This is a genomic window from Serratia sp. CY82433, assembly GCF_052166535.1.
In the GTDB taxonomy this organism is placed as follows: Bacteria; Pseudomonadota; Gammaproteobacteria; order Enterobacterales; family Enterobacteriaceae; genus Serratia; species Serratia sarumanii.
Genome location: NZ_JBJNOR010000001.1, coordinates 1689245 through 1801217, shown reverse-complemented (window position 1 = coordinate 1801217; position 111973 = coordinate 1689245). Strand labels below are relative to the sequence as shown.

Here is a 111973-nt window from a genome sequence, read left to right as displayed (position 1 = left end):
GAAGCGCCGGCCAGCCGTTTCGAAGGCGAGCATCAGAAGACGCCGCGCCAGCTGCTCGATCAGCTGGAATATGAGTTGGGCAGCGGCGAGCAGCAGCTGCGTCAGGTCGAGCGCTACGTAACGTCCGATACCTTCGGCGTACAGAGCCGTTTCCGCAAGCTGTAACCCTTCTTGCGATGCCCGGCCTGCGCAGGCCGGGCATCTTCGCCGCCGTTATCCCGTTGAATGTGAAATTAATCGTCTTGTGCCGGAGGGCATTGTCATGAATAAAATCGATGTTGCGAACACCGCCAGAACGGGTGGATTTAAACGAGGAGCGGCGGCAATGTTGAAGACATTGGCTAAAGTCATCATCATAGCGTTATTGAACTATGGCCCGGCGGGCGCCGCCGGCTGGCTGTTGAAGACCGTCGGCCGCAAACCGGTGCGCTTCGTGCTGGCGCTGGTGCTGGAACCGCTGTTCCGTAAAGGCCTGAACAAGGCATTCGGGCGTTACGTCAAGGAGAGCAATGAAACGACTGCAAAATGAGTTAACCTCGCTGGTCAACCGCGGAATGGATCGCCATCTGCGCCTGGCGGTGACCGGCCTGAGCCGCAGCGGCAAAACCGCCTTTATCACCGCCTTCGTCAACCAACTGCTGCATGTGCACAGCGGCGCGCGCATGCCGCTGTTTTCACCGGCGCGCGAAGAGCGCCTGCTGGGTGTCAAACGCATCCCGCAGCGCGATCTCGGCATCCAGCGTTTCACCTATGACGAAGGGCTGGCGCAGCTTTACGGTACACCGCCGGCCTGGCCGACGCCGACGCGCGGCGTCAGCGAAATCCGTCTGGCGCTGCGCTACCGCTCCAACGACTCGCTGCTGCGCCACTTCAAAGACACCTCCACGCTGTACCTGGAGATCGTCGATTATCCCGGTGAATGGCTGCTGGATCTGCCGATGCTCGAGCAGGATTACCTGGCCTGGTCGCGCCAGATGGCCGGGCTGCTGCAGGGCGAACGCGCAGAATGGGCCAAACCCTGGCTTGAGCTGTGCAAGGCCTGCGATCCGCTGGCCCCGGCCGACGAAAACCGCCTGGCGGCGATCGCCCAGGCCTACACCGATTATCTGCTGCGCTGCAAAAGCGAAGGGCTGCACTTCATTCAGCCGGGCCGTTTCGTGCTGCCGGGCGACATGGCCGGCGCGCCGGCGCTGCAGTTTTTCCCGTGGCCCGACGTGGCCGCGATCGGCGAATCGAAGCTGGCGCAGGCCGACAAACATACCAACATCGGCATGTTGCGCGCTCGCTTCAACTACTATTGCCAGTCGATCGTCAAAAACTTCTACAAAGAACATTTCGTCCGTTTCGATCGGCAAATCGTGCTGGTCGACTGCCTGCAGCCGCTCAACAGCGGCCCGCAGGCGTTCAACGACATGCGTCTGGCGTTGACCCAACTGATGCAGAGCTTCCATTACGGCAAGCGCACGCTGTTTCGCCGCTTATTTTCGCCGACCATCGACAAACTGATGTTCGCCGCCACCAAGGCGGATCATATCACCGCCGATCAGCACGCCAATCTGGTGTCGTTGCTGCAACAGCTGGTGCAGGAGGCGTGGCAGAACGCGGCGTTCGAGGGCATCAGCATGGATTGCGTCGGCCTGGCCTCGGTGCAGGCGACCGAGAGCGGCATCGTCGATCATCAGGGGCAACGCATTCCGGCGCTGAAGGGCAATCGCCTCGGTGACGGCGCGCCGCTGACGGTGTTCCCCGGCGAAGTGCCCGCGCGCCTGCCGGGGCCGGCGTTCTGGCAGAGCCAGGGGTTCCACTTCGATGAATTTCGTCCGCGCGCCATGAGCGTGGACAGCCCGTTGCCGCACATCCGTCTGGATGCGGTGATGGAGTTTTTATTGGGAGATAAATTGCGATGAGCGAGCCGATCAAACCGCGTATCGATTTTGACGAGCCGCTGCAGCCGCCGCAGGAGCCGGCGTTGCGCGCCGGCGTCGCGTTCGATGCCGAACAGGCGGAAAGCTTTTTCCCGGCTGCGCCGGAGCTGCAGCAGGAAGAGGAAGAAGGGCGCGCCGAAGGCATCATTAACGCCGCGCTGAAACCGAAACGCAGCCTATGGCGCAAAATGGTCACCGCCGGCCTGGCGCTGTTCGGCGTCAGCGTGGTGGCACAGGGCGTGCAGTGGGTGCATACCGCTTGGGTGCAGCAGGACTGGATCGCCATGGGCGGCGGCGTGGCCGGCGGCCTGATCGTGTTCGCCGGCGTCGGTTCGGTGGTCACCGAGTGGCGGCGTTTGTATCGGCTGCGCCAGCGCGCGGAAGAGCGCGACGTGGCGCGCGAGCTGTTGCACAGCCACGGGCTGGGCCAGGGGCGCGAATTCTGCGAGAAGCTGGCGCGTCAGGCCGGGCTGGATCAGGGGCATCCGGCGCTGCAGCGCTGGCAGGCCTCGTTGCATGAAACGCAAAACGATCGTGAAGTGGTGGAGCTGTACGCCAAACTGGTGCAGCCGGTGCTCGACAACCAGGCGCGGCGCGAAATCAGCCGCTCCGCCGCCGAATCGACGCTGATGATCGCCGTCAGCCCGTTGGCGCTGGTGGATATGGCGTTTATCGCCTGGCGCAACATCCGTTTGATCAACCGCATCGCCGCGCTGTACGGCATCGAGCTGGGCTACTTCAGCCGCATTCGTCTGTTCCGGCTGGTGCTGTTGAACATCGCCTTCGCCGGCGCTTCCGAGCTGGTGCGCGAAGTGGGCATGGACTGGATGTCGCAGGATCTGGCGGCGCGGCTGTCGGCGCGCGCGGCGCAGGGCATCGGCGCCGGCTTGTTGACCGCGCGGCTGGGCATCAAGGCGATGGAACTGTGCCGCCCGCTGCCGTGGCTGGAAGGGGAAAAGCCGAAGCTTGGCGATTTCCGCAGCCAGCTGATCGGCCAGTTGAAAGACACGCTGAAAAAGAGCGACGGCAAGGCCAAATAATCCCGCACGGCGCTTTCAGGAGCGCCGCTTTCTCAATGGCGCCGACGCCGGACGTAATCGAGACTTGACGACAGTCGATCCCCCTGCGAGTGCGTGATAAATCTCTGCAAAATTAATTCTGGTTGTGATAACTCTCTGTTTGTAGTCTAAAATGACGCCGATGCTGTTATTCGCTTGCGTTTAAAATCAGCAACCACGGCAATAAATCAGAGTTCTGTCAACTTTTGCTGACAGATCGCTTCTACCGCCCGGTGCGAGGGAGTATCATCATCGTCAACGATCCCCGCACCTGCAGAGATAAGGCCAACACTGATGCGTTTGGAAGTATTTTGCGAAGACCGCCTCGGTCTCACTCGAGAATTACTCGATCTTTTGGTATCGCGCAGCATTGACTTACGTGGCATCGAGATCGATCCCATCGGCCGCATTTACCTCAATTTCTCCCAGCTGGAGTTCGATACTTTCCGCGCGCTGATGGCGGAGATCCGCCGCATCGCCGGCGTGACCGACGTGCGCACCGTCAGCTTTATGCCTTCCGAACGCGAGCACCGCGCGCTGCGCGCGCTGCTGGAATCGATGCCGGAACCGGTGTTCTCGATCGACATGAAGGGCAAGGTCGAGCTGGCCAACCCGGCGGCGCAGGCGCTGTTCAGCCTGAACGAAGACAAGATCCGCAACCAGACCGCCGGGGCGCTGATCGGCGGCTATAACTTCAGCCGCTGGCTGGAGAGCGAGCATACGGCGCCGCACTCCGAGCGGGTGGTGATCCGCAGCCAGGACTTCCTGATGGACATCACGCCCATCTATCTGGAAGACGAACAGCAGCAGCCGGCCGCGGTCGGCGCGGTGGTGATGCTGAAGTCCACCGCGCGCATGGGCCGCCAGCTGCAAAATCTGTCGGTGAACGACGATACCGAATTCGACCACATCGTGGCGGTGAGCGCCAAGATGCGTCACGTGCTGGAGCAGGCGCGCAAGTTGGCGATGCTCGATGCGCCGCTGCTGATCGTCGGCGATACCGGCACCGGCAAGGATATTCTGGCCCGCGCCTGCCATTTGCGCAGCCCGCGCGGCAAACAGCCGTTCCTGGCGCTGAACTGCGCCGCACTGCCGGATGACGTGGTGGAGAGCGAGCTGTTCGGCCATGCGCCGGGCGCTTATCCCAACGCGCTGGAAGGCAAGAAGGGCTTCTTCGAGCAGGCCAACGGCGGCTCGGTGCTGCTGGATGAGATCGGCGAAATGTCGCCGCGCATGCAGACCAAACTGCTGCGTTTCCTCAACGACGGCACCTTCCGCCGGGTCGGCGAAGAGCATGAGGTGCACGTCGACGTGCGCGTGATCTGCGCCACCCAGAAAAACCTCACCGAGCTGGTGCAGCGCGGCGAATTCCGCGAAGATCTCTATTATCGCCTCAACGTGCTGACCATCACCATCCCGCCGCTGCGCGAACGTCCGCAGGACATCATGCCGCTGACCGAGCTGTTCGTGGCGCGCTTCGCCGATGAGCAGGGCGTGGCGCGGCCCAAACTGGCGAGCGATTTGGGCGGCTTCCTCAGCAAGTACGGCTGGCCGGGCAACGTGCGCCAGCTGAAAAACGCCATCTACCGCGCGCTGACGCAAACCGAAGGCTACGAACTGCGGCCGCAGGATATCGTGTTGCCGGAGTTCGAGGTGGAGATGTCGCTGGGCGACGAGGTGCTGGACGGCTCGCTGGACGACATCAGCAAGCGTTTCGAGCGCTCGGTGCTGACGCGTCTGTATCGCACCTATCCCAGCACCCGCAAGCTGGCGAAGCGCCTGGGCGTTTCCCACACCGCCATCGCCAACAAGCTGCGCGAGTATGGCCTGAGCAGCCGCAAAGGCGGCGCCGAGGGCGAAGAATAAGAAAGGCGCCTTGCAGCGCCTTTAATGGGTATCCAAAGCCGGCGTTCGCCGGCTTTATTATTTCAGCGCAGCCAGCGCCGCGTCGTAGTCCGGCTCGGTGGTGATTTCGTTCACCAGCTCGCTGTACAGCACGTTGTCCTGGCCATCCAGCACCACGACTGCACGCGCGGTCAGGCCCGCCAACGGGCCTTCGGCGATTTCGACGCCGTACGCCTGCTTGAACTCGGCGCCGCGCAGGGTGGACAGGGTGACCACGTTGCTCAGGCCTTCCGCGCCGCAGAAGCGAGACTGCGCGAACGGCAGATCGGCGGAGATGCACAGCACCACGGTGTTATCCAGGCCGCTGGCCAGCTGGTTGAATTTACGCACCGACGTCGCGCAGACGCCGGTATCGATGCTTGGGAAGATGTTCAGGACTTTGCGTTTACCCGCGAAGCTGCTCAGCGCTACGTCTGACAGGTCTTTGGCAACCAGTGAGAAGGCCTTGGCCTGTTCGCCCTGCTGTGGCAGTTTGCCCGCTACGCTGACCGGATTGCCTTGAAAATGTACTGTCTGAGTCATTGCTAGATTCCTTTTACAGGTGTTTATACAAAGGGTATGAACCTGATGAAACGGCGCACCGGCAACGGCATTTAACATCAGGTTCACACCCTGGCGCCAGTTTATGACAACCGGGGCGGATTGGATATCAAAGTTTGCTAAATAGTTGTATATATTAGGCTGTTCTATAAAACATCACCGGCGCATCAGCCTGGCTGAATGCGCAGTTTTCGCTCAGGAGCCGTTATGAGAGACATGCGTTTTTACCCGGAAGCCTGGCCGCTGCATACCGCCTTCGTGATTGCGCGCGGCAGCCGCACCGAAGCCCGGGTGGTGGTGGTCGAAATCGAACAGCAGGGCGTGCGCGGCACCGGTGAATGCACGCCGTACCCGCGTTACGGCGAGAGCGAGGAATCGGTGATGGCGCAGCTGGCAGAGATGGCGCCGGCGATCGCACAAGGCATAACCCGCGAGCAGCTGCTGGCGCAGATGCCGGCGGGCGCCGCCCGCAACGCGCTGGATTCGGCACTGTGGGATCTGGAGTGCCGCTTGCACGGGCAGAGCCTGTGGCAGCGCAGCGGCGTGGCGGCACCGGCGCATATCCACATGGCGCAGACCGTCAGCATCGGCACGCCGGAAGCGATGGCCTTCGCCGCACGCGAACTGGAGCGGCAGGGTGCCACGCTGCTGAAGATCAAACTCGACGATCACTATATCAGCGAACGACTGGTGGCGATCCGCGCTGCGGTGCCGCAGGCGACGCTGATCGTCGACGCCAATGAGTCCTGGCAGGCGGAAGGGCTGGCGGCGCGCTGCCAGCTGCTGGCCGATCTCGGCGTGGCGATGCTGGAGCAGCCGCTGCCGGCCGGTGACGACGCCGCGCTGGAGCACTTTATTCATCCGCTGCCGATCTGCGCCGATGAAAGCTGCCACACCCGCGCCGATCTGCCGCGGCTGGCGCAGCGCTATCAGATGATCAATATCAAACTGGACAAAACCGGCGGCTTGACCGAGGCGTTGGCGCTGGCGCAGGCCGCGCGCGAACAAGGGTTCGCCATCATGCTCGGCTGCATGTTGTGCACGTCGCGGGCGATATCCGCCGCCTTGCCGCTGGCGCCGGCGGCGCGCTTCGTCGATTTGGACGGCCCGACCTGGCTGGCGCGGGACGTCGAACCGGGTCTGGCGTTCGAATGCGGGGCGATCGTCGATATCGCCCCGTAAGGATTAATTCGGGTAGGTCAGCAGCTCGGTCATCGCGTCGATGTAGCGCTCGCTGGCGGCATCGGCGGAGATCGGCGGGAATTCGGCGGTGATGCACGGCAGCGACAGATCCGCGCACCAGCTGCCGAACGAACCGGGCGTTTCATAACCGACGCTGGTCACCAGTGGCAGTTCGAACTTGTGCGCCAGCCAAACGCCGAGCCGCGAGCTGGCGGGATCTTCGATGCAGGCCAGCGGCTCATGGAACGACACCACCCAGTGGGGCTTCAGGCGATGGATCAGGTGACACAGCGCCTGGGTTTCCGGTTCGGAACCGGGGCGCCCGCCGGTGGAGAGCTTGACGTCGCGCACCGGCGCCGCGCTGTTCCAGCGGTAGACGGTGTCGCCGGAACGCCAGTTGGCGGCCGGGAAGTTGCGGTTCAGATCGACGCCGTTGGCATTGGCGCGCAACCCCAGCTGGCAGCCGTCGGGGTTGACCGCCAGCACCACGTGGTGCCGCAGCCGCTCGGGGGCGATGCTGCGCAGCGCGCAGGACAGGGTCACGATGGCGGCGCTCTCATCGCCGTGGGTGCCGGCGATGATCAGCCCGGTCTGCGGGCCGCTGCTCGCCGCCGGGAAATAGAGCAGCGGAGCACCCAGCAGCGAGCTGCCGTAGTTCTCTCCTGCGATGGCCAACTGGCCACGTTCACTGCGTGGTCGATGTTCGGTCATGGTGTTGTCCCTGGATTAAAGGTCGAGAGTCATTGTCATTTTATTCAGTGTATTACGCTTTGAGACATCTTTCCCATCGCAATTGTGCGGCGTTTGCGCGATCTGTGACGCGGCGGCGGCGAAAACGCCAATTAAACCGCACCTGGCCTGACGCTGTTGTTATACTAACGGCAGTGCTAAGCCAATCACCCGCAAGAGGATTTAACATGCCAGTAGCCAGAATCATCGCCAGCTATAGCGAAAATGAAAATGACACCATCACGCTGCTGTGCGGCGTGGACGCTGAAAACCAGATCCGCCAGGGGGAGTGGTTCGGCGTGGTGAAAAACGACGACGGGCGCGGGGATGAATCGAACTATCCGTTCACCCTGCATATCGATTACCAGAAAGATGCCTTCTACCTCGATTACGGCTACGACGACGCCGACGCGCGCCAGCTGCAAAAAACCGATATTTCGGCCCGTCCGCTGGCCGAGAAAGGCTTTTTCACCGTGTTCGATGAAGAAGAAGGCGAAGAGTTCAGCTACCGCATCAACAGCATCCACCTGTACGACTGACGGTCGCTGCTGCAAACACCGCCCGTGCCGCCCTGCGCCGCGCGGGTTTTTTATCGCCTGAATCGCACTTTTTGCAACTTCTCGGCCGTGAGCGCTAGGCCGGACGGATCTTGTGCTATATGATAAAAAATTCAGATGGTTAACGGGGGAACATCATAATGACGGGAAGAAAAATGCAACGAGGTTTTCGTTTGGCGCTTTGCGCGGCGGCGATCGGCGCCTGTATGAGCAGCGCCATGGCGGCGCAGGTTCCCCCGGGCACCGCGCTGGCGGCCAAACAGGAAATCGTGCGCCATATTAAAGACGAACCGGCCTCGCTCGATCCGATCAAAGCGGTTGGCCTGCCGGAGGCCCAGCTGGCGCGCGATCTGTTCGAAGGGCTGGTCAATCAGGACGCCAACGGGAAAGTGATCCCCGGCGTGGCCACGCGCTGGCAGACCAGCGACAACCAGACTTACATTTTCCATCTGCGTAAAGACGCGCGGTGGTCAAACGGTGACCCTGTCACGGCGAAGGACTTCGTCTACAGCTGGCAGCGGCTGGTAGAGCCGAAAAACCTGTCGCCGTTCGCCTGGTTCGCGCAGCTGGCGGGGATCCAGAACGCCGAACAGATCATCAGCGGCAAATTGCCGGCCGATCGCTTGGGCGTGTCGGCGCCGGACGACTACACGCTAAAAGTGCAGCTGGACAAACCGGTGCCTTATTTCGTCAGCCTGACGGCCAACTTCAGCCTGTTCCCGGTGAATCAGGCAGTGGTGGAAAAATACGGCAACGACTGGACCAAGGTCGGCAATCTGGTGGGCAACGGCGCGTTCAAACTGCAGGAGCGGGTGGTGAACGAGAAGCTGGTACTGACGCCTAACGATCATTACTGGGATCATGCGCATACCGTGCTGACCAAAGTGACCTTCGTACCCATCAACCAGGAATCCAACGCCACCAAGCGTTACCTGGCAGGTGACATCGATATCACCGAATCCTTCCCGAAAAACATGTATCAGAAGCTGCTGAAAGACATTCCGGGGCAGGTGTACACGCCGGATCAGCTCGGCACCTATTACTACGCGTTCAACACCCAGCGCGCGCCGACCAACGACGTGCGGGTGCGCCAGGCCTTGTCCTATGCCATCGATCGCAAGATTATTGCCGAAAAAGTGCTGGGCACCGGCGAAAAACCGGCCTATCACTTCACGCCGGACGTGACCGCCGGGTTCAAACCGGAAGTGAGCTTGCTGCAACAGCAATCACAGGCGGAGTTGGACGCGCAGGCCAAGGCGTTGCTGCAGGCGGCCGGTTACGGCCCGAACAACCCGCTGAAGCTGACGCTGCTGTATAACACCTCGGAAAGCCACCAGAAGATCGCCATCGCCGTGGCTTCGATGTGGAAGAAGAAGCTGGGGATTGACGTCAAGCTGCAGAACCAGGAATGGAAAACCTACATCGACAGCCGCAACACCGGCAATTTCGACGTGATCCGCGCCTCCTGGGTAGGTGACTATAACGAAGCGTCGACCTTCCTGTCGCTGCTGACCTCGACCCACAGCGGCAACATCGCCAAGTTCAAGAACGCGGACTATGACAAGCTGCTGGCGCAGGCGGGGCGGGAAACCAATCCGGCGGCGGTGACCGCCGATTACAACAAGATGGAGCAGATCATTGCCGATCAGGCGCCGATCGCGCCGATTTACCAGTACACCAACGGCCGCCTGATCAAGCCGTGGGTAAAAGGCTACCCGATCACCAATCCGGAAGACGTGGCCTACAGCCAGACGATGTATATCATCAAACACTGAGTCGATTTATTTATCGCCCCCGTCTAATGCGGGGGCTTTATTTTTTTTTTTCGACGATGAAACTAAGAAGATAATTAATTATTCCACGCGATAAACCCCGTTTAATAATAAACAGGGTTACCATCATCACAGTATTTTCGCTATTTCAGAGAATGGTTACGCTTATAGACAGTCCCGCATGGCATCCACCACCACCCGGCCGTTCATGTCGGTTTGAGTGATGCGGTAACTGGTGGGGTACGAGCGTCGGGTGCTGAAACGATCGTGGACGGAGACCTTGCCAATCTGCAGGCCGGCGGCGTTTTTCACCACAAACTCACTGATCTCTTCCTGGCCCTGGTTTTGCAAATGGATATTGCTGATTTTTTCCAGCGTATCGCTGGCGTTTATTTTTAAATGGTCGCGTAACATAACTACCTCCTCGTAGTGAGAAAAGTATATGCCCCTAAAATTTGCGCTGAAACAGCTTTGTGTTGATTTATTATTATCATTTTGAATTAAAAATGATAGCAATATGTTAAGTCATAATAATAACGGCATTGCCAGCGCTTTATCGGCGATATTGCCTGATTTGTCGGCAAAGGTTTATTTCATTGCCGTTATTATTAGTCTGCATTAATGGGGAAAAGCGCCTGCCTGGCCGCCGGGGCGGAAAATACGCAGGCGACGTTGTGCCCGCAGCCGGGAACGATCGTTAACCGATGCGGCTTCTCCGGCGCCAGGTAATGCCGATCGTAGTCGGCGTAGGCCAGGGCGCGCTGCAATCGATAGGGGCCCTGCAACTGGGCGGCGCAGGATTTGTCAAGTATCCGATAGTAGGCGCCCGGCGCGGCGCCGGTATCCTCGGCGGCGGCCAGATAGGTGATATCGGCGGCGGCGTAACGCCGACGAGCCGCGTCGGCGGTGCGCTGCAGGTGAGCGGGAAACGCTTCCAGACCGTATTTCCATCGGTTGGCCTGCGGACAATGGCCGGCGTCCAGCGTTTGCCAGCGAAAACGGCAGGTTTCTTCACTGCTGCAGTTTCCCCAACTGGTGGGCAGAGGGCGCAGGCGATCAAAATAGAGCCAGCTGCCGGGATCGGCCACCACATAGCGCAGACGCACTCCGCGTGGCGGCTGGGCAAAGCCGACATAATGCTGCACGAACTGGGCGCCGGCGGAAAAACCGGCCACGGTTATCGACTGCAGCGACGGCCAGCGCCGTTTCAGATCGGCCAGCAGGTTATCCATGGCGTTAAATGAGCCGGTCTTCCCGCCATTATCCAAATCGCCCTCGATCCAGGAGCCGCAGCGCCACAGGGCGTCGCCGTCTTGCGGCTGGGGCAGACCGGCGGAATGGCAGTGGGCGGCGAGTTTTACCGGTACCTGAAACAGCGGGGCGACCAGCAAGCTGCTGTCTCCCGCTCCCTGCGCGGCGTCGATCGCCGCTTGCAACGTCCTGGCGGCGTCGCGTGGATGGCCGTGCATCACCACCAGTGCGCTACGCGGCTGGGGGGATCGGGCGTGAGCGACAAAATAAGGCAGGGAACCGGCCGCCGTCGGCGCGCGATAGGGCGTGGCGAGGCGCTCCAACACCGGCTCTGCACGAACCGATTGGCCGAACAGCAGCAGGGCGGCCATTGCGATGCACCGCAGGCGGCGCATTCTCGTCAGGCTCGGCGCAGCGCAGTGCGCATTTGTCTCAGGACTTCCCGGCATCGTTGTTCCTCACGCGCTCGTTGGTAGTAGCGATAAAAGGCGCGTTCCGAGCTGAGGTTACCCGCGCGTGCCAGCTGTCTGAAGGTCAGGTATGCCAGGCTGAACATAATGATAATAAATAATAAGCCGGGGAACAGCAGCGTCCAGCCGTCGGTGATGCGCGCATTAGGCAGATAGCTGAGTGAATGGGGCGTAATCAATACCCCTGACTGCTGCAGTCCCCATTGAGTCAACGCGGGGAACAGTACCAGCAGCGTGACGAACAGCAAATACAGCAAAAAATAGCGACACGAAAGCAGGAAACGTTTGAAAGCGTTATTGGCGCTTGGCCGCAAAACGAAGCCCGCGGACGTGGCGCGCAAGATTTGCTGGCGGCCACCGGTGAAGCGATAACGTTCCAGCGCCGCTACGCTGTCCGGCAATGCCAGCAGCAGTTGCAGCGCAGTAAGGCCGGCGCTGCTGTTGCAGAGATAGTCGCGAAATCGCAACAGGCGTATGGGGGCGCTCTGGCGCTTCTCGACGGATTCGAGCAGGTTCAGCAGCTTATCGCGGTTTTCCCGCCGAATGCGAAAAGGGGTTTTGACGACGGCGATAAACAGCGTAATGACGGTCGGTAAGACGATTTTCAAAATATCCGCGGCGCTGATTTGTAACATGCGAGTCTCCTCTCGGGCTGTCTTGCGTTCCTTGCGGCAGAAGTATAGACCACGCTTATAGGACAACGTGAAAACTGGCGTTACAGCTTGGCCTTTGATCTCCAAGGCGTTAACGCTAGACTCAGCAACATAAGCAAGACTGAGGGGATAAATGAATGGATGTGATTGAGGGGAGCGAGCTGCAGATCGCCGATGCGGTTTACGCCTACCAGTTGGACGGCAAGGGCGGCGTCACGCCGATCGGGCAGGATGACAAGATCACCTGCGACGCGCCGTGCTGGCTGCATCTTGATTACGCGCACCCGGCCAGCGCCGAATGGCTGAGCACCACGCCGCTGCTGCCGGACTCGGTGCGCGAAGCGCTCTCCGGCGAAAGCTCACGGCCGCGCGTCAGCCGCCAGGGCGAAGGCACCATGATCACCCTGCGCAGCATCAACTTCAACGCCAATTCCCGGCCGGACCAGCTGGTCACCATTCGCGTGTACATCACCGATAAACTGATTGTCTCTACCCGACACCGCAAGGTGTATTCCATCGATCAGGTGGTGAACGATCTGCAAAGCGGCGCCGGGCCGACCAACAGCGGCAGCTGGCTGGTGGAAATTTCCGATGCGTTGACCGATCACACCAGCGAATTTATCGAAGATCTGCACGACAAGATCATCGATCTGGAGGACGCTTTGCTGGAGCAGCAGGTGCCGGAGCGCGGCCAGCTGGCGCTGATCCGTAAACAGCTGATCGTGCTGCGCCGCTATATGGCGCCGCAGCGCGACGTCTTCGCGCGGCTGGCCAGCGACCGCCTGCCGTGGATGAGCGACGACGATCGCCGCCGCATGCAGGACATCGCCGATCGCCTGGGGCGGGGATTGGACGATCTGGACGGCAGCATCGCGCGCACCGCCATCTTGTCCGACGAAATCACCACGGTGATGGCCGATGCGATGAACCGCCGCACTTACACCATGTCATTGTTGGCGATGGTATTTCTGCCTACCACCTTCCTGACCGGGTTGTTCGGGGTCAACCTTGGCGGCATTCCGGGCGGCGGCAATCCTCTCGGTTTTGCGGCGTTTTGCCTGATGCTGGGCGGGTTGGTGCTTGGCGTCGCCTGGTGGCTGAAGCGCAGCCGCTGGCTGTAGGCAAAAATGACGAAAACCCGGTTAACATTGAGCAATATCAACATTTAGCCGGGGGAAATGGGGCATGATCTCTCTCGCAGGTGAATGCAACGTCAAGCGATGGGCGTTGCGCTCCATAATTGTCCTACTTTCTTATTTTTGAATTACTGCATAGCACATTTGATTCGTACAATGCCGGTTTAATCACCGGCATTTTTTTATTCGGCATTCCTCTTTTCTTCAGGCCGCGCTTTCATCCCAGAAGCTGGCTTCAATCTTGTGCCCATCCAAATCACGGACAAAGCAGCCGTAGTAAGCCTCGCCGTAGTGCGGCCGCGAACCGGGCGCGCCTTCATCGGCGGCGCCGGCCAGCAACGCCTGGCGATGGAATTCATCCACCTGTTGCTTGCTGGTGGCGAAAAAACCGACGTGCGTGCCGTTGCCGGGCGAGGCCGGGCGGCCGTCGATCGGCACCTGCAGCCAAAACTCCGGATAGTCGCGGCCGTAACCGATGGCGCCGGGATGCTCCAGCACGCGTCGGCAACCCAAGGCGGCCAGCGTGCGATCGTAAAAGGCGGCGGCGGCCTCGAAATCGTTGGAGCCCAGCGAGACGTGGGACAGGCAGGGGGTGATATTCATTGCGCGATCTCCATATGACTGTATAAATAAACAGTATAGGGTAAAAACGGCACCGCCCAGTAAATTTTGCGCAAACTGTGAACAGGATCGAGATCGTCGAGAGAGGGGAATGTCGCCGCTTGCAGAGGGCAAGCGGCGAGAGGGGCTTATTTGATTTCCAGTACGTTCAAACGCTCTGGCGCAGGCACCGCGTCGTCCGAGTCTTCCGGCTGCCAACCTACGGGCTGCATCGGGATGTCTTCGCGATCGAAGGCCAAATCGCCGCCGTCCACCACGGCGCTACCGTGGTGAATGCCTTTGAAATCGAACAGATTGATGTCGCTCAGGTGCGAAGGCACCACGTTTTGCATGGCGCTGAACATGGTTTCCAACCGGCCAGGGTAACGCTTGTCCCAGTCGCGCAGCATATCGCCGATCACCTGGCGCTGCAGGTTAGGCTGCGAGCCGCACAGGTTGCATGGGATGATTGGGAATTCCTTGGCGATCGAGAAGCGTTCGATGTCTTTCTCGCGGCAGTAGGCCAGCGGGCGGATCACCACGTGCTGGCCGTCGTCGCTCATCAGCTTGGGCGGCATGCCTTTCATCTTGCCGCCGTAGAACATGTTGAGGAACAGCGTTTGCAGAATGTCGTCGCGGTGGTGGCCCAGCGCGATCTTGGTGGCGCCCAGTTCGGTGGCGGTGCGGTACAAAATGCCGCGGCGCAGGCGCGAGCACAGTGAACAGGTGGTTTTGCCTTCCGGGATCTTGTCTTTAACGATGCTGTAGGTGTTCTCTTCGACGATCTTGTACTCCACCCCCAGGCTTTCCAGGTAGGCGGGCAGAATATGCTCCGGGAAGCCGGGCTGCTTCTGATCGAGGTTCACCGCCACCAGGGAGAAGTTGACCGGCGCGCTCTGCTGCAGATTGCGCAGGATCTCCAGCATGGTGTAGCTGTCTTTACCGCCGGACAGACAGACCATGATGCGGTCGCCTTCTTCAATCATATTGAAATCGGCGATCGCTTCGCCCACGTTGCGGCGCAGGCGCTTTTGCAATTTGTTGAGGTTGTACTGCTCTTTTTGGCTAACGGATTGCTTTTCTGACATTTAAATCGTGCTCATTCTCAATGGGGGGCACTAGGGGCATGGCGTTGTAGCCGCGAGTTTACCATTCAACCGGCCGCTTTTGATCATTATTCATCATCCTGCTGCCACGCGCCCGACGCGAGGCCTGTATGGTACGGATTGCGCGCAGGAATGCCAGCGGGTTTTTGCTGCGGCTGACGCCGGCGGTAAAAGAACAGGGCGCGAATCGCTCGCGCCCTGAGGGAGGTTACTCTGCGGCGGATTTTTCCGCCTTGCCGGCCAGCAGGCTGAGGAAATCGTATTTCTCCTGCAGCTCTTTCTCGGCGGCCTGATACAGCGCGCTGGCCACTTCCGGCTGCTGCGCGTTCAGGCGGCGGAAACGCTGTTCTTTCAGCAGCGTTTCCGACAGGCTGCTGTTCGGCGGCCGCGAATCCAGCGCCAATGCGGCCTTGCCCTCGGCGCTGCGGCGCGGATCGAAGCGGTACAGCGGCCAGAAGCCGGTGGCGGTCAGCTGTTTCATCTGATCGTGGCTGAGCGCCAGATCGTAGCCGTGCTCTTCGCACGGGCTGTAGGCGATGATCAGCGACGGCCCCGGATAGGCCTCGGCCTCCTGAATCGCTTTCACCGTTTGGTTGAGCTGCGCCCCCAGCGAGATCTGCGCCACGTAGACATGGCCGTACATCATCATGCTGACGCCCAAATCCTTGCGCGCCTTGCGCTTGCCGTGTTCGCCGAACTTGGTCACCGCGCCGAGCGGCGTGGCCTTCGACTGCTGGCCGCCGGTGTTCGAGTAGCACTGGGTGTCGAGCACCAGCACGTTGACGTTCTCCGTCAGGCTGAGGACGTGATCCAAACCGCCGAAGCCGATGTCGTAGGCCCAACCGTCACCGCCGATCAGCCAGATGGATTTATCCACCAGGTAGTCGGCGCCGGCCGCCAGCTGGCGCGCGTCTTCGCCTTCGAGATTGGCCAACAGCGTGCGCAGTTCGGCGATCTGCTTACGGCGCGGCTCCGGCGCCACGTCGCCCATCTGCAGGGCATTGACCAACCGCTCCGGCAGCTGCGGCGCCAGAGCATTCAGCAGGCGCAGCACTCGCGCGCGATGTTGATCGACTGTTAAACGGAAGCCCAGGCCGAATTCGGCGTTGTCTTCGAACAGCGAGTTGGCCCACGCCGGGCCGCGCCCTTCGGCGTTGGTGGTGTAAGGCGTGGTCGGCAGGTTACCGCCGTAGATCGACGAGCAGCCGGTAGCGTTGGCGATCAGCAAACGGTCGCCATAGAGCTGGGTCAACAGCTTGATGTACGGCGTTTCGCCGCAGCCGGAGCAGGCGCCGGAGTACTCGAACAGCGGCGTGATCAGCTGCGAGGTGCGAATGTCGATGCGCTCCAGCTGCGCCGGATCGATTTCCGGCAGCTGCAGGAAGAAGTCGTAGTTGTCTTTTTCCGCCGTCAGATTATCGAGGCGCGAAGCCATGTTGATGGCCTTGATCTCCGGGTTCTGGCGATCTTTCGCCGGGCAGACCTCGACGCACAGGTTACAGCCGGTGCAATCCTCCGGCGCTACCTGCAGCACGTATTTCTGGCCGCGCATATCGCGCGCTTTGACATCCAGCGACTGCAGGGAGGCGGGGGCGTGCTCCATCTCCGCCGGCTGAACCACCTTGGCGCGAATGGCGGAGTGCGGGCAGGCGGCGACGCAGTGGTTGCACTGGGTACACAGGTCGGGCTGCCAGATCGGGATCGCTTCGGCGATGTTGCGCTTTTCCCATTGGGTGGTGCCCACCGGCCAGGTGCCGTCCGGCGGGAAGGCGGAAACCGGCAGCGCATCGCCCAGCCCGGCCAGCATCGCGGCGGTGACGGTTTTGACGAAGTCCGGCGCGGCGTCCGAGACCACCGGCGGGCGCATCGGGCTGCTGACGTCGACCGGCTGCAGCGGGATCTCGGTCAGCGCGGCCCGGGTGGCGCCCAGCGCCTGCCAGTTGCGCTCGACGATCTCCTGGCCCTTGCTGCTGTAGCTGCGGGCGATGGCGTCCTGCAGCTGTTGCAGCGCCACGTCGCTCGGCAGGATCTGCGTCAGGTGGAAGAACGCCATCTGCATCACGGTGTTGATGCGCGCGCCGAGCCGGCATTCGCGCGCCAGCTTGGCGGCGTTGATGATATAGAAACGCGCCTGGCGTTGGTGCAACAGCGCCTGAACCTCCTGCGGCAGGCGCGACCAGACCTCGTCGGCGCCGTAAGGGGTATTGAGCAGGAAGGTGCCACCGGGCTTCAGGCGTTCGACCATTTGGTACTTATCGATAAACTGCAGCTGGTGGCAGCCGATGAAGTCCGCGCGGCTGACCAGGTAGGCCGAGTTGATCGGCTGCTCGCTGACGCGCAGGTGCGACACCGTCAGGCCGCCGGCCTTTTTGGAATCGTAGACGAAATAGCCCTGGGCATACAGCGGCGTGGCGTTGCCGATGATCTTGATGTTGTTCTTGGTGGCCGAGACCGAGCCGTCGCTGCCCAAACCGTAGAACAGCGCTTCCAGCGAGGCGCGCTGCGGCAGGATTTCGTCGCTCAGCGGCAGCGAAAGCCCGGTGACATCATCGAAGATGCCGACGGTAAAGCGCGGGCGCGGCTGCGGCTGGGCCAGCTCGCGGAACACCGCCAGCGCGCAGTCAGGGCCGAACTCTTTCGATGACAGGCCGTAACGGCCGCCGATCACCTGCGGCAGCGTGGCGCGCTCACCCCGGCTGTAGGCTTCCGCCAGCGCGGTCATCACGTCCAGATACAGCGGCTCGGCCAGCGCGCCCGGTTCTTTGGTGCGATCGAGCACCGCGACGCTGCGCACGCTGTCCGGCAGCGCGCCGAGCAGGTATTTGGCGGAGAACGGCCGGAACAGCCGCACCTTCAGCACGCCGACTTTCTCGCCGCGGGTCAGCAGGGTGTCGATCACCTCTTCGCAGGTGCCGGCGGCGGAGCCCATCACCACCACCACGCGCTCGGCCTGCGGGTGGCCGTAATAGTCGAACGGCCGATAGTGGCGGCCGGTGAGGGCGGCGAAGGCTTCCATGGCGTCGATCACGTGCTGGCCGGTGGCGTCATACCACGGGTTGGTGGCTTCGCGCGACTGGAAATAGGTGTCCGGGTTGGCGGAAGTGCCGCGCACCACCGGATGATCCGGCGACAGCGCCCGGCTGCGGTGAGCGTCGATCGCCGCCTGCGGCAGCATTTGCCGCAGCGTATCGTCGCTGAGCGGTACGATCTTGTTGATTTCGTGCGAGGTGCGGAAGCCGTCGAAGAAATGGATAAACGGCACGCGCGCGTTGAGGGTGGCGGTCTGCGAGATCAGCGCGAAGTCCTGCGCCTCCTGCACGCTGCCGGCGCACAGCATGGCGCAGCCGGTCTGGCGCACCGCCATCACGTCCGAGTGGTCACCGAAGATGGACAGCGCGTGCGTGGCTACGGTGCGCGCGGCGACGTGCAGCACAAACGGCGTCAGCTCGCCGGCAAGTTTGTACAGTGTGGGGATCATCAGCAGCAGACCCTGCGATGAGGTGAACGAGGTCGACAGCGCGCCGGTTTGCAACGCGCCGTGCACGGTGGCGATCGCGCCGCCTTCCGACTGCATTTCCACCACCCGCGGGATGTCACCCCAGATGTTTTGCCGGCCATCGCCGGACCAGGCATCCGCCTGCTCCGCCATGGTGGAACTCGGCGTGATAGGGTAGATGGCAATCACTTCGTTGGTGCGATAGGCCACGGAAGCGACTGCATTATTACCATCTGTAGTTATCATCGGCGTTACCTTTTCATTGCTCTCAAAGCCGCGAAAGCGCACTTTCGCAGTAATGGAAAAAAGTCTAACAGAGGGTTTGAACGCGGCTTTATCGTGTTTGTGTGGCGGGTGACAAATCGTCAAAGGCCTATTTCCTCGTCGATTGGGGGCCGGCGGCAATAAATTGTTTTCACCGTTTAAAGACAATTTATTTCCGGCACGTCATAATTGCGCATCGGCAAACTGACAGAAGAAAATCATGAGCGCATTTATGTATTTGACGATGGCGATAGTCGCGGAAGTGATCGCCACCACCATGTTGAAAGCCTCCGAGGGCTTTACCCGCCTGTGGCCGTCGCTGCTGGTGGTGCTGGGCTACGGCGTGGCATTTTGGGGGCTGTCGATGGTGGTCAAGAGTATGCCGCTGGGCATCGTGTATGCGATTTGGTCAGGCATGGGGATCGTGCTGGTGTCGGTCGCCGCGGTATTTGTTTATCAGCAAAAATTGGATTGGCCGGCGATCGTCGGCATGGGATTAATTATTGCCGGCGTGCTGGTGATTAATTTACTGTCGAAAGCCACGGTGCACTGAGTGTTATTTTAATGTGAAAAAAGGCCGGCGCGACAGCGAGTCGCGCCGGTTGAAGAATTCAGCCATCATTCACTGAAAATAGTGGAATGCTAATTACTTAGCGCCGCCAGCATAGACGCAAATATCGTCCTCTCCGGTAGCAAAAAATGCGCCGTTTCACTGAAAGCACGCGAAGATAATGAATAGCGATATCGCCGGAAAAACTTCCTGGTCGGCAGCGGTGACGTTATCACTTTCTGCGTGCGGCCGAAGCCTGGCAGCGGGTGGCGCCGTCACGTTTGGCACCGCGCTCCGGTGCGGAAATATTCTGCAAACAAAATAAATGTCCGGCCGCCGCAAAAAAACGACAAATAATGGCTGGAATATATTTTCATTATTTATATATCGAGCTAGATTAAACAAGTTTGCATCAAAGATAGCGAAACGTGTCCGCCAAGTGACGCGCGTTATCAGCAATGGCGATTTTACACAGCGCAGTTCCGGGTTCAGGAGTGGGATAATGACGACATCAAAATGGCTGCTTGCCAGCGCCGTGCTGCTTTTAGCCGCCTGCAGCAGCAATAACGAAGAACCAGTACAGCAGGGCAACAGTGCCAGAATCAATACGTTGCAGACCAGCGCCGGTTGCGCGGCGGTCGGCGGCGTCACCACCATCGCGCACAACCTGAACGGTGAAGCGCTGCGCATGTGCCAAATGCCGAACGGCAAGCAGTGCGAAGAACGCACGCTGGGCCTGGGCAGCTGCGCCGGGTAAGCCCGCGGCGCCAGGCCTGGCGCGCAGGATCAATACACCCAATCGCGCAGGGTATAGATAAGCGTGTGGCCGCTGCCGTTGAGCGTCAGCTGCTGGGCGCTTAGCGTCACTTCGGCGCCGTTTTCCAGCACGGTGCCGATCACTTGATCCCAGCGGTTGCGCTGTTCATCAGGGCACAGCCTGCGCGTCGTGGCCAGCGGTTTCACCGTCAGCACGCCGTCGCGTAATTGCCCCTGGCCGAAGAAGCGGTTGCACATCGCACCGGAGACATGCAGGTTTTCGCCGAACTCCAGATTGAGCAGGCCGCCGCCCGCCGGTGGCTTCGCCGTTTCGCCATCCACGCTCTGCAACACGAAGTTGTGATGCAGCAGATCGCCTGGCGTGACGGCCGTATGTGGTTTCATGCTGCACCCCGCTAAAGCCAGCGCCGCAAGGGCGGCTACCGTGGTTTTTCTCATCGCGTTCTCTCAAATAAACAGGGCGCCGCAAGGGCGCCCCGAGGTGACGCTCAGGCGTTCAACTGGTTCGGGCAGGCTTCGCCGCGATCCAACTGGCTAATGTTCTGCAGCGTGGTTTGCGAAATGCTGGTCAGCGCCTCTTCGGTCAGGAAGGCCTGATGGCCGGTAAACAGCACGTTGTGGCAGGCCGAGAGGCGGCGGAACACGTCGTCCTGAATCACGTCGTTAGACTTGTCTTCGAAGAACAGATCGCGTTCGTTCTCGTAAACGTCCATTCCCAGCGCGCCGATTTTCTGCTGCTTCAGCGCGTCGATGGCGGCGGTGGAGTCGATCAGCGCGCCGCGGCTGGTGTTGATCACCATCACGCCGTTTTTCATCATCGCGAAGGCGTCGGCATTCAGCAGATGGTGGTTTTCCGGCGTCAGCGGGCAGTGCAGGGTGATCACGTCGGACTGCGCGTACAGCGTTTTCAGGTCGACATACTCCGCGCCCAGTTCCAGCGCCTGTTCGCTCGGGAACGGATCGTAAGCCAGCAGCTTCATACCGAAGCCTTTCAGAATGCGCATCGTCGCCACGCCGATTTTACCGGTGCCGATCACGCCGGCGGTGCGGTTGTGCATGTTAAAGCCGATCAGCCCTTCCAGCGAGAAATTGGCGTCGCGGGTGCGTTGATAGGCGCGGTGAATACGGCGGTTCAGGCACATCATCATGCCTACCGCGTGTTCCGCCACGGCTTCCGGTGAGTAGGCCGGCACGCGCACTACCTTGATGCCCAGTTCTTTGGCGGCGTCCAGATCGACATTATTGAAACCGGCGCAGCGCAGGGCGAGAATTTCGACGCCCAGCGCCGCCAGTTCTTCGAGCACTTCACGGCTGCCGTCGTCGTTGACGAAGATACACACCGCCTTGCAACCGGCGGCCGTTTTGGCGGTTTTTTTGCTGAGTAAAAAGTCGAAGAATTCCAGCTCATAGCCAAACTGCTGATTCACCAGTTCGAGATATTTACGGTCATACTGTTTGGTACTGTATATCGCCAATTTCATCGTGGTTTCTCCACCGTGATTTTGTGATCAATTTAACAGATTTTAGTAAATTCGACAATTGGTTAGCAGTTTGTCCCGCGCGGGGCTTGTTCTATCAGACAGGGGAGTGAAACCGGCCCGCATTGGGCCGGTTCACGCGGTTTTAACGAGCGATTTCCGTGTAATGATGCTCATCGTAATCATGGGTCAAATAACTGTTAACGACATCGTTAAAGGCGATCCAATGAGGCGTTTTCTGGTGTGCTGAAAGCGCCGCCTTATCGTCCCAGTTTTCGATCAGCGCGTAGCTGTTCTCATCGCTCTGGCATTGCCAAAGCTGGTAAAAAGAGCAGCCGGTTTCTTTATTGATTGGATTCCTGCACCATGGTGTTGAGCAGGCTCAGAAACGCTTGCCGCTTGGCCGGATTGACCTGAAAAAAGACGTTGAGCGTAATCATGATTGATTTCCTCGGTCGGTAATGAAACTGGATATCTCCAGGGGCAGCATTGTGCTGACAGCGAGGATTTTACGGACTTGATGGTTGACTAAAAGTGAAATAAAGTTCGTGAATCGTTCACTTTTGGTGAAGGCTTAAGATGTTTAAACGTGCCCAGTTAGCCGCCTTTTGCATGGTGGTGGAGTCGGAGAGTCTCACGGCCGCGGCGGAGCAGCTGTTTTGCGTGCCCTCTAACGTGACCAAGAAATTAAAAGAGCTGGAAATGGCGTGCGGCGTCACGCTGTTCGAGCGTGAGCGCAATCGGCTGTCGCTCACGCCGGAAGGCCGGGCGCTTTACCATAAGGCCAAGCGCTTTTTGGCTATCGAAGAGCGGGCGCGAGCGCAGTTTGAACAGGATCCGGTGCAGGGCGAACTGAGGCTTGGCGCGCTGGATATCGCCTTGAGTCATCATTTGCCGCAAAAGTTGGCCCATTACCGTGCGCAGAATCGCCGCGTTCAGCTGAGTGTGGTGCAGGGATATTCGCTGGATCTGGAGTTTCAGCTGCAAAAAGGGGCGCTGGACGTGGTGTTTTCAGATGGGCCGATCGAACATCCGCAGATGCAGAGCCGGCGTGCTTTCCAGGAGCGTTTGGTCTTCATTGGCGGGGCATGTCGGCCGGCGTTGTTGGCAAAAAGCGATCTCTATGTTTATTCGCGGCAATGCCACTATCGCCATCTGGTGGACGCCTGGCTGCAGAAGCAGCAAGTCATCCCCGCCGCGCTGCTGGAGGTGGAATGCTACGACGTGATATTTGCCTGCGTAACAGCGGGATTAGGCTATGCGTTTGTGCCCGAAAGCCTGGCGCGGCAGCGAAAGGTTGCATACATAGAATGCGGGAATGAAATGCGCAGCGATATTTATGCTATCTGGCGTAAAGCGAGCGACAGCCGCATATTGCACGATTTTATTGACGCCGTGATTCGGCATTAAGGCAAAAAAATCCCCACGGGGGTGTGGGGAATGGCTTCTCTAGTACACAGTTAGCTAGCAGCTGAACTTTTATTAGAATGGTTGCAAGACTATTAATCATCAAAGGCAACGACAATAACAAAAGTCTGAAAACTGTCCTGTTTATGTGATGCATATGTAACGAAAATCTACAACTCCGCACACGTTTGCGCCAAAAAGGTGCAAATCGCCGCTGCGACCCCGCTCAGCTTCACCCTATGTCAAATTCATGCCATCATTATTGTCAATTCAGGCATAGACTTAACCAATGCCTAACTCAGGAACGAAGCAATCATTTAATGACCAGGCGATTAAAAGTATTCATAGGGACGGTGGCGGGCTGCGCAATTCTGGTGCTGGCGTTGTGGCAAACTTTGCCGCGCTGGCTGCCGGGCGTGTTATCGCATTGGTTGCCGGCGGGAAGCCGCCTGGAGTTGCAGGGCAAATTGCACTGGCGCCAGGGCGGCCTGGCGCTGGCGGGGGCGCGTTTCACCGCGCAAGATTGCCTGCTGGCCAACGTCGGGCCGACGCGGTTGGCTTACCGCCAGGGCCGCTGGCAGCTGTCAAGCGATAAGGTCAGCGTCGATAGCGCCTGTTTGTCAAAACTGCCGGCCGGCGACGCCAACAGCGCGCCGCTGGCGCTCGATCAGCTGCAGCAACAGCTGCCGCCGCTGGATCTCACCATTAATGACCTGACGCTGGTTCCCTGGCAGCGCTATGCCGGCAAGCTGCAGCTTTCCTCCGGCCCTGACGGGCAACGCCTGCATTATCAGGGGCCGAATCTCAGCGCTGAGGCGCAGCTGGATGAAAAACAGCAACTGACGTTGCAGAGCCTGACCGTCGTCCCGCCCAACAGCGCGCAACCGCTGCGTCTCGCCGGCAAGATAACCATTCCGCTGGATCTGGCCAGCCTGCCGACGCAGGGCGCGCTGCAGGGGGAAATGCAGACCGCCTATCTGGAAAAACCGGTATTGCTGGACATGCGCTGGCAACAGCGGCAGGGCGTGTTGACGGTAAGCGAAAAAGGCGACGATCGGCCGCTGGCGGTGCTGCCGTGGGAAGTCGCGCCGCAGCGGGTCAGCATCAGGCAGGGCGAGTGGCGTTGGCCGTACAGCGGGCAGCCGTTGAACGGCGGCCTGAGCGTTGCGCTGCACGACTGGAGCAAAGGGTGGGATGAAACGGAGATCAGCGCGCGGCTGAACGTGATCACCGCCGGCCACAACGGCAAGGGCAATGCGGTGCTCACCCTCGGGCCGGGCAAGGTAGGGTTGACCGACAGCGATCTGCGCTTCCAATTGACCGGCCAGGCCAATCTGGCCGACTTCTCCGCCACCGCGTCGATTCCGGGCGTGATCGGCGGCAGCATTCTCAACCCGACGCTGGTGCTGCAGCCGGGGTCGCTGTTGCGCCTGTGGGGCAAGGTGACGCCGGAAATGACGCTGGAAGAGGCGCGTTTGCCGCTGGCGGGCGTGAAGGTGACCGCCGCCGGTATCACCGGCCGCCTGCAGGCGATTCTGAACGCCAGCGACAGCTATTGGGGGCGCTTCAAGCTGCACCTGGACGGCCAGGCGCAGGATTTCTGGCCGGACAAGGGCGACTGGCAGTGGCGTTACTGGGGCAACGGCCGGTTGCCGCCGCTGCAGGCCGCCTGGGACGTCGCCGGCAGCGGGCGCTGGCAGGACAGCGAGCTGGTGCTCGACAAGCTCTCCACCGGTTTCGATAAATTGAAGTATGGTTTGGTGACGGTCGCCGCGCCGCGCCTGAGCCTCAACCGGCCGCTGCGCTGGCGGCGTGATGAACAAAGCCCGCAGTTCAACGGCGAGCTGCAACTGGCGGCGGATAAGGTCAGCTTCAGCGACGGCGGCCATCTGCCGGCGCCGGTGCTGGCGCTGCAGGTGAACGGCCTTTCGCCGGACAGTTTCCAGCTGCAGGGCAAACTGCAGGCACAGCAGATCGGGCCGATCGCGCTGCGCGGCCGTTGGGACGGCGAACGCCTGCGCGGTGAAGCCTGGTGGCCGAAACAGTCGCTGAAGGTCTTCCAGCCGCTGCTCGCCCCGGATCTCAATCTCACGCTGCGCGACGGCGAGTTTTATGCGCAGTCGGCGTTTTCCGCCGCCCGCGAGCAGGGCTTCGAGGCCGGCGGCCACTGGGTGGTGAAAAACGGCGGCATGTGGCTGAAAGACGGCGAAATGAGCGGCCTGGACTTTATCCTGTCGTACCGGTTCAAGCAGCATCAATGGCTGCTGGGGGCCAAACAGCCGGTGTCGCTGCGCATCAAGTCTTTCAGCAACCTGTTCGAGATGCAGAACATTTCCGCCGATCTGCAGGGCACCTATCCTTATAGCGAAGGGCAGCCGCTGACGTTGAGCAACGTCGGCGTGGACATGCTCAACGGGCATATCAGCCTGTCGGCGCTGCGGTTGCCGCAGCATGACGCCGCGGTGCTGAAGCTGGACAAGGTCGATCTCAGCGCGCTGTTTACCGCCCTGAAGCCGAAGCAGTTCGCCATGTCCGGCCGGGTCGACGGTGAGCTGCCGCTGTTCCTGAACCACCCGAAATGGCTGGTGCAGAACGGCTGGATCGCCAACGCCGGCACCCTGACGCTGCGGCTGGACAAAGACATGGCCGACGCCATCGGCAGCAACAACCTGGCGACCGGCGCGGCGATCGACTGGCTGCGCTACATGGAAATCAACCGTTCGCACGCCCGGGTCGATCTCGACAACCTGGGCGAGCTGACGCTGAGCGCGCGTATCGACGGCATCAACCCGCAGAAGAACGCCAAGCGCGAGGTGATCCTGAACTATCGGCATCAGGAAAACGTGTTTCAGCTGTGGCGCAGTTTGCGCTTCGGCGACAATTTACAGGAGTGGCTGGAGCAGGCCCTCTCACAACCTGGGGAGCAACAATGAAAATCATGAGTGTGTCGACGCTGGCAGCGGTGCTGTGCGTTTCGCTGCTGAGCGGCTGCGTGCCGCGCATCGAGGTGGCGACGCCGAAGGATCCGATCACCATCAATATGAACGTCAAGATCGAGCATGAAATTCATATCAAGGTGGATAAGGACGTCGAAAACCTGCTGAAAACCCAAAGCGGTCTGTTCTAGGAGCCGACATGAAAAAACGTTATTTGTGGCTGGCCGGCGCCGCCTGGTTGTTCAGCGGCGTGGCGATGGCGTTGACGCTGGATGAGGCGAAGCAGCAAGGGCGGGTGGGCGAAACCCTGAGCGGCTATATCGCCCCGGTGAAGCAGGACGCGGAAACGCTGGCGCTGGTGAAGCGCATCAATGCCGGCCGCGCCGAGAAGTATCAGGAAGTGGCGGACGGCAACCATATCGCCGTCGACGAAGTGGCGCGCATGGCCGGGCAGAAGCTGGTGACGCGGGCGCAGAGCGGCGAGTATGTGCGCGGCATCAACGGCCAGTGGCTGAAGAAATAAAAAAAGCGCGCCGTCTGGCGCGCCAAGTGATACGGATAGATGATTATTATGAGGGTAGTGCAGGTTTGACAGGACTTGCTTCTTGTCCGGCAGGGGCGCGGCGCCCCTGCGCAGGATCTTAGGCAGACACCACCTGAGACAGGGCCGCCTTGGCGTCTTCCTGTGCTTTGGTCGCCACTTCCGGGCCGTAGGCGATGCCTTCCGCGAAGACGAACTCCACGTCGGTGATGCCGATGAAGCCCAGGAACAGACGCAGGTAAGGTTCCACCAGGTCGGTCGGGGTGCCTTTATGAATGCCGCCGCGGCTGGTCAGGATCACCGCGCGTTTGTTTTTCACCAGGCCTTCCGGACCGTTTTCGGTGTAACGGAAGGTCACGCCGGCGCGGGCAACCAGGTCGAAATAGTTTTTCAGCTGGGTCGGGATGTTGAAGTTGTACATCGGCGCGGCAATCACGATGACGTCATTGGCCTGCAGCTCGGCGATCAGCTCGTCCGACAGGGCCAGCGCTTCTTGTTGACGCGGGGTCAACGGAGCATCGGAAGGACGCAGCGCGCCGACCAGTTCACCGTCCAGCACCGGGATGGGCTGTGCGGCCAGATCGCGCACGGTGATGGTGTCGCCGCTGTGGGCGTTGCTCCATTGCTCTACGAAGAAATCGGCCAGTTGGTTAGACTGAGAGTAGGTCGCCAGGATGCTTGATTTCAGAACCAATACGTTGCTCATCGATAATTCCTTACGTTGTGACAGTGACATCAGGACTCAGCGTCCCTTGCATGGAGTACATGCTATTCACATTCCTCCAACAGTGATAGCGCAATATTTCGAGATCTTCGTTCGATTTTATTGAATGACATGGCGAGGCTTTACTCGCGGAAGTAGGGGGAGAAAGCCGTTTGTGATAGGCTGTGCGGCTAAAGCAAAAAAATCGCTAAAAAAACATCAAACCGTTGCCAAGCCTGGCCTTGGCGGCGAAGAAACAAGGAACACCGAACGTGAAATCTCCGCTCGAGGCACTGCCGGCCCAACTGGGTGAGCTGATGCTCCGCGATCAACAACGTCTGCGTCGTCGCCTGCAGGGCGCACGAAAAATCAAAAATCCCGATGCCCAGCTGGCGGTGGCCGCCGAAGTAGAAAGCGACATCGCGGCGGCGCGGCAAAAAGTGCAGGCGCGCGCCGCGTCTTGCCCGCGCATTACCTATCCGGAAAGCCTGCCGGTCAGCCAAAAAAAACAGGACATATTAAACGCCGTCCGCGATCACCAGGTGGTGATTGTCGCCGGGGAGACCGGCTCGGGGAAAACCACCCAGCTGCCGAAGATCTGCCTGGAACTGGGGCGCGGGGTGAAAGGGCTGATCGGCCATACCCAGCCGCGCCGCCTGGCGGCCCGCACCGTCGCCAACCGCATCGCCGACGAGCTGGAAACCCCGCTCGGCGGCAGCGTCGGCTACAAGGTGCGCTTCAACGATCAGGTGGGAGAAAATACCCTGGTCAAGCTGATGACCGACGGTATCTTGCTGGCGGAAATTCAGCAGGACCGCCTGCTGATGCAGTACGACACGCTGATCATCGATGAAGCGCACGAGCGCAGCCTCAACATCGACTTTATTCTCGGCTACCTGCGCGAACTGCTGCCGAAGCGCCCGGATCTCAAGGTGATCATCACCTCGGCGACCATCGATCCGCAGCGCTTCTCGCGCCATTTCAACAATGCGCCAATCATCGAGGTTTCCGGCCGCACCTACCCGGTGGAGGTGCGCTACCGCCCGGTGGTCGACGACGGCGACGATACCGATCGCGACCAGCTGCAGGCGATTTTCGATGCGGTGGACGAGCTTGGCCGCGAAGGGCCGGGCGACATTCTGATCTTCATGAGCGGCGAGCGCGAGATCCGCGATACCGCCGACGCCCTCAACCGCCTCAATCTGCCGCACACCGAGGTGCTGCCGCTGTATGCGCGCCTGTCGAACAGCGAGCAGAACCGGGTGTTCCAGTCGCACCACGGCCGCCGCATCGTGCTGGCCACCAACGTGGCGGAAACCTCGCTGACGGTTCCGGGCATCAAGTACGTCATCGATCCGGGCACCGCGCGCATCAGCCGCTACAGCTTCCGCACCAAGGTGCAGCGCCTGCCGATCGAACCGGTGTCGCAGGCTTCCGCCAACCAGCGTAAAGGGCGCTGCGGCCGCGTATCGGAGGGGGTGTGCATCCGCCTGTACTCCGAGCAGGATTTCCTGTCACGGCCGGCGTTTACCGATCCGGAAATTCTGCGCACCAACCTGGCGTCGGTCATTCTGCAGATGACCTCGCTGGGGCTGGGCGACATCGCCGCGTTTCCGTTCGTCGAGGCGCCGGACAAGCGCAACATTCAGGATGGCGTGCGCCTGCTGGAAGAGCTGGGGGCGATCGCCACCGCCGACAACGGCCACTATCAGCTGACGCCGCAGGGCCGCCAGCTGGCGCAGTTGCCGATCGACCCGCGTCTGGCGCGCATGGTGCTGGAAGCGCAGAAGAGCGGCAGCGTGCGCGAGGTGATGATCATCACCGCCGCGCTGTCGATTCAGGATCCGCGTGAGCGCCCGATGGACAAGCAGCAGGCCTCGGATGAAAAACACCGCCGCTTCGCCGACAAGGACTCGGACTTCCTGGCGTTCGTCAACCTGTGGGATTATCTGCAGGAGCAGCAAAAGGCGAACTCCTCCAGCCAGTTCCGCCGGCTATGCCGCAACGATTTCCTCAACTACCTGCGGGTGCGCGAGTGGCAGGATATCTACACCCAGCTGCGCCAGGTGGTGAAAGAGCTGGGGCTGCCGATCAACAGCACGCCTTCCGACTACCGCAGCGTGCACACCGCGCTGCTGACCGGCCTGCTGTCGCACATTGGCCAGAAGGATGCGGACAAGCAGGAATACACCGGCGCGCGCAACGCCCGCTTCTCCATCTTCCCCGGCTCCGGCCTGTTCAAGAAGCCGCCGAAGTGGACCATGGTGGCCGAACTGGTGGAAACCAGCCGCCTGTGGGGGCGCATCGCTGCGCGCATCGAACCGGAATGGATCGAGCCGCTGGCTCAGCACCTGGTGAAACACAGCTACAGCGAACCGCACTGGTCGAAGTCGCAGGGGGCGGTGATGGCCAGCGAAAAGGTCACGCTGTTCGGCCTGCCGATCGTCGCGGCGCGCCAGGTCAACTACGGCTCCATCGATCCGCTGCTGTGCCGCGAGCTGTTTATTCGCCATGCGCTGGTGGAGGGCGACTGGCAGACGCGCCACGCCTTCTTCCGCGAAAACCAAAAGCTGCGCGCCGAAGTGGAGGAGCTGGAGCATAAATCACGCCGCCGCGACATTCTGGTGGATGACGAAACGCTGTTCGGCTTCTACGATCGCCGTATCCCCAACGACGTGGTTTCCGGCCGTCATTTCGACAGCTGGTGGAAGAGCGCGGTCAAACAGCAGCCGGATCTGTTGAACTTCGAAAAAGAGATGCTGATCAAGGACGGCGCCAACAAGATCAGCGCGCTCGATTACCCGAACTTTTGGCATCAGGGCAACCTCAAGCTGCGGCTGAGCTACCAGTTTGAACCGGGCACCGACGCCGACGGCGTGACGGTGCACATTCCGCTGCCGATCCTCAACCAGGTGGAGGAGCAGGGCTTCGAATGGCAGATCCCCGGCATCCGCCGCGAGCTGGTGATTGCGCTGATCAAATCGTTGCCGAAACCGGTGCGCCGCAACTTCGTGCCGGCGCCGAACTACGCCGAGGCGTTCCTTGGCCGCGTCACGGCGCTGGAATTGCCGCTGCTGGACGCGCTGGAGCGCGAGCTGCGGCGCATGACTGGCGTGACCGTGTCACGTGATGACTGGCAGTGGGATCAGGTACCCGATCACCTGAAGATGACCTTCCGCGTGGTGGGCGAGAAAAATCAGACGCTGCGCGAAGGCAAAGACCTGGCCGCGTTGCGCCTGCAGCTGAAAGAGAAGGTGCAGGAGACGCTGTCGGCGGTGGCCGACGATGGGCTGGAGCAGAGCAATCTGCATGTCTGGAGCTTTGGCCAACTGCCGGCGTTTTACGAGCAGAAGCGCGGCGGCTATTCGATGAAGGCTTACCCGGCGTTGGTGGATGAAAAGGACAGCGTGGCGATCCGCCTGTTCGACAGCGAAAGCGAGCAGCAACAGGCGATGTGGCAGGGCACGCGCCGCCTGCTGTTGCTGAATATTCCTTCGCCGATCAAATACCTGCATGAAAAGCTGCCGAACAAGGCCAAGCTGGGGCTCTACTTCAACCCGTACGGCAAGGTGCTGGAGCTGATTGACGATTGCATTTCGTGCGGCATCGACAAGCTGATCGCCGAACACGGCGGCCCGGTCTGGCAAGAAGAAGGCTTTGCGCGCCTGCAGGAGCAGATCCGCGCCGAGCTGAACGACACGGTCGTCGAGGTGGCCAGGCAGGTTGAGCAGATCCTGACGGCGGTCTTCAACATCAACAAACGGCTGAAAGGCCGGGTGGATATGTCGTTGGCGCTGGCGTTGTCGGACATCAAAACCCAGCTTGGCGGCCTGGTCTACCGCGGTTTCGTCACCGGCAACGGCTGGAAACGCCTGCCGGACACGCTGCGCTACCTGCAGGCGATCGAACGCCGATTGGAAAAACTGGCCATCGATCCGCATCGCGATCGCGCGCAGATGCTGCGGGTGGAGCAGGTGCAGCAGGCCTGGCAGCAGTGGCTGAACAAGCTGCCGCCCAAGCGGCAGCAGGAGGAAGAGGTGAAAGCGGTGCGCTGGATGATCGAAGAGCTGCGCGTCAGCCTGTTCGCGCAGCAGCTGGGCACGCCGTACCCGATCTCCGACAAGCGCATTCTGCAAACTATCGAACAGCTTTCGGGCTAAGTTCGGGCGCGCCGGCCGGCAAACGGCCGGCGCAGCGCAAGTTGAAATTCAGAGAACAGAGAAACAGCAACGGCGCTTGATGCGCCGTTATGAGAGCTACTTGCCTGCCGCCAGGGCGTCTAGCGCTTCGCGGATGCCGGGCACCGCCAGGGCGCGGTTATCGGCGCGGTAGCGATCTTTCGCCGCCGGCGCCGAGCTTTGGATGGCGATCAACTGCCAGCCGTCGGCGGTTTTCAACAGCAGCGGTGAGCCGCTGTCGCCGGGCAGGGTATCACACTGGTGCGACAGTACGCCTTGCTGGGCCCAGCCGGTGACCTTGCAGTTTTGGTGGCTGTAGAGGTCATCCAGATGATCCTCCGGGTAACCCGCCTGAGTAATCAACCGCTTGGCCTGTTTCAGGGCCTGGGTCAGCGCCTTGCTGTCGCCTTGCCACAGCGGCAACGGTGCGATCGGCAGCGGCTTTTTGTCTTTCAGACGGATCAGCGCAAAGTCATAAGCGGCGGCGGCGGGCGGCACGATCCAGCCATCGCCGTCCGGCTTCAGCTTTTTGCCCAGCTTGCTGTCGACCAGAGTTTCGATATTGTCGGTTTGATACCGCCAGGATTTATCGCCCGCCACGAAGCGCAGGGCGATGGCTTTATCCAGTTGCCCCGGCGGCGCCAGCACACAGTGGCCGGCGGTCAACGCCAGGTGTGGGGAGATCAGCGTGGCGGTACACAGATTGCCGCTGGCGGTTTCGACCTGGCCGATGGCCTGCCAGGGCTGGGCGGTGGTATCCGTGACCTTGATGCGTTCATCTTTGCCGAAAAACAGACGCGTTTGCTCGGCCTTGGACGGGCCGTCGGCGCGTGCCGCCTGAGCAGCGATGAGCGGGAGTGAGCACAGCAACAGTAAAACGGATTTGCGCATAGATCTCTTGCCTGACAAATACGGATCATCCATAAACACACTGAATGCTAACTATAGACTGATTTAGCATCCGTGTGGATGGGCAATAATTGATTTTTCAATAATTTCCCGCCGGCGATGCGGCAGGCTACAGGTAAAAAAAGACGGCGATCAGGCCGCAAAGGATCAGGGCGGTCAGAACGATCTCGAACAGGTAGCGGCGCAGCATCAATGCGAACCCCCGATGAAAAAACACCCGGCGAACCGGGTGTTGTACACGTCAAGCCTGAAACGGTGAGGGGATCCTCACGTTGTTACGCCTTTTTGTGGCTGGCTTTCTTGTGGTGTTTTTTAGCCGCCTGGGCTTTTTGGGCAGGGGCTTTCGCACCGGCTTTTTTGTGATGCTTTTTGGCCGCCTGAGCTTTCTGAACCGGGGCTTTCTTGCCGTGGTGTTTCACCTGGGCTTTAGCCGGCGCAGCGGTGGCGGTGGTTGCGCTAGCCGCAGGTGCGGTGGTGGCAGCCTCGGCAGCGAAAGCTACGGAAGACAGACCCATTGCAGCGGCAACAACCAGAGCTAATACTTTTTTCATCGCAGAATCCTCAATATGGCTTTTGGGTATCAACCCCACTGCGGGGCCGTTGAAATGATAGTAGGCAAACGGCGTCCGCCTTTCCGTGAGTGATTGGTTTCGGCATGTAACCTAATGTACAGGGCGGCGGTGGGGAGTGGGATTGCTGTTATAATGACCGCCAGGCACGGTAAAAAGGATTTAACATGAACGAGATATCAATTCGTTGTGGCGTGACCGAACAGGGCGAGGTGCCGCTGGCCTATGAGGACTGGGGCGATGAGGCGCACCCGCCGCTGCTGCTCATCATGGGGATCGGCGCACAGCTTTTACTGTGGCCTGACGACTTCTGCCGCGCCCTGGTGGCCAAGGGATTTCGGGTGATCCGCTATGACAACCGAGACGTCGGCCTTTCCGGCAAAACGCAGGCACAACGTACGCAGCCGTTGTGGCTGCTGATGTTGCGCGCCCAGCTCGGTTGGCAAACGCCGGTGCCTTATACCCTGGCGGACATGGCGGCGGACGCGGCGCATCTGCTCGATCATTTACGCATTCCGCAGGCTCACGTACTGGGCGCTTCGATGGGGGGGATGATCGCCCAGGTGCTGGCCGCCGAATACCCGCAGCGCGTCGCCTCGTTATGCATCTTGTTCTCCAGCACCAATCAGCCGCTGTTACCGCCGCCGGCCCCTTCGCTGCTATGGCTGTTGGTGCGCCGGCCTGCGGCCGATTTGACGCTGCAGCAGCGCCACGAGGGGATGAAAACCTTCCTGCGCGCGCTCGGCACCCGATTTTATCCGCCGGAGGAGGCGGAGCTGGATACGCTGGTGACGCGGTTGCTGAAGCGGGGCGTGGATCCGGAAGGCATGCAGCGGCAACTTTCCGCGTTGCTCGGCAGCGGCGATCTGCGTCGTTATAGCCGGCGCATAGCCGTGCCGACGCTGGTTATTCACGGCGATCGCGATCGGCTGGTGCGCAAGGCGGGTGGGGTTGCGATCGCCCGTGCGGTCGCCAACGCCAAATTGCATATCATGCCGGGCATGGGGCATGACCTGCCCGCGCCATTGAGGCCGCAGCTGGCGGCGATGATCGCCCGTCATGCGCTGGGATGAGAGGCCGGAAAGCCCGGCGTTTTTTGCTATTTTAGTTACAACATACTTATGGTGAGTAGCCAGCCGCCACTCTGTGGCCAAGGCGTTGTCGGCAAGGAATGCGCGCTATGAAACATTATCCGGTCATGCAGGCGGGAAAAGGGCGCGGCCGGGGCCGCGCCAGGAGAGATTACAGGTAGCGGGTTTCCAAATGCTGACGGAAGTAGCGTGGATTGAGCGCTTCGCCGGTCGCGTTGGCGATCAGCGTTTCGGTCGGGAAACGGCTGCCGTGGCGCCAAATATTGTGCTGCAACCAGTGGAACAGCGGCTGCAGGTTGCCGGCGGCGATATCTTCGCTCAGCGAAGGCAGGGCCTGACGCACGCTCTGGAACAGCTGCGCGGCGTACATCGCGCCGAGGGTGTACGTCGGGAAGTAGCCGAAGGCGCCGTCGGTCCAGTGAATATCCTGCATGCAGCCGTTGCGGTAGTTGCCGATGGTGTCGAGGCCGAGGTAAGCCTGCATCTTCTCATTCCACAGCGCCGGAATGTCTTCCACCTCGATATCGCCTTCGATCAGCGCTTTTTCAATTTCGTAGCGCAGGATGACGTGGGCAGGATAGCTCACCTCGTCGGCGTCGACGCGGATCAGGCCCGGTTTAACGCGCTGGTTGAGGCGAATAAAGTTGGCCTCTTCCAGCGCCGGCTGTTCGCCAAACTGCGCGGTGACCAACGGACGCAAGATCTTCAGGAATTCATTGCCGCGCGCCAGCTGCATTTCGAACAGCAGGCTTTGCGATTCGTGGATAGCGGTGGAACGAGCCAGGGCGACCGGCTGGCCGAGCAGATCGCGCGGCAGGTTCTGCTCGTAGCGGGCGTGGCCGGTTTCGTGCACGATGCCGAGCAGCGCGGTCAAAAACTCTTTCTCGTTGTAACGCGTGGTGATGCGCACATCTTCCGGCACGCCGCCGCAGAACGGGTGGGCGCTGACGTCGACGCGGCCGTTGTCGAAGTTGAAACCGAGCAGCTTCATCACGCTGAGGCTAAGCTGGCGCTGGGTGTCTACATTGAACGGACCCTGCGGCGCCTGGCAGGGCTCGTTAGCCTGTTTGGCCACCACGCGCTGCAGCAGATCCGGTAGCCAGGTTTTCAAATCGCCGAAGATGCGGTCGAGATCGCTGCTGCGCATGCCCGGTTCATACAGGTTTAGCAGGGCGTCGTAACGGCTGGTGCCGGCCGCCTGCGCGCGGATCTGCGCTTCTTCCCGGCTGAGCTTGACCACTTCGCGCAGGTTGTCGGCGAAGCCGTCCCAGTCGTTGGCCGGGCGCTGGGCGCGCCAGGCGTGTTCGCAGCGTGCGCCGGCGAGCGATTTGGCTTCGACCAGCGCGGCCGGCAGCAGCACGGCGTCTTCATATTGGCGGCGCATTTCGCGCAGGTTGGCGCGGTCGAGTTCGTCCAGCGTCTCTTGCTGCGCGCGATCCAACAGCGCGCCGGTGCTTTGTGCCGTTAAAATCTGGTGCTGCAGCACGCTCAGCTCGGCCAGCGCTTCGGAGCGCGCCTTGCTGCCGCCCGGCGGCATCATGGTTTGCATGTCCCAACCGGCGATGGCGGACAGGTGGCCGAAACGCGACAGCCGGCTGAACAGGGCGCGCAGGTGATCGTAAGCAGACGTGTTGGAATGTGCAGATGTCATTATTATTCGGCTCCAATGAGAAGGTCTGGCGGCATTACGCCAGATCGGCTTTTAAACTGAATGTCGGCTTCACCGGCCAGCAGAAACGGAAGCTGGCGCCGCCGAGCGAACTGCCTTCGACGAACACCTGTCCCTGGTGGGCGACGGCGATGGAATGGACGATGGCCAGCCCCAGCCCGCAGCCGCCGGTAGCGCGATCGCGGCTGGGATCGAGACGGACGAAAGGTTCAAACACCCGTTCGCGCTCTTCCGGCGGAATACCCGGCCCGTCATCCTCGACCTGCAAGCAGGCGAGGTCGCCGTCAAACCACAGGCCAACGCGCAGCCGCTGTTCGGAATAGCGCAGCGCGTTGTTGACCAGGTTGTCGAGCACGCGCTCCATCAGGCGCAGATCGACGCCGCCGAAGTCGCCGACGTGCGGGATATCGAGCTGGATGTCGCGATCCTGATGGATCAGGCGGATATCATCGACCTTGTCCTCGAGCCACTTTGGCAGATCGATGGGTTCAATGTTTAACGCAACCTGCGGACGGTCCAGACGGGCATAGGTCAGCAGCTCGTCGATCAGCGACTCCAACTGGCCGATATCGCGGTTCAGCGCCTGCTGCTCACTGTCGGACAGGTTATCGCTCATTTCAAGCCGGTAACGCAGCCGCACCAGCGGCGTGCGCAGCTCGTGCGCGATGCCGTCGATCAGCTGTTTCTTGCTGGCGATCAGGGTATTGACGTTGTCGGCCATCTGGTTGAACGCCACGCCGAGCCGGCTCAGGCTGGAGGTGGGATCGAAGTGGGTGCGTTCATCCAGATGCCCGGCACCGAGCCGCTGGGCGGCGTTTTCCAGCTTGAGCAGGTCTTGCCAGTGCGGCCGCATCCACAGAAACACCGGCAGCGCCAGCGACATGCCGATAAACACCAGCAACACCAGATCCAGCAGGCGCATCTGATGCAGATAGAACAGATAAGGAATGGGGCCGACCACCAATACGTAGTGGCTGCGCGGAATGCGCTGCATAAAGGTGTACTGATCGTCGAGGGCGATGATTTCCCCCAGCCGCAGCCGTTTTTTCAGATCCTCGCTCAGTTCCTGTTTGCCGAGCGGTTCGATATGCAGCTTGAACGACAGGTTGAGATCCAGCGTGGCGATGGTCTTGTTCCAGTCCTTCAGCGGGATTTCGCGCAGCTCGCTGCGCATCAGGTACAGCGAACTTTTCATCAGATCGTCCATCGACTGGCGGCCGGCGCGCTCGGCGGTCACCTTGTACACCAGGCCGACCAGCATCGCCATCACCAGAAAACAGACGAACAGCAACAGGAAGAACTGGACGAAAAGTTTTCTCATTGTTGCACCGATGCCCAGGCGTTAGGGGCGAACAGATAACCTTTATTGCGCACGGTCTTGATGCGGAACGGCTCCAGCGCGTTGTCGTACAGCTTGCGGCGCAGGCGGGAGATCGCCACGTCGATGCTGCGGTCCATACCGTCATAGCTCACGCCGCGCAGGTTTTGCAGCAGCGCCTCGCGATCCATGATCTGCCCGGCGTGGGTCGCCAGTTCCCACAGCAAATCGAAATCCGAGGTGGACAGGGTGATCGTTTCCTCGCCCAGCGTGACCTGCCGGTTGACCGGATCGATGCACAATAGCCCGAAATGCAGCGCGTTGTGCTGGGTGAGCGGCTGAACCGACTCTTCTTTCGGCTGTTGGCCGTGTTGGCGCAGGTGCAAACGCAGGCGTGCCAGCAACACCGCCGGCGGCGTGGTTTTCAGGATATAGTCGTTGGCGCCCATCTCCAGCGACAGGATATGGTTCATGTCGCTGTCGAGCGAGGTGAGCAGCACGATCGGGCCGGGGAAGGTAGGGCGCAGATCGCGGCACAGCGTCATGCCGTCTTTGCCGGGCAGCATGATGTCCAGCAGCACCAAATCGGGTTGCTCACGCGCGATGCGCGCCTGCGCGCTGTCGCCGCGCGGTTCGATCAACACCTCGATGTCGTGTTTGCCCAGATAGGCGGCGATCAGTTTGCCGACTTCGGGATCGTCTTCCACAAAAACAATTTTATGCATATGCCCGTGTTTTAATAAGAAAAGCGGATTTCAGCATAGCGCGGCCCGCGGCGATGCGCCATGCGGATCTTGGCCTCAGCGCAGCGGCCGGCCGCCGTCGACGCCGTGGGTGCGGCCGGTGACGTAGCGGCTCTCCAGCAGGTAGTTCACCAGGTTGACCACTTCGCTCTCGCCCGGCGCGACCTTCATCAGCGATTTCGCCAGCGCCTGCTGGCGATAAGCCTCGTCGTCGCCAGGATTGAAGATGATCAGCGCCGGCGCAATGGCGTTGACCTTGACCTCCGGCGCCAGCTTGCGGGCGAACGAACGGGTCATATTGTCCAGCGCGGCCTTGCTGGCGGCGTAGGCGATATGTTTGTCGCTGCCTTTTTCCACCACGTAGTCGGTGAGATGGATAATGTCCGCGCCGGCCTGGCCCTGGCCGGTCAGGCAGGTTTCAAGCAGTTGGTTGAGCAAATAGGGCGTATAGACGTGAATTTGCAGCATCGTCGCCATCACCTGTTCCGGCGGCACCTGCGGCGACTCTGCCTGCCAGGCGCTGGCGTTGTGGATCACCGCGCGCAATTTGGGCGCCACCTGCCGCACCTGGTCGGCGAAACGGTAGATGCCTTCGTGCGTGGAAAAGTCGCCCTGAATGCAGCAGGCGCCCAAGGCTTTCAACTCGGCCATCGCCGGATATTCGCTGCGATAGGCGATGATGACGGGAACGCCGCGCTGGAGAAACGCTCTGGCGAGCGCCAGCCCGATGCGCCGCGCGCCGCCGGTAATCAGCACCGGGGCAGAGTTGGGGTGTTCCATTGATTAAAGCTCCTGGACAGACTGGCAAACAATAGGGGAATTATGCCATCATACGGCGGAAAGTCGTTAAAGCTTCGCATGATTATCCATTTCTGGATGTAAGATCCCCAATGCATTTCAGGTTGTCGCCCGGCGGCGGCTTGAAAGAACACGGGTTAACACTGGCCATGAGAGGAATGAGGGGATGAACAGCAATCACCTTGCATCCATCGCGCGCAGTGAGAAAATCTGTTTCGACTATATGGATTTTCTGTCCGCATCGTGCAGGAAGCACTGGCGCTTTGTTGATGCTATTTATGGTGTGATGCCGATCTTCGGCATGGTGTTGAAATCGCGCGTGACCACGTCACAAACGCGCAAAGAGCAGTTGAAAGAGCTGGCGCTGCAGGTGGTGTCAACCCAGGTCAGCGATGAAACCAACATTGTGCGCCTGATTGACCTGGCGCAGCAGCAGGGTCTGACGGTATTTGATATTCAGCTGCCCTATGAGCTGGAGGCGCAGCAGCTGGCGGCCATTCAGAAAGAGTGCGCGGAAGGCATCGCGATCGCCCTGGTGGGTGAGCGCATGACCGTCACCATTCCCCCTAAAAGCTGACCGGGAATCAACCCGGCCACTCGTTGATGGTTAGGCAATTGACTTGCCGCGATAGCCTAACCATGAACGTGATATTCCGCGCCGCGTAGCGGCCTGCCTTTAAAGCCGGGTCCCGGCATTGGGGCCGGAGCGTAGGGTATAAATGCCGTCTATATGAATCAGCACTGCGTATTTCGGCGGCTTTATTCCATTTTTTTCTGCAAACGCCAGCGCATCGTCAAACGGCTTGCCCGCCAGGAACAGTTCCGGGGTGCCGACGAAGCGGTAACCGTCCAGCGCCTCGCGATCGATAACCACGACGGCCATTTTCGATCCTTCCCTGATATTTTGCAGCGTCTGGCCGCCGGTATTTTCGTTGTAAATCAGCGTACGGTCGTCATACAGGCGCAAAGAGCGCTTGGGGCCGATATCGGGCATGCCGCTTGGGCTGCTGGTCGCCTGCACAGGCAGCTGTTTGGCCAGCATCTTTTTCATCTCATCATTCAATTCATTCATTGGCAGATTACCCCTCAGGTCGTGGTGGCGTTGTTAATGCACGGTGGCGGAATGGTTCGCCGCGGGCGCGCAGACGCTGGTTTCCGGCAGCCGGTGCTCGCGCAGCGCCTGCAGCGTTTCAATTCGGAACCGCAGCAGGTGCCGTTCGGCGATCTGCTGCATCTGTTCGCACAGCGAGGTGTCGTCCATCAGTTGCTCGATGGCGAGCCGGGCCTGATGCACGTGGGGTTCTACGCCGCGAAGCGGCTTTTGCCGCAGGCGCAGATGGGTGATGTTGTTGAACGTGACGATCAGCGCGGCCAGGGCGGATTCGAAAAGATGCAGTGCGTCAAACCGTTCGGTATATTCCGCGTTTTGCCAGGGCCGCTCGGCGACGAGCGCCTGAGCGGCCTCCAGCGCCTGCTGGTAGTGCGCCATCGCCAGGCGATCGCGCCGCTGATTGAATGCCGTGTTGCCCTCGGCGATCAGCGCTTCCCAGGCAGCAAACAAGGGTAATGCGTGCAGCAGTTTTTCAGCCATGAAATGCCTTCCATTTTCAGCCGGTCTAAACCCGCCTCCTGACGCCTCTCGGCAGGGGGCGCTCGCGTCTTGCCGTTAATGCTCAGATGATAATGATAATTAATTGCATTTAAGATCGCAAGAGGAGCAACTGACGGATCAACAACGGGTAGCGGGGTAACGAGGAAAGAAGGGGGGAAACGAAATGCGGCTGACGGGCAGCCGCATCGACAGGCGATTTTAGTGCAGCATAAGCCAACCGGCAGGCAGCGTGGCCGCCAGCAGCAAGAGGATGCTGCTCTTTTCCAGCCGGTTGAGCAGATTGATGTCCCGATGGCCGCGGCGGGCATACATGAACACCAACAGCCCAGGCGCATACAGCAGCACCGACATCAGCAGGTGCATCAGCCCGGAAGCGTACAGCAGCCACAGGCCATAGACGCAGGCACCGGTGGCGGCGAAGATCAGGCGTTTGTCGCGGCGGCGGTAAGCCACCTTGAACAGAAACGCGCCAACCAGGAAGTAAGGCACCAGGATCATTTCCGAAGCGATGGTCAGCAGCGAGTTATAGTTGCTGCCGGTCAGCCAGATCAGCACCAGCGCCAGCTGCACCGCGATGTTGGTCAGCCACAGCGAAGAGGACGGGGCATGATGGCGGTTCTGCTTGCCGAACACGCGCGGAAACGCGCCGTGCTGCGCGGCCAGCAGCGGCACTTCCGCCGCCATGATGGTCCAGCTCAGGTAGGCGCCGCACACGGAAATGATCAGGCCGGCGGCGATGAGCACGTCACCCCACGGGCCGATCAGTTCCACCATCAGCACCGCCATCGACGGATTGCGCATTTCGGCCAGTTCGCTGCGCGGCACCACGCCCAGCGACAGCAGCGTCACCATCAGATACACCGCCAGCGCCGACAGCACCGCCAGCATAGTGGCGCGGCCCACGTCTTTCTTATTGCGGGCGCGGGCGGAAACCACCACCGCGCCTTCCACGCCGATAAACACCCACAGGGTGATCAACATGGTGTCCTTGACCTGTTCCCACACCGGCTTGCCGAGGGCGATGCCTTTGAAATCCAGCGTGAACACGTCCATTTTAAAGGCGATCGCCGCCAGAACGGCGAACATTCCCAGCGGCAACAGCTTGGCGAGGGTGGCCGCCAGATTGATGCTGGCGGCGGTTTGCACGCCGCGCAGCACCAGTGCGTGCACGATCCACAGCAGGGCGGATTCGGCGATCAGCGCCTGCCAGGTATTGCCGTCACCGAGAATGACGCTGCCGCCGCGATCGGTGAAGATACTCAGCGCCGCGAACACGATCACCAGATACGAGACGTTGGCGATCACGGCGCACAGCCAGTAACCCCAGGCGGAGCAGAAGCCCACCAGCTCGCCGAACCCTTCCTTGGCGTAGGTGAAAATGCCGCCGTCCAGATCCGGACGCAAACGCGTAAGCAACAGCATGGCGAAGGCCAAAAACAGAATGCCAACGCCGGTGATCCCCCAACCCAGCAGCAGCGCGGCGGGGCTGGCGACCTGCGCCATGTTTTGCGGCAGACTGAACACGCCGGCACCCAGCATTGAGCTGAGCACCAAAGCGGTTAGCGCGGTAAGACCGAGTTTTTTTTCCAATGACGGATCCTGAACGCAGAATAAACAACTGGAAGGGAATGCTTGGTGGCAACAATGTATTAACTACCACTGCGCGAATAGACAATAGCCCTAAAAATTGGCGCAAATTTTACGGAGGGATGATTAGAGATGCAATGATTGAATATGCGGAATTTACAAAAAACTATTCAACGCGTGATGAAAAAAGCGGCAATAAAAACGGGCAGCTCAAGGGCTGCCCGATGGTAAACCGAAAAGCGGGTTTTATTTGAACAGATCGGCGCTGACGGTCAGGTTGCCGCCGCTCTTGTTCTGCCACTGGCGGGTGACGTGGTAGTACTTGGCGCCTTTCTCGGCCGCGCGTTTCGCCACTTCGGTGGAGACATCGGTCATGCTGTTGAAGTGGCCGGTGAAGGTGACGGAATCGAACGGCACCATCTGCGCGGCGGTCACGTTGTTCACTTCCTGGATCTTGGTGCCGTTAGGCAGCGTGACGGTATAGCGTTGGCCGGTAGAAGACTGGGTTTCAAAGAAACGACCCACTTCGCGGCTTGGCGAACCGGAAGACGCGACGCCAGGAATTTCGACTTTCGCGGCAGCGGCGCCGCCGGCGGCCAGTGCGGCGCGGCCGGCGTCAGAATCGGCCGGAATGGCGTCCGGGCTCTGCACGCGGCGTTTTGGCGCATCGGCCTTATAGATGTAGGCGGTAACGAACTGGTTGCCGCCGGAGTTGGCGTCAACCTGGCGCACGATGAAGAACGAGGCGGCGCCTTTTTTCTTCGCTTCTTTGGAGATAGCGTCGTTGATGTCCGGCTGGCTGCGGTAGAAACCGCTGACGCTCACGGTATCGTAAGGCTCCAGCAGGTAGGCTTCCTCTTTAGGCAGTTCGTTCACGCCGTTAAATACGCGGTATTTTGGTGTTTTGCTCACTTCTGGCGCATCTTTATGATAAAGGTCTGCGGTGACGCGCCAGTTGCCGCCGTTGTTGCTGTTGTTGCTGTCCTGGATATAGAAGGAATCGGCACCCAGTTTGTCTGCACGGCGGGATACGGCGTCGACGGCTTCATTGATGGCATTGAAGCGGCCGGTAATCGTGATGCGATCAAACGGCTTCAGCGCCGCTGCTTTCTCAGGAGTTAACTCTTGCGCCGCATGAGCAGACAGCGCGGTGAGTGATAACAAGGCTGACGCGATGATCGTGGTCTTCAGCTTCATAAAAAATCCTTTCGCCTAGCGCATTAACGTTTATAACGTACTGAACTGTTTAAGTGTAATTCAGCCGTCGATTATTACATGTAATTCTGAAAACTGTCTCAGCATTTTATGTTATCCCGTGCGACAAATCGCCGACGGTGACGCCGGGCGCACGGATGGCGCCATCGCCATAAGTTTCCATAATAACGGCTTTGGTGTCATTAATGTTAATTATTCACAAAATGATAACTTTTATGCTTTTACACCGCGCATGGCCATAAATCGTTACGCCGGGCGTAAATCTCTTGTCACGCAGAATGCGCTGTTATGTATGGATTTTTTCACAGTAAATTGCGATTTGTCATATCACGCGCGGCGTTTTTATGTAAAAACAGAGCTGAATGCGTAAGCAATTATGGATCATCGACCTTATTTTCAGTAGGTTATAGTTGGCGTCTGAAATCAGTGCGGGCAAGTTAATGCCACGCCCGCCGGTGACGCCGTGCTATGGGCAGGAAAATAATAAACATCATCCAAGACAGGTGAGAAGGGAACATTATGCGTATTGGTGTACCAAGAGAGCGGTTGGCCAATGAAGCCCGGGTCGCAGCCACGCCGAAAACGGTGGAACAACTGCTGAAGCTGGGTTTTACCGTCGCGATTGAACGCGGGGCGGGTAAACTGGCCAGTTTTGAGGACGTCGCCTACGAAGCCGCCGGCGCGGCGCTGGTCGACGAAAGCGAAGTGTGGCAGTCGGATCTGATCCTGAAAGTCAACGCGCCGCAAGACGACGAGATCGCCTTGATGCGCGAAGGCAGCACGCTGGTCAGCTTTATCTGGCCGGCGCAAAACCCCGAATTGATGGCCAAGCTGGCGGCGCGCAACGTCACCGCGCTGGCGATGGACTCGGTGCCGCGCATCTCGCGCGCCCAGTCGATGGACGCGCTGAGCTCGATGGCCAACATCGCTGGCTACCGCGCGATCGTCGAAGCGGCGCATGAGTTCGGCCGTTTCTTCACCGGCCAGATCACCGCCGCGGGCAAAGTGCCGCCGGCCAAGGTGATGATCATCGGCGCCGGCGTGGCCGGCCTGGCGGCGATCGGCGCCGCGGGCAGCCTCGGCGCCATCGTGCGCGCCTTCGATACCCGCCCGGAAGTGAAAGAGCAGGTGCAGAGCATGGGCGCGGAATTCCTCGAGCTGGATTTTGAAGAGGAAGCGGGCAGCGGCGACGGTTACGCCAAAGTAATGTCCGAAGCCTTTATCAAGGCCGAGATGGCGCTGTTCGCCGCGCAGGCGGCGGAGGTGGATATCATCGTCACCACCGCGCTGATCCCGGGTAAACCGGCGCCGAAACTGATCACCAAAGAGATGGTGGCGTCGATGAAGCCGGGCAGCGTGATCGTCGATCTGGCGGCGCAAACCGGCGGCAACTGCGAGCTGACCGTGGCCGACACCATTACCGTGACCGACAACGGCGTGAAAATCATCGGCTATACCGATCTGCCGAGCCGCTTGCCGACCCAATCTTCGCAGCTGTACGGCACCAACCTGGTCAACCTGCTGAAGCTGCTGTCGAAAGAGAAAAACGGCGAGATCGACATCGATTTCGACGATACGGTGATCCGCGGCGTTACCGTGGTGCGCAGCGGTGAAATCACCTGGCCGGCGCCGCCGATCCAGGTCTCCGCCCAGCCGAAAGCGGCCCCCGCCGCCGCACCGGCCGCCAAACCCGAAGCCAAACCAACCTCGCCGTGGCTGAAGTACGGCCTGATGGCTCTGGCGATCCTGCTGTTCGGCTGGCTGGCGGACGCGGCGCCGAAAGAGTTCCTGTCGCACTTTACCGTGTTCGCGCTGGCCTGCGTGGTCGGTTACTACGTGGTCTGGAACGTCAGCCATGCGCTGCATACCCCGTTGATGTCGGTCACCAACGCGATCTCAGGGATTATCGTGGTCGGCGCGCTGTTGCAGATCGGCCATGGCGGCTGGGTGAGTTTCCTCTCCTTTATCGCCGTGCTGATCGCCAGCATCAATATTTTCGGTGGGTTCACCGTCACTCAGCGCATGCTGAAGATGTTCCGCAAGAACTAAGGGGTAGCAAATGTCTGGAGGATTGGTTACAGCTGCATACATTGTTGCCGCTATTTTGTTTATTTTCAGCCTGGCGGGCCTGTCGCGCCATGAAACGTCGAAGCAGGGCAACCTGTTCGGCGTCGCAGGTATGGCGATCGCGCTGATCGCCACCATTCTGGGGCCGGATTCCGGCAACGTCGGCTGGATCATCATCGCCATGATCATCGGCGGTTCGATCGGCGTCTATCTGGCCAGGAAGGTCGAGATGACCGAAATGCCGGAACTGGTGGCGGTGCTGCACAGCTTCGTTGGCCTGGCGGCGGTGCTGGTCGGCTTCAACAGCTACCTGGATCACGGCGCGCCGATGGAGCCGGTGATGGCGAACATCCATCTGACCGAAGTGTTCCTCGGCATCTTTATCGGCGCGGTCACCTTCACCGGTTCGATCGTCGCCTTCGGCAAGCTGCGTGGCATCATCTCTTCCAAGCCGCTGATGCTGCCGAACCGCCACAAGCTGAATCTGGCGGCGCTGGTGATCTCGTTCCTGCTGCTGGTGGCGTTCGTGCGTACCGACAGCGTGGGCTGGCAGGTGGTGACGCTGCTGCTGATGACGGCGATCGCGTTGGCGTTCGGCTGGCATCTGGTGGCCTCGATCGGCGGCGCCGACATGCCGGTGGTGGTGTCGATGCTTAACTCCTACTCGGGGTGGGCGGCCGCCGCGGCGGGCTTCATGCTGAGCAACGATCTGCTGATCGTCACCGGCGCGCTGGTGGGTTCTTCGGGTGCGATCCTGTCTTACATCATGTGCAAGGCGATGAACCGCTCGTTTATCAGCGTGATCGCCGGCGGCTTCGGCAGTGACGGTTCGTCCACCGGCGACGCCGAAGAGATGGGCGAATACCGTGAAACCACGGCGGAAGAGGTGGCCGAGCAGCTGAAGAACTCCACTTCGGTGATCATCACCCCGGGTTACGGCATGGCGGTGGCGCAGGCGCAATATCCGGTGGCGGAAATCACCGAGAAACTGCGGGCGCGCGGCGTGAAGGTGCGTTTCGGCATTCACCCGGTCGCGGGGCGTTTGCCGGGCCACATGAACGTGCTGCTGGCGGAGGCGAAGGTGCCGTACGACGTGGTGCTGGAGATGGATGAAATTAACGAAGATTTCCCGGATACCGACACCGTGCTGGTGATCGGCGCCAACGACACGGTGAACCCGGCGGCGCTGGAGGATCCGCGCAGCCCGATCGCCGGCATGCCGGTATTGGAAGTGTGGAAAGCGCAGAACGTGATCGCGTTCAAACGCTCGATGAACACCGGCTACGCCGGCGTGCAGAACCCGCTGTTCTTCAAGGAGAACACCCAGATGCTGTTCGGCGACGCCAAAGACAGCGTGGAAGCGATTCTGCGGGCATTGCAGAAGTAAGTGAGCAACCAAAAAAACGGGCCGCTTAGCGGCCCGTTTTTTATGCGCGAGGGTTAATCTTCGTCGTCGTGCTCATCGTCTTCATCCGTCTCAATCGGGCAGTTGAAGTTCTCCGGCTTAATCACCAGCAGATCGCATTTCAGATGGTCGATCACATGTTCCGCGGTGTTGCCGATAAAGGCCGCCGAAATGCCGGTGCGGCCCAGCGTGCCCAGAACCACCACACCGGCCTGCAGGTGTTCGGCCAGATCGGGGATCACCTCTTCCGGCAGGCCTTTTTCCACGTGGGTGAATTCTTCCTTAATGCAGAATTTCTGCCGCAGCGCTTTCATGGCGATCAGATGCTGGCCGCGGATGGCGTCGTTGTAGACGCTCGGATCGAAATCGGGCAGCTCGATGGCGATGTTGATCGGAGTAACGGGATAGGCGCCGACCAGGTGAACCTCGGTCTGGTTGACGTTCTGCGCCAGTTCGACGGTTTCTTGCACCAGTTTGATATTGAGCGGATCGTGATAGGGTTCTTCGCTGGCCAGGTTGACCGCCACCAGCGCTTTACCGCCTTCCGGCCAGGGCTGGTCTTTCACCATCCACACCGGGCAAGGGCATTTGCGCAGCAGGTGCCAGTCGGTGGGGGTGAAGATCACCGACTCCAGCCGGTCGTGCTGGTGCGCCATTTTCAGCAGCAGATCATGCTGGCCGGAAAGCACTTCCTGAATGATGGCTTCGAAGGGGCGGTTATGCCAGACCACTTTGATTTCGATCGGCACGCCGTCGTTGAGGTAAAAGCGGCACTGCTCGTTGATCCAGGCGGCGCGTTGGCTGATCACACCTTGCCGCATCGCCGTTCTTTCGTCCGGGGAGAGCAGGGTCGTCATTTCGTAAGAGAAGTCATAAATGGGCAGGAAGGCTTTGATGCGCCCGCCGTTCCGTTTCACCAGGTACACGGCGCGGCGCAATGCCGGCTGGTCGTCCTGATTGGGGTCAATAGCCACCAGAAGATTCTGATACTTCGCCATAGGGCCTCCTTACAGCTGAAATCAACAGTCTGTTAATTTACAGAGTAACCCAACATTGAAAAACAGAACAACAACAGAAGCGGCGCCGGATCAACAATTTCAGTGAAATGTTGATCCGGCAGGAGAATCAGGCGTTAACGGACACGTTGATGCGCGGCGTACCGGCCAGCACCGACAGGGCGTCGGCGTTTTCGATGGTGATGTATTTGCCTTTCACGCTGAGGATTTCGCTTTTCTGGAAGCGGCCCAGCAGGCGGCTGATGGTTTCCACCGTCAGGCCGAGGTAGTTGCCGATGTCGCCGCGGGTCATGGTCAAACGGAACTCGCGCGGTGAGAAGCCGCGCTCCGCGAAGCGGCGCGACAGGTTGTAAACGAACGCCGCCAGGCGCTCTTCGGCATTTTTCTTCGACAGCAGCAGGATCATGTCCTGGTCGCCTTTGATCTCGCCGCTCATCAGCCGCATGATCTGCTGACGCAGGTTAGGCATTTTGCCGGACAGATCGTCGAGGGTTTCGAACGGGATCTCACACACCATCGAGGTTTCCAGCGCCTGGGCAAAACTCGGGTGCTTCAGACCGCCGATGGCGTCGAAGCCCACCAGATCGCCCGCGAGGTGGAAGCCGGTGATCTGCTCGTCGCCTTGCTCGGTGATGGTATAGCTTTTGATGGTCCCGGAACGGATCGCGTACAGCGACTTCAACTCGTCGCCGGCCTTGAACAGGGTCTGGCCTTTCTGGATGGGCTTTTTCCTCTCGATAATGTTGTCGAGTTGGTCCAACTCGTGGGCATTAAGGGTGAAAGGAATGCACAGCTGGCTGATGCTGCAGTCCTGGCAATGGATCGCACAACCACCAGACTGGATACGACGAATCACGCGTTTTTCCGGGATCATAGATTACGCTCATTCAATAATTGATATGAGTCAATTTTAACATCTTTTGCAGCAGCTGATAAGGGTGGCATTAGCATGAATAGGGGTATTGTGTGCGAATTTTGCGCACACATGCCGCCGATTATTCTGTATGGGACTGAAGTTATGAGTATTATTTGTGACTTATGCGTTTTATTCACACAAGTTATTGATAGTGCCAAAGCGGGCATGAGCGCGGCGTTGAGCAACGTGCTTTATTAAGCAGCGCCAAACAATGGCCTGGATGAGCTCATCGCCGCGGCTACAGCAAACTTTTCGGCAGGTAGCCTTCATGCTGCAACAGCCACTGCTTGCGCTGTACGCCGCCGGCATAGCCGGTCAGCGCGCCCTGCGAACCGATCACCCGGTGGCAGGGCACCACGATGCTGATCGGATTCGAACCGTTGGCCATGCCGACCGCGCGCGAGGCGGTCGGACGGCCGATGCGTTGCGCCAGCTGGCCGTAGGTCAGGATCTCGCCGCACGGGATTTGGCGCAGCTGTTGCCATACGGTGCGTTGGAACTCGGTGCCGGCGGTCATCACCGGCAGCCGATCGATAATGCTCAGCTCACCGGCGAAATAGCGTTGCATCGCATCGGTCAGGCCGCCGGGATCGCGCTGCTCGCGCAGGGTGAAGCGATCGGCGCGGTAGTGGGTATTCAGCAGCTTCATCAGGCGCGCTTCGTGATCGGTCCAGTCAATCGCCCGCAGGCGCCCCTGTTCATCGGCAATCAGCACCAGTTCTCCCACCGGCGTGGCGGTACGATCAATCAAAAAAGTCTGCATCTGGATCACTCCTCGGTTTGGTATGACGATTATCGCACGAAAGCGGGGGAAGAGATGGCGGATTTCGGACATGCTGATGGGCAACCGCAGGGTTGCCCGAATAGCCGGCTCAGGGTAAGCCGGGGAGTCATTGCCCGATGAATTTATAAAATAAATTTATAATTAATCAAGGCAAGTTGTGTTCTGTTTATTATTTCACCAGGCATTAACGCGTTGGCGTTACTTATAGCTGATGGTCACGCGCTTTAAATGGGGATCGTTATTTACTATTTCGCTGGTGACGGCAGAGACTAATTCTTTTGGCATCTCTTTTAACGAAGAGGAAATATATCCGTTCTGATATTCGGTCACTTTGCCAAAGCAGTTGGAGACAAGCTGTTCATCCTGATGTGTGATGGTGCAGGCCGGGGTGGTAATGGCGCCGGTGAAGCGCACGACGCCGGATGCGACCTGGCTGCCGGAAAGCGGTTTTGCTTGCAGAGCGAAGGGCAGAATGACCAATGCGCTTAATACGGCTAAGTAATGGTTCATACGCTGTTCCTCTCAGATTAAAAAACACTGCCAATTAAAAACAAGCGCCCTTGTTTTCATAAAATAAGCTATTTCGCCTGACGAAATAAAAACGAATGGGCAAAAATCCTACTGCCTGCATTCAATGAATTTGATAATAAGGAGGTAGGGTAGGTAAAACCATGATTTGGATCATAGTGAAGACCGGTTAATGGTTTCCGGCGCGGGCAGGGTAAAAGGCTGTGATCGTTCTCTCAGGAAAGCGGGAAAGGGCGGGATGTTTTCGCCCCCGTGGCGCAACCGCAGGAACCGGGGGCGAGCGGGGGGTTACAGCATACCGCTGCTGCCGCAGATGCGGATCTTTTCCGCCACCACTTCTTTCATCGCCAGCTTGCCGGGGACGATGTATTTGCGCGGGTCATTGGCATCCGGGTGCTGTGAAAAGTAGCTTTTCACCGCATCGGCAAAGGCGATTTTCAATTCGGTGGCGACGTTGACCTTGCAGACGCCGAGCGAGATCGCGCGCTTAACCATCGCCTCCGGAATGCCGGAGGCACCGTGCAGCACCAGGGGCACGTCCACCTGTTCGCGGATCAGCGCCAGGCGCTCGAAGTCCAGCTTCGGCTCGCCGTGATACAGGCCGTGGGCGGAACCGATCGCCACCGCCAGCGAATCGATGCCGGTGGCGGCGACGAACTCGCGTGCCGCCGCCGGGTCGGTATAGAAGCTGTCCGCCGCATCGACGATCAGATCGTCTTCCTGCCCGCCCAGGCGCCCCAGCTCCGCTTCCACGCTGGCGCCGTAGCGATGGCACAGGACCACTGCGGCGGCCACCTTGGCGATGTTCTGCTCGAACGGCAAATGCGAACCGTCGATCATCACCGAGCGGATGCCGCTTTTCACCTTGTGCTCGATGTCGTCCAGCGCTTCGTGATGATCCAGATGCAGCGCCAACGGCAGATCGTAGCGGTGCGCGGCAGATTGGCAAATGCCGATCAGGTAGTCGGTACCGGCATAGCTGAAGGTGCCGGGCGTGCCGGCCATGATCACCGGGGAGCGCAGTTCGGCGGCGGTTTCCGCCACCACCTGCACGGTTTCCAGATTGTGGACGTTAAACGCCGGGACGGCGTAACCCTGACGCTGCGCCTTGAGCAGCATTTCTCGGTTGGCTATCAGATACATGGGATCTCCTTACAGCACCGGGGAAGGAAAAGGGTAAATCGTCACGCCTTTCACCACCCGGTTGACCTCGCCGGTCGGGCAAGGATTGTCCGGGGTCAGCCCCTGCGCCAGCGAACTCTCGAAGGCCAGCATCTGGGTGAACAGCAGATACGGGAACAGCAGCCAGATATCGTCGGCCGCGTCGTGCATAGGCAGCAGGGCATCGGACAGGGGTTGGCGCTCGCCGGTCAACCCGACCAACTGCATCGCCAGCCCGTCGCGCTGCAGTTCGTTCCACAGATCGCGGTCATACTGGCGGGCGTAGTCGTCGCGGGAGAACATCAGCACCACCAACGTCTGGCCGTCGACCATGAATTTCGGGCCGTGGCGCAGGCCGAGCGGCGAGTCGTAGCGTGTAACGATGCGGCCGGCGGTCAGCTCCAGCATCTTGAGCGAGGCCTCTTCCGCCAGGCCGGTAAAACAGCTGCCGCCGAGGGTGATATAACGGCGGAAACCGCTGGCGGCCAACGCCTTCACCTGCGGCTGCAGCGTTTCGCGCAGTGTACGGCAGCGCTGCACCATGGCGTTGAGCGGCGCCTGGGCGGCCTCGAGCGAAGCCGAGCCGAGCAACAGCGCGGCGCTCAGCATCATGCAGCTGAAGCTGGAGGTCATGGCGAAGCTTTGATCGTTGGAGCCTTGCGGCATCACCAGCGAACAGACGTTATCGCGCCGATGCGCATACTGCGCCAGCCGGCTGTCCGGGTTGCACACCAGCATCAGGTGATAGCTTTCCGGCAGCAGCTGGTCGGCCAGCTCCACCGTCGCCACGCTCTCCGGGCTGTTGCCCGAGCGGGCGAAGGAGACCAGCAGCGTCGGCCGCTCAGGGTCGAGATACTGCAACGGATTGGCGACGATATCGGTGGTGCCGTAGGCCGCCACGTCGCGGCCGGTTCGTTCGCGCAGCCAGGGCGCCAGGGCGCGGCCGGCGAACGCCGAGCTGCCGGCGCCGCACAGCACGATTTGCAGGTGCGGATTGGCCAGCAGCGGCGCCAGGAACGGCTGCCACTGCGCCTGTTGATCCTGCAATTGCCGGTGCAGCGCGGCCCACAGATCCGGCTGCTGCCAAATCTCTGCGGCGGTGTGCCAGGCGTTGCGCTGCTTCAGCCAATCCGCCTCGTAAGAGAAATACGCGTTCATGATGACAACTCCTTAAAAGCCTTGGTTAACGGTCGGCGATAATCACGTCGCTCCCTCAATGGTGCAGCGCCTTTAGGCAAGCACCGATCCTGCACTGCTGCGGGTCGATAATTAATTCCCGGCGTTTTGCGGTATTGGGCATTAACGCAAACTCCTGATTTACCGGTAGCCGTGCCCGACCACGGCTTAATAAGCCGCGGCGATACCGACCGGAACGCTTTCAGTTAGTTATGGCGAATTACAGCAAACGAAACGCTGAAATGCAATCGGTTATTTTAAAAATACTTATATCTATCAGTTGGTTATATTTATTTTTGCTTTCGATTGAGCGGCAAGCGAAAGCGGTGTCAACGCAAAGTGAAAACGGCAAATTCGTTATTTATCAGTCGACAATTCTCGGCGTCTATTTATTCAGTCTGCCGATGACGAAAGCCGCAGCGGTAATTCGACAATCGCCGGGCTTTCACTGTTTTTTTATGCCGGCGCGCGTAACCGTGCTGTTCCGCGTACGCCGCTACCGGCGCCGATGTGAGGGCAAGTGGGGACGAAAATGCGTCTTTCGCTCCCAATTCTTCATTACTTTGCTATACCTGATAGTCGATGGATTCATTTTATTGTCATGTAACTGACACGTCAGAGTCACGGCTCTGGCTTAAGTTTGCAGCGACTACGTCAGGAGATAACGCGATGTTCAGCCTGGATTCTCTGTTGCAAGATGCATTTCCACACCGCAATACCCCTGCCTGGCAGCGCAGCCTGCTAAGAACCCTTCTCTTCGAAAAAGAATTCAAACAGTTCGCCGCCGACTATCCCCACCTGAAAGGGCTCGATCTGATCGAGCAGGTGGTGGACTACTTCAACCTCAGCTGCGAGCTGGTGGACGGCGATCTGGAAAACATTCCGAGCCAGGGGCCGGTGGTGCTGGTGGCCAATCACCCGATCGGCTCGCTCGACGGCCTGGTGCTGCTGCGCGCCGTCGCGGCGGTGCGCCCGGATGTGAAAGTGGTGGCCAGCCAGCTGCTGACCTACATCGAACCGCTGCGCAACCTGTTCGTGCCGGTGGATAACGTCGCTTATAAAACCAGCCGCAAACAGATTGAAGGCATGCAGCGGCAGCTGGACAATCAGGGCGCGCTGATCCTGTTCCCGGCCGGCGAAGTGTCGCGCATGAGCCCGAAAGGCATCCGCGACGGCCACTGGCATACCGGTTTTCTGCGCCTGGCCGCCAAGGCGCGCGCGCCGATCGTGCCGATCCACATCAGCGCGCGCAACAGCAACCTGTTCTACTTTACCTCGCTGGTCTACCGGCCGCTGTCGACGCTGCTGCTGGTGCGCGAAATGTTCCAGCAGCGGGGCGGGCGCATCAAGATCCGCGTCGGCGGCCGCGTGCCGTTCGCCAGCTGGCACGACGGCCACACCAGCGCCAAGGATCTGGCGGAGCGTTTTCGCCGCCACGTGTATCGCCTGGGGCAGGGCAAGCCGGGGCTGTTCGCCAGCGAATCGCCGATCGCGCTGCCGGAAGAGCGTCTGGAGCTGAAAAAGGCGTTGGCGAACTGCGAGCGGTTGGGGGTAACGCCGGACGGTAAAACCATCTACCTCTATCGCCGCCACGACGAAGCGCGCACGCCGATCCTGCGCGAACTGGGGCGTCTGCGCGAGATCGCCTTCCGCGCGGTAGGAGAAGGCTCCGGCCGCCGCCGCGATCTGGACAGCTATGACGACGATTACTACCACCTGGTGCTGTGGGATGAGGAGGAGCTGGAAATCGTCGGCGCCTATCGTTTTATCCCCACCGCCGAACAAATCGCGCGCAAAGGGCTGGAAAGCATCTACAGCAACAGCCTGTTCCACTACGATCGCGATATGGAGCCGATCCTGGCGCAGGGCATCGAGCTGGGGCGCAGCTTCATTCAGCCGGCCTATTGGGGCAAGCGCGGGCTGGACTATTTGTGGCTGGGCATCGGCGCCTACCTGGCGAAATACCCACAGTATCGCTACCTGTTCGGCCCGGTGTCGATCTCCGGCGGCATGCCGCTGGCGGCGCGCGATTTGCTGATCGCCTTCTATCGGCTCTATTTCTCGCCGGACCACGCCTTCGCGCAATCGCGCCGGCCTTATCCGGCGTCACTGCCGCAGGTGCTGGCGCAGTTTGCCGGGGATAACTACCAGGAAGATCTGGTGCGGCTCAAGAGCCTGCTCAGCAATATCGGCTGCTCGATCCCGACGCTGTACAAGCAGTACACCGAACTGTGCGAGCCGGGCGGGGTACAGTTTATCGACTTCGGCACCGATCCGGCTTTCAACAACTGCATCGACGGGCTGGTGCTGGTGGATACCACGCGGCTCAAGCCGTCGCGGTATCAGCGTTATATCGCGGTGCACCAGCCGCAGCCAGCCGAGACGGCATGACTACAGTCTGACTCATGCCTTTTTGATCTAAGCACGACCTTGGGGCCGGCGACGGGATAGCGCTACGATAAACGTTTTGCTTTCCACCGCCGGAGCCCGTCATGCCTCACTCGTTTATCCCGCCGTTATTGTCCGCCGACGAACCCTCTGCCGCCGCCGTTGAAATCCCGCGCGGCAAAGCGCCCTTTTTGCTGCTGTGCGATCACGCCGGCAAGGCGATCCCGCAATCCCTCGGCGACCTCGGTTTGCCGCCGGGGGAGATCGAACGCCACATCGGCTGGGACATCGGCGCGCTGAGCGTGTCGCGCCATCTGAGCCGCCAATTGGACGCCACGCTGATCCACCAGCGTTACTCACGGCTGGTGATCGACTGCAACCGGGCGCCCGGCATCGCCAGCTCGATCCCGCATTTGTCCGAGCTGACGCCGATCCCCGGCAATATCGGTATCGACGCCGAGCACGCGCTGGCGCGCGAGCGCGAGGTGTTTTTGCCGTATCACCACGCCATCGACGATCATCTGGGGCAACGCCAACTGCGTGAACTGCCGACGGCGGTGATCGCCATGCACAGTTTCACGCCGGTGTTCAAAGGGGCATCGCGCCCCTGGCAGGTGGGGCTGCTGTTTAACCGCTACCCGGAATTTGCCCATCTGCTGGCCGAGCTGCTGCGCGAAGAGGGAGATTTGCAGGTGGGGATCAACGAACCCTATGCGATGACCGATGCCACCGACTACACGTTGCCGGTCCATGCGGAACGCCGCGGTTTGCCTTATGTCGGCATCGAAATCCGCCAGGATCTGATCGCCGACGAACGTGGGCAACAGGCGTGGGCGAAACGTTTCGCACGCCTGCTGCCGCAGGCCTGGCAGCGCTGGCAAATTTGACTTTAGGAATATTCCCAGAGATGATAACCGTAAGGAATACGTAATACGTCATTAGAAAAAAAGTCAGGAGAGACGTGTGGAGCACAGCGATAACGGACTGTTTATCAAACGGGAGCGTTTTGAAGTTCTGGCGATTCTGCGTGAAATTTGCAAACAACGCACGCCGCTGCGCGTAGAAAATCAGCAGCACCGGTTTCAAAGTCTGTTATTGAGCGTCGGGCCGGACAATATCGTGTTTAGCGGTGAGGAAGCGGAAAACGCCATCGACGGCGCCTGCACCATCGTGATTGAAAGCAACGACGCCAAAATCGAGTTTTCCGTCGGCCAGGCGGAGCTGACCGAACATCAGGGCGTCCAGGCCTGCTCGACCCGGCTGCCGCAGGAGTTGGTCTACATCCAGCGCCGTCGCCAGTTCCGCATCACCACGCCGCACTGGCGCCAATTCTTCTGTACCGGCGAATACCCGAACGGCACGCCTTATGAGCTGCGGATCCACGATCTGTCCGCCGGCGGCGTCGGTTTGCGTTTCGACGGCCCGCTGCCGGATTTCTTCCAGCCGGGCCTGCAGTTCAAGAAAGCGGAGTTGGATTTGGGCAGCTACGGCAGCTTCAAGGTCAACATGGAGCTGGTGGTAGTCAACGACGATCAGGAAACCGACGATAACGATCAGGTGGTGCACTTCTCGCGCCTGTCGTGCCGTTTCCTCAAGCTGGGGCTGGCGATGGAGCGCAAAATTCAAAGCGCGGTGTTCGCCTTCGAGCTGGATTTCAACAAAAAGAAAAAACGCTGATATTTATCAGGGGCGGCACGCTGCCCCTGACTCTCCACTGGCCTTACGGCTGTAACGCCCGCAGGCTGCCGATCTCTTCCCAACCGAAATGCGCCGCTTCGGCCAGCACGTCGCACACTTCGCCGCCGGCGGCGACCACGGCCGCGTCAAGCGCGGCGCCGTGCAGCAGATGGCTCACCAGCAGTGCGGCGAACAGATCGCCGGTGCCTTTGACCGCCGATTTGACCTTCGGATGGGTAAAGCACTGCGTTTCCTGCCGGGTGACCAGCATCAATCCCACTTCGTCTTCGTGCTGCGCCACGCCCGGCGCGCTGGTGACCAGCACCCATTCGGTGGTGTCGTTCAACAGCGCCTGCGCGGCGTGCTGCGTCTGCTCTTGGCTGCTCAGTTGCCGGCCGCACAGCTGCTCCAGTTCGAAACCGTTCGGCGTCAGGCCGTTGGCCAGCCGCAGGAACGGTGAGCGATAGCAGTTGACGATGCGCTCATCCACGTAGATCCCTTCACCGTAATCGCCCATCACCGGATCGATATAGATCTTTATCTGCGGATTGAGGGCGCGCACCCGCTGCAGCCAGTTGGCCAGAATATGGCACTGCATCACGTCGCCTAGATAGCCGACGATCACCGCCCGGGCGCGCTTCATCACGCCGCGGGCGATCAGATCGTCGAGAAAGCCGCCGAACCACTCGCCGGAGATGATGCCGCCGTGCGGCTTGCCGTAATAGGGCGGGCAGCCGAACAGCACGCTGGGCACCTGCAGCGCTTCCAGCCCTTTTTTCAGCAGGGCGCGGTAGGCGATGCCGTTGCCGACGCTGCCGTAGACCACCTGAGATTGAATGCTGATCACGTCGATGGACGGTGATCGCAAGGGTGAAGTCTGTTGCATGAGTTACATCCTTGGTTCGTTATTATCCAGCCAGCGGGCGAACACCTGCCGCGCGCGCTGTTCCAGCTGTGCGCCGTGGCGCGCCGCCTGTTCGCGCAGGCTCTGGGGCGCGATGCCGGCCAGTTCCAGTTCGCAGGCATGGCCAATCAGCCAGCGTTCGATATCGCGATGATCCGCCTCCAGATGGAACTGCAGCCCGAGCGCGAACCCTTGATAGTCGAAGGCCTGATGCGGGCAAACCGCCGTGCCGGCCAGGCAGCGGGCGCCCTCCGGGATCATGAACATATCACCGTGCCAATGCAGCACCGGCGTATCGGCCAGCGGCGCCAGCACCGAGTCGTCTTGCGCCGTGAGCGTGGTCAGCGGGGCGAAACCGATCTCTTTGACGCCGAGCGAGATCACGTCGGCGCCCAGCGCCTGGGCGATCACCTGCGCGCCGAGACACACCCCAAGGGTCGGCCGCCGCTGCGCCAGCCGCTGTTTGACCAGCGCCAATTCATGGTCGAGAAAATCATAGCGCTGCGCGCCGGAAAAGTGTTGGGCGGCGCTGATCGGCCCGCCGAGCACCACTAACAGATCGGTCTCTTCATTATTGATAGCACGAATATCATCGCGGCCGGCATCGTAATAGTCGATCTGATAGCCGCGCAGCGAGAGCAGGGAACCGAGGATGCCCAGGTTTTCAAAATTGACGTGTCGAATGGCGACGGCTTTTTTCATTGTTTAACCTCGTGAGCGTGGGTGAACGGCGTCAGCGCCAGCGACTCGCCCAGCACCGCGATGCCTTGCGCGCCGCTCTGGTAGACGATGCGGCGTTCGCTGACCTGGCTGAGCTGCACCTGATAACCCTGCGCGGCCGGGAACAGCGCGCAAGCCTGCTCCAGCTGATCGGCCGCCCAGGGCGTGAACATCTGCAGGCGGGCAAAGGCTTTTCCTGCATACTGAATGTCGAGCACGTAATGTTTATCCATGGAACCCCTTACTTTTGGCCGCGGAAGCTGTTAATCTGTTTTGAACTAGTACAAAAGGATTTATGTATGACTTCATTGTATGCAAAAGGCGGCGGCGCTGTCCAGATTGCCGAGCAGATCGCCGCACGCATCAAAGACGGAGCGCTGCGGCCGGGCGAGCTGTTGCCGCCGGTACGCCAGCTGGCGGCGGAGCTGGAGGTCAATCCGAATACCGTCGCCAGCGCATACGCCCGATTGCGCGATGCCGGTCTGGTGGCGACGCGCGGGCGGGCGGGAACGGTGGTGCTGGAGCCGCCGCTGGCGGCGGTGAGTGCGGCCTATGCGCCGCGCCAGGTGCCGGCGGGGATGTGCGATCTGGCCAGCGGCAATCTCGATGCCGCATTGTTGCCGGCGTTGGCGCTGGGCGCGGCGGAGGCGTTCCCGCAGCAAAACGGTTATGACATCAGCGGCGATCTGCCGGTATTGACCGGCCTGGGGCGCGAGTGGCTCGGCCGCCAGGGCGTCACGCTGGGGGAACCGGCGGTGTTCTCCGGCGCGCTGGACGCGATGGAAAAGGCGCTGCGCTGCCATATGCAGCCGGGCGCGGCGGTGTGGGTGGAAGATCCCTGCTGGCCGCCGCTATTGACGCTGCTGCGCCACCTGCGTCTGCGGCCGCTGCCGCTGGCGATGGATGAACAGGGGTGTCGGTTGCCGGAAAGCGGAGCGGCGGGCGCGGTGATCCTGACGCCGCGCGCCCACAATCCGACCGGCGCCTCGCTTTCTGCGCAACGCGCGCAGCAGTGGCGGCGTTTTCTCAGCGCGAATCCGCAGTGTCTGGCGATCGTCGACGACTTCTGGGGGCCGCTGTCGCAGCTGCCGCTGCATCTGCCGTTCGACGGCGATCGCGGGCTGTACGTGCTGTCGCTGAGCAAGTTTCTCAGCCCGGATCTGCGCATCGCGCTGGCCTGCGGCAACCCGACGTTGCTGCAGGCAATGCGCGCCGATCAGTACATCAGCGAGCGCTGGGTCAGCCATATCTTGCAGCAGATTGCCGCCAGGCTGTGGGGGCAGGCCTTGCAGGAAGGGCAGCTGCAGCGGGCGCAGCAGGCGTATCAGGCCAGAAGGGATGAACTGGTGCAACGGCTCAACGCGCTGAATCACACGGCGCTGGCGGTAGGTGAAGGGCTGCACCTGTGGTTGCCGGTGCGGTCGGAAACCGCCGCCGCGCAGCTGATGGCGCAGCGGGGGTGGCTGGTGCAGGGCGGCGAGCCTTTTCGTCTGAAGAGCGATCCTGCGATCCGCGTCAGCCTGGCCAACGTGGCGCCGGCGCAACTGGCGGCTCTGGCGCAGGATCTGGCCGACGCCATGCGGGCCAGCGCGGCGATCAACTAGGCCGGCGTCAGGCTCTCCTCCGCCAGCAGCTGCAGTGAGGTGAGCCGGGCGCTCGGTTCGGCGATCGGCGTGTCGATGATGAACTCGTCCACGCCGTACCGCTGCTGCAGCTGCGCCAGTTGCTGATGCACCTGCGGTGCGGTGCCGAGCAGGATATGGCTTTCCCGCGGCTCGATGCGGTAGTCGGTGGCGCCGGCCTGCTGCACGAAACTCTCGGCCTGCGCCAGGCTGCCGACGGTCACGCTCTGCTCACCGGCGACGTGGACGCGGTATTGCTGTATATCCGCCGCCAGCGCCGCGGCCTGTTCCGCGCTTGGCGCCGCGATCGCCGCTACCGCCAGCAGCGCCTTGCGGCCGCCGCTGTGTGCGGCGTAGTGCGCCAGCGCTGCGCTGATATCTTGCGGATTGCCGTTCAGATGCGCGGCGAACACGAAGGCCCAGCCGGATTCGGCCGCCAGCGCCGCGCTCTCTTTGCTGGCGCCGAGCAGAAAGCGCTGGGCAGCATGCGGCGGCAGCGGCGTGGCGCTCAGGCCGGGCTCGGCGTCGTCGTTCAGATAGGCGGTCAGCTGCGACAGCTGCTGCGGGAAAGCCGGCTTGTGTTGCCGGTCATGGGCAGCCTGCAGCGCCTGGGTGGCGAGCGGCAGGCCGCCGGGCGCTTTGCCCACCCCGAGATCGACGCGCCCCGGCGCCAACGCCGCAAGCAGGTTAAAGTTTTCGGCCACCTTGTAGGCGCTGTAGTGTTGCAGCATCACGCCGCCGGAGCCGATGCGAATGCGCGACGTCTGGCCGAGCAGGTAGCCGATCAGCACTTCCGGCGACGGGCAGGCGAGCTGCGGCGTGTTGTGGTGCTCCGCCAGCCAGAAACGCCGATAGCCCCAGCGTTCCGCCTGTTGCGCCAGATGCAGCGTGCGCGCCAGCGCCTGGGCGGCGCTTTCCCCGTCGGCGATCGGACTCTTTTCCAATATGCTCAAGGCATAAGCCATTTTCCCGCTCCTTTCCTCATCAGATATGCCTGACAAATACCATGCGGGCGGCGCGCGCCTTAATACTGATTGGCGATAGGATATTCCATTGATCCAAAACGAATTTGGATATGCGCAGATCGGTAAAGCGCCGCGATATTATCCTTCGAGCCAGGCCTTCAGACGAATGGCGTCACGGTAGTGGCCGTAGCGCGACTGCGCGCCGAGCAGGATCATCACCACCGGCTGCCCTTTGATGGTGGTGCGCATCACCAGGCAGTGGCCGGCCTCGTCGGTAAAGCCGGTTTTCTGCAGCTGGATCTTCCAGGCTGGGTTGTTGATCAGGCCGTTGGAACTGCGGTAGACCAACTGGCCTCGGCCAGGACGCACGATCTGCTGCTTGTCGGTGCTGAAGCGGCGAATCGATTGATAGCGATAGGCGTGATTGACCATCTTCAGCAGATCGTTGGCGGTCGCCACATTGCGCGGCGTCAGCCCGGTCGGATCGTAGAAGCGTGCGCGTTTCATACCGATGGCGTGCGCTTTCTGATTCATTTTCGCCACGAAGGCCTTGCGTCCGCCGGGATAGCTGCGGCTCAGCGCCGCAGCGGCGCGGTTCTCCGAAGACATCAGGGCGATGTGCAGCATGTCGCGGCGGCTGAGCACCGAGCCGATGGTCAGGCGCGAGTGGGTTTTCTTCAGCAGATCGCGATCGGCGGCGGTGACTTTCAGCCTGCTGCCCATCGGGCGTTTGCTGTCCAGGGCGACCATGGCGGTCATCAGCTTGGTGAGCGAGGCGATCGGCAGCACGCGGTTCGGCTGCTTCTGATAGAGCGTCTTTCCGGTGCGTTGATTGACGACCAGCACCGATTTGGCGTTCAGCACCAGCGGCGGCGCAGCGGCATGCACGGGCGCCAAAACGAACAGCAGGCTGAACAGGAGGGCGGCGCCGAAGCGCCGGGCGGGCAGACGGAGAAAAGCGTGAGATAAAAGCATAACGGCGGCAATAGTGACCCTAAGTGATTAAAAAATATCAAAAGAGTCTGCCCGGCAAATGTGAAGAAAATAGGGCGATAATCGCTCAAACTGTTACAACAATCCCTTTTGTTGCAGCGTCAAGCGGGTGGCCTCGTTCAAATCGTAGTCCGCGAGACGCTCGCGCGGCACCCAGGCGTAGTCGTCGAACTCGTCGTTGATCGTCACGTCGCGGTTGGCGGCATGGCAGTCGAAAATCAGGTAAATCATGTAGATTTGCTCCCGGCTGCCGTCGGCATAGGTTTTGATGCGCACATCGTCGCGGAAGGTCCAGGGCGTGATGCCGTCGAGGATCAGCGCGGCGCCCAGCTCTTCGCGCACTTCGCGCCGCAGTGCCTGTTCTATCTGTTCACCCGGCTCGACGCCGCCGCCGGACAGTGCCCATTGGCCGGGGAACACGCCCTTGTGCGCCGCCATTTTGCACAGCAGGAAGGCGTTATCGTTTTCAATCAGCGGGCAGACAATGATGCGCTGGCGCATGGAAGACTCCTGTCAAAATGGAAAGCAACCACTTTAACAAGGGGTTTAGCCCCTTAGCGTGAGAGAAATCAAAGCGTTGTATTAGCGCAGAGAAGCGGTAGCCGCCTCTCTGCGCTAAGGTCAGTAGATTTCCGGCACCACCATGTTGTCCGGCACCGGGCTACGGTGGTATTCCGGGCTGCGTTTGCGCTGCGGCAGCGTGATGACGTTGCCTTCGGCTTCCTCATAAGGCACCTGCTGCAACAGGTGGGTGATGCAGTTCAGACGGGCCTTTTTCTTGTCGACGCCCTGAACCACCCACCAGGGCGCTTCGGCAATGTTAGTGCGCGCTAACATGATTTCTTTGGCCTCGGTGTAGTCCTCCCAGCGGCGGCGGCTTTCCAGATCCATTGGGCTGAGCTTCCACTGCTTGAGCGGATCGTGAATGCGGCTGAGGAAACGCAGCTCCTGCTCCTCATCGGTGATTGAAAACCAGTATTTGACGATTTGGATGCCGCTGCGCGTCAGCATTTTTTCGAATTCCGGCACGCTGCGGAAAAACTCCTCATACTCTTCGTCGTTGCAAAAGCCCATCACGCGCTCCACGCCGGCGCGGTTATACCAGCTGCGGTCGAACAGCACCATTTCGCCGGCGGCCGGCAGATGCGCGATATAACGCTGAAAATACCACTGGGTGCGTTCGCGATCGTTCGGCGCCGGCAGCGCCGCCACGCGGCAGGTGCGCGGGTTGAGGCGCTGGGTGATGCGCTTGATCACGCCGCCCTTGCCGGCGGCGTCGCGGCCTTCGAAGATGATCACCAGCCGGTGGCCGGTGCGCATCACCCAATCCTGCAGTTTCACCAGCTCGCCCTGCAGGCGCAGCAGTTCGCGGAAGTACTGCTTGCGCCAGGCTTTTTTCGCGTCGCTGTCGACTTCTGCCGCGTCGAAGCGCAGGTCGTCCAACTCCATTTCCAGCTCTTCGTCGTAGCTGTCGTAAAACTCTTGCAGCAGGCGCTGGTTGAAACCGTCATCGCGGTTGACTTCATGCATGGTCATCAGATTTTCTCCGTATCGGCCCGGTGTTAGAAATGGTTGAAGATCCAGTACAGCACCGCCGACAGCAGCACCGAGGCCGGCAGGGTTAGCACCCAGGCCATCAGCAGATTGCGCAGGGTGGCCATCTGCAGCCCGGAGCGGTTGGCGGCCATGGTGCCGGCGATGCCGGACGACAGGACGTGCGTGGTCGAAACCGGCAAGCCGAAGGCGTCGGCCGCGCCGATGGTGGTCATCGCCACCAGTTCGGCGCTGGCGCCCTGGGCGTAGGTCAGGTGCGATTTACCGATCTTTTCGCCCACCGTCACCACGATGCGGCGCCAGCCGACCATGGTGCCGAGCCCCAGCGCAATCGCCACCACCACCTTCACCCAGAAGGGAATGAAGCGGGTGGCGTTGTCGAGTTCGCCCTTCAGCGCGTCGAGGTTGCGCTGCGCGTCGGGATTGATCTGCAGCTGATGCTCTGCCTTCAGGTGCTTGATGGTCTCGGACGCCAGATACATGTCGTTGCGGGTGTTCGACACCGCCTGCGCCGGGATCTTGTCGACCGAGCCGTACTGACGGATTTGATCGCCGATCGCGCCGGCCAGCTGCGCCAACGCCGGCACCACCTCCGGCGTTAGCTCGCTGGTGCGCACATAGCCGGTCAGCACCTCGCGCGGCGGCGTTTGGCCGCCGGCCGGGAACTGGCGCAGCAGCTGGTTTTGGGTCACCTCCGCCAGCGCCGCCACCCGGGGAATCTGCTCCGGCGGCATCGAACGGTTCAGGGCGTAGGCGATCGGCATGGTGCCCACCAGGATCAGCATGATAAGGCCCATGCCTTTCTGGCCGTCGTTGGAACCGTGCGCGAAGGAAACGCCGGTGCAGGTGAGGATCAGCAGCCCGCGGATCCACAGCGGCGGCGGGGTATTGCCCTTAGGGGCGCTGTACAGCTGGCGGTTCTTGACGAACAGCTTCAGCGCCAGCAGCAGCAGGCCGGCGAACACGAAGCCGATCACCGGCGACAGCAGCAGCGCGTAGCCCACCTTGATCGCCTGGCCCCAGTCCACGCCGCTGGTGCCGGTGCGGCCGTGGATCAGGGCGTTGGCTACGCCGACGCCGATAATCGAGCCGATCAGCGTATGCGACGACGAGGCGGGCAGCCCGAGCCACCAGGTGCCGAGGTTCCAGATGATGGCGGAGAACAGCAGGGCGTACACCATGGCGAAACCGTTGCCGGTGCCGGCCTGCAGGATCAGCTCGACCGGCAGCAGCGAAATGATGCCGAAGGCCACCACGCCGCTGGAGAGCAACACGCCGAGAAAGTTGAAGAAACCGGACCACACCACGGCGACCATCGGCGAAAGCGAGTGGGTGTAAATCACCGTTGCGACCGCATTGGCGGTATCGTGGAAGCCGTTGACGAATTCAAAGCCCAGCGCAATCAATAGCGCCAGCCCCAATAATAAAAACGGAACGTAACTGGTATAGACGGCGCCGGCGTCGCTGACGTCGTTAAATAAGTTCACCCCGGCGAACGCGATCCCCAGAATTAATAAGAACACAAAAAAAAGAACAGTGAGTCGACTGTTCTTTTGATGCAGTTTGGGCAGGCTGGAGGCGGCCGGCATGTCCGGTTGAACGGCGCTGTTATCGCTCATAATGACCTTCCTGAGAGGATTGGATGCGGTAGCTGTCGCCTGAAAAGTATTCTGAATGAATGTGGCTTTTTTATGACGAAAATATTAATCATCGGGAACGGCGAAAATCATTAACGCCGATAAATAAAGATTGTTATAACAGCGGGGACGGTCTTGGGTTAACGGCAACAGGCAGGATAGGGCGTTATGGTGCAACGGTTAGCGGAAAAGATGCACAAGCTGGATTTTGATGATGAAGTGACCGGGCTGATCTACGGCCATGTGTTTCGTTCCGGTGAGCCGCCGAGGCGCCTGAACTCGCAGCAGGTCTGCCAGGCCTATCAGACGTTGCCGCCCGGCGACGGTTTTATCTGGCTGCACCTCAATCTCAACCACGCGGCGGCGGAGAAGTGGTTGAAAAATCATTTCGCCATTTCCGATTTTTTCTTCCACGAGATTCGCCACGGTTCGCACACCACGCGCATCGAGCGCCAGGGCGACGATCTGTTCGCGGTGCTCAACGATGTGATCTTCCACCCCGAGGACAGCAACCCGGAAACGGCGACGCTGTGGCTCTATTGCTGCCGCGGGCTGGTGGTGACCGTGCGCCATAAACCGGTGCGGCTGATTGAACGGCTGCTCGGCCGCCTGACGGCGCTGCAGCTGGCCTCGTCCACCGAACTGCTGGCGCACCTGCTGGAAGAGCAGGAGGACGTGCTGGAGCAGGTGGTGCGGCAGGCCAACCAGTATGTCGATACCATCGAGGATCGCCTGCTGACGCGCCGCGTCAAACGCAATCGCACCGAGCTGGGGCGCATGCGCCGCATGCTGCTGCGCTTTCAGCGCCTGTTGGCGCCCGAACCGGCCGCGCTGTTTCGCCTGTTGAACCGGCCGCCGACCTGGCTGAGCCGTGAGGTGGTGCAGGATCTGCGGCAGTTTACCGAAGAGTTCACCGTGGTGTTGAACGATCTCGCCAGCCTGACCGAACGCATCCGGCTGCTGCAGGAGGAGCTGGGCGCCAAGCTGATGGAGCAGAACAACCGCACGCTCTACACGCTGACGGTAATCACCGTGCTGGCGCTGCCGATCAATATCGTCGCCGGTTTCTTCGGCATGAACGTGGGGGGGATCCCGCTGGCCAGCAATCACCACGGTTTTATCCTGCTGGTGTTGCTGGTCGGCAGTTTTACGCTGATCGCCGGTTATCTGGCGTTCAGGCGCAGGGACGAGTCGTAATTACAGGCGGGCGCGGTACTCTTCTTCCAGCCGGGCATGGGTGCTCCAGAACGGCTGCGGCGCCCGATCGTGCAGACGATCCAGCAGGATATCCAGATGGGTGTGCCAGCCGCCGGCGACGCTGAGCATCTCGTCGCGGTTGGCCAAGCGCCGGTGGGTGACCGTCAGCAGCACCGCGCTTCCCTGTTCCGTCAGTTCGAAGGTCACCTCGGAAGGGCGGCCCTGATCCTGTTCGGCCCAGGTAAAGCTCAGCAGGCGCGGCGGGAACAGGCAGGTGATGTGGCCGCGGTTGCTGACGCAGCCGCCGTGCTGTTTGTACTTGGCCGGTGGGGGTTCGTGCTCGCCCGCCAGATCGGAGTTGCGAAATTCCAGCTCCAGCGGCGCGCCGTTCTCCAACGTCATGGCGCCGGCCGCCAGCCAGGTGGCGCGCTTGTCGGATTCGGTCAGGTAAGCCCACACCCGCTCGATGGGGCCGGGCAGCAGCCGCTGGATGCGCAGCGTACCGGGTTCGATAATCATGCCGTAATCATTCATGGTTCACTCCTTGGGAGGAAGCTGTTCGGGCTGCAGCAGCGCCTGTTCGAGCGCATCCAGCCGTTCAGTCCAGAAATGTTCATAGGTTTGCAGCCAGTGCATGGCCTGCGCCATAGGCTCGGGTTCGAGCCGGCAGATATGGTTTCTTCCTTGCACGGTGCGTTGCACCAGGCCCGCATGTTCCAGTGCTTTCACGTGCTTGGAGGCGCCGGCGAACGACATCTGCAGCGGCGCGGCCAGTTCGCCGATGCTGCGCTCACCGCCGGCCAGCGCACGCAACATCGAGCGGCGGGTCGGGTCGGCCAGCGCATGAAAAATGGCGTCCAGCTGTGAGGAAGATAATTCAACCATATGGTTGAATATAGAACAGGCGGGCTAATATTCAACCGTTTTGTTGAATATTTTTTGCCCCGGCGAAAAACCGGGGCGGGGATCAGGCGCCGGCGTGCGCCAGCAGGGCGTTCAGCAACACGTCGGCGCCGGCGGTTGCCCAGGCGGGGGTGATGTCTTCCCGCTCGTTGTGGCTGATGCCGTCCACGCAGGGAATGAAAATCATGGCGGTTGGGGCGACGCGGTTAAGGTAACAGGCATCGTGGCCGGCGCCGGAAATCATGTCGCGATGGCGGTAGCCCAACGCTTGCGCGGCATGACGTACGCTGTCGATGCAGCCCCGATCAAAAGCGATCGGGGGATACTGGAAAATGCGCTCGGCGCGAGCGGTCAGGCCGCCGCCGTTGACGTGGTTTACCGCCGCCAGCAGGCGCTGCTCCATCTGTTCCAGAATTGACTCCTGCGGATGGCGGAATTCGACGCTGAAAAAGACCCGGCCCGGCACCACGTTGCGTGAATTGGGGGTAATTTGCGCCATGCCCACCGTGGCGCGCGCGTCGGGCGCGAAATCCCAGCCGATGCGGTTGACCGCCGTCACCAGCTCGGTGAAGCCCAGCAGGGCGTCGCGGCGGCGATCCATCGGCGTGGTGCCGGCATGGGCGCTGAAGCCGACGACCTCCAGCTCGTACCAACGCTGCCCCTGTGCGGCGGTTACCACGCCGATGTCGAGGTGCTCCGCTTCCAGAATCGGCCCCTGTTCGATGTGCAGCTCGAAGGCGGCATGGATCGGCGTGCCGCCCACCGGGTGTTCGCCGGCGTAGCCGATGCGTTCCAGCGCGTCGCCGAGGCTGACGCCGTGCTCGTCGCGGCGCGTCAGACCGTATTCCAGCTCGAAGACCCCGGCGAACACGCCGGAGGCGATCATCGCCGGCGCGAAGCGAGCGCCTTCTTCGTTGGTCCAGTTGATCACTTCAATTGCGCGTTCGGTGACGATCTGCCGATCGTTAAGGCTGCGAATCACCTCCAATCCGGCCAGCACGCCGTAGATGCCGTCGAAACGGCCACCGCGGGGCTGCGAGTCGCCGTGAGAACCGGTGACCACCGGCGCCAGCTCGGGCCGCGAACCTTCACGGCGCAGGAACATGTTGCCCATTCGATCGACGCGCACGCTGCAACCGGCCTCCAGCGCCCACAGGCGCAGCTGGTCGCGCGCCTGGCGATCCTCTTCGCTGAGCGCCAGGCGGGTGACGCCGTTGTCGGCGATGGCGCCGAACTGCGCCATCGCGTGCAGGCTTTGCCACAGGCGCTCGCCGTTGACCCGATACGTCATTGTTCTTCTCCCGGCGTTTTGGCGGTGTAGCGGAAATCGCAGCAGGGGGCGCCGGACATGATGGTTTGGCTGCGCTGCAGCTCGACCTCCGGCGCATAGCCGACGATAAACTGGCTGTCGCGCGCGCAGGAGAGCAGGTGGCCGATTTCCCCCAGCCCCATCTCGTGGTACATCTCGGCGTAGCGGCAGCGGGTAACGTTATAGTCGAAGTGTTGTTCGTCCTGGTTGATCACCTCAACGCGCAGCGCGTCGTCTTTTTCCCACAGGTACTGCAAGGCGGCGAAGCTGCGCAGATCCGCGCCGTTCGGCTCCTGCGCGGCGAACCGTTTGCCCGCCTCGATGGCGGCATTCTCGATGGCTTCGCCGATCACCGCCTGAGCGCGCGCCTTGCCGATTTCACGCACCAGGATCTGGTAGATCGGTTTGATGATCTCCGCTTCGATCTTTCTGCGGGCCAAAATGCCCAACTCGTTGTTTGCACAGCTCATCGCCTTGCTCCTCTTGATTTATTGTGGTTTGGCGCCGCCCAACACGGTTTGCGGCTGCCATTTGCCGTCCACTACCCGGTACAGGGTGAAGCTCGGCTGTTGCAGGTTGCCCTGCGCATCGAAGGCGATGGCGCCGGTCACGCCCTGATAATGGATGGCGCGCAGTTTCGGCAGGTAATCGGCCGGATTGGCCGAGCCGGCCTGTTCGATGGCGGCGATCAGCACCCGGGTGGCGTCGTAGGCGAAGGGCGCATGCAGTTCGATGTGGGTGTGGTAACGGTCGCGGTAGGCTTGTTCAAACGCCTTGCCGCCCGGCATCTGTTCCAGCGGCAGCCCCGGCTCCAGCGCGACGACGCCTTCGCCTTCACGCTGCGCCAGCGTCAGGAAGGTCTGGCTGACAAAGCCGCCTGCGCCCATCAGCTGCGCGTTCATGCCCAGCTGTTTCAGTTTGCGCGCCAGCGGTGCCGCCTGGGAGTCCACGCCGCCGAAGAAGATCAGATCGGCGTTTTTGCTGCGCACGGTGGTCAGCACGGCGCTGAAATCGACGGTCTTGTCGTCGACGTATTCGCGGGTGACCGGCTGCACGCCCTGGGCCTGCAGCGATTTGATGAACTCGTCCGCCAGGCCCTGGCCGAAGGCGGTGCGATCGTCGATCACCGCGATGCGCTGGGCTTTCAGCGTTTTCACCGCATACTGCCCGGCATAGTTGCCGCCGTCGTCGTCATGGCCCATCACGCGGAAGCTGGTGTCAAAGCCTTGTTGCGTGTAGCCGTGGCCGGTGGCGACCGGCGCCACCTGGGCGATGCCGGCATCGTGATAGATGCGCGCCGCCGGGATGCTGGTGCCGGTGTTCCAGTGGCCGACCACGCCGGCGACGCCTTCGTCGACCAAACGCTGCGCGATGGCCACGGCGGTGCGCGGATCGGACTGATCGTCCTCGGACAGCAATTTGAAGGTGACCGGTTTGCCGTTCAGCGTCGGCTTTTGCGCGTTGGCGTCGGCGATCGCCAGCCGCGCGCCGTTTTCGAGATCTTTGCCGATGCGCGCGGAAGGGCCGGTCAGCGGCCCGGCCAGGCCGATCAGCACGGTGTCGTCCGCCAGCGCCGGGAGGCTCAGGATCATCGTCATGGCGCCCAGCGCCAACGGCTTGATGCGAAAGTTCTGCTGCATTTCATACTCCTGGTGCGGTTAAAGGTAACAACGGTTATTCACCCAAATAGATCTGTTTGATTTTTTCATCGTCCAGCATGTCGGCGGAGCGGCCGCTGTGGCTCAGGCTGCCGCTGTCCAGCACATAGGCGCGATCGGTGGATTCCAGCGCCAGGCGGGCGTTTTGCTCGACCAGCAATAGCGTGACGCCGTCACGCGCCAGCTGTTTGATGACCGAAAAAATGGCTTCCACCACAATCGGCGCCAGCCCCATCGACGGCTCGTCCAATATCAACAGGCGCGGGCGGCTAAGCAGCGCACGGCCCATCGCCACCATCTGCTGCTCGCCGCCCGAAAGCAGCCCGGCCGGTTGGTTCAGGCGCTCGTTCAGGCGCGGGAAGGTGGCGCATACCCGTTCGAAATCGTGCCGTACCGCCGGTTTGTCACGCCGCGCATAGGCGCCCAGCTGCAGGTTTTCTCGCACCGTCAGGCGGGTGAAAATGCCGCGACCTTCCGGCACCATCACCAGCCCCTGTTGCAGCAAGCGGTGCGGCGCCATGCCGCGAATCGAACGGCCGTCGAACAGGATGTCGCCCTCGAACGGTTGCAGCCCGGTCAGCGCCCGCAGGCTGGAGGTCTTGCACGCGCCGTTGGCGCCGATCAGCGTGACCTGTTCGCCGGCGTTGACCGTAAAATCGATGCCTTTGACCGCATGAATGCCGCCGTAGGACACTTTGAGTCGTTTAACGCTCAGCAGGGCTTCAGACATGCGCGCCACCTCCCAGATAGGCCTGAATGACCGCTGGTTCACGCCGAACCTGCGCCGGTTCGCCTTCGGCGATCGCTTTGCCATAGTCCAGCACCGTCAGGCGATCGCACAGGCCCATCACCAGCTTGACGTCGTGTTCGATCAACAGCAGCGTTTTGCCGCTGTCGCGAATGCGCAGCAGCAGCTCGCGCAGCGCCACTTTTTCTCCGGCGTTCATGCCGGCCGCCGGTTCGTCCAGCGCCAGCAGCCGGGGCTCGGTCGCCAGCGCGCGGGCGATCTCCAGGCGGCGCTGATGACCATAGGCGAGATCGCCGGCGCGGTAATGGGCGAATTGGCCGATGCCGACGTACTCCAGCAGCGCATGGGACTTATCGCGCACCGCCTGTTCCTCCTCCCTGGCGCGGCGGTGGCGGGCGATCGCCGCCCACAGGCCGTTGCGGGTGCGCACGTGGCAGCCGACCATCACGTTTTCCAGCACGCTCATTTCGTTGAACAGCCGCAGGTTCTGGAAGGTGCGGGCGATGCCGGCCTGCGCCACTTTATCGATCGCCTGGGGCCTATAGCGCTGGCCCGACAGGCGGAATTCGCCCGCGTCGGCGCGATACAGACCGGTGATCAGATTGAAGCAGGTGGTCTTACCGGCGCCGTTCGGCCCGATCAGGCCGTAGATTTCCCCCTGGCGGATGCTCATGCTGACGTCATCCACCGCCGTCAGGCCGCCGAAGCGTTTGCTGACGTGATTTAAAGTGAGCAAAGGCGTCATGCGGCGTTCCCCCTTATATGGCGTGCCGGCCACAGGCCCGCCGGGCGATACAGCATCACCAGGATCAGCGCCAGGCCGTAAAACAGTTGGCGAATGATTTCCGGGTCGATCAGCACCTGGCCGAACAGCGCCTGCTGTAGCGGCCCCATGCTGCTGCGCAGCAGCTCCGGCAGGGCGGCCAGCAGCAGCGCGCCCAGGATCACCCCGGGGATGTGCCCCATGCCGCCGAGCACCACCATCGCCAGAACGGCGATCGACTCCTGTAGGGTGAACGATTCCGGCGACACGAAGCCCTGAAACGCGGCGAACAGCGCGCCGGCCACGCCGCCGAAGGTGGCGCCGATGGCAAAGGCCAGCAGCTTGAAGTTGCGGGTGTTGATGCCCATCGCCCGCGCGGCGTCCTCGTCTTCGCGGATCGCCGTCCACGCGCGGCCGATGCGCGAATTTTGCAACCGCAGGCTGATAAACAGGATCGCCAGCAGCAGGGCGGCGAACAGGTAGTAATAGAGGTACAGGCCGGAGAAACGCACGCCGAACCACTCATGCATGCCGGAAAACTTCAGGCCGAACAGGCTGACCGGGTCGATGCCGGAAATGCCTTTGGGGCCATTGGTGAGGTTGACCGGGCGATCGAGATTGCGCATCAAAATACGTACGATCTCGCCGAAACCGAGCGTGACGATCGCCAGATAGTCGCCGCGCAGCCGCAGCGTCGGCGCGCCAAGCAGAATGCCGCACACGGCCGCCAGCAGCGCCGCCAGCGGGATCAGCCACAGCATCGACAGATGAAGCCCGTCGGGGAACCACTGCAGCAGCAGCGGGAACTGCTGCGTCAGATGCGGTGACGACAGCAGCGCGGCCAGATAGGCGCCAACGGCGTAAAAAGCGATAAAGCCCATGTCCAGCAAGCCGGTCATGCCCACCACGATGTTCAGCCCGAGCGCCAGCATCAGGTACAGCAGGGCGAAGTCGACGACGCGCACCCAGTAGTTGCCGCCGGCGGCGCCCGCAACCCAGGGCGCCAGCAGCAGAGCGAGAATGAACAGCGTCAGCCCCAGTCTGGCGCGCCGAGGCGTGGCCAGGGGAAGCGTGGAAGTTAAAACGGTCATCGTGATGTCCTTATGCGCGCGTGGCGATGCGTTCGCCCAACAGCCCGGAGGGGCGGAAGACCAGTACGGCGATCAGCACCAGAAACGCGAAGACGTCCTGGTAGTTGCTGCCGAATACGCCGCCGGTCAGCTCGCCGAGATAGCCGGTGCCCAGCGATTCGAACAGCCCCAGCAGCAAACCGCCGAGCATCGCGCCGCGCAGGTTGCCGATGCCGCCGAGCACGGCGGCGGTAAAGGCTTTGATGCCGGGCAGAAAGCCCATCGAGAAACCGGCGTTGCCGTAGTTGCTGGCCATCATGATGCCGGCTACCGCCGCCAGCGCGCCGCCGAGCGCAAAGGTCAGAACGATGATGCGGTCAGGACTGATGCCCATCAGGCCGGCGACCTGCGGGTTTTCCGCCGTGGCGCGCATGGCGCGGCCGAAACGGCTGTGTTCGACCAGCAGCCAGAGGCCGGCCATGACCGCCACGGCCACCGCCAGCGTGACGATCGCGGTGCCGGTGATCACCGCCGGCGCATGCTCGGCGCTGCCTGCGGTCAGGGCGATGGGCGCCATCGGCAACAGCTGCGGAAACATCAGGGGATTGCGTGACCAGATCAGCATCGCCAGGGTTTGCAGCAGCAGCGAGACGCCGATGCCGCTGATCAGCGGGGCCAGGCGTGGTGCATTGCGCAACCGGCGATAGGCCAGACGTTCGATCGCCATCGAGGTGATGGCGCAGACGGCCATGGCGAACAGGGCCGCCAGCAGCAGCGTGGCGTAGGGCGGTAACGCGGGAAAATGATGCTGCAACACGCCGATCGCCGACAGCGCGCTGAGCGCCCCGACCATCAGCACGTCGCCGTGCGCGAAGTTGATGATGCGCAGGATGCCGTACACCATGGTGTAGCCGAGCGCGATCAGCGCATAGATGCTGCCGAGCATCAAACCGTTGACGGTCTGCTGTACCAGCGTATCCATAAGGAGAGTCCGGAGATAATGAGTCAGGAGGCTCACAGTAGAGAATTTAAAAAAATTGTAAAATACGGAAAAATACTTTCTTATACAAAAAACGAGTGATTTTAATTTGTTGATTTTTATGTATATTAAATAAATCCTCTCTCCGTGACTTCCATAAAACAATAGATATATGAAAAAAACAGAACAGTATGATGAGCCGTTGCCGATGCTGCCGAACGATCCGCCGCTGCGCGCCGTGCGGGCGTTCGAAGCCATCGCGCGCCTGGGCAGCATCAGCGCGGCAGCGAAGGAGCTGATGATTTCGCCTTCGGCGGTCAGCCATCAGCTGAAAACGCTGGAGGCGTTTTTGCAGATGCCGCTGACAGAACGGCAGGGGCGTCATCTGGTGCTGCGCAGCGAGGGGCGGGAGTATTACCGTTCGATCCGCTCGGCGTTTAACGTGCTGCGCCAGGCGACCGAACACGTGCGCGAGCAGTCCGCATCGCGGCAGGTCACCATCAGCCTGATCCCTCTGTTCGGCATGGGCTGGTTCATTCCGCGGCTGCGCGGCTTTCTGCGCGAAAATCCGGATATCGACATCAATGTGGTTTACGCCAACCACCGCAATTACCTGAGCGACGCCGCCGATCTGTCGATCCGCTTCGGCGTTGGGCAGTGGACCGGCTATCGCAGCGAAAAGCTGATGTCCGGCCAAATGGTGCCGGTGTGCAGCCGGGCGTTCAGTAAACTGCACGGTTTGCTCGATACGCCGGATCAGCTGGCGACGCTGCCGCTGCTGCACGACGAGGAGCGCAATACCTGGATGCAATGGTTTCAGCAGGCCGGTGTTAAACGCCCGCTGCGCAGTATCGGCCCGATGTTCGAAGACGGATTGTTGACGCTGGCGGCGGTGCAGGCGGGATTGGGATGCGCGCTGATGCGTGAGCCGTTAATCGCCCACTACCTTGAGAGCGGTGAGTTAATCAAAATGTTCGATCTGCCGATCGACGACGGCCGCGATTATTACCTGTGCGCTCGCCTGGATAGCGAACTGTCGCAGGAAGGCGAAAATCTGCGGCAGTGGTTGCGCCGTGAGGCGGCGGCCCAGAACGCCGGGGCATAATCTGCAACCCGTCGATGCGGCCAACATCAAAGCGCTGCGCATGGGCGCGCGCCGCATTGAGGATGAAGAGCATGATTACGGCGAAGGCGCGCTGGTGATTTTCGATTTGCCGGAAGATTGAGCGTTGCCCAGGGCCGTCAGCGCCACCTTTACCGCCGCCAACAGTCGTGTTTCAGTGACGCCGTCACGCGCCTGAATCGACAGGCCGTGCAGGAAGACCGCGAAAAAGTCCCCCAGGCTGTCGGCGTCGGTGCCGGCCGGCAGTTCGCCGGCTTGCACCGCCTGCCGCAGCCGCTCGACGATCTGCTGGGTGCGCTGCAACCGATGTTCAGCCAGCCAGGTTTTGAGCCCATCGTTTTCCGCGCTGACGCTGGCGGCGGAGGAGACCACCATGCAGCCCTGCGGCAGATCCGGCCGGCTGTAGAGCCGCACGGCGTCTTCCAGCAGGCGTTTGATCGCCGGGCGAATGCCGCTTTCCTGCGCGAAGGCGCGATCGGCGAAGCCACCTTCCTCGGTTTCATAACTGGCGATCGCCTCGCGGAACAGTTGCTCTTTGGAGCCGAACGCCTTGTAGATGCGCGCGGAAGCAATGCCCAATTCCGCCACCAGATCCGACATCGAGGTGCCTTCGTAACCCTGTCGCCAGAATAAGTTTCGCGCCTTCAAGAGCGCCTGTTCGCGGTCGAACTCGCGCGGTCTGCCTGCCATTCGTTGCTCCAATTTACCTGCCATTCAGCGACATAGGATCGCTTAAATCGGCGGGGAATACCAATGTCTTTATAAATTTCGCTTGCGGTCATCGCGCTTTGCTTCTATTGTTTGTCAATCGACAACAAATAGGAGTTTACGATGAAAACCCTCAAAGGTCCAAGCCTGCATCTCGCGCAGTTCAGCGATGAGACAGCGCCGTTCAACAGCCTGCCCGCCATTGCCGAGTGGGCGGCGCAGACCGGCTTTAGCGCGCTGCAGATCCCGGCCTGGGATCGGCGTTTATTCGACGTGGCCACCGCTGCGGAAAGTCAAACCTACTGCGACGATCTGACCGGCATGTTGGCGGAGCAAGGGTTGGTGGTCAGCGAATTGACCAGCCATATCTTCGGCCAGCTGATGGCGGTACACCCGGCTTACGATGCGCTGTTTGACAGCTTCGCGCCGCCGGCGCTGCAGGGCAATCCGCAGGCGCGCGGCGAGTGGGCGCGGCAGCAAATGCTGCTGGCGGTGAAGGCGTCGGCGCGGCTCGGGCTCAGCGAGCTGGGCACCTTTTCCGGTTCGCTGGCCTGGCCCTATCTGTTTCCGTTCCCACAGCGTCCGGAAGGGCTGATCGACACCGCGTTCGACGAGCTCGCCAGGCGCTGGCTGCCGGTGCTTAACGCCTGCGACGAGCAGGGGATCAACCTGTGTTACGAAATTCACCCGAGCGAGGATCTGCACGACGGAGTGACATTCGAAATGTTTCATGAGCGCGTTGGCCATCATCCGCGCTGCCGGGTGCTGTTCGATCCAAGCCATATGGTGCTGCAGCAGCTCAACTATTTGGAGTTTATCGATATCTATAAAGAGGTTATCGGCATGTTCCACGTCAAGGATGCCGAGTTCAATCCGACCGGTCGCCAGGGTATTTACGGCGGCTATCAATCCTGGATCGATCGCGCCGGCCGCTTCCGCTCGTTGGGCGACGGCCAGGTCGATTTCAACGGCATCTTTTCGCGCCTGACGCAGTACGGTTATTCGGGCTGGGCGGCGCTGGAGTGGGAATGTTGCCTGAAAAATCCGCAGGATGGCGCACGCGAAGGCGCAGTCTTCATCCGCGATCGCATTATCCGCGTCACCGATAAAGTGTTCGACGACTTCGCCGGCGCGCCGGTCAACCCACAGCAAATCAACGCGTTGCTCGGTATTCGCTGAGCCTAATCCTTCAGGGAGTCACCCCATGCAATACCTACAGAACGAGAGCCCGTTGGCGGATCTCGCGGCGGAACACGTCTATCTCCAGGTCAACGGCCGGCGCCTTCACTGCGTGATGGCCGGTGAAGGGCGGCCGGTGCTGCTGATCCCCGGCTGGCCGCAAACCTGGTACACCTGGCGCCATGTGATGCAAGCGCTGGCGGCGGCCGGTTTTCAGGCGATCGCCGTCGATCCGCCGGGCATCGGCGATTCTGACAAGCCCGCTGGCGGCTACGACACCGGCAGCATTGGTGCGGCGTTGCACGCAATGATGGCGCAGCTGGGCCATGAACGTTACCAACTGGTTGGCCACGACATCGGCATGTGGATCGGTTACGCCATGGCGAGCGATTTCCCGCAGGCGGTGGAGCGCTTGGTGCTGACGGAGGCGGTGATCCCCGGGCTGGCGCCGCCGCCGCCGATTTTCGTCGCGCCGGAGGAGAACATTTTCCTGTGGCATTTCATGTTCAACCAGCTGGCGGATTTGCCGGAGACCCTGACCCAGGGGCGTGAGCGGGAGTATCTCGGCTATATCTTCAATCGCTGGTCCTATCGGCGCGATCGGGTGGCGGCGCAGGTGTATATCGCCGCCTATTCGGCGCCGGGCGGCCTGCGCGCCGGATTCGACTATTACCGGGCGATCCCGGAGACCGTGCGGCAGAACCGCCTGCGCGCCGCCACGCCCCTGACGATGCCGGTGTTGACGGTGGGGGCAGAGCACGCCACCGGCGACGCGCCGCTGACGATGCTGCGGGGCAATGCGCACGATCTGCGGGGCGAAACGATCGCCGGCTGCGGGCATTTCATTACCGAAGAGTGTCATGAGGCATTTATTGCACTGATTACGCCGTTCCTGGCAGGAGAGCCACATGCCGCTCGATGAACGCATTGCCGCCTTTTTGACGGCATCGGCCGATGCGCCGCCCCCCGCGTCGCTGGCGGAAATGCGCGCGGCCACGGAAACCGGTTTACGCCAGCTGCAGGGCGAGGCGGAACCGAGCGGCGGCGTCAGGGACTTTACGGTGGTCGCCGCCGATGGGTATCGGATCGCGCTGCGCGCCTATCTCCCGGCGGGGGAAAACCGCGCCGCCGCGCAGCCGGCAATGCTGTTCGCCCACGGCGGCGGCTGGTGCCTCGGTTCGCTGGCGCTGTACGATCGGCCCTGTCAGGCGCTGGCCAACGCCACCGGCCGGGTGATCCTGTCGGTCGACTATCGTCTGGCGCCGGAATCCCCGTTCCCGCAGCCGCTGGAAGATGTCTATCGGGCGCTCTGCTGGGTGGCGCAACAGGCGCCGCAGTTGGGGATCGACGCGAAGCGCCTGGCGGTGGGCGGCGACAGCGCCGGAGGCAATCTGGCGGCGGCGGTTGCTCTGCTGGCGCGGGATCGCGGCGGCCCGCACATCGAGCGCCAGCTGCTGCTGTACCCGGCGCTCAGCCGCGAGATGACGACGAAGAGCTATTGCGAGTTTGCCGAGGGGTACTTTCTGACGCGCGATGCGATGGTATTTTGTTGGCAGCAGTATCTGGCCCAGCGGCGCGATCCCGGCGCCGAACCGCTGCACGCCGCTACGTTGCGCGGATTGCCGCCGGCCACCATCCTGAGCTGCGAATATGATCCGCTGCGCGATGAGGCCGAGCAGTATGCGCAGCGGCTGCGCGAGGCGGGCGTGCCGGTACGCTGCGAACGGTTGCCGGGCATGGTGCATGCCTGCATTCACATGCTGGGGCTGACCCCGGCGGCGCGGCGGCTGTTCGAACTGGCTCGCGAGTAAAAAAAAACCCCGCACTGCGGGGTTTTTGGCTATTCATCCGGCGTTCGATTAACGGCCGGCGACGGTGACGAAGCGGGTTTCCAGGTAGGACTCGATCGCTTCGCTGCCGCCTTCGGTGCCGTGACCGGAGTCCTTCACGCCGCCAAACGGCGTTTCCGGCAGGCCGAAACCGATGTGGTTGATGCTCAGCATGCCGCTCTCCACGTCGCGCCCCAGCGCATTGACGGTGGCGATGTTGCGGCTGTAAGCGTAGGCGGCCAGGCCGTACGGCAGGCGGTTGGCTTCGGCGATCGCCTCGTCATAGGTGGCGAACGGGCGCAGCAGGGCAACCGGGCCAAACGGCTCTTCCGACATGGCGCGCGCGCTCAGCGGCACGTCGCGCAGTACCGTCGGCTCGAAGAAGTTGCCTTTGCCCGCCACGCGCTTGCCGCCGGTGCAGGCTTTTGCCCCGTGGGCGACGGCATCCTGCACCAGCGCCTCGATATTGTCGACGCTGCGGCCCAGCACCATCGGCCCCATGGTGATGCCGTCTTCCAGCCCGTTGCCGAGCTTGAGTTCACGCACGGCGGCGGTGAATTTCTCCACGAAGGCTTCATAAACGCCTTGCTGGATCAGGAAGCGGGTCGGGGCGATACAGACCTGGCCGGCGTTGCGGAACTTGGACTGCGCCAGCTCTTTGGCCGCCGCGTCGAGATCGGCGTCGTCGAAGATCAGCACCGGCGCATGGCCGCCCAACTCCATGGTGGCCTTTTTCATATGCTGGCCGGCCAGCGCCGCCAGATGCTTGCCCACGCGGGTGGAGCCGGTGAAGGAGATCTTGCGAATGGTCGGATGCGGGATCAGGTATTCCGAGATTTCCGCCGGGGTGCCGTACACCAGCGCGATCACCCCGGCCGGGATGCCGGCGTCGGCGAAGGCTTTGATCAGCTCAGCCGGCGAGGCCGGCGTTTCTTCCGGGCCTTTGACGATGATGGAACACCCCGCGGCCAGCGCGGCGGACAGCTTGCGCACGATCTGGTTGATCGGGAAGTTCCACGGCGTGAAGGCGGCCACCGGGCCGACCGGCAGCTTGAGGGTTTGCTGCTGCACGTCGTGGGCGCGGGACGGAATGATTTGCCCGTAGGTGCGGGTGGCTTCGCCGGCGAACCAGTCGATGACGTCGGCGGCGTTGAGAATTTCGACTTTAGCCTGCGCCACCGGTTTGCCCTGTTCCTGTGTCATGACGGCGGCGATGGCGTTGGCGCGTTCGCGCAGCAGCGCCGCCGCTTTGCGCATCAGGTTGGCGCGCTGGTGCGCGGCGGTGTCGCGCCAGACGTTAAATCCGCGCTCGGTGGCGGCCAGCGCCAGATCGAGATCCTCTGTGGCGGCGTGCGCCACTTGACCGATTACCTCGTCGGTGGCGGGGTTGGTGACCGGCAGGGTTTTCCCGGCCAGTGCGTTGCGCCATTGTCCATCGATATACAGTTGAGTATCCGGATACATTGTTGCCTCTTGTTTGCGGAGTGTCAGGGGCCGATGAGCTTCACGATGCGGCTCCCCTGAAAGGGACAGGGACCTTAACCCTACGCCGAATGGCGGCGATCGTCCAGGCGAGGGGCACGAAAGCGTCAGGGCGGCTACTCAACCGGCGATGTTTTGGCTATGCTGAGCAGATTGTCAGCACGGACGAGGAGGTCGAGTGCAAGGGGTACCGCAACAGTTTCCGTTCGAGAAGGATTGCGCGCAGTTCCGCCATTTGTCGCATCTGCCGGGCGTCGAACTCTATCAGGCGCACATTGAGCGCTATGCCTTCGAGCCGCATACCCACGACGCCTTCGCTATCGGCACCGTAGACACCGGGGCGGAGCGTTTCCGCTATCGCGGCGCGCAGCATCTGGCGGCGCCGGGCGCGCTGGTACTGATGAACCCCGACGAGCTGCATACCGGCGAAGCCGAAACGCCGGGCGGCTGGTGTTACCGCATGCTCTATCTGGCGCCCGAGGCGCTGGAGCAGCTGTCCGGCGATCGGAGCCAGTGGTTCACCGATGCGGTGCGCCACGATCCGCGGGCGGCGCAGCGCCTGTCCGCCATTCTCGCCACGCTGTGGCAAACCGACGATCCGCTTACGCTGGACGGCCTGCTGTTGGAGGCGGTCGAGCTGCTGTACCCGCATATCCGCACCGGGCAGCGGGAAAAAGCCGAGGCGGCGCACCGTTTCGAGGTGGTGAAAAGCTACCTGCACGATAACTTCGCCGAGGCGGTGACCCTCAATCAACTGGCCGAGCTGGTGTCGCTCAGCCCGTACCATTTTCTGCGCAAGTTCAAGGCCGAATACCACGTTTCGCCGCAGCAGATGCTGATGGCGATCCGGCTGTCGCAGGCCAAACGCATGCTGGAACGCGGCATGCCCGCCGCACAGGTGGCGGCGGCGGCAGGGCTGACCGATCAGGCGCACCTGACGCGCGCCTTCGCCAATCGTTACGGCGTCACGCCAGTGCGTTTCCAGAAACAGGTGAAATTGGGTTAAAACAGCAACCTGCTACAATAATTCCTCCCCGCATTTTCGCTACTCTGCCGCTGTCTTGTCGGGCGGGTTGGCCGCGCCGGCCGTTTGTCGGAGTCGTTATGTTCATTGGCGTTGTGTTTGCCCTGGCCGCCGGGCTGATGTGGGGATTGATCTTCGTCGGCCCGCTGCTGGTGCCGGATTATCCCGCTGCGCTGCAGTCCACCGGGCGCTATCTGGCCTTCGGGCTGATCACCTTGCCGCTGGCCTGGCTCGATCGTCGCCGCCTGCGCAAGCTGCGGCGCCAGGATTGGCTGGAGGCGCTCAAGCTGACGGCCATCGGCAACCTGCTGTACTACCTGTGCCTGGCCAGCGCCATTCAGCGTACCGGCGCACCGGTGTCGACCATGATCATCGGCACCTTGCCGGTGGTGATCGCCCTCTGCGCCAATCTGTTTTACGGCCGGCACGACGGGCGGCTGGCTTGGGGCAAGCTGGCGCCGGCGCTGCTGCTGATCGTCTGCGGGTTAGCGTGCGTGAACGTCGCCGAGCTGCGCGGCAATACGCTGCCGGTCGACGGCTGGCGCTATCTCAGCGGCCTGGGGCTGGCCGTGTTGGCGGTGGCGTGCTGGACCTGGTTCCCGCTGCGCAACTCGCGCTGGCTGCGGGAGAACCCGACGCAGCGGCCGGCTACCTGGGCCACGGCGCAAGGGCTGGTGACGCTGCCGCTGGCGCTGCTGGGCTATCTGGCGGTCTGCGGCCAATTGGCGCTGAGCGAACCGGCGTTCGCCTTGCCGTTCGGCCCGCGCCCGGAGGTGTTTATCCTGCTGATGCTGGTCATCGGCGTGTTCTGCTCCTGGCTGGGGGCGCTGTGCTGGAACGAAGCCAGCCAGCGGCTGCCGACGGTGTTGGTGGGGCCGCTCATCGTGTTCGAAATTCTGGCGGGGTTGGCCTATACCTTTCTGCTGCGCCAGGCCTGGCCGCCGCTGCTGACGCTGGCCGGCATCGTCTGCCTGATCGCCGGCGTGGTGTACGCCATGCGCATCAAGCCGCAGCCGGTGGTGGTGGCGCTGGAAGACAAGCAGGGGTGACGCCCGCCGCGAAGGCGGGCGCGAGGGTTAACGCTTGCTGTGGTGAATGATCTCTTCGGCCACGTTGCGCGGCGCTTCAGCGTAGTGGCTGAATTCCATGGTGTAGGTGGCGCGGCCCTGCGACATCGAACGCAGGGTCGTCGAGTAACCGAACATCTCGGATAGCGGCACCTTGGCGCGGATTTCCTTGCCGCCGCCGCCCGGGATCTCTTCCATGCCCTGCACCAGACCGCGGCGTGAGGAGAGGTCGCCCATCACGTTGCCGGCGTAATCTTCCGGCGTTTCCACCTCCACCGACATGATCGGCTCAAGGATCACCGGATCCGCCAGGCGGCAGGCGTCTTTGAAGCCGAAGATCGCCGCCATGCGGAACGCCTGCTCCGACGAGTCGACGTCATGGTAAGAGCCGAAGGTCAGGTGCACCTTGACGTCCACCACCTGATAACCGGCCAGCACGCCGTTGTTCAGCGCCTCGAGCACGCCTTTTTTCACCGCCGGGATAAACTCGCCCGGAATGACGCCGCCCTTGATCTCATCGAAGAACTCGAAGCCTTTGCCGGGTTCGTTCGGTTCGACGGTCAGCACCACGTGGCCGTATTGCCCTTTACCGCCGGACTGGCGCACGAATTTGCCTTCCACGTCGGCCACCCGTTTGCGGATGGTTTCGCGGTACGACACCTGCGGCTTGCCGGTGGTGGTCTCCACCCCGAATTCGCGGCGCATGCGATCGACGATAATCTCCAGGTGCAGCTCGCCCATGCCGTAGATAAGGGTCTGGCCGGATTCTTCATCGGTGCGCACGCGGAACGACGGATCTTCCGAAGAGAGGCGCTGCAGCGCGATGCCCATTTTCTCCTGGTCGCCCTTGGTCTTCGGCTCGATCGCCTGGGCGATCACCGGTTCGGGGAAGGTCATGCGCTCCAGCGTGATGATGGCACCGGGATCGCACAGCGTATCGCCTGTGGTAACGTCCTTCAGGCCGACGCAGGCGGCGATGTCGCCGGCGTGCAGTTCGTCGATGTCCTTACGATCGTTGGCGTGCATCTGCACGATGCGGCCGATGCGCTCCTTTTTGCCCTTGATCGGGTTGTAAACGCTGCTGCCTTTGGCCAGCACCCCGGAGTAGACGCGCACGAAGGTCAGCTGGCCGACGAACGGGTCGGTCATCAGCTTGAACGCCAGCGCCGAGAATTTTTCGTTGTCGTCGGCTTTGCGGGTGATGATTTCATCATGTTCGCCGTGGCCCTCCATCGGCGGCACGTCGAGCGGCGAGGGCATCAGCTCGATCACCGCATCCAGCATGCGCTGCACCCCTTTGTTGCGGAACGCCGAGCCGCACAGCATCGGCTGGATTTCGCCGGCGACGGTGCGCACCCGCAACCCGTGGACGATCTCCTCTTCGCTCAGCGGCACCTGGTTGAGGTATTTTTCCATCAGCTCTTCCGAGGCTTCGGCGGCGGCTTCAATCATGTTTTCGCGCCACTCCTGCGCCGAATCGCGCAGCTCGGCCGGGATCTCTTCGAAGCTGAAGTTCATGCCCTGCGAGGCCTCGTCCCACAGAATGGCTTTCATCCGCACCAGATCCACCACGCCGCTGAAGTGGTCTTCGGCGCCGATCGGAATAACGATCGGCACCGGGTTGGCTTTCAGGCGCTCGATCATCATTTTGCGCACGCGGAAAAAGTCCGCGCCGATGCGGTCCATCTTGTTGACGAACGCCAGCCGCGGCACCTTGTATTTATTGGCCTGGCGCCAGACGGTTTCCGACTGCGGCTGCACGCCGCCCACCGAGTCATAGACCATCACGGCGCCGTCCAGCACGCGCATCGAACGCTCCACTTCAATGGTGAAATCGACGTGGCCGGGGGTGTCGATGATATTGATGCGGTGCTGCGGATAATTATGCTGCATGCCGTTCCAGAAGCAGGTGGTGGCCGCCGAAGTGATGGTGATGCCGCGTTCCTGTTCCTGCGCCATCCAGTCCATGGTCGCCGCGCCGTCATGCACTTCACCCAGCTTGTGGCTGACCCCGGTGTAAAACAGAATCCGCTCGGTGGTGGTGGTCTTGCCGGCATCGATATGCGCGGAGATGCCGATATTGCGGTAACGTTCGATAGGGGTGGTGCGAGCCATAATCAACCTTTCTTAGCCGCGTGAAGGAGAGCGGCTTAAACAGCATGGATAATGGTGATAATCCTCATAGGGTTATCTGCCGGATCGCAGAGCCTCGCTCTGGTCACAAACTAATCGTAGTTGAAGGCGTTGGTTTTTTTAAGCGATGGCTGTGATAGATAAAAGTTAGCAAGCAGGTGGAGGAAAGGGCGAAAAAAAGGCCCGTAACGGGCCTGTTGTCGAGCGGCGAATTCGCCGTTATTTGCGTCCCAGCAAGAAGCCGAAAACGATGCCGACCGCCGCCGCAACGGCCACGCCGGCCAGCGGGTTGGCTTCCACCTGGGTTCTTACGCTGTCCGCTGCGTCTCGGGCGGCATAGCTGGCCTGGGAGGCGTATTTGCGCGCCGCGCCGCGCACCTGATGCTCCGGCGAATCGACGGCTTTGCCGAACGCTTCTTCTACCGCGCCTGCGGCTTCATTGGCTTTGTCTTCCGCTTTTCCAAACATGCTGCTCTCCTGTTCCTTGTGGGTTAACGAACCTTAAGCCTAGCAGGTGAACGGCACTTTTTGCAGCATTCTGTGCGTTATAAGAGCAATCTGAGCAAAGAAAAGTCTTGCCGGGCGCGCGGTGACGGCTTCACCCGCGTGGTTTTTTGTGTTCTATTGGCTAGCGGTTTAACCGAGTACCGTTAACCTTTGACCGATTCGTTGCGTTGAAAGGACTCCCCATGTCAGTACTGCGTATTCTGGCGCTGCTCGCCGCGACCGCCGCCGCATTGCCCGCCCAGGCCAGGCCTGCGGCTCACGGCGCGGCGGCCGAGAACGGCATTCGTTGGCAATCTTGTCTCAACAGCGGCTTTCAACGCTGGTTCGATGAGCCGCCGCCGCCGGGGCTGCGCTGCGGTTACCTTGAAGCGCCGCTGGCGTACGCTACGCCTCCTGCTCATGCGGCGCGGGCGGGCGAACAGACCGTGCGGCTGGCGCTGACCCTGCTGCCCGCTACCGGGCCGAAAAAGGGCAGCGTGGTGATGATCAGCGGCGGGCCGGGTCTGCCGGGCATTAACCCTTATTTGGGCAACGACGCCCACGTCGCCAGACTGCGAAAATCCTACGACATCATCGGTTACGATCCGCGCGGCGTCGGCCAATCGACGCCGAAAATCTCCTGCCAGCTGGCCGAAGGCGACGAAACCCCGTCACCGGACGACAACGACGTGGCCGGTGCGGAAAGCCAGACGCGCACCCTGATTGCCGCCTGTATCAAACAGACCGGCGCGGACGTGCTGCAACATATCGGCACCGACGAAGCGGTCAACGATCTGAACGCGATCCGCCACGCGCTGGGCGAACCGGGGCTGACGGCGGTGGCGTACTCTTACGGCACCAAGGTGGCGGCGCTGTATGCCGAGCGTTTTCCGAAGAAAACGCGCGCGCTGGTGCTCGACGGGGTGGTGGATCTGGCGGAGGACGATTTCACCCAGCGGCTGAACCAGGAGCGGGGTTTCCAGCAAAGCTTCCTGCGCTTCGCCGCCTACTGCGGCAAAACCGACAGCTGCCAGCTGGGCGGCGGCGCCAATCAGGCGCTGCAGCGCTATCACGCCTTGCTGCGCAAGCTGCATGAGCAGCCGTTCGTCACCGCGGCGGGGTATGAAATCTCCGCCGACGACGTGCTTACGGTCACGCGTTCGCTGCTGCTGTGGCCGGAGCGCTGGCACGAGCTGGCCACCGTGCTGCGCCAGCTCGATGCCGGCATCGCCGGGCAGCAGGTTTCCGATCTGATCGACGAAAGCTATTCGCCGGATGCCGATGACGCCCTGAACGTCATCACCTGCGCCGACGTCGCCAACCCGACGGCCGATCCGCAGCAGTTGCGCCGGCAGCGGCAGGAGATCAATACCGCCGCTTTGTATGCCCACTATCTGCCGCTGCACGAATACCCGCTGGAGATGTGCGATCTGTGGCCGTATCGCGGCAAAGATCGGCCGCACACGCCGGTGGCGTCCGCCGCGCTGCCGCCGCTGCTGTTCGTCGCCCAGCGCTACGATCCGACCACGCCGTACCGCAATGCGCAGGTGATGGCCGCCGCCTTTAAAAGCCCGCTGATCACCCGCGAACGCGACGGGCATACGCTGGCGCTGAACGGCATCGACAGCTGCGTTGACGAAAGCGTAGTGGATTATCTGCTGGCGCCGAAAAAGCCGCGTCGCGACAAAATTTGCCGTTGAGGAGACCGGGCGTTGGCCCGGTCTTAAGTGAGTCAACCGGCGAAAATATGCGCCTGGCCCATCACGTTGAGATTGACCTGAGAACCGGGCTGCAGGCCTTCGCGGCTGACGGTTTTGATCTCGATTTGCGTGCCGCCGGCGGCCATTTGCAGGTTGAGCGTAGAGACGAAGCCGGCGAAATCGATGCCGGTGATCACCGCCTGGCCGCGCTGCGCCGGATCTGACAAACCGATTTGAATCTGCTCCGGGCGCAGCATGATGCGCGCCGGGCCGCTGCGTTGCCGATCGTCGACGGCGATGCGCCCCAATGCGCAGTCGGCCCAGCCGTGCGCCAGTTCGGCGGTCAACACCAGCGTTTCGCCAAGGAAGCTGGCGGTCGGCTCATCGACCGGCCGCAGATAGAGATCTTGCGGCGCGCCCACCTGCGCCAGCCGGCCGTTGCGCATTACCGCCACCTGATCGGCGAACGACAACGCTTCGCTCTGATCGTGGGTAACAAGAATCGACGCCACCTTGGCCTCCGTCAGCAGTTCGGCGACCGCTTTGCGGGTGGCGGCGCGCAGGCCGGTATCCAGCGCCGAGAACGGTTCGTCCAGCAGCATCAAACGGGGCTGCTGCGACAGGGCACGCGCCAGCGCGACCCGCTGTTGCTGCCCGCCGGACAGCTCGTGCGGCCACAGCGCGGCCAAACGGCGATCCAGCGCCACCATCTCCATCAGCGCCTCGATGCGCCGCTGTTTCTCACGCTTGCTGCCTGTAAGGCCAAAACCGATGTTGCCGGCGACGGTAAAGTGCGGGAACAGCGCGCCATCCTGCGGAACGAAGCCGATGCCGCGCAGATGCGCCGGCACCCAGCCGCCGCCTTTGCCCATGGCTTGCCCCTGCAGCAGGATCTGGCCGCCGTCGGGAATTTCAAAGCCGGCGATGATGCGCAGCAGGGTGGTTTTGCCGGAGCCGGAAGGGCCGACGATCGCCGTGCGGCTGCCGGCGGCAACCTGCAGGTCGATGCGTTCCAGCACCCTGATGGCGTTATAAGATTTTTCGATACCGTGCAGTTCGAGCGTGCTCATAGTCCCGCCGTGCGTTTAGATTGAGAATAAAGAAGCCAGGTGAGCGGCAATGACAGCGCCACCATAATCAGCGCATAAGGCGCGGCGGCGACGTAGTCTATCTCGCTGGTCAATGCCCAAAATCCGGTGGCCAGCGTGCGGGTGCCGTTCGGCGCCAGCAGCAGCGTGGCGGTCAACTCATTGGCGATCGCCAGGAACACCAGCGCCGTGCCCGCCGCGGCACCCGGCGCCGCCAGCCGCAGCGTAGTGCTCCACAGCGCCTGCGCCGGCGATTTGCCGAGGCTGCGCGCCACGTTTTCCAATTCCACCGGCGCCTGTGCGATGCCGGCACGCAGATTGATCAGCGCCCGCGGCATAAACATCAGCAAATAGGCCAGCAGCAGGGTGATTTCGGTTTGGTAAATCGGCCGGAAGCTGTGAATGGTGATGGTCACCAGCGCCAACGCCACCACGATGCCGGGCAGCGAGCTGGTTACGTAGTTACAGCCTTCCAGCACGCGGTACAGCCGGGCTGGATAGCGCACCGACAGCCAGGCCATCGGAATGGCGCACAGCGTGATCAGCAACGCGCCGACGGCGGACAGCGACAGCGTTTGCCACAGCGCAGGCCACAGGTCGGCGTTGCGCCACGCCTCCCATCCGCCCAGCCACAGCCAGCGGGCCAGGGTGATGAAAGGCACGCCCAGCGCCAGCGCGGTCAGCGAAATCGGCAGCAGCAGCGCCAGCGCGGCGAGCGGTAGCGAAAGGCGACGCGGCGTTTGGCTGCGTGCGCTGCCGGAACCAACGCGGGCATAGCGCGCGCGGCCGCGGCTGAGAGCCTCAAGCAACAGCAGCCCGAGGCAGCACAGCACCAATACGCCGGCCAGCATGTTGGCCGCCGGGCCGTTGAAGGTCGACTGGAACTGATCGAAAATTGCGGTGGTGAAGGTATCGAAGCGGATCATGGCATACAGGCCATACTCCGCCAGCAGGTGCAATGCGATCAGCAACGAACCCCCCCAGACCGCCAGCTTCAGCTGCGGCAGCACCACGCGAAAAAACACCGCTGGCGGCCGGGAACCGAGCGAGGTGGCGACGTCTTCGATACCGGGATCCAGACGGCGCAGCACGGCGGCGGCCGGCAGGTAAATGAACGGGAAATAGGCGAGCACCGAGATGAAGACCCCGGCGCTCAGGCCGTGCATCGACGGCACCAGGCTGATCCAGGCATAGCTTTGCACAAAGGCCGGCACCGCCAGCGGCGCGGTGGCCAGTACCGCCCAAAGACGGCGGCCCGGCAGCGTAGTGCGCTCGGTCAACCAGGCCAGGGCCACGCCCAGCACGGCGCAGATCGGCAGCGTCAGCACCACCAACAGCAGGGTGTTCAACAACAGTTCCGCCACGCGCGGGCGGAAAACCAGAGCTTTGACCGTTTGCCAGCCGGTTTCAAACGCCACGCCGATAACGAATCCCAGCGGCAGCAGCGCCAGCAACGACAGCAACACGGCGCTGGCCACCACGATCGCCCCCGGCCGCGGGTGACGGGGGGCAATAGAATAACGCCGCGCGGTCTGCGCGGCGTGGGCACTCAGGTTTGACATAACGATCAAAAACTCTCGGTTTGCCGGCCTGCCTTACAGCAGGCCCGCCTCGGTCATCAGTTCGACCACTTTTTTACCGTTCAGCTGCGCGGCGTCTACTTTCGGCGCGTCCAGATCTTTCAGCGGCACCAGTTTCGGGTTGGAGGCCGCGCCGACGCCGACGGCGTATTCGAAAGCGTTGTTGGTGCGCAGGATCTCCTGGCCCTGTTTGCCGGTGATCCACTTGATGAACGCCTGCGCCTGCTGCTGATGCTTGCTGGAAGCCAGCACGCCGCCGCCGGAGATGCTGACGAACGCGCCCGGGTCCTGATGTTTGAAGTAATACAGCTTGATGTTATTGCTGTTTTCGCCGGTTTTTGCGCCGTCCACGAACGGGTAGTAGTGATAGATCACGCCGCTGTCGACCTGGCCGGCATTGACCGCTTTCATCACCGTGCTGTTGCCCTTATAGGCGGTGAAGTTGGTTTTCATCGCTTTCAGCCACTCCAGCGTTGCTTTTTCACCTTTCAGCGCCAGCAGCGCGCTGACGATCGCCTGGAAATCGGCGCCCGACGGCGAGGCGGCCCAGCGGCCTTTCCATTCCGGCTTGGCCAGATCCAGCAGCGACTTCGGCAACTGCGCGTCGGTCAGTTTGGCCGGATTGTAGACGAACACGGTCGAGCGGGCGGCGATGCCGGTCCAGCGGCCGTGGCTTGGGCGATACTGCGGTTCCACCTGGGCCAGCGTCGCGGCGTCCAGCGGGGCGAATAGCTTGGCGTTATCCACCAACACCATCGCCGGGGAGTTTTCCGTCAGGAACACGTCGGCAGGCGAAGCGCTGCCTTCCTGCACCAACTGATTGCCCAGCTCGCTGTCGCCGCCGTTGCGCAGCGTGACCTTGATGCCGGTGTCTTTGGTAAACCCATCGACCCAGGATTTCACCAGGTTTTCATGTTGGGCGTTGTAAATGACAATGCCCTGGTCGGCGGAGGCCGCCTGAGCGCCGAAGGCCAGCATCATCGAGGAGGCGAGCAGGGCGACGGGGCCGAGAGATGAAATACGCAGCTTCATGCAGTTATCCTTTTTAGCGTTCGAATGAGGAAAACGAATATCGCCTGGCAAGCGCAAGCAGGCCGATTTTAGCCAAGAACATCAATAATGATAGTGAAAACGATTCGTATTAAATTATTTTTGACGATCGCTCACAAAATGAATTGCCTTAAGGATGAGTTAAGTTTCGGCTGGAATAATCTGTATTGATTGCCTGAATAGAATTGGGACGTGTTATCTCACAGTGAGCGGCCAACCTGCCATCGCAGGCGGCCGCCCGTCAGGCTTGCTTCTTGTCACGCCGGCACAAACTCACCGTTGCCGACGCCGAAGAATTGCCCGTTGATGCTGCCTGCGTACTGCGGCGGATGAACCAAAGAGGTCAGCACCCGACCATTCTCCAGCAGCGTCAGGACGATCGAACCGGGGTTGATGGCCAGTTGCAGGGTTAACGGAACGCCGATCAGATTTTCGGCATCGGGCACGGTGCCTTGCAAATAGATTGTCGGGATGTTGATGTTACCGTCTGAGCCGGTGCCGGTGGCCTGGCCGATAAAACGCACCGATGTACCGCTTGATGGGGCATTGGGACCAATATTGGCGAGCTGTGCGGAAATTTGCACGGTCTCCGCATGTGGCGCGCAACCACACCCGCATCCACAACCCTGGAAGCTGAAGTAGCCGCAGATATTTTGTTGGCACCCGCATCCACACAAGGATTGCGGATGCACTTGCTGGTTGAACGCCGGTTTCAATTGCGGATGTTGGTTGAGCAGCTCCTGCCGGCTCTGCACTTCCGCGTTATAGGCGTCACGTGATTGTTTATTCAATGTGTTAGCCTGTTCAGGCGTAATATCTTGCAATGAAGGCATAGGTAAACTCCTGTGATTTTTGCTGAGTCAGTCTGAAGTGCATATCACGCTGAATCCGGTTAACCACCAGACAGGTAATTGCATCTGAATGGAAATAGTCATTGCCCTCGAAGGAAAACGGTATGGCAAGCAGACCGTTGCATCCTATCCTCACGGCAAGTTTTTATATTTCCTGTTTGCTCTTTCGGTAATTATTTTTGATTCAATCATTCGCCAGTTATTGGTTTTATAACCGGCGGTAGCTTCATGTACATCTCGAAGCCATTTAAAGGTAGTTAGGTGTTATGGCGATATCAAGAGGGTTTTTTAATGTTATTTTTAAATTGAAATGCTACTGATTTCTTCTGTCTATTATTTTGGTGTTAACCTTTTCTTGCAACCAATTAATTAATATGGATTAAGTGGTTGTTATATTTCATCTCGTTGATTTATATTGAATTATTTTGTCATTATCTTTTTTTGTAAATATTCTCAGTGTATTCATGGAGGTGACGGGTAAGTGTGGATTTACATTTGACTTACATCAGTTCCTTGTCAACGCTGTAATGGCAATTAAGCTGTTGCAATGTTGACGTCTTGTTATCGATTGGCGTTCTTTTTCTTCAGTCTTTTCATATCGTTCTTCAGTGTTTCGTTCAGGTATTAATAACACGGGCTGTCAACGCGAATGACGAATCATATTCAATAAGAAATCGTGAGAGAGGTACCTATGTCTAATGGACCGTTTTATACCAATCCTATCGTGGTCATCGATGTAGCTAATGATTGCGTGCATGTGGAGATGGCGATCGATGGAGGATTATACGAAAACGTGTTTCCGCTGTCGGTAGCGGCTAATGAACCCTATCCGAAATTGCTGGTGAATCTGGCGATCCAGGCACAGGCGAGCGGTAAATCCTTAATGGTGTGGGGGGAACCCGGCCCAGAGCCGGTTAAAGGCCTGCCGCTGTTTGGTATCACGACCGTGAACATCAAGTAGAGGACGGCAACGCACATTGTGTTTGAAAGCGAAAAGCGCGGTGAGGGATATTCCTTTGATAATGAAAGAAATTCAACACCGCTTTTGGTTATGACTCATAGCGATTAATGATTTAATTTATTCCACTGCCTCATTGCATATTGAACGCGATAAAACACTAATCAGGGATATCGACGTGAAATATTCATTTAATGGCAAGAATTTGGCTGGTTTAATCCTCCTGGCTTTTAACGTGGCGATCGCTCAGGCGGCCGAGGTGCCAGCGGGCGCTAAACTGGCGCCGGTACAGGAATTGGTGCGTGCCAACGGGTATGAACCGGCGACGCTGGATCCGAACCTGGCCGAGAGCAATGTGGAGTTCTACATCTTTAACGATCTGTTCGAAGGGCTGCTGCGCGTCGGTAAAGACGGCGAAGCGGTCCCGGCGCTGGCGCAGAAATGGGAGCATCAGGGCAACGTCTGGATCTTCCATCTGCGGCCGCAGGCCAAATGGTCGAACGGCGATCCGGTGACCGCCGACGATTTTGTCTACAGCTGGCGGCGCCTCACCGATCCGAAAACCGCCTCGCCGTACGGCAGCTATCTGGCTTCGGCTTACGTGCTGAATGCCACGGCGATCAACGCCGGCAGCAAGCCGCCGAGCGAGTTGGGCGTCAAGGCGCTGGACGCGCACACCCTGCAGGTGACGCTGTCGGAGCCCAACTCCTACCTGCTCAAGCAGTTGGTGCATTTTCCGGTCTTGCCGGTTAACCGCAAGGTGGTGGAGCGGTACGGCAAGAACTGGACTCAACCGGCGCATTTTGTCGGCAACGGCGCATTTCGCCTCAGCCAGTGGGTGGTGAACGAAAAGGTGGTGGTGGAGCGTAACCCGCAGTATTGGGACAACGCCAACACCGTGCTCAACAAGGTGACGTTCTTGCCGATACAGGGTTTCCCGGAAGTGGCGCGTTTTCGCGCCGGTGAGGTTGAGTTGGGGTATACCACGCCGCCGGAGCTGTATCAGCAGCTGAAAAAAACGCTCGGCGAGCAACAGCTGGTGACCTATCCGCTGCTCTCCACCAGTTACTTCGCCTTCAACAATCGCCAGGCGCCGTTTAACGACCTGCGGGTGCGCCAGGCGCTGAATCTGGCGCTCGACAAAGAGATTATCGCCGGCAAGGTGCTGGGATACGGTCAACAGCCGGCCTGGACCTTTACCCCAACGGGGGCGGGTGGCTATAGCCTGCAGCCCGGCGCTGCGGCCGGCTGGACGCCGGAACAGCGGCACGCCCAGGCGAAGCAGTTGCTGGCGCAGGCCGGTTTCAACGCCGAGAATCCGCTGCGCTTTACCGTGCTGTACAGCAACGACGCCACCATCAAGAAGATCGTCATCGCCGCCGCCGCCATGTGGAAAAAGAACCTCGGGGTAGAAGCCCGCTTGCAAAGCCAGGAGCGTAAAGTGACGCTGGATAATATCAACCGCGGGCAGTACGGCGTGGCCTTTACCCGCTGGCTGGCGGACTATAACGATCCGTCTACTTTTCTGAACGTGTTCCGTTCCGACAGCAGCGAGAACAGCGCCAAATACCATAACCCGGACTATGACCGCATTCTGCACCAGGCGACGGCGGCGCAGACGCCGCAGCAGGTGCAGCGCTACTTCCAGCAGGCCGAGGCGGTGCTGGCCGCCGATACGCCGGTGGCGCCGGTGTACTACGAGGCCAACGCCACGCTCATTAAACCCTACGTGAAGGGGATCGACTTTACCCGCCAGGGCGCCTTGTACGATAAAAACGTCTACCTTCTCGAACACTGAGAAATATAAAAGCGGCTGATTTATATCAGCCGCTTTTATAGATTCGCGTTTAATAAAATTATCCTAAATACTCCATAAACGACGGGCAATCTTTTCTTCCCGCCGGATAAAACACCGCCTATACTGCGCCGGTAGTTTATATGCAGTATCTCGTTTGGCGAGGCTCCTATACAAACACAGGTTACTGATCTGACGACATCGAGAGATGCCCAAGGTTAAGACAGGCTTTATCGGATTAAGGTTCAGCCCAAAGTAACTTCCGAGCAACAATTCGGATACGTTGTATAGTGCTAAAACCTGGACGCGGAGATAGGCAGTCTGCACTCCCCCTCTGTGGTTACGCCCCTATGCGATTCGCTGTTGAAGTTCAAAACAGAAATAGGGACTGACAAAATGATAAAGTCACATCAACATTATTCTTCTCCGGCGCTGAGCACGACTGAAACTCTCGACGAGACATCGGTCGCCGGCTATATGAACGCCGATTTTATTACCGTTCCCGCGACGATGACGGTCAATCATGCCCGGGAATATTTACTTTCACAGCTTAAAACGGACGAAATTCCCACCCGGGTATTTATTACCGCGGACGATTATCATCTGCGCGGCACGCTGTCGGTAAAAAAACTGCTGCAGTGCGACGAGCAGGATAAAGCGGTCGGCGTGATGATGGATCACAGTTATTTTCAGGTTTCACCTGACGACGATCGCAACGACGTGGCGCATCTGCTCGGCAAGGGCGGCCTGGACGTGGTGCCGGTCGTGGCGAACAACACGCTGGTCGGCGTGCTGGGGGAGCGAGAGATCGCCCGGTTGGTCGAGGCTGAAAACACCGAAGACGCGCAGCGCCAGGGCGCGAGCCTGCCGCTGGACAAGCCTTATCTGGAGACCAGTCCGTGGGCGCTGTGGCGCAAACGCTCGGTGTGGCTGCTGATGCTGTTCGTCGCCGAGGCTTACACCGGCAACGTGCTCAAGGCGTTTGAAGAGCAACTCGAAGCGGCGATCGCGCTGGCGTTCTTTATCCCGCTGCTGATCGGCACCGGCGGCAACAGCGGCACCCAGATCACCTCGACGCTGGTGCGCGCCATGGCGCTGGGCGAGGTCAGCCTGCGTAACCTGGGCGCGGTGATCCGCAAAGAGGTCACGACCTCGCTGCTGATCGCGGTCACCATTGGCCTGGCGGCCTGGGTGCGCGCCTGGATCATGGGCGTCGGCATGGAGGTGACGCTGGTGGTCAGCCTGTCGCTGGTGGCGATCACCGTGTGGAGCGCGATTGTCTCGTCGATCATTCCGATGCTGTTGAAACGGCTCGGCATCGATCCGGCGGTGGTGTCGGCGCCGTTTATCGCCACCTTTATCGACGGCACCGGCCTGATTATTTATTTCAAAATTGCCCAGTACGTTTTGGGGATTTAAATGGTTCCCGCTCTAAAAGGGCGGGAGTGTGACAAAAAAGAGGAGGACGTTAAAAAATATGGATACCGACCAACCCCGATATTTAACGCGAGGGGATTTTATCGATAACATTTAACCTGAGGAAAAAACAATGGGAAACATGACTATTTTTATGGGATTCCTGGCAATGATCAGCTCACTGGGCCTGTTGGCGGCCTATATGAGCACCAAATGGGATGATTGATGAACGCAAAAGATCCGCCTAGATGCATCCTCCCCGTAACCGTTATTTATTATGGGGAGGATTTTTAGCGGCGCGCCGAACGCGCGGCCTGATACGGGAGTTGATAATAATGACGATTCTTATTCTGGGATTGCTCTACGCCATTTTAATGATCTCGGTGGGCGTTAATGAGATTTATTTTTATTCCACCGGAAAATCCAATTTTCTTACTAGCCTCATGCTGACATTCTCTGGCAGTATGCTGCTGATCGCCGTTGTCTGGCAATTATCCTCTAAAATAAAAAAATAAATCACCGTCCGAATGTGAGCAGCATAATGCAGAATGAAAAACAGGCCGTGGCCAGAAACTCGATGATCGCCAGCGGGTTACTGGCCACGGGCAAATTTGTCGCCGGCATTTTTACCGGCAGTATTGGCCTGATATCCGAAGGGATCCACTCTTTCACCGATTTTATCGCCACCAGCATCACCTGGCTGGCGGTGCGCATCAGCGATAAGCCCGCCGATGACGATCACCACTTCGGCCACGGCAAGGTGGAAAACCTGGCGGCGCTGTTCGAGGTGCTGCTGTTGCTGGGCGCCGCCGGTTGGATTGTCTATGAGGCGGGCAGCAGCCTGCTCGGGCAGCCGCATGAGATCGTCGCCGCGCCGGTGGTGATCGCGGTGCTGCTGATTTCCATCTGCGTCGATTTCTTCCGCGTGCGGGCGCTCAACCGCGTCGCCAAAGCGACCGACAGCGCGGCACTGGAAGCGGATGCGCTGCATTTCTTCTCCGACATGCTTTCGTCCGGCGTGGTGCTGCTGGGCATGGTGTTTGTGCTGCTGGGCTTTGGCCGCGCGGACGCCATCGCCGCGCTGATCGTCGCCGGCTTTATCTTTGTCGCCGCGATCAAACTGGGTAAACGCTCCTTCGATTCACTGATGGATGCCGCGCCGGCAGGGGCCACTGAGGCGATCCGCGCCACGCTGGCGCGTTTTCCGGCGGTGCTGGCCTGCGACAGCGTGCGCATTCGCAATGCCGGCGCGGTGCTGTTCGTCGAGATCACGGTGGCGGTGTGCCGCACCTTGCCGCTGGAGCGCATCGACGCGCTGAAGCAAGAGATCGTCGAGCGACTGCTGGAGCACTACGCCAGGGCGGAATTCACCGTCATCGCGGTGCCGCAGACCCGCAGCGATGAAGACATGGCGACGCGCATTCGGGCGATCGCCGCCAACCACGGCGCGCAGGTACAGAATGTGACCTTGCAGCAGCTGCCGACGCGCATGGCGATCGGCATGGATTTGGCGGTGCCGGCCAACGCCAGCGTGGCGCAGGCGCATGACATCGCCACGGAGATAGAGGGGATCCTGCGCCAGGCGATCGGTGAAGACACCGAGATAGAGACGCACCTAGAGCCGCAGACGCCGCACTGGCTGACCAGCGAGGATGTCGATGCGACGGAGCTGGCCGATATTCGGCGGATCCTGCAGTCGGCGCTGGAGCAGGGAGAGAGCGTGCAAGACGTACACAACGTGCGTGCACGCAAGAGCGACGGCGGCATCATTGTCAACTTCCACTGCCGGGTGTCGCCGGCGGTCACCATCGCCGCCGCGCACGATGCGGTCGATCGGGTCGAGCGCCGGTTGCGCGCGCTTTATCCGGCCATCACGCGCGCGATAGGGCACGTCGAGCCGATCAAGCCCGGCATATGAATCAGCTCGGCCAACTGCGGGTAGAGCGCCGCGTTGGCCAGCAGCAGCGGGTTGCCGCGCCGCAGCCCGTCGTTGTGCATAAAGTCATTCGCCACGCCGCCGGCTTCGCGCGTCAGCACCCACCCAGGCAGGCTGTCCCAGGCGTTCATATGCGGTTCGTAATAGCCCAGCAGCCGCCCGGCGGCCACCTGGGCGGTCATCAACGCGCCGGAGCCGCTGCGCACAAACATCCCTCCCGCCTGCAGCAGGCGACAGAGAAAACCGCTGAATTCCGCCGCCGAGGCGCGCGGGGAAATCCCGACGCCCATCACGCCATCCGCGACGCTGCGCCCGGCATGCACAGCGATCGGCTCCCCATTGAGAAAGGCGCCGCCGCCGCGACAGGCGCGGAACATCTCGCGGTGGTTGGGATCGTAGACCACGCCTATCGTCGGCTCGCCATCGATCACCACGCCTATCGCGATACACCAGGTATGCAATCCGTTCAGGAAGCAGGCGGTGCCGTCAATCGGATCGACGACCCAAATACAGGCGGCATTCTCGCCGGCGCTGCCGCTTTCCTCGCCGAGAAACCCGTCCTGGGGAAAACGGCGGCTGATCATGCGGCGGATCAGCGCTTCGACGCGGCGATCGGCCTCGCTGACCACGTCCTGCAGCTCCTGTTTGAAGTCGATGGCCAGGGTTTGCCGCCGTTGATAAAAGCTGAAGGCGAGATCGGCGGCGGCGCGGGCGATCTCACGCGCGAAGCGGTAGCGCGCCTCGATGTCCCGTGGGGAAAGTGAAGTCATGGCGGCAATGTTCCGAACAAAGTTTAGCGTGCAGGGTGCCATAGTCAGATGACAATACGGTGTTGATTCCTGCTTGATTTCAGGTTTGATTTAATTTATTTACTTTACTGTAAAGTAATTGGCGTCATTAAATGCATCATCAAAGCATCCGTAAGCGAGATAATCAGAGGAGTCAGGCATGCTAGCGCATTTTTTTGTCTTTCGACCGGTATTTGCGGCCGTGCTGGCCATCTGCATTATGGCGGCGGGCGCACTGGCGCTCTGGACATTGCCGGTTGAGCAATATCCCGACATCGCCCCACCTGGCGTCACGGTGACCGCCAATTACCCCGGCGCTTCGGCCAAAACGGTAGAGGACAGCGTAACTCAGATTATCGAACAGCAAATTAAAGGGATCGATGGCCTGTTGTATTTCTCATCAACCAGCAGTTCGGCGGGTCAGGCTCGCATCAGCCTTAGCTTCGAACAACAAACCGACCCGGACATTGCTCAGGTTCAAGTGCAAAATGCGGTCAATCAGGCAACGTCGCGATTGCCGCAAGAAGTGCAGCAGCAAGGGATCACGGTGACAAAATCGCAGGGCGATAGCCTAATGGTAGTCGCCCTGTACGACACGCAAGGCCGCATGGACAGCGTTGATATCAATGATTTTCTGGTCAGTTCGCTGCAAGATCCGCTGAGCCGGGTGGATGGCGTCGGGGAGACGACGGTATTTGGCGCTCAATATGCGATGCGCGTTTGGCTCAATCCGATCAAGTTGAGCGGTTATGGCCTGATGCCATCTGACGTGCAAGCCGCGATAGAAGCGCAAAATGCCCAGGTTACCAGCGGTGAGATCGGCGCATTGCCTACGATGGATGGCCAGGCGTTGAACGCGACCGTGACCACGCAATCGCGGCTGGAAACGCCGGAGCAGTTTGAGAATATTATTCTGCGCACCAATACCGACGGTTCGGCGGTGTATTTGCGCGATGTTGCGCGCGTGGAGATCGGTGCGGAAAACTATCAAAACCAAACGCGCCTCAACGGGTACCCAGCGGCCGGCATATCGATTCAACTGGCCTCCGGCGCCAATGCGCTGGAGGTTGCCGAACGGGTGCGGGCTGAAGTGGAGCGCATGGCGCCGCAGTTTCCGCCGGGGCTGCAGATGGCTTATCCGCGTGACAGCACGCCGTTCGTACTGGTGTCCATTGAAGGCGTCGTGCAAACCTTGTTGGAAGCGATCGCGCTAGTGATTGTGGTGATGTATCTGTTTTTGCAAAATTGGCGCGCCACATTGATCCCCGCCATTACGGTACCCGTAGTGCTGCTCGGCACTTTCGGCATTTTGGCGCTGTTGGGTTACAGCGTAAACACCTTGACACTGTTCGCCATGGTGCTCGCGATCGGCCTGTTGGTGGATGACGCGATAGTGGTGGTTGAGAACGTTGAGCGCGTGATGGAGGAAGCGCAATTGCCGCCGCGCGAGGCGACGTTGCATTCGATGCGGGAGATCAATGGTGCGCTGATCGGCATCGCGCTGGTACTTTCGGCGGTATTTGTTCCGATGGCATTTTTCGGCGGTTCAACCGGCATAATCTACCGACAGTTTTCCATCACGCTCGTCGCTGCGATGGTGCTGTCGGTGTTGGTGGCGTTGACCTTGACGCCGGCATTGTGCGCCGGTTTGCTAAAACCGTCGGTGCAGCGGCCGCGCAGCCGTTTTTTTCGCGGCTTTAACCGCCTGGTGGAATACGGACAGCGGCGTTATGGGTTGGGATTGAACCATGTGATGGCGCGCAAAGGGCGTTTTTGCATGTTGGCGCTGCTGCTGGTCGGTTTCATGATCTGGCAATATCTGCGGATGCCTACCGGTTTTCTCCCAGTCGAGGATCAGGGCTCGGTAATGGTCCAGTTTTCTCTGCCGCCAGGCGCTCCGATGGCCAGAACGCAACAGACTGCTGACGCTATCGCCGACTATTTCATGACCGCCGAGCGGGACAACCTGAATGTGATCTTCATGGTTGTCGGGCGCAATAACGCCGGCAGTGGTCAGAATGTCGGCATGGCGTTTGCCGAACTTAAACATTGGTCGCTGCGCAGCGGTAATGAGAATAACGCGCTGGCGATTATTAGCCGCGCCAATCGCCATTTCAAAAGCTATCGCGACGCGCAGATCAATGTGTTGTCGCCGCCGGCGGTGCGCGGATTGGGGCAGTCCAGTGGATTTGAACTGTGGTTACAGGATCAAAACGGCGTTGGGCATGACGCACTGCAAGCTGCGCAGAGGCAAGTGATCGCCGCCGCTGCCGAAGATCCGTTGTTAACGGCGGTGCGCATCAATGGCCTCGAAGATAAAGCACAATTGCAGGTCGATATCGATCAGCAAAAGGCCAGCGCACAAGGGCTGCAGCAGGCTGACATCACCAACACGCTTTCTGCCGCCTGGGGGGGCGCTTATATTAACGATTTTATCGATCGCGGCCGCGTAAAGCGGGTCTACATGCAGGGGGACGCGGCCTGGCGATCGGCGCCGGATGATATCGATAATTGGTTCGTACGTGGTGAAAGCGGCAGCATGGCGTCCTTTGCCAGCTTCGCGACTACGCGTTGGCTCTCAGGGCCACAAATGCTGCAGCGCTTTAACGGGCTGTCGGCCACGCAGTTACAGGGGACGGCAGCCGAGGGCGAAAGCTCCGGCACCGCGATGGCGCGTATGCAGAGCATTATCGGCGGTGTAGACGGTTACCGCCTTGAGTGGAGCGGGCTCTCATATCAGGAGCAATTGGCCGCCGGGCAAACATTGCTGGTGTATCTGGCTTCGGTGTTGTTCATTTTCCTCTGCCTGGCCGCGCTGTACGAGAGTTGGTCTATCCCATTGTCCGTAATGCTGATCATTCCCCTCGGGATTATCGGAGCCGTTGTCGCTGCGCGCCTTGCGGGGTATGAAAACGATATTTACTTCCAGGTGGGAATGTTGACGACGATTGGTCTGTCGGCGAAAAACGCTATCCTGATCGTCGAGTTTGTTGAAACACGGCTCAAAGCGGGATCCGCTTTGTTGCAGGCGACCCTGGAAGGGGCGCGACTGCGTCTGCGGCCCATCGTGATGACCTCATTGGCGTTTGTCGCGGGTGTGATCCCCCTGGCGCTTTCTGTCGGTGCCGGGGCCGCCAGCCGGCGCGAAATCGGGATTGCGGTGATCGGCGGCATGATTTCTGGCACACTGCTGACATTATTGTTCGTACCGTTGTTTTTTGTTCTGACCAAACAAGGGTTGGCACGACTTAAGGCGCGAAAATGAGCCTCTGGGCTGGAGAGAGAGCATGATCAACCGCCAACCGGGACGGCCGATGAAGGCCAGGCCACGGATACTGGAAACCGCCTGCGTTCTGTTTTTGCAGCAGGGCTTGGATATCTCGTTGGACGAGATAGCCAACGAGGCGGGAACCACCCGTCAAACCTTATATAATCACTTCCCGAGCAAAGACGCCCTGGTGCTGGAGACGTTCAACCATCTTATCGAGAAGATGCAGCCGCCGATCGCCGCCATTTTGGCTCAGGAGAGTATGGATTTACCGCAGGTGCTGGCGCGTTTCGCTTCGGTGGTGCAGGCGCATTTTTTCAGCGTTGATAACGTGCATTTTCAGCGGCTGATGGTGCAACTGCTGTTGCAGAAACCTGAGTTGTACGCCACGTTGCGTGAACGCAATGCCGGACGGGTGCTGCAGGCATTTGTGAAAATGTTGGAACAGGCGCGGCAACATGGGCAAGTCCAATTTGCTGATGCGCAGCCTCAGGCTATGGCATTTCTGGGCGCGGTGATGGGGTATCCGTTGCCGGCGGCTCTGTTATCCGACCAGTGGCCGACGCCGGAACAGTTGCAACAGATGGCCGAAGCGGCTATCACCGCGTTTCTTTTGGCCTGGCGATATTCGCCGCCTGCCATTACCGAATAACGAAAGAGAACGTGATCCTGGCGCTTTGCTGCATACGCAAAGCCACGGCCGGTATCGCCGCCCGCGCGGATTATCCTGGCTGGCCGACAGTGACCAGCAATCGGGATGCCGTGCGAACCAAGGGAAAGCGACAAGCGGCTTTCCATCAATACATCAATAAACAGGCCGCCGTTCGGCGGCCTGTGGGGTTAGCCCAAATTCAACCGGGCGGTGATGTCGGCAATCTCGCGGCGCCAGCGCGCCTGCAGCGCCGGTTTCTGGTGCTTGGGCTTGCGCGCCAGGTCGTCCTCCAGTTTGCTTTCGAGGGCCAACAGCGCGGCCAACAGCGCTTCTTCGTCTTCCAGTCGTTCGTGCGGCGTCGGGCCGTCTGCGTTGGCCTTGCCCGCCGTCGGCAGCGCCGGCGTTTCGCCCGCCAGGCGCTGATACACCGGCGCCAGATCGTGCCACTCCTCCAGTTTTTGCTGGTCGATCAGCCAAAAGCGGTTGCAGCTCTGTTCGATCAGCATCCGGTCATGGGTGACCAACATGACGGCGCCGGCGAACTGGCGCAGCGTTTCCGCCAACTCTTCTTTACCCGCCATATCCAGGTGGTTGGTGGGCTCGTCCAGCAGCAGCAGCGAATGGTTGGCCAGCGTCAGGCCGACGAACAGCAGCCGCGAACGCTCGCCGCCGCTCAGCGAACGGATCTGCTGATGATGGCGCAGGTAAGGGAAACCGGCGCCGATCAGCGCCATTTTCCGCTGTTCCTCGGTCAGCGGCGCAAACTGCGCCAGCGCTTCGCTCAGCGTGTCTTCATCGCGCAGCTGTTGCAGGCTCTGATCGTAATAGCCGATGCGCACGCGCGGGTGGAAGAGCGCCGGGCGTTCCGTGGGCTGCTGATACGCCTGCCACAGCAAGCGCAGCAGCGACGATTTGCCGCAGCCGTTGCGCCCGACGATGGCGATGCGATCGCCGCTTTTCACCCGCAGATGTGCCAGGCTGAACAGCACCGGCGCCTCCGGCGCCGGGCGCACGGCCCATTGCGGCAGCGCCAGCAGGCGATCGGCGTCCAGCGCCTCTCCCTGCAGTCGCAGCCGCCACGGGCTGCCGGCGGTCAGGGTGGTCTGTTCTTCCTTCAACCGATCGACGCGCTTTTCCATTTGCTTGGCTTTGCGCGCCAGATCTTCGTTGTCATAGACTTTGCCCCAGGTCGCCAGACGTTTGGCGCTTTTTTCCACCCGGTCTATCTCTTTTTGCTCGGCCCGACGGCGGTGCTCGTCCGCAGCGTCCTGTTCTGCCAGCGCCTGACGCGCGGCGGAGCAGGGCAAGCGGAAAAACTGCAGCGTTTTGTCGCGCAGGATCCAGGTACAGTTGGTCACCTGATCGAGCAGATAGCGATCGTGCGACACCAGCACGAAGCTGCCGTTCCAGCTGCGCAAGAACTGCTCCAGCCACAGCAGCGTGGGCAGATCCAGGTGGTTGCTGGGCTCGTCGAGCAGCAGCAGATCGGGCTGACGGATCAGCGCGCGCGCCAGCAGCAGGCGGGTGTGCTGGCCGCCGCTGAGGGTGCCGGCGGTCAACGTCCAGCTCGCCGGTTCAAACCCCAGCTCGGCGAGCAGCGCTTCACAGCGCCAGCGTTCGCTGAGCTGTTGGCTCGCCGGAAGCCGCGCCAGCACCGCATCCAGCAGAGTGCAGGCGTGCAGCTCGGGCGGCAAGTGTTGTTCGATGCGCGCCATCAGGCATTGTTGTGACAATGTCACCGTTCCGCTGTGGATGGGCAGGGCGCCGCTGAGCAGTTGCAGCAGGGTGCTTTTGCCGCAGCCGTTGTCGCCGATCAAACCGATGCGATCGCCTTTTTTCAGGGTGAAGGAAATCTCGCTCAGCAGGACGCCGAACGCGTTGTCGTAACCGACAGATTGTGCAGACAGTAGTGTGCTCATTGCTTACTCAAGAGTTACAGGCATGACAATGCCTATCGTCAAACATCGCTGACGACAACCCGGTAAGCCGGAGGGAAGATCCTGGATTTTAGTAAGCTTCGCTCAAGCTGGGTTATCGCAGCACGATACCGGTAATGCTTGAGCGGCGACGATTACCAAAGAAGTGTGAGTGAAAAAACAATTCACACGTCAGCATAGTAAGTCTCCTTTTAGTGGTTGCAGGTTAATCGGTGGCTGGAGTATAGAGCGCCTTGTGCCGTATCGCCAGTGTAAAAGCGCCTGAATAATCAGCAGGCTAAGGAGGGCGCGCGCGCGTGGCACACAATGGGAATAATTACTGTATTTCGGCCGACATTAAGCAGCTATTATAATTAGCGTTTATGGTTAAGCGACGGTTCATCCGCCGCCTGTTCGTCTGTCTATCAGATAATGATGCTGAGCACTGAATTTATGTTAAAGCCTCGCCCGTTCCTGCTGTTGTTGTTATTGCTGTTTGGTTTGCAACTGACGCCGTTCGGCGCCGTCGCCGCCGCCCAGGATGATCCCGCCGCCGAAAGCGCGCCCGATCCCGCTACGCAGCTGAAAGCCGCGCAAAAGCAGTTGGACAGCATGAAGCAGCTGGTTTCCAAAGCGACCACCGATACACAGCTCAGCAAACTGCGGCTGGCGACCGACGATCTGGTCGCCAGCATGGAAAAGCTCGCCACCGATCTGCAGCCCGAGCAGGACAAACTGAAAGCGCAGCTGGACGTCCTGGGGCCGGCCCCGGCGGCCGGCGCGCTGCCTGAAACCCCGGCGGTGGCCCAGCAGCGCAACGCGCTGAACAACAGCAAGAAACAGCTGGACGATGCGGTAAAACGCGCTCAGGCCATCAAGACCAGCGCCTTCGAGCTGGGGCAACAGATCGGCGATCTGCGCCGGGTGGCGTTTAAAACCCAGCTGGCGCTGAATACCGGCAGCATTCTGGGCATCAAATTCTGGGCGCCGGTGCTGCAACCGTCCGAAAATGACGTGCAGCGGCTGGATCAGTTCAACGCCGAGATGAAAGCGGCCTGGGATGCCAGTTGGCAGGACGAGTGGCGTTACGGCACGCTGGCGTTGTTGGCGCTGGCGGTGATTGTCTGGTCCTGGGGGCGCTATTTCTCCGAGCGTTTCCTCGCCTGGGTCAGCATCCGTTTCCTGCCGGACGGGCGTCTGCGCCGCAGCTTTATGGCGCTCGTCACCGTGGTGGTGACGGTGATCACCACCTCTATCGCGCTGAACCTGTTGTATTACGTCTTTGTTCGCGTGCAACCGCTGCCGGTGATGCTGGAGGACTTCGCCGAAGGCTTCAACCGTCTGGGGATTTTCTGCGCGCTGATCGCCGGGCTGGGGCGTGCGGCGCTGTCGCTGAATCGACCGTCGTGGCGCTTGGCTTCCATGGATAACGAGGTGGCCGCCGGGCTGCGTTACTTCTCGCCGCTGCTGGCCGGCCTGGCGTTGGCGTTCGGCACCGTGGAGCTGATCAACAACGTCGTCAGCGCCTCATTGGCCACCACCATCTTCGGCAACGGCCTGGTGGCGGGGCTGATCGGCATGGTGCTGCTGGCGGCGCCGCTGCGCGGCCAACGCATTCGGCGCCGGCTGGAACAGCAGGGCGCGCACCTGGAAAAACGCACGCTGGTCAGCGGGCTGGTGCACCTCGTCACCCTGGTCTGTTCGGTGGTGATCCTGTTTTCCCTGCTTATCGGCTACATCGCCTTCGCCCGCTTCCTGACCTACCAACTGATCTGGGTGGTGCTGGTGCTGATGGCGTTCTATTTTATGGTGCTGTTCGCCACCGATTTGTGCGCCGCGCTGTTTTCGCCGCAGACCGTCAGCGGCAAGATGCTGAAGAAAACGCTCAGCTTCAAGGATCGCCATTTGGAGCAGATGGCGATCATCACCACCGCGCTGGCCAAATGTTCGCTGTTGCTATTGATGATTGTCTCGCTGTTCAACGGCTCGTTCGGCAGCACCACGCCGGGTTCGCTGATGGAGAAAATCGTCTCCATCCTGACCGGTGAAGGCTTGCAGCGTTTCAACATCGTGCCCGGCAACCTGCTCAACGCCGTGATCTGCCTGGCGATCGGCATCTATATTCTGCGCGCGGTGCGGCGCTGGCTGGGATCTGAACTGCTGCCGAAAACCATCTCGGACGTCGGCATCCGCGCCTCGCTGGTGACGCTGTTCAGCAATATCGGCTATGTGCTGGTGATACTGATCACCCTGGCGGCGCTGGGCATCCAGTGGAGCAACCTGGCGTGGATCGTCAGCGCCCTGTCGGTCGGCATCGGTTTCGGTTTGCAGGAGATCGTGAAGAACTTTATTTCCGGCCTGATCCTGCTGACCGAGCGCCCGGTGAAGGTGGGGGATATGATCGGCATCGGCGGCGTGGAAGGCGACGTGCGGCGCATCAACGTGCGCGCCACCGAAATCCAGCTCAGCGACCGCTCCACCATGATCGTACCGAACTCGCAGCTGATCTCGCAGAACGTGCGCAACGCCACCATGGGCAACGCGCAAGGGGTGGTGACCATCGCGCTGACGTTTCCGACCGACATTGATCCGGAGCAGGTGCGCAATATTCTGCTTAACGCTTACCACGAATACGAAAACATCCTGGAAACGCCGGCGCCTTACGTGCGCTTCAGCCAGCTGGGGCCGGACGGCATTATCCTGAGCGTGACCGGCTATGTGCCGAGCCCGCGCATGGTCGGCGCGACCAAGAGCGAACTGCTGTTCAACATCCTCAAGCTGCTGCGCGCGCAGCGTGTCAGCCTGTCCAGCCCGCAGGAAGTGGTGTTTATGAAGCAGCAGGCGACGCGATATCAGGCCAACGAAGAGGAACACTCCTCCTAGTTCAGCCATGAGGCGGCGGGCCGTTAAGCGACGGCCCGCCGAATGCGGCTAGTACATCGACGGCTCCACCGATTGCGAACAGTCGCTGTTGGCGCTGGATTTGGTGCAGGTATAAGGCTCATTCGGCGAGGCCGGAGGCGCATTCGACGGGCCGCCACCGCCGCCGATGCACCCGCTCAGCATCAGCATCAAAAACACGAGAGTAATCTTCTTCATCTCACCGTCCTCCATTGCGATTCCTCCCTTAAGTATATGTCGGGAAAGCGAACGGCACCGCTCGCCGATGCGATCTATACAGCGGTATCGGTAGTGTCCTGATATCTCCTGATGACTTACGCGATACAGCAGACCATAAGTCCGCGGGTGGAGTCACACACAAGACGGATCACTTTGCTATACAACGGTTGTACCGTTCGCAATATGTGTGTAAATCTGCACATTCGGCTCCTGGCTGTCTCTCTGCTATCGCTCCGTGATTGTCCATTAATGCACCTAAGCGCCGCGCAGGGTAGTACGCCATACTGGTGGAAAACGTTATGCGACCAGTAAAAAGTTGGGCAATAGCGCCGAGAAGCCGATCGCCGTTGGTCTAAATACTCGGGACATCGCCGATCCGTAATGTCTTCTGAACAAGCTGGAGGATTGCAGGAGTCTGATGAAGAACGCCTATGAAAAAAACATCGAGCCGAAACCCGACCTGACGATGGGTTTTTTGCTGATGAAGCAATTTACGCTGGCTTCGGTTGCCGGCCTGGTGGAATCTCTGCGCTTTGCGGCGGATGAATCCTTCTCCAGCCGGCAGATTTTTTGCCAGTGGGAGTGGATGACCTGCGACGATCGGCCGGTCACTGCCAGCTGCGGTTTGCCGGTATCACCGACTGCGAAGCTCGATTTTTCCAGAGACTGGGACTATTTCGTGGTCGCTGGCGGATTGCTCGAAGAGACTCGCAACCCGCCAGAATGGTTGTTACAGGCGCTGCGGGATCTGCACGCCCGCAATATTCCGATCATTACGCTGTGCAGCGGAGCGTTCGTTGCCGGTAACGCCGGGCTGCTGGATGATCATCACTGCGCGATCCACTTCACTACCCGCGACGAGTTTCGGCTTCGTTTTCCAAAAGCCATTCCGGTAATCGACAAAACCTATATTAAAGACGGCGGGATTATCTCCTGTCCGGGCGGCATGGCAATTGACCTGGCGGCCGATCTGATCCGTCAGCATTGCGGCCTGGTACGCTCGCAGAAGGTACTGAAATACCTACTGATGGACGCGCCACAACCTGCCGGAAAGACGAAGCAGAAAGCCCCGCTTAATGCGCCGGATGTGTATGAGAACGAACGGGTCAGTAAGGTCATTGAATTTATGAAACAGCACCTTGATTCACCGATCCCGCTTGCCGACGTGGCGGATTTTGCGGGTGTGACCTTTCGTCAGCTCAATCTGATATTCACCAAATGCACTGGCCACTCAGCAGCCGTTTACTGGCGCAGTATGCGGTTGGAGCAGGCGCGAAAGCTGATGGCCGATTCAAGTAACAGTATTAACGAAATTGCCACCGCGACCGGATTTTCGGACGCGTCGCATCTCATTTCGTGGTTTCGTAAGCAATACGGTGAGACACCGAGTTCGTTCCGCAAGCGACGCAGGGAAGTGGAAAAGTTGGTGAAGGAGTAAATAGGGCTGCAGTTATGCAGCCCCGGTGAATCAAAGAGAGTGTCGTTTCGGCATGACCCCCTGCATTGAAACCTTGTTACGCGGAAGTTCCTCCTCTAATGAGGAGGCGTCTTCCAGACTGCGTGCATTGGTTTCCGGTGCCATAAACCACGACACTATCAGACCAAAGAAGGTGATCGCTGCAGCGATATACATCGTCGGACCAATCCCAATATTCTGCAACGAAAGCGGCACCAGCCAGGTGCCCACCGCCGCACCGATGCGCGACAGCGACGTCCCTACGCCTACGGCACCGGCGCGAATTTCAGTCGGGAAGATCTCATTGGGATAGACCAACTGCAGCACCTGCGCCCCTCCGATGAACAGCGCGTACAGACCGAACATCAGCAGGATCACCGCAGACGGACCATCACGCAGAAAGCCTAGCAGCAACAGCGCAAGGCCTGACCACAGGAAACTGTGCAGCAGCAGCTTACGGCGTCCCAGGACATTAATCAGGCGAGTCGCGATGACGCAGCCCACCACGAACAGCAGGGTAATGGCAACGGATCCATAGGATGCCCAGTTTCCCCTGAGGTGCAGCGCATCCAGCACCTTAGGGGCAAAGGCATAGACGGCAAATACCGGAATGACGGAGCAGGTCCAGAAAATCGCCACAAACGCCATGCGCTTGCCGTAACCGGAATGGAGCAGGTTGGCAAAAGAAAGGTTTTTGCTTTCAGCCTGTACCGGTAAGTTATCCAGACCAAACTCAGGGCCGTAAACGCGGCGGATGATCGCTTCTGCCTCGGCATGACGGCCTTTACTTAACAGCCAGCGCGGGGATTCCGGGGTGCCCAGACGCACGATGAACAGCAGAGCGCCAATGACGGCCGTACTCGCCAGCGTCAGGCGCCAAGCGTCAGGCCCACCAAAATTAAGAATGGCTTCGCCGGCCAGGTACGCCACGGCTGCGCCTGCGAACCAGAGGATGGTCAGCGTCGCGAGGCAGGGGCCGCGGTTTTTCTTCGGCAGAAACTCCACCAGGAAAGCGGTCGCGACCGGGTATTCAATCCCGACGGCAACGCCATTCATAAAGCGCAGCGCAAACAGCAGTTCACCGCTTTGCACCCAGTATTGCGCCAGAGAGCAGACGACAAACAGCGTCGGCCCAACGAAATAGAGTACGCGGCGGCCAAGACGGTCAGTCAGCGCACCGCCGATAAAACCACCGAAGAAGATACCGATCAGCGCCGAGGCGGCAATCAATCCTTCCCAGAATGCGCTCAGACCTAGTGCAGGTGAGACTTTCATCATGGCGATGCCGATAATACTGAGCACGTAGCCATCGACAAAGGATCCACCTCCCGAACGCACGGTCAGCAACCGGTGAAAGCGGTTAAGGGGAACGTCTTCTACAGAAATGGTATTTGACATGGTAACTCCTGTCTTTCCCCGATGTCGTCGGATTAACGGCCTGCAACGGGTACACGAAGCCATTGCCGCTAATCCGACGATCGCGGTTTAAATGTAGGTCAGGTAATATTGTTAAATCGAACGTAATGAATATTTTTTCTGTTAATTTTGGTCGTTCATTATAAATACTCCTCCGGTGCAGGATGGTCGGGTAAGATGTTTTTTATTATTAGGGCCTTACTTACTTTCTTTTATTACAGGTAAGGCTTTCGGCGCAGAACTGCGGGTAGACCACCAGCAGAGCAGCGAGCCCAGGCTCACCATGGCAGTGCCTTGCCAGAACGCGATGTTCAGGTGTGACTTCAACATAACCGCAGCCAGTACCGCCGAGATAATCGGGATAAAGTACGAAGCGGCCGCCAGCACTGTCACATTGCCGTGTAGAATGCCGACGTTCCAGGCGGCATAACCAAACCCCATGGCGATGGCGGCCAGCAATAAACTTATCCATGTATGCCAGGAGAGAATAAATTCTGGTTGCGGGGAAGTGAGGTATTTCCCCCATAACGTCAGTGCGGTCAAAATAAAGAACAGGGTAATGCCGTTATTGCCATTGGCGATGATTTTGGTGACCACGCAATATATTGCCCAAATAATGGCGCCACTAAATGCCAGGCCATAACTGAACGGATTTTCCATTACGTTATGGGTCATCTCAGTGAAAGAGAAACCCTGTTCGCCTCCTAATACCCGGCAAATTCCGGCGACGGCTAAAATGACGCCCGGAATAATCAGCGGGTTGGTCTTTTGTCGGTTCACGATAACCGACAGTAATATGGTCATACTCGGCCAGAGATAGTTCACCATCCCGACCTCAATGGCCTGACGGCCGGAATGGGTGAAGCCCAGCGACAGCGACAGACAGAGTTCATAACAGACAAACAGGATGCTGCCGAGGATCAGATAGCTCGGTGGAAACAGCCGCAATTTCGGGAAGCCAACGGTGAATAACAGCAGGACTGCGCTACAGGTATAGATCAGCGCCGCACCGCCCACCGGGCCAAAACCTTCGCTCACGCTTTTAATCAACCCAACGATTGCGCTCCACAGCAGGATGGCTATCAGTCCGATGAGCGTCGCTTTTTTCTGGGGCATACCCTGTACCTCTATTTACATTTCCATCACAACCGAACCGGCTTGATGTTAAATTCTGGTTAAATCATGCCTTAAAGCTATGCCTCCGTATTGGTGCTGTAAATATGTCTCAGGAGGCCAAAATTCCGGAATGTGATCGTTATCTGAAATCATGTATAAAATTACTACATCAAAATTTAACTTTTAATTTATTGATTATTAATGATTAAAAATAACATCGGTGTAGGATTTTACTACTCATTGGTATTTACGTTGTATTTTCAATGTATACAAAAAATATTCATTCATTGACCCCTTTCACATCTGTGTGCAAATTCTTAACAAACGCAGCCTCGAGCTGCTGAACAGACCATCGCGGTCGTGAATCCCCCCCTGGAGGTTATCGTGTTGACATTTGAAGGTATCTACACCCCGGCAATTACCCCTTACGCGGCCGATGGCAGTATTGATTTCGCCCGCTTTGCGGATGTGCTGGAATCCCTGATTGAAGCTCGAGTTCACGGCATCATCATTGGCGGTTCAACCGGCGAGTACTATGCCCAGAGCGCCGAAGAGCGTAAGGCGCTGGCCGAGCATGCGCGTCAAGTCATTGGCAACCGTCTGCCGCTGATTGTTGGAACCGGGGCAATCCGTACCGAAGATGCGGTGGACTACGCGAAGCATGCCCGCGAGATTAAAGCCGACGCTATTCTGGTGACCTCGCCGCCGTACGCGCTGCCTACAGAGCAGGAAAATGCCCATCACGCGCTAACAGTGGATAAAGCCGCGCAGTTGCCGATCATGCTCTACAACTACCCAGGCCGTATGGGGATCACCATGGGTGAAACCTACTTCCGCGAGGTAAGCCGCTCGTCCAACGTGGTCGCCATTAAAGAAAGCTCGGGCGATTTCAATAATCTGCATCTGCTGGCCTGTAAATTTCCGAACATTGCGCTCTCCTGCGGCTGGGACGATCAGGCGCTGGAGTTCTTTGCTTGGGGAGCACGCAGCTGGGTGTGCGCCGGTTCTAACTTTATTCCGCGTGAACATGTGGCGCTGTATGAGGCTTGCGTAGTGGAAAAGGACTTCGCGAAAGGCCGCAAAATTATGGCCGCCATGATGCCGCTGATGAACTTCCTCGACGGCGGAAAGTTTGTGCAGTCCATCCGCTATGGCTGCGAGTTGAACGGTCTGACCTCGGGCCAGGTGCGTGCGCCGCTGCAAAGTCTGGACGAAGAAGAGAAAGCACAGCTGAAAGCGGTGATTGCCGGGGTGAAACGCAACGTGGCTGCGGCCACGGCGGCGTAAGGGGGCGAAATGAAACAGCTTCAGACACTCAACGATGTAACGCGCTTGGCGCATGAACTTACGCTTCCGGACAAGGCGTTTATCAATGGCCGTTTCGCCCCGGCGCGTTCCGGTAAAACCTTGACGACGTACAACCCGGCGACCGGTGAAGCCATCGTAAATCTTGCTGCCTGCGATGAATCCGACGTTAACGCGGCGGTGAGCACGGCTCGCACTGCCTTTGAGGCCGGAAGCTGGAGCAAATTGGCTCCGGGCGAACGCAAGGCGGTGCTGCTAAAACTGGCGGCGCTGATGGAACAGCAGCTCGCATCGCTGGCTGTGCTGGAAAGCCTCGACAGCGGTAAGCCGGTCAGCGAGTGTCTGGCGGTGGACGTACCGGAGACTATCCATGTGCTGAAGTGGCATGCGGAAGCCATCGACAAGCTTTACGACCACACGGCGCCGGTAGGCAATAATGCGATGGCGCTGATAGTGCGTGAACCGATTGGCGTGGTGGGCTGCGTTCTGCCGTGGAATTTCCCGCTGCTGATGCTCGCCTGGAAAATTGGCCCGGCATTGGCGGCAGGGTGTTCGGTGGTGGTGAAACCGGCTGAACAAACGTCTCTGACGTCGCTGCGCGTGGCTGAACTGGCGTTTGAAGCGGGCGTTCCTGCGGGGGTATTGAATATTGTGACCGGTACCGGA

At 60.4% G+C, this 111973-nt stretch carries 105 protein-coding genes and 1 riboswitch (2 of these 106 cut by a window edge); of the genes, 47 read left to right on the top strand and 58 right to left on the bottom strand.

Annotated features, from left to right (window positions below; translation table 11 throughout):
• The 5 genes from pspC to tyrR all read left to right on the top strand — a co-directional run.
• Window positions 1-165, top strand: partial view of an envelope stress response membrane protein PspC gene (pspC, locus tag ACJ8PI_RS08780; RefSeq protein WP_033643233.1) — the final stretch only. Its footprint begins 195 nt before the window's first position; 165 of the gene's 360 nt are visible here — the last part of the coding sequence; its start codon lies beyond the left edge, outside the window; its stop codon occupies window positions 163-165.
• A 97-nt stretch (window positions 166-262) separates the two neighbouring features.
• Window positions 263-529: a phage shock protein PspD gene (gene pspD / locus ACJ8PI_RS08775; RefSeq protein WP_031299672.1), complete on the top strand. Its 267-nt coding sequence runs from the start codon at window positions 263-265 to the stop codon at window positions 527-529.
• Entirely contained in the window at window positions 510-1907 is a 1398-nt protein-coding gene (locus ACJ8PI_RS08770) for a YcjX family protein (protein WP_033653054.1), read from the top strand. Before pspD ends, ACJ8PI_RS08770 begins: the two co-directional genes overlap by 20 nt.
• Window positions 1904-2965, top strand: coding sequence for a YcjF family protein (locus ACJ8PI_RS08765; RefSeq protein WP_004930545.1), 1062 nt, complete (start codon window positions 1904-1906; stop codon window positions 2963-2965). The genes ACJ8PI_RS08770 and ACJ8PI_RS08765 overlap by 4 nt, the downstream gene beginning before the upstream one ends.
• A gap of 312 nt (window positions 2966-3277) precedes the next feature.
• Window positions 3278-4849, top strand: a complete 1572-nt coding sequence (gene tyrR / locus ACJ8PI_RS08760) for a transcriptional regulator TyrR (protein WP_033648446.1) — start codon at window positions 3278-3280, stop codon at window positions 4847-4849.
• Window positions 4850-4906: 57 nt separating this feature from the next.
• Here tyrR and tpx read toward each other — a convergent pair whose 3' ends face one another.
• Window positions 4907-5410: a thiol peroxidase gene (gene tpx, locus ACJ8PI_RS08755; RefSeq protein WP_004930536.1), complete on the bottom strand. Its 504-nt coding sequence runs from the start codon at window positions 5408-5410 to the stop codon at window positions 4907-4909.
• A 225-nt stretch (window positions 5411-5635) separates the two neighbouring features.
• Here tpx and ycjG point away from each other — a divergent pair, with 225 nt between their 5' ends.
• On the top strand, window positions 5636-6610 hold the full coding sequence (gene ycjG / locus ACJ8PI_RS08750) for an L-Ala-D/L-Glu epimerase (protein ID WP_060436406.1): 975 nt from the start codon (window positions 5636-5638) through the stop codon (window positions 6608-6610).
• Between the two features lie 3 nt (window positions 6611-6613).
• Here ycjG and mpaA read toward each other — a convergent pair whose 3' ends face one another.
• The gene (gene mpaA, locus ACJ8PI_RS08745) at window positions 6614-7321 is read right to left on the bottom strand and encodes a murein tripeptide amidase MpaA (RefSeq protein WP_033648445.1); all 708 of its coding nucleotides are present in this window, start codon (window positions 7319-7321) and stop codon (window positions 6614-6616) included.
• A 206-nt stretch (window positions 7322-7527) separates the two neighbouring features.
• Here mpaA and ACJ8PI_RS08740 point away from each other — a divergent pair, with 206 nt between their 5' ends.
• Window positions 7528-7878, top strand: coding sequence for a hypothetical protein (locus ACJ8PI_RS08740; RefSeq protein WP_015378006.1), 351 nt, complete (start codon window positions 7528-7530; stop codon window positions 7876-7878).
• Window positions 7879-8036: 158 nt separating this feature from the next.
• Entirely contained in the window at window positions 8037-9671 is a 1635-nt protein-coding gene (locus ACJ8PI_RS08735) for a peptide ABC transporter substrate-binding protein (protein ID WP_033648444.1), read from the top strand.
• 162 nt (window positions 9672-9833) lie between these two features.
• On the opposite strand, the gene ACJ8PI_RS08730 is transcribed toward ACJ8PI_RS08735, so the two are convergent.
• The 3 genes from ACJ8PI_RS08730 to ACJ8PI_RS08720 all read right to left on the bottom strand — a co-directional run bounded on the left by ACJ8PI_RS08730 (window position 9834) and on the right by ACJ8PI_RS08720 (window position 12129).
• Window positions 9834-10082, bottom strand: coding sequence for a hypothetical protein (locus tag ACJ8PI_RS08730; RefSeq protein ID WP_033648443.1), 249 nt, complete (start codon window positions 10080-10082; stop codon window positions 9834-9836).
• A gap of 194 nt (window positions 10083-10276) precedes the next feature.
• Window positions 10277-11314 (bottom strand): hypothetical protein, encoded by a 1038-nt coding sequence (locus ACJ8PI_RS08725; protein ID WP_060387802.1) that lies wholly within the window; start codon window positions 11312-11314, stop codon window positions 10277-10279.
• A gap of 5 nt (window positions 11315-11319) precedes the next feature.
• Window positions 11320-12129 carry a hypothetical protein gene (locus ACJ8PI_RS08720; protein WP_442528113.1) on the bottom strand — a complete coding sequence of 270 codons (810 nt, stop codon included), beginning with the start codon at window positions 12127-12129 and terminating at the stop codon, window positions 11320-11322.
• Between the two features lie 50 nt (window positions 12130-12179).
• Between ACJ8PI_RS08720 and zntB the strand changes: the two genes are divergently transcribed.
• A complete protein-coding gene (zntB, locus tag ACJ8PI_RS08715; RefSeq protein ID WP_049234356.1) occupies window positions 12180-13163 on the top strand; it encodes a zinc transporter ZntB in 984 nt (327 codons plus the stop codon).
• 219 nt (window positions 13164-13382) lie between these two features.
• Here the strand turns inward: zntB and ACJ8PI_RS08710 are convergent, their stop codons facing one another.
• The 3 genes from ACJ8PI_RS08710 to nifJ form a co-directional block, all read right to left on the bottom strand.
• On the bottom strand, window positions 13383-13781 hold the full coding sequence (locus ACJ8PI_RS08710) for a VOC family protein (protein ID WP_033634674.1): 399 nt from the start codon (window positions 13779-13781) through the stop codon (window positions 13383-13385).
• A 146-nt stretch (window positions 13782-13927) separates the two neighbouring features.
• The gene (gene ttcA / locus ACJ8PI_RS08705; RefSeq protein WP_164134183.1) at window positions 13928-14866 is read right to left on the bottom strand and encodes a tRNA 2-thiocytidine(32) synthetase TtcA; all 939 of its coding nucleotides are present in this window, start codon (window positions 14864-14866) and stop codon (window positions 13928-13930) included.
• A gap of 226 nt (window positions 14867-15092) precedes the next feature.
• Window positions 15093-18626 (bottom strand): pyruvate:ferredoxin (flavodoxin) oxidoreductase, encoded by a 3534-nt coding sequence (gene nifJ / locus ACJ8PI_RS08700; RefSeq protein ID WP_060456983.1) that lies wholly within the window; start codon window positions 18624-18626, stop codon window positions 15093-15095.
• Between the two features lie 238 nt (window positions 18627-18864).
• Between nifJ and ssmE the strand changes: the two genes are divergently transcribed.
• Together ssmE and ACJ8PI_RS08690 are read left to right on the top strand one after the other, a co-directional pair.
• Complete coding sequence (gene ssmE, locus ACJ8PI_RS08695) at window positions 18865-19197, top strand: multidrug efflux SMR transporter SsmE (RefSeq protein WP_033634669.1); 333 nt, start codon at window positions 18865-18867, stop codon at window positions 19195-19197.
• A gap of 499 nt (window positions 19198-19696) precedes the next feature.
• Window positions 19697-19951: a DUF333 domain-containing protein gene (locus ACJ8PI_RS08690; protein WP_015377999.1), complete on the top strand. Its 255-nt coding sequence runs from the start codon at window positions 19697-19699 to the stop codon at window positions 19949-19951.
• 29 nt (window positions 19952-19980) lie between these two features.
• Here ACJ8PI_RS08690 and hslJ read toward each other — a convergent pair whose 3' ends face one another.
• From hslJ to ACJ8PI_RS08675, 3 genes are all read right to left on the bottom strand, one after another.
• Entirely contained in the window at window positions 19981-20409 is a 429-nt protein-coding gene (gene hslJ, locus ACJ8PI_RS08685; protein WP_039565951.1) for a heat shock protein HslJ, read from the bottom strand.
• A 50-nt stretch (window positions 20410-20459) separates the two neighbouring features.
• Window positions 20460-21452 carry a 2-hydroxyacid dehydrogenase gene (locus tag ACJ8PI_RS08680; RefSeq protein ID WP_016927571.1) on the bottom strand — a complete coding sequence of 331 codons (993 nt, stop codon included), beginning with the start codon at window positions 21450-21452 and terminating at the stop codon, window positions 20460-20462.
• Between the two features lie 142 nt (window positions 21453-21594).
• Complete coding sequence (locus ACJ8PI_RS08675) at window positions 21595-21801, bottom strand: putative quinol monooxygenase (RefSeq protein ID WP_442528119.1); 207 nt, start codon at window positions 21799-21801, stop codon at window positions 21595-21597.
• A gap of 227 nt (window positions 21802-22028) precedes the next feature.
• Between ACJ8PI_RS08675 and ACJ8PI_RS08670 the strand changes: the two genes are divergently transcribed.
• From ACJ8PI_RS08670 to ACJ8PI_RS08650, 5 genes are all read left to right on the top strand, one after another.
• Window positions 22029-22859 (top strand): LysR family transcriptional regulator, encoded by an 831-nt coding sequence (locus ACJ8PI_RS08670; RefSeq protein ID WP_074026572.1) that lies wholly within the window; start codon window positions 22029-22031, stop codon window positions 22857-22859.
• Window positions 22860-23176: 317 nt separating this feature from the next.
• On the top strand, window positions 23177-25789 hold the full coding sequence (locus tag ACJ8PI_RS08665; protein ID WP_130042871.1) for a YdbH family protein: 2613 nt from the start codon (window positions 23177-23179) through the stop codon (window positions 25787-25789).
• A complete protein-coding gene (locus ACJ8PI_RS08660) occupies window positions 25786-25983 on the top strand; it encodes a YnbE family lipoprotein (RefSeq protein WP_025302979.1) in 198 nt (65 codons plus the stop codon). The genes ACJ8PI_RS08665 and ACJ8PI_RS08660 overlap by 4 nt, the downstream gene beginning before the upstream one ends.
• An 8-nt stretch (window positions 25984-25991) precedes the next feature.
• Window positions 25992-26315, top strand: coding sequence for a YdbL family protein (locus tag ACJ8PI_RS08655; protein ID WP_033634662.1), 324 nt, complete (start codon window positions 25992-25994; stop codon window positions 26313-26315).
• Complete coding sequence (locus tag ACJ8PI_RS08650) at window positions 26300-26437, top strand: hypothetical protein (RefSeq protein WP_442528112.1); 138 nt, start codon at window positions 26300-26302, stop codon at window positions 26435-26437. The genes ACJ8PI_RS08655 and ACJ8PI_RS08650 overlap by 16 nt, the downstream gene beginning before the upstream one ends.
• Here ACJ8PI_RS08650 and azoR read toward each other — a convergent pair.
• On the bottom strand, window positions 26434-27039 hold the full coding sequence (gene azoR, locus ACJ8PI_RS08645; RefSeq protein ID WP_033634661.1) for an FMN-dependent NADH-azoreductase: 606 nt from the start codon (window positions 27037-27039) through the stop codon (window positions 26434-26436). The genes ACJ8PI_RS08650 and azoR overlap by 4 nt on opposite strands.
• 269 nt (window positions 27040-27308) lie before the next feature.
• Between azoR and hrpA the strand changes: the two genes are divergently transcribed.
• Window positions 27309-31196, top strand: coding sequence for an ATP-dependent RNA helicase HrpA (hrpA, locus tag ACJ8PI_RS08640; RefSeq protein WP_164134184.1), 3888 nt, complete (start codon window positions 27309-27311; stop codon window positions 31194-31196).
• Between the two features lie 96 nt (window positions 31197-31292).
• On the opposite strand, the gene ACJ8PI_RS08635 is transcribed toward hrpA, so the two are convergent.
• On the bottom strand, window positions 31293-32105 hold the full coding sequence (locus ACJ8PI_RS08635) for a trypsin-like serine peptidase (RefSeq protein WP_033634660.1): 813 nt from the start codon (window positions 32103-32105) through the stop codon (window positions 31293-31295).
• Window positions 32106-32398: 293 nt separating this feature from the next.
• On the bottom strand, window positions 32399-32674 hold the full coding sequence (gene asr / locus ACJ8PI_RS08630; RefSeq protein ID WP_033648431.1) for an acid resistance repetitive basic protein Asr: 276 nt from the start codon (window positions 32672-32674) through the stop codon (window positions 32399-32401).
• Between the two features lie 185 nt (window positions 32675-32859).
• Between asr and ACJ8PI_RS08625 the strand changes: the two genes are divergently transcribed.
• Complete coding sequence (locus ACJ8PI_RS08625) at window positions 32860-33765, top strand: alpha/beta fold hydrolase (protein ID WP_164134185.1); 906 nt, start codon at window positions 32860-32862, stop codon at window positions 33763-33765.
• A 169-nt stretch (window positions 33766-33934) separates the two neighbouring features.
• Here the strand turns inward: ACJ8PI_RS08625 and ACJ8PI_RS08620 are convergent, their stop codons facing one another.
• From ACJ8PI_RS08620 to folM, 4 genes are all read right to left on the bottom strand, one after another.
• Entirely contained in the window at window positions 33935-35434 is a 1500-nt protein-coding gene (locus ACJ8PI_RS08620; RefSeq protein ID WP_164134186.1) for a carboxypeptidase M32, read from the bottom strand.
• A 34-nt stretch (window positions 35435-35468) separates the two neighbouring features.
• A complete protein-coding gene (gene rstB, locus ACJ8PI_RS08615) occupies window positions 35469-36773 on the bottom strand; it encodes a two-component system sensor histidine kinase RstB (RefSeq protein WP_033648428.1) in 1305 nt (434 codons plus the stop codon).
• Window positions 36770-37495 carry a two-component system response regulator RstA gene (gene rstA / locus ACJ8PI_RS08610; protein WP_047567293.1) on the bottom strand — a complete coding sequence of 242 codons (726 nt, stop codon included), beginning with the start codon at window positions 37493-37495 and terminating at the stop codon, window positions 36770-36772. Before rstA ends, rstB begins: the two co-directional genes overlap by 4 nt.
• Window positions 37496-37570: 75 nt before the next feature.
• Complete coding sequence (gene folM / locus ACJ8PI_RS08605; protein WP_086579906.1) at window positions 37571-38293, bottom strand: dihydromonapterin reductase; 723 nt, start codon at window positions 38291-38293, stop codon at window positions 37571-37573.
• 184 nt (window positions 38294-38477) lie between these two features.
• Here folM and ACJ8PI_RS08600 point away from each other — a divergent pair, with 184 nt between their 5' ends.
• Complete coding sequence (locus ACJ8PI_RS08600; protein ID WP_033648426.1) at window positions 38478-38888, top strand: hypothetical protein; 411 nt, start codon at window positions 38478-38480, stop codon at window positions 38886-38888.
• 99 nt (window positions 38889-38987) lie between these two features.
• On the opposite strand, the gene ACJ8PI_RS08595 is transcribed toward ACJ8PI_RS08600, so the two are convergent.
• From ACJ8PI_RS08595 to ACJ8PI_RS08585, 3 genes are all read right to left on the bottom strand, one after another.
• Window positions 38988-39383 (bottom strand): pyridoxamine 5'-phosphate oxidase family protein, encoded by a 396-nt coding sequence (locus tag ACJ8PI_RS08595; protein ID WP_033653069.1) that lies wholly within the window; start codon window positions 39381-39383, stop codon window positions 38988-38990.
• A gap of 33 nt (window positions 39384-39416) precedes the next feature.
• Complete coding sequence (locus ACJ8PI_RS08590) at window positions 39417-39902, bottom strand: hypothetical protein (RefSeq protein ID WP_164039323.1); 486 nt, start codon at window positions 39900-39902, stop codon at window positions 39417-39419.
• Window positions 39903-40121: 219 nt separating this feature from the next.
• The gene (locus ACJ8PI_RS08585; RefSeq protein WP_319861101.1) at window positions 40122-41513 is read right to left on the bottom strand and encodes an amino acid permease; all 1392 of its coding nucleotides are present in this window, start codon (window positions 41511-41513) and stop codon (window positions 40122-40124) included.
• Here ACJ8PI_RS08585 and ACJ8PI_RS08580 point away from each other — a divergent pair.
• Window positions 41513-41764, top strand: coding sequence for a hypothetical protein (locus ACJ8PI_RS08580; protein ID WP_164134188.1), 252 nt, complete (start codon window positions 41513-41515; stop codon window positions 41762-41764). The genes ACJ8PI_RS08585 and ACJ8PI_RS08580 overlap by 1 nt on opposite strands.
• Here ACJ8PI_RS08580 and ydgH read toward each other — a convergent pair.
• Window positions 41757-42707, bottom strand: a complete 951-nt coding sequence (gene ydgH, locus ACJ8PI_RS08575) for a DUF1471 family protein YdgH (RefSeq protein ID WP_004938291.1) — start codon at window positions 42705-42707, stop codon at window positions 41757-41759. The two genes, ACJ8PI_RS08580 and ydgH, sit on opposite strands and share 8 nt — an antisense overlap.
• 118 nt (window positions 42708-42825) lie before the next feature.
• Here ydgH and ACJ8PI_RS08570 point away from each other — a divergent pair, with 118 nt between their 5' ends.
• The 3 genes from ACJ8PI_RS08570 to pntB all read left to right on the top strand — a co-directional run bounded on the left by ACJ8PI_RS08570 (window position 42826) and on the right by pntB (window position 46179).
• A complete protein-coding gene (locus ACJ8PI_RS08570; protein ID WP_141240932.1) occupies window positions 42826-43095 on the top strand; it encodes a hypothetical protein in 270 nt (89 codons plus the stop codon).
• 149 nt (window positions 43096-43244) lie between these two features.
• The gene (pntA, locus tag ACJ8PI_RS08565) at window positions 43245-44774 is read left to right on the top strand and encodes a Re/Si-specific NAD(P)(+) transhydrogenase subunit alpha (protein WP_004938288.1); all 1530 of its coding nucleotides are present in this window, start codon (window positions 43245-43247) and stop codon (window positions 44772-44774) included.
• Between the two features lie 10 nt (window positions 44775-44784).
• Window positions 44785-46179, top strand: coding sequence for a Re/Si-specific NAD(P)(+) transhydrogenase subunit beta (gene pntB, locus ACJ8PI_RS08560; RefSeq protein WP_033634648.1), 1395 nt, complete (start codon window positions 44785-44787; stop codon window positions 46177-46179).
• A 53-nt stretch (window positions 46180-46232) separates the two neighbouring features.
• On the opposite strand, the gene uspE is transcribed toward pntB, so the two are convergent.
• The 6 genes from uspE to ACJ8PI_RS08530 all read right to left on the bottom strand — a co-directional run bounded on the left by uspE (window position 46233) and on the right by ACJ8PI_RS08530 (window position 51760).
• Window positions 46233-47195 (bottom strand): universal stress protein UspE, encoded by a 963-nt coding sequence (gene uspE / locus ACJ8PI_RS08555; protein WP_033648422.1) that lies wholly within the window; start codon window positions 47193-47195, stop codon window positions 46233-46235.
• Window positions 47196-47322: 127 nt separating this feature from the next.
• Complete coding sequence (locus ACJ8PI_RS08550; protein ID WP_033634646.1) at window positions 47323-48087, bottom strand: FNR family transcription factor; 765 nt, start codon at window positions 48085-48087, stop codon at window positions 47323-47325.
• 280 nt (window positions 48088-48367) lie between these two features.
• Window positions 48368-48892, bottom strand: coding sequence for a methylated-DNA--[protein]-cysteine S-methyltransferase (gene ogt / locus ACJ8PI_RS08545; RefSeq protein WP_047567308.1), 525 nt, complete (start codon window positions 48890-48892; stop codon window positions 48368-48370).
• Between the two features lie 219 nt (window positions 48893-49111).
• Complete coding sequence (locus ACJ8PI_RS08540; protein WP_033648420.1) at window positions 49112-49423, bottom strand: hypothetical protein; 312 nt, start codon at window positions 49421-49423, stop codon at window positions 49112-49114.
• A gap of 306 nt (window positions 49424-49729) precedes the next feature.
• Window positions 49730-50584, bottom strand: a complete 855-nt coding sequence (locus ACJ8PI_RS08535; RefSeq protein WP_033653074.1) for a tagatose bisphosphate family class II aldolase — start codon at window positions 50582-50584, stop codon at window positions 49730-49732.
• Between the two features lie 9 nt (window positions 50585-50593).
• On the bottom strand, window positions 50594-51760 hold the full coding sequence (locus tag ACJ8PI_RS08530) for an SIS domain-containing protein (protein ID WP_164134189.1): 1167 nt from the start codon (window positions 51758-51760) through the stop codon (window positions 50594-50596).
• Between the two features lie 687 nt (window positions 51761-52447).
• Here ACJ8PI_RS08530 and olsF point away from each other — a divergent pair.
• The 3 genes from olsF (at window position 52448) to ACJ8PI_RS08515 (ending at window position 55843) form a co-directional block, all read left to right on the top strand.
• Window positions 52448-54169, top strand: a complete 1722-nt coding sequence (gene olsF, locus ACJ8PI_RS08525; RefSeq protein WP_033648417.1) for an ornithine lipid synthase OlsF — start codon at window positions 52448-52450, stop codon at window positions 54167-54169.
• A 101-nt stretch (window positions 54170-54270) separates the two neighbouring features.
• Entirely contained in the window at window positions 54271-55053 is a 783-nt protein-coding gene (locus tag ACJ8PI_RS08520; protein ID WP_033634640.1) for an N-formylglutamate amidohydrolase, read from the top strand.
• A gap of 76 nt (window positions 55054-55129) precedes the next feature.
• Window positions 55130-55843, top strand: coding sequence for a flagellar brake protein (locus ACJ8PI_RS08515; protein ID WP_033634639.1), 714 nt, complete (start codon window positions 55130-55132; stop codon window positions 55841-55843).
• A gap of 43 nt (window positions 55844-55886) precedes the next feature.
• On the opposite strand, the gene pdxY is transcribed toward ACJ8PI_RS08515, so the two are convergent.
• The 3 genes from pdxY to ACJ8PI_RS08500 are packed head-to-tail and all read right to left on the bottom strand — an operon-like array spanning window position 55887 to window position 57700.
• Entirely contained in the window at window positions 55887-56729 is an 843-nt protein-coding gene (pdxY, locus tag ACJ8PI_RS08510) for a pyridoxal kinase (protein ID WP_060421212.1), read from the bottom strand.
• A gap of 3 nt (window positions 56730-56732) precedes the next feature.
• Window positions 56733-57449 (bottom strand): glutamine amidotransferase, encoded by a 717-nt coding sequence (locus tag ACJ8PI_RS08505; RefSeq protein WP_060421209.1) that lies wholly within the window; start codon window positions 57447-57449, stop codon window positions 56733-56735.
• Window positions 57446-57700, bottom strand: coding sequence for a hypothetical protein (locus tag ACJ8PI_RS08500; protein WP_033634636.1), 255 nt, complete (start codon window positions 57698-57700; stop codon window positions 57446-57448). The genes ACJ8PI_RS08505 and ACJ8PI_RS08500 overlap by 4 nt, the downstream gene beginning before the upstream one ends.
• Window positions 57701-57766: 66 nt before the next feature.
• Between ACJ8PI_RS08500 and ACJ8PI_RS08495 the strand changes: the two genes are divergently transcribed.
• A complete protein-coding gene (locus tag ACJ8PI_RS08495) occupies window positions 57767-59071 on the top strand; it encodes an aminotransferase class I/II-fold pyridoxal phosphate-dependent enzyme (protein WP_164134190.1) in 1305 nt (434 codons plus the stop codon).
• On the opposite strand, the gene ACJ8PI_RS08490 is transcribed toward ACJ8PI_RS08495, so the two are convergent.
• The 5 genes from ACJ8PI_RS08490 to ACJ8PI_RS08470 all read right to left on the bottom strand — a co-directional run bounded on the left by ACJ8PI_RS08490 (window position 59068) and on the right by ACJ8PI_RS08470 (window position 64220).
• Window positions 59068-60054 (bottom strand): MsnO8 family LLM class oxidoreductase, encoded by a 987-nt coding sequence (locus tag ACJ8PI_RS08490; protein WP_041035235.1) that lies wholly within the window; start codon window positions 60052-60054, stop codon window positions 59068-59070. The two genes, ACJ8PI_RS08495 and ACJ8PI_RS08490, sit on opposite strands and share 4 nt — an antisense overlap.
• Window positions 60055-60192: 138 nt before the next feature.
• A complete protein-coding gene (gene pbpG, locus ACJ8PI_RS08485; RefSeq protein WP_164134191.1) occupies window positions 60193-61029 on the bottom strand; it encodes a D-alanyl-D-alanine endopeptidase in 837 nt (278 codons plus the stop codon).
• Window positions 61030-61122: 93 nt separating this feature from the next.
• On the bottom strand, window positions 61123-61548 hold the full coding sequence (gene nudI / locus ACJ8PI_RS08480) for a nucleoside triphosphatase NudI (protein WP_164134192.1): 426 nt from the start codon (window positions 61546-61548) through the stop codon (window positions 61123-61125).
• Window positions 61549-61668: 120 nt separating this feature from the next.
• A complete protein-coding gene (gene ppk2, locus ACJ8PI_RS08475) occupies window positions 61669-62583 on the bottom strand; it encodes a polyphosphate kinase 2 (RefSeq protein ID WP_033648410.1) in 915 nt (304 codons plus the stop codon).
• 26 nt (window positions 62584-62609) lie between these two features.
• A complete protein-coding gene (locus ACJ8PI_RS08470) occupies window positions 62610-64220 on the bottom strand; it encodes an inorganic phosphate transporter (protein WP_033634630.1) in 1611 nt (536 codons plus the stop codon).
• 186 nt (window positions 64221-64406) lie between these two features.
• Here ACJ8PI_RS08470 and ACJ8PI_RS08465 point away from each other — a divergent pair, with 186 nt between their 5' ends.
• Window positions 64407-65435: a transporter gene (locus ACJ8PI_RS08465; protein ID WP_033653089.1), complete on the top strand. Its 1029-nt coding sequence runs from the start codon at window positions 64407-64409 to the stop codon at window positions 65433-65435.
• On the opposite strand, the gene ACJ8PI_RS08460 is transcribed toward ACJ8PI_RS08465, so the two are convergent.
• From ACJ8PI_RS08460 to ACJ8PI_RS08420, 9 genes are all read right to left on the bottom strand, one after another.
• Complete coding sequence (locus tag ACJ8PI_RS08460; protein WP_038880195.1) at window positions 65436-65969, bottom strand: SRPBCC family protein; 534 nt, start codon at window positions 65967-65969, stop codon at window positions 65436-65438.
• A gap of 3 nt (window positions 65970-65972) precedes the next feature.
• Window positions 65973-66320, bottom strand: a complete 348-nt coding sequence (locus ACJ8PI_RS08455; RefSeq protein WP_004938187.1) for an ArsR/SmtB family transcription factor — start codon at window positions 66318-66320, stop codon at window positions 65973-65975.
• Window positions 66321-66402: 82 nt separating this feature from the next.
• Entirely contained in the window at window positions 66403-67629 is a 1227-nt protein-coding gene (locus ACJ8PI_RS08450; RefSeq protein WP_033648407.1) for a Zn-dependent hydrolase, read from the bottom strand.
• Window positions 67626-68117: an L-2-amino-thiazoline-4-carboxylic acid hydrolase gene (locus tag ACJ8PI_RS08445; protein ID WP_033634625.1), complete on the bottom strand. Its 492-nt coding sequence runs from the start codon at window positions 68115-68117 to the stop codon at window positions 67626-67628. The genes ACJ8PI_RS08450 and ACJ8PI_RS08445 overlap by 4 nt, the downstream gene beginning before the upstream one ends.
• 18 nt (window positions 68118-68135) lie before the next feature.
• Window positions 68136-69245 (bottom strand): branched-chain amino acid ABC transporter substrate-binding protein, encoded by a 1110-nt coding sequence (locus ACJ8PI_RS08440; protein ID WP_371317384.1) that lies wholly within the window; start codon window positions 69243-69245, stop codon window positions 68136-68138.
• Window positions 69246-69321: 76 nt separating this feature from the next.
• Complete coding sequence (locus ACJ8PI_RS08435; protein ID WP_442528111.1) at window positions 69322-70035, bottom strand: ABC transporter ATP-binding protein; 714 nt, start codon at window positions 70033-70035, stop codon at window positions 69322-69324.
• Window positions 70028-70798 carry an ABC transporter ATP-binding protein gene (locus ACJ8PI_RS08430; protein WP_047567335.1) on the bottom strand — a complete coding sequence of 257 codons (771 nt, stop codon included), beginning with the start codon at window positions 70796-70798 and terminating at the stop codon, window positions 70028-70030. Before ACJ8PI_RS08430 ends, ACJ8PI_RS08435 begins: the two co-directional genes overlap by 8 nt.
• Entirely contained in the window at window positions 70795-71907 is a 1113-nt protein-coding gene (locus tag ACJ8PI_RS08425) for an ABC transporter permease subunit (RefSeq protein ID WP_033648403.1), read from the bottom strand. Before ACJ8PI_RS08425 ends, ACJ8PI_RS08430 begins: the two co-directional genes overlap by 4 nt.
• Window positions 71908-71917: 10 nt before the next feature.
• Window positions 71918-72868 (bottom strand): branched-chain amino acid ABC transporter permease, encoded by a 951-nt coding sequence (locus tag ACJ8PI_RS08420; protein ID WP_033653093.1) that lies wholly within the window; start codon window positions 72866-72868, stop codon window positions 71918-71920.
• Window positions 72869-73037: 169 nt separating this feature from the next.
• Here ACJ8PI_RS08420 and ACJ8PI_RS08415 point away from each other — a divergent pair, with 169 nt between their 5' ends.
• Entirely contained in the window at window positions 73038-73970 is a 933-nt protein-coding gene (locus tag ACJ8PI_RS08415; RefSeq protein WP_039565997.1) for a LysR substrate-binding domain-containing protein, read from the top strand.
• 75 nt (window positions 73971-74045) lie between these two features.
• On the opposite strand, the gene ACJ8PI_RS08410 is transcribed toward ACJ8PI_RS08415, so the two are convergent.
• Window positions 74046-74678, bottom strand: coding sequence for a TetR/AcrR family transcriptional regulator (locus ACJ8PI_RS08410; protein ID WP_052475417.1), 633 nt, complete (start codon window positions 74676-74678; stop codon window positions 74046-74048).
• 141 nt (window positions 74679-74819) lie between these two features.
• Between ACJ8PI_RS08410 and ACJ8PI_RS08405 the strand changes: the two genes are divergently transcribed.
• The 3 genes from ACJ8PI_RS08405 to ACJ8PI_RS08395 are packed head-to-tail and all read left to right on the top strand — an operon-like array spanning window position 74820 to window position 77686.
• Window positions 74820-75875: a sugar phosphate isomerase/epimerase family protein gene (locus ACJ8PI_RS08405; protein WP_060436350.1), complete on the top strand. Its 1056-nt coding sequence runs from the start codon at window positions 74820-74822 to the stop codon at window positions 75873-75875.
• Between the two features lie 25 nt (window positions 75876-75900).
• Window positions 75901-76797 (top strand): alpha/beta fold hydrolase, encoded by an 897-nt coding sequence (locus ACJ8PI_RS08400; RefSeq protein WP_164134193.1) that lies wholly within the window; start codon window positions 75901-75903, stop codon window positions 76795-76797.
• Complete coding sequence (locus tag ACJ8PI_RS08395; RefSeq protein ID WP_164134194.1) at window positions 76784-77686, top strand: alpha/beta hydrolase; 903 nt, start codon at window positions 76784-76786, stop codon at window positions 77684-77686. Before ACJ8PI_RS08400 ends, ACJ8PI_RS08395 begins: the two co-directional genes overlap by 14 nt.
• 48 nt (window positions 77687-77734) lie before the next feature.
• Here ACJ8PI_RS08395 and ACJ8PI_RS08390 read toward each other — a convergent pair whose 3' ends face one another.
• The gene (locus tag ACJ8PI_RS08390; RefSeq protein WP_164134195.1) at window positions 77735-79168 is read right to left on the bottom strand and encodes an NAD-dependent succinate-semialdehyde dehydrogenase; all 1434 of its coding nucleotides are present in this window, start codon (window positions 79166-79168) and stop codon (window positions 77735-77737) included.
• 196 nt (window positions 79169-79364) lie between these two features.
• Here ACJ8PI_RS08390 and ACJ8PI_RS08385 point away from each other — a divergent pair, with 196 nt between their 5' ends.
• Together ACJ8PI_RS08385 and ACJ8PI_RS08380 are read left to right on the top strand one after the other, a co-directional pair.
• The gene (locus tag ACJ8PI_RS08385) at window positions 79365-80192 is read left to right on the top strand and encodes an AraC family transcriptional regulator (protein WP_041035213.1); all 828 of its coding nucleotides are present in this window, start codon (window positions 79365-79367) and stop codon (window positions 80190-80192) included.
• 98 nt (window positions 80193-80290) lie between these two features.
• Window positions 80291-81259: a DMT family transporter gene (locus tag ACJ8PI_RS08380; RefSeq protein ID WP_164134196.1), complete on the top strand. Its 969-nt coding sequence runs from the start codon at window positions 80291-80293 to the stop codon at window positions 81257-81259.
• Window positions 81260-81286: 27 nt separating this feature from the next.
• Here ACJ8PI_RS08380 and fusA read toward each other — a convergent pair whose 3' ends face one another.
• Window positions 81287-83392: an elongation factor G gene (gene fusA, locus ACJ8PI_RS08375; protein ID WP_033648394.1), complete on the bottom strand. Its 2106-nt coding sequence runs from the start codon at window positions 83390-83392 to the stop codon at window positions 81287-81289.
• A gap of 237 nt (window positions 83393-83629) precedes the next feature.
• Window positions 83630-83878: a glycine zipper domain-containing protein gene (locus ACJ8PI_RS08370; protein ID WP_004938127.1), complete on the bottom strand. Its 249-nt coding sequence runs from the start codon at window positions 83876-83878 to the stop codon at window positions 83630-83632.
• A gap of 221 nt (window positions 83879-84099) precedes the next feature.
• Between ACJ8PI_RS08370 and ACJ8PI_RS08365 the strand changes: the two genes are divergently transcribed.
• Window positions 84100-85596 carry an alpha/beta hydrolase gene (locus tag ACJ8PI_RS08365; RefSeq protein ID WP_048321606.1) on the top strand — a complete coding sequence of 499 codons (1497 nt, stop codon included), beginning with the start codon at window positions 84100-84102 and terminating at the stop codon, window positions 85594-85596.
• A gap of 32 nt (window positions 85597-85628) precedes the next feature.
• On the opposite strand, the gene ACJ8PI_RS08360 is transcribed toward ACJ8PI_RS08365, so the two are convergent.
• The 4 genes from ACJ8PI_RS08360 to ACJ8PI_RS08345 all read right to left on the bottom strand — a co-directional run bounded on the left by ACJ8PI_RS08360 (window position 85629) and on the right by ACJ8PI_RS08345 (window position 90147).
• Entirely contained in the window at window positions 85629-86666 is a 1038-nt protein-coding gene (locus ACJ8PI_RS08360) for an ABC transporter ATP-binding protein (protein ID WP_164134197.1), read from the bottom strand.
• Window positions 86663-88246, bottom strand: a complete 1584-nt coding sequence (locus ACJ8PI_RS08355; RefSeq protein WP_164134198.1) for an ABC transporter permease — start codon at window positions 88244-88246, stop codon at window positions 86663-86665. The genes ACJ8PI_RS08360 and ACJ8PI_RS08355 overlap by 4 nt, the downstream gene beginning before the upstream one ends.
• 33 nt (window positions 88247-88279) lie before the next feature.
• Complete coding sequence (locus ACJ8PI_RS08350) at window positions 88280-89296, bottom strand: iron ABC transporter substrate-binding protein (RefSeq protein WP_041035205.1); 1017 nt, start codon at window positions 89294-89296, stop codon at window positions 88280-88282.
• 275 nt (window positions 89297-89571) lie between these two features.
• Window positions 89572-90147, bottom strand: a complete 576-nt coding sequence (locus ACJ8PI_RS08345) for a hypothetical protein (protein ID WP_060430283.1) — start codon at window positions 90145-90147, stop codon at window positions 89572-89574.
• 709 nt (window positions 90148-90856) lie between these two features.
• Between ACJ8PI_RS08345 and ACJ8PI_RS08340 the strand changes: the two genes are divergently transcribed.
• The 6 genes from ACJ8PI_RS08340 to ACJ8PI_RS08315 all read left to right on the top strand — a co-directional run bounded on the left by ACJ8PI_RS08340 (window position 90857) and on the right by ACJ8PI_RS08315 (window position 96252).
• Window positions 90857-91126, top strand: coding sequence for a hypothetical protein (locus tag ACJ8PI_RS08340; RefSeq protein ID WP_033643162.1), 270 nt, complete (start codon window positions 90857-90859; stop codon window positions 91124-91126).
• Window positions 91127-91301: 175 nt separating this feature from the next.
• Window positions 91302-92921 (top strand): ABC transporter substrate-binding protein, encoded by a 1620-nt coding sequence (locus ACJ8PI_RS08335; RefSeq protein WP_164134199.1) that lies wholly within the window; start codon window positions 91302-91304, stop codon window positions 92919-92921.
• Between the two features lie 142 nt (window positions 92922-93063).
• Window positions 93064-93237: riboswitch (M-box (ykoK) riboswitch) on the top strand.
• Window positions 93238-93314: 77 nt separating this feature from the next.
• Window positions 93315-94337, top strand: a complete 1023-nt coding sequence (locus ACJ8PI_RS08330) for a magnesium transporter (protein WP_049233221.1) — start codon at window positions 93315-93317, stop codon at window positions 94335-94337.
• Between the two features lie 130 nt (window positions 94338-94467).
• Window positions 94468-94560 (top strand): protein MgtS, encoded by a 93-nt coding sequence (mgtS, locus tag ACJ8PI_RS08325; protein WP_004938109.1) that lies wholly within the window; start codon window positions 94468-94470, stop codon window positions 94558-94560.
• Window positions 94561-94669: 109 nt separating this feature from the next.
• Window positions 94670-94849 (top strand): hypothetical protein, encoded by a 180-nt coding sequence (locus ACJ8PI_RS08320; RefSeq protein WP_033634607.1) that lies wholly within the window; start codon window positions 94670-94672, stop codon window positions 94847-94849.
• Between the two features lie 26 nt (window positions 94850-94875).
• Window positions 94876-96252, top strand: a complete 1377-nt coding sequence (locus ACJ8PI_RS08315; RefSeq protein ID WP_164134200.1) for a cation diffusion facilitator family transporter — start codon at window positions 94876-94878, stop codon at window positions 96250-96252.
• Here ACJ8PI_RS08315 and ACJ8PI_RS08310 read toward each other — a convergent pair.
• A complete protein-coding gene (locus ACJ8PI_RS08310; protein ID WP_164134201.1) occupies window positions 96195-97040 on the bottom strand; it encodes an inositol monophosphatase family protein in 846 nt (281 codons plus the stop codon). The genes ACJ8PI_RS08315 and ACJ8PI_RS08310 overlap by 58 nt on opposite strands.
• A gap of 178 nt (window positions 97041-97218) precedes the next feature.
• On the opposite strand from ACJ8PI_RS08310, the gene ACJ8PI_RS08305 reads away from it, so the two are divergent.
• Window positions 97219-100323: an efflux RND transporter permease subunit gene (locus ACJ8PI_RS08305; RefSeq protein WP_164134202.1), complete on the top strand. Its 3105-nt coding sequence runs from the start codon at window positions 97219-97221 to the stop codon at window positions 100321-100323.
• A gap of 22 nt (window positions 100324-100345) precedes the next feature.
• On the top strand, window positions 100346-100978 hold the full coding sequence (locus ACJ8PI_RS08300; RefSeq protein WP_033634603.1) for a TetR/AcrR family transcriptional regulator: 633 nt from the start codon (window positions 100346-100348) through the stop codon (window positions 100976-100978).
• Between the two features lie 188 nt (window positions 100979-101166).
• On the opposite strand, the gene ACJ8PI_RS08295 is transcribed toward ACJ8PI_RS08300, so the two are convergent.
• Complete coding sequence (locus tag ACJ8PI_RS08295; protein ID WP_164134203.1) at window positions 101167-102897, bottom strand: ABC-F family ATP-binding cassette domain-containing protein; 1731 nt, start codon at window positions 102895-102897, stop codon at window positions 101167-101169.
• Between the two features lie 450 nt (window positions 102898-103347).
• Here ACJ8PI_RS08295 and ACJ8PI_RS08290 point away from each other — a divergent pair, with 450 nt between their 5' ends.
• A complete protein-coding gene (locus ACJ8PI_RS08290; RefSeq protein ID WP_060422313.1) occupies window positions 103348-105777 on the top strand; it encodes a DUF3772 domain-containing protein in 2430 nt (809 codons plus the stop codon).
• A 48-nt stretch (window positions 105778-105825) separates the two neighbouring features.
• Here the strand turns inward: ACJ8PI_RS08290 and ACJ8PI_RS08285 are convergent, their stop codons facing one another.
• Window positions 105826-105993: a hypothetical protein gene (locus ACJ8PI_RS08285; RefSeq protein WP_223181989.1), complete on the bottom strand. Its 168-nt coding sequence runs from the start codon at window positions 105991-105993 to the stop codon at window positions 105826-105828.
• Between the two features lie 439 nt (window positions 105994-106432).
• On the opposite strand from ACJ8PI_RS08285, the gene ACJ8PI_RS08280 reads away from it, so the two are divergent.
• Window positions 106433-107452 carry a GlxA family transcriptional regulator gene (locus tag ACJ8PI_RS08280; protein ID WP_164134205.1) on the top strand — a complete coding sequence of 340 codons (1020 nt, stop codon included), beginning with the start codon at window positions 106433-106435 and terminating at the stop codon, window positions 107450-107452.
• Between the two features lie 30 nt (window positions 107453-107482).
• Here the strand turns inward: ACJ8PI_RS08280 and ACJ8PI_RS08275 are convergent, their stop codons facing one another.
• The gene (locus ACJ8PI_RS08275) at window positions 107483-108868 is read right to left on the bottom strand and encodes an MFS transporter (RefSeq protein WP_033648382.1); all 1386 of its coding nucleotides are present in this window, start codon (window positions 108866-108868) and stop codon (window positions 107483-107485) included.
• Between the two features lie 216 nt (window positions 108869-109084).
• Complete coding sequence (yddG, locus tag ACJ8PI_RS08270; RefSeq protein WP_074025903.1) at window positions 109085-110002, bottom strand: aromatic amino acid DMT transporter YddG; 918 nt, start codon at window positions 110000-110002, stop codon at window positions 109085-109087.
• Window positions 110003-110386: 384 nt separating this feature from the next.
• Between yddG and ACJ8PI_RS08265 the strand changes: the two genes are divergently transcribed.
• Window positions 110387-111289, top strand: a complete 903-nt coding sequence (locus tag ACJ8PI_RS08265) for a dihydrodipicolinate synthase family protein (protein WP_103826722.1) — start codon at window positions 110387-110389, stop codon at window positions 111287-111289.
• 9 nt (window positions 111290-111298) lie between these two features.
• Window positions 111299-111973: the 5' end (the start) of an aldehyde dehydrogenase gene (locus tag ACJ8PI_RS08260; protein ID WP_049233238.1), read on the top strand. Its footprint extends 828 nt past the window's final position; 675 of the gene's 1503 nt are visible here — the first part of the coding sequence; its start codon is at window positions 111299-111301; its stop codon lies beyond the right edge, outside the window.

What these genes read in the sequence shown, in the direction of transcription:
- pspD (WP_031299672.1), top strand. Translation starts at nt 263, where the DNA reads ATGAATAAAATCGATGTTGCGAACACCGCCAGAACGGGTGGATTTAAA.
- ACJ8PI_RS08770 (WP_033653054.1), top strand. Translation starts at nt 510, where the DNA reads ATGAAACGACTGCAAAATGAGTTAACCTCGCTGGTCAACCGCGGAATG.
- ACJ8PI_RS08765 (WP_004930545.1), top strand. Translation starts at nt 1,904, where the DNA reads ATGAGCGAGCCGATCAAACCGCGTATCGATTTTGACGAGCCGCTGCAG.
- tyrR (WP_033648446.1), top strand. Translation starts at nt 3,278, where the DNA reads ATGCGTTTGGAAGTATTTTGCGAAGACCGCCTCGGTCTCACTCGAGAA.
- tpx (WP_004930536.1), bottom strand. Translation starts at nt 5,410, where the DNA reads ATGACTCAGACAGTACATTTTCAAGGCAATCCGGTCAGCGTAGCGGGC.
- ycjG (WP_060436406.1), top strand. Translation starts at nt 5,636, where the DNA reads ATGAGAGACATGCGTTTTTACCCGGAAGCCTGGCCGCTGCATACCGCC.
- mpaA (WP_033648445.1), bottom strand. Translation starts at nt 7,321, where the DNA reads ATGACCGAACATCGACCACGCAGTGAACGTGGCCAGTTGGCCATCGCA.
- ACJ8PI_RS08740 (WP_015378006.1), top strand. Translation starts at nt 7,528, where the DNA reads ATGCCAGTAGCCAGAATCATCGCCAGCTATAGCGAAAATGAAAATGAC.
- ACJ8PI_RS08735 (WP_033648444.1), top strand. Translation starts at nt 8,037, where the DNA reads ATGACGGGAAGAAAAATGCAACGAGGTTTTCGTTTGGCGCTTTGCGCG.
- ACJ8PI_RS08730 (WP_033648443.1), bottom strand. Translation starts at nt 10,082, where the DNA reads ATGTTACGCGACCATTTAAAAATAAACGCCAGCGATACGCTGGAAAAA.
- ACJ8PI_RS08725 (WP_060387802.1), bottom strand. Translation starts at nt 11,314, where the DNA reads ATGCGCCGCCTGCGGTGCATCGCAATGGCCGCCCTGCTGCTGTTCGGC.
- zntB (WP_049234356.1), top strand. Translation starts at nt 12,180, where the DNA reads ATGGATGTGATTGAGGGGAGCGAGCTGCAGATCGCCGATGCGGTTTAC.
- ACJ8PI_RS08710 (WP_033634674.1), bottom strand. Translation starts at nt 13,781, where the DNA reads ATGAATATCACCCCCTGCCTGTCCCACGTCTCGCTGGGCTCCAACGAT.
- ttcA (WP_164134183.1), bottom strand. Translation starts at nt 14,866, where the DNA reads ATGTCAGAAAAGCAATCCGTTAGCCAAAAAGAGCAGTACAACCTCAAC.
- nifJ (WP_060456983.1), bottom strand. Translation starts at nt 18,626, where the DNA reads ATGATAACTACAGATGGTAATAATGCAGTCGCTTCCGTGGCCTATCGC.
- ssmE (WP_033634669.1), top strand. Translation starts at nt 18,865, where the DNA reads ATGAGCGCATTTATGTATTTGACGATGGCGATAGTCGCGGAAGTGATC.
- ACJ8PI_RS08690 (WP_015377999.1), top strand. Translation starts at nt 19,697, where the DNA reads ATGACGACATCAAAATGGCTGCTTGCCAGCGCCGTGCTGCTTTTAGCC.
- hslJ (WP_039565951.1), bottom strand. Translation starts at nt 20,409, where the DNA reads ATGAGAAAAACCACGGTAGCCGCCCTTGCGGCGCTGGCTTTAGCGGGG.
- ACJ8PI_RS08680 (WP_016927571.1), bottom strand. Translation starts at nt 21,452, where the DNA reads ATGAAATTGGCGATATACAGTACCAAACAGTATGACCGTAAATATCTC.
- ACJ8PI_RS08670 (WP_074026572.1), top strand. Translation starts at nt 22,029, where the DNA reads ATGTTTAAACGTGCCCAGTTAGCCGCCTTTTGCATGGTGGTGGAGTCG.
- ACJ8PI_RS08665 (WP_130042871.1), top strand. Translation starts at nt 23,177, where the DNA reads ATGACCAGGCGATTAAAAGTATTCATAGGGACGGTGGCGGGCTGCGCA.
- ACJ8PI_RS08660 (WP_025302979.1), top strand. Translation starts at nt 25,786, where the DNA reads ATGAAAATCATGAGTGTGTCGACGCTGGCAGCGGTGCTGTGCGTTTCG.
- ACJ8PI_RS08655 (WP_033634662.1), top strand. Translation starts at nt 25,992, where the DNA reads ATGAAAAAACGTTATTTGTGGCTGGCCGGCGCCGCCTGGTTGTTCAGC.
- azoR (WP_033634661.1), bottom strand. Translation starts at nt 27,039, where the DNA reads ATGAGCAACGTATTGGTTCTGAAATCAAGCATCCTGGCGACCTACTCT.
- ACJ8PI_RS08635 (WP_033634660.1), bottom strand. Translation starts at nt 32,105, where the DNA reads ATGCGCAAATCCGTTTTACTGTTGCTGTGCTCACTCCCGCTCATCGCT.
- asr (WP_033648431.1), bottom strand. Translation starts at nt 32,674, where the DNA reads ATGAAAAAAGTATTAGCTCTGGTTGTTGCCGCTGCAATGGGTCTGTCT.
- ACJ8PI_RS08625 (WP_164134185.1), top strand. Translation starts at nt 32,860, where the DNA reads ATGAACGAGATATCAATTCGTTGTGGCGTGACCGAACAGGGCGAGGTG.
- ACJ8PI_RS08620 (WP_164134186.1), bottom strand. Translation starts at nt 35,434, where the DNA reads ATGACATCTGCACATTCCAACACGTCTGCTTACGATCACCTGCGCGCC.
- rstB (WP_033648428.1), bottom strand. Translation starts at nt 36,773, where the DNA reads ATGAGAAAACTTTTCGTCCAGTTCTTCCTGTTGCTGTTCGTCTGTTTT.
- rstA (WP_047567293.1), bottom strand. Translation starts at nt 37,495, where the DNA reads ATGCATAAAATTGTTTTTGTGGAAGACGATCCCGAAGTCGGCAAACTG.
- folM (WP_086579906.1), bottom strand. Translation starts at nt 38,293, where the DNA reads ATGGAACACCCCAACTCTGCCCCGGTGCTGATTACCGGCGGCGCGCGG.
- ACJ8PI_RS08600 (WP_033648426.1), top strand. Translation starts at nt 38,478, where the DNA reads ATGAACAGCAATCACCTTGCATCCATCGCGCGCAGTGAGAAAATCTGT.
- ACJ8PI_RS08595 (WP_033653069.1), bottom strand. Translation starts at nt 39,383, where the DNA reads ATGAATGAATTGAATGATGAGATGAAAAAGATGCTGGCCAAACAGCTG.
- ACJ8PI_RS08590 (WP_164039323.1), bottom strand. Translation starts at nt 39,902, where the DNA reads ATGGCTGAAAAACTGCTGCACGCATTACCCTTGTTTGCTGCCTGGGAA.
- ACJ8PI_RS08580 (WP_164134188.1), top strand. Translation starts at nt 41,513, where the DNA reads ATGACGGATCCTGAACGCAGAATAAACAACTGGAAGGGAATGCTTGGT.
- ydgH (WP_004938291.1), bottom strand. Translation starts at nt 42,707, where the DNA reads ATGAAGCTGAAGACCACGATCATCGCGTCAGCCTTGTTATCACTCACC.
- pntA (WP_004938288.1), top strand. Translation starts at nt 43,245, where the DNA reads ATGCGTATTGGTGTACCAAGAGAGCGGTTGGCCAATGAAGCCCGGGTC.
- pntB (WP_033634648.1), top strand. Translation starts at nt 44,785, where the DNA reads ATGTCTGGAGGATTGGTTACAGCTGCATACATTGTTGCCGCTATTTTG.
- uspE (WP_033648422.1), bottom strand. Translation starts at nt 47,195, where the DNA reads ATGGCGAAGTATCAGAATCTTCTGGTGGCTATTGACCCCAATCAGGAC.
- ACJ8PI_RS08550 (WP_033634646.1), bottom strand. Translation starts at nt 48,087, where the DNA reads ATGATCCCGGAAAAACGCGTGATTCGTCGTATCCAGTCTGGTGGTTGT.
- ogt (WP_047567308.1), bottom strand. Translation starts at nt 48,892, where the DNA reads ATGCAGACTTTTTTGATTGATCGTACCGCCACGCCGGTGGGAGAACTG.
- ACJ8PI_RS08540 (WP_033648420.1), bottom strand. Translation starts at nt 49,423, where the DNA reads ATGAACCATTACTTAGCCGTATTAAGCGCATTGGTCATTCTGCCCTTC.
- ACJ8PI_RS08535 (WP_033653074.1), bottom strand. Translation starts at nt 50,584, where the DNA reads ATGTATCTGATAGCCAACCGAGAAATGCTGCTCAAGGCGCAGCGTCAG.
- ACJ8PI_RS08530 (WP_164134189.1), bottom strand. Translation starts at nt 51,760, where the DNA reads ATGAACGCGTATTTCTCTTACGAGGCGGATTGGCTGAAGCAGCGCAAC.
- olsF (WP_033648417.1), top strand. Translation starts at nt 52,448, where the DNA reads ATGTTCAGCCTGGATTCTCTGTTGCAAGATGCATTTCCACACCGCAAT.
- ACJ8PI_RS08520 (WP_033634640.1), top strand. Translation starts at nt 54,271, where the DNA reads ATGCCTCACTCGTTTATCCCGCCGTTATTGTCCGCCGACGAACCCTCT.
- pdxY (WP_060421212.1), bottom strand. Translation starts at nt 56,729, where the DNA reads ATGCAACAGACTTCACCCTTGCGATCACCGTCCATCGACGTGATCAGC.
- ACJ8PI_RS08505 (WP_060421209.1), bottom strand. Translation starts at nt 57,449, where the DNA reads ATGAAAAAAGCCGTCGCCATTCGACACGTCAATTTTGAAAACCTGGGC.
- ACJ8PI_RS08500 (WP_033634636.1), bottom strand. Translation starts at nt 57,700, where the DNA reads ATGGATAAACATTACGTGCTCGACATTCAGTATGCAGGAAAAGCCTTT.
- ACJ8PI_RS08495 (WP_164134190.1), top strand. Translation starts at nt 57,767, where the DNA reads ATGACTTCATTGTATGCAAAAGGCGGCGGCGCTGTCCAGATTGCCGAG.
- ACJ8PI_RS08490 (WP_041035235.1), bottom strand. Translation starts at nt 60,054, where the DNA reads ATGGCTTATGCCTTGAGCATATTGGAAAAGAGTCCGATCGCCGACGGG.
- pbpG (WP_164134191.1), bottom strand. Translation starts at nt 61,029, where the DNA reads ATGCTTTTATCTCACGCTTTTCTCCGTCTGCCCGCCCGGCGCTTCGGC.
- nudI (WP_164134192.1), bottom strand. Translation starts at nt 61,548, where the DNA reads ATGCGCCAGCGCATCATTGTCTGCCCGCTGATTGAAAACGATAACGCC.
- ppk2 (WP_033648410.1), bottom strand. Translation starts at nt 62,583, where the DNA reads ATGACCATGCATGAAGTCAACCGCGATGACGGTTTCAACCAGCGCCTG.
- ACJ8PI_RS08470 (WP_033634630.1), bottom strand. Translation starts at nt 64,220, where the DNA reads ATGAGCGATAACAGCGCCGTTCAACCGGACATGCCGGCCGCCTCCAGC.
- ACJ8PI_RS08465 (WP_033653089.1), top strand. Translation starts at nt 64,407, where the DNA reads ATGGTGCAACGGTTAGCGGAAAAGATGCACAAGCTGGATTTTGATGAT.
- ACJ8PI_RS08460 (WP_038880195.1), bottom strand. Translation starts at nt 65,969, where the DNA reads ATGAATGATTACGGCATGATTATCGAACCCGGTACGCTGCGCATCCAG.
- ACJ8PI_RS08455 (WP_004938187.1), bottom strand. Translation starts at nt 66,320, where the DNA reads ATGGTTGAATTATCTTCCTCACAGCTGGACGCCATTTTTCATGCGCTG.
- ACJ8PI_RS08450 (WP_033648407.1), bottom strand. Translation starts at nt 67,629, where the DNA reads ATGACGTATCGGGTCAACGGCGAGCGCCTGTGGCAAAGCCTGCACGCG.
- ACJ8PI_RS08445 (WP_033634625.1), bottom strand. Translation starts at nt 68,117, where the DNA reads ATGAGCTGTGCAAACAACGAGTTGGGCATTTTGGCCCGCAGAAAGATC.
- ACJ8PI_RS08440 (WP_371317384.1), bottom strand. Translation starts at nt 69,245, where the DNA reads ATGACGATGATCCTGAGCCTCCCGGCGCTGGCGGACGACACCGTGCTG.
- ACJ8PI_RS08435 (WP_442528111.1), bottom strand. Translation starts at nt 70,035, where the DNA reads ATGTCTGAAGCCCTGCTGAGCGTTAAACGACTCAAAGTGTCCTACGGC.
- ACJ8PI_RS08430 (WP_047567335.1), bottom strand. Translation starts at nt 70,798, where the DNA reads ATGACGCCTTTGCTCACTTTAAATCACGTCAGCAAACGCTTCGGCGGC.
- ACJ8PI_RS08425 (WP_033648403.1), bottom strand. Translation starts at nt 71,907, where the DNA reads ATGACCGTTTTAACTTCCACGCTTCCCCTGGCCACGCCTCGGCGCGCC.
- ACJ8PI_RS08420 (WP_033653093.1), bottom strand. Translation starts at nt 72,868, where the DNA reads ATGGATACGCTGGTACAGCAGACCGTCAACGGTTTGATGCTCGGCAGC.
- ACJ8PI_RS08415 (WP_039565997.1), top strand. Translation starts at nt 73,038, where the DNA reads ATGAAAAAAACAGAACAGTATGATGAGCCGTTGCCGATGCTGCCGAAC.
- ACJ8PI_RS08410 (WP_052475417.1), bottom strand. Translation starts at nt 74,678, where the DNA reads ATGGCAGGCAGACCGCGCGAGTTCGACCGCGAACAGGCGCTCTTGAAG.
- ACJ8PI_RS08405 (WP_060436350.1), top strand. Translation starts at nt 74,820, where the DNA reads ATGAAAACCCTCAAAGGTCCAAGCCTGCATCTCGCGCAGTTCAGCGAT.
- ACJ8PI_RS08400 (WP_164134193.1), top strand. Translation starts at nt 75,901, where the DNA reads ATGCAATACCTACAGAACGAGAGCCCGTTGGCGGATCTCGCGGCGGAA.
- ACJ8PI_RS08395 (WP_164134194.1), top strand. Translation starts at nt 76,784, where the DNA reads ATGCCGCTCGATGAACGCATTGCCGCCTTTTTGACGGCATCGGCCGAT.
- ACJ8PI_RS08390 (WP_164134195.1), bottom strand. Translation starts at nt 79,168, where the DNA reads ATGTATCCGGATACTCAACTGTATATCGATGGACAATGGCGCAACGCA.
- ACJ8PI_RS08380 (WP_164134196.1), top strand. Translation starts at nt 80,291, where the DNA reads ATGTTCATTGGCGTTGTGTTTGCCCTGGCCGCCGGGCTGATGTGGGGA.
- fusA (WP_033648394.1), bottom strand. Translation starts at nt 83,392, where the DNA reads ATGGCTCGCACCACCCCTATCGAACGTTACCGCAATATCGGCATCTCC.
- ACJ8PI_RS08370 (WP_004938127.1), bottom strand. Translation starts at nt 83,878, where the DNA reads ATGTTTGGAAAAGCGGAAGACAAAGCCAATGAAGCCGCAGGCGCGGTA.
- ACJ8PI_RS08365 (WP_048321606.1), top strand. Translation starts at nt 84,100, where the DNA reads ATGTCAGTACTGCGTATTCTGGCGCTGCTCGCCGCGACCGCCGCCGCA.
- ACJ8PI_RS08360 (WP_164134197.1), bottom strand. Translation starts at nt 86,666, where the DNA reads ATGAGCACGCTCGAACTGCACGGTATCGAAAAATCTTATAACGCCATC.
- ACJ8PI_RS08355 (WP_164134198.1), bottom strand. Translation starts at nt 88,246, where the DNA reads ATGTCAAACCTGAGTGCCCACGCCGCGCAGACCGCGCGGCGTTATTCT.
- ACJ8PI_RS08350 (WP_041035205.1), bottom strand. Translation starts at nt 89,296, where the DNA reads ATGAAGCTGCGTATTTCATCTCTCGGCCCCGTCGCCCTGCTCGCCTCC.
- ACJ8PI_RS08345 (WP_060430283.1), bottom strand. Translation starts at nt 90,147, where the DNA reads ATGCCTTCATTGCAAGATATTACGCCTGAACAGGCTAACACATTGAAT.
- ACJ8PI_RS08340 (WP_033643162.1), top strand. Translation starts at nt 90,857, where the DNA reads ATGTCTAATGGACCGTTTTATACCAATCCTATCGTGGTCATCGATGTA.
- ACJ8PI_RS08330 (WP_049233221.1), top strand. Translation starts at nt 93,315, where the DNA reads ATGATAAAGTCACATCAACATTATTCTTCTCCGGCGCTGAGCACGACT.
- mgtS (WP_004938109.1), top strand. Translation starts at nt 94,468, where the DNA reads ATGGGAAACATGACTATTTTTATGGGATTCCTGGCAATGATCAGCTCA.
- ACJ8PI_RS08320 (WP_033634607.1), top strand. Translation starts at nt 94,670, where the DNA reads ATGACGATTCTTATTCTGGGATTGCTCTACGCCATTTTAATGATCTCG.
- ACJ8PI_RS08315 (WP_164134200.1), top strand. Translation starts at nt 94,876, where the DNA reads ATGCAGAATGAAAAACAGGCCGTGGCCAGAAACTCGATGATCGCCAGC.
- ACJ8PI_RS08310 (WP_164134201.1), bottom strand. Translation starts at nt 97,040, where the DNA reads ATGACTTCACTTTCCCCACGGGACATCGAGGCGCGCTACCGCTTCGCG.
- ACJ8PI_RS08305 (WP_164134202.1), top strand. Translation starts at nt 97,219, where the DNA reads ATGCTAGCGCATTTTTTTGTCTTTCGACCGGTATTTGCGGCCGTGCTG.
- ACJ8PI_RS08300 (WP_033634603.1), top strand. Translation starts at nt 100,346, where the DNA reads ATGATCAACCGCCAACCGGGACGGCCGATGAAGGCCAGGCCACGGATA.
- ACJ8PI_RS08295 (WP_164134203.1), bottom strand. Translation starts at nt 102,897, where the DNA reads ATGAGCACACTACTGTCTGCACAATCTGTCGGTTACGACAACGCGTTC.
- ACJ8PI_RS08290 (WP_060422313.1), top strand. Translation starts at nt 103,348, where the DNA reads ATGTTAAAGCCTCGCCCGTTCCTGCTGTTGTTGTTATTGCTGTTTGGT.
- ACJ8PI_RS08285 (WP_223181989.1), bottom strand. Translation starts at nt 105,993, where the DNA reads ATGAAGAAGATTACTCTCGTGTTTTTGATGCTGATGCTGAGCGGGTGC.
- ACJ8PI_RS08280 (WP_164134205.1), top strand. Translation starts at nt 106,433, where the DNA reads ATGAAGAACGCCTATGAAAAAAACATCGAGCCGAAACCCGACCTGACG.
- ACJ8PI_RS08275 (WP_033648382.1), bottom strand. Translation starts at nt 108,868, where the DNA reads ATGTCAAATACCATTTCTGTAGAAGACGTTCCCCTTAACCGCTTTCAC.
- yddG (WP_074025903.1), bottom strand. Translation starts at nt 110,002, where the DNA reads ATGCCCCAGAAAAAAGCGACGCTCATCGGACTGATAGCCATCCTGCTG.